This is a genomic window from Streptomyces sp. AC512_CC834 (genome assembly GCF_019049325.1).
Taxonomy (GTDB): Bacteria; Actinomycetota; Actinomycetes; order Streptomycetales; family Streptomycetaceae; genus Streptomyces.
Window position 1 is genome coordinate 332,778 of record NZ_JAGMUO010000034.1, and the last position, 115,343, is coordinate 448,120.

78 protein-coding genes, 1 tRNA gene and 2 pseudogenes (1 of these 81 only partly in view) are annotated in these 115,343 nt (G+C 70.7%); 54 read left to right on the top strand and 27 right to left on the bottom strand.

Annotation, left to right across the window (positions count from 1 at the left end):
* Positions 1 to 82: 82 nt before the first annotated feature.
* Positions 83 to 1,654 carry an MFS transporter gene (locus KUM40_RS14710; protein WP_254395071.1) on the bottom strand — a complete coding sequence of 524 codons (1,572 nt, stop codon included), beginning with the start codon at positions 1,652 to 1,654 and terminating at the stop codon, positions 83 to 85.
* Between the two features lie 117 nt (positions 1,655 to 1,771).
* Here KUM40_RS14710 and KUM40_RS14715 point away from each other — a divergent pair, with 117 nt between their 5' ends.
* Positions 1,772 to 2,758 (top strand): Lrp/AsnC family transcriptional regulator, encoded by a 987-nt coding sequence (locus KUM40_RS14715; protein ID WP_217166372.1) that lies wholly within the window; start codon positions 1,772 to 1,774, stop codon positions 2,756 to 2,758.
* Here the strand turns inward: KUM40_RS14715 and KUM40_RS14720 are convergent.
* Complete coding sequence (locus KUM40_RS14720; RefSeq protein ID WP_217166373.1) at positions 2,737 to 3,618, bottom strand: LysR family transcriptional regulator; 882 nt, start codon at positions 3,616 to 3,618, stop codon at positions 2,737 to 2,739. The genes KUM40_RS14715 and KUM40_RS14720 overlap by 22 nt on opposite strands.
* A 158-nt stretch (positions 3,619 to 3,776) precedes the next feature.
* Between KUM40_RS14720 and KUM40_RS14725 the strand changes: the two genes are divergently transcribed.
* Positions 3,777 to 4,787 carry a bile acid:sodium symporter family protein gene (locus tag KUM40_RS14725; protein WP_217166487.1) on the top strand — a complete coding sequence of 337 codons (1,011 nt, stop codon included), beginning with the start codon at positions 3,777 to 3,779 and terminating at the stop codon, positions 4,785 to 4,787.
* Positions 4,788 to 4,873: 86 nt separating this feature from the next.
* Here the strand turns inward: KUM40_RS14725 and fdhD are convergent, their stop codons facing one another.
* Positions 4,874 to 5,722, bottom strand: a complete 849-nt coding sequence (gene fdhD, locus KUM40_RS14730; RefSeq protein WP_217166374.1) for a formate dehydrogenase accessory sulfurtransferase FdhD — start codon at positions 5,720 to 5,722, stop codon at positions 4,874 to 4,876.
* A gap of 275 nt (positions 5,723 to 5,997) precedes the next feature.
* On the opposite strand from fdhD, the gene KUM40_RS14735 reads away from it, so the two are divergent.
* The 19 genes and pseudogenes from KUM40_RS14735 (at position 5,998) to KUM40_RS14820 (ending at position 29,768) form a co-directional block, all read left to right on the top strand.
* Entirely contained in the window at positions 5,998 to 7,341 is a 1,344-nt protein-coding gene (locus KUM40_RS14735; RefSeq protein ID WP_217166375.1) for an OFA family MFS transporter, read from the top strand.
* Positions 7,310 to 7,471 carry a hypothetical protein gene (locus KUM40_RS14740; protein WP_217166376.1) on the top strand — a complete coding sequence of 54 codons (162 nt, stop codon included), beginning with the start codon at positions 7,310 to 7,312 and terminating at the stop codon, positions 7,469 to 7,471. Before KUM40_RS14735 ends, KUM40_RS14740 begins: the two co-directional genes overlap by 32 nt.
* A 211-nt stretch (positions 7,472 to 7,682) precedes the next feature.
* Positions 7,683 to 8,633 carry a beta-ketoacyl-ACP synthase III gene (locus KUM40_RS14745; protein ID WP_217166377.1) on the top strand — a complete coding sequence of 317 codons (951 nt, stop codon included), beginning with the start codon at positions 7,683 to 7,685 and terminating at the stop codon, positions 8,631 to 8,633.
* Positions 8,634 to 8,653: 20 nt separating this feature from the next.
* Positions 8,654 to 8,999, top strand: a pseudogene (locus KUM40_RS41300) (hypothetical protein); the annotation flags it as partial.
* Positions 9,000 to 9,334: 335 nt separating this feature from the next.
* Positions 9,335 to 10,516, top strand: coding sequence for an ROK family transcriptional regulator (locus KUM40_RS14750; RefSeq protein ID WP_217166378.1), 1,182 nt, complete (start codon positions 9,335 to 9,337; stop codon positions 10,514 to 10,516).
* A 124-nt stretch (positions 10,517 to 10,640) separates the two neighbouring features.
* A complete protein-coding gene (locus KUM40_RS14755) occupies positions 10,641 to 12,158 on the top strand; it encodes a sugar ABC transporter ATP-binding protein (protein ID WP_217166379.1) in 1,518 nt (505 codons plus the stop codon).
* Entirely contained in the window at positions 12,155 to 13,174 is a 1,020-nt protein-coding gene (locus KUM40_RS14760; RefSeq protein ID WP_217166380.1) for an ABC transporter permease, read from the top strand. The genes KUM40_RS14755 and KUM40_RS14760 overlap by 4 nt, the downstream gene beginning before the upstream one ends.
* A 17-nt stretch (positions 13,175 to 13,191) precedes the next feature.
* On the top strand, positions 13,192 to 14,238 hold the full coding sequence (locus KUM40_RS14765) for a substrate-binding domain-containing protein (protein WP_217166381.1): 1,047 nt from the start codon (positions 13,192 to 13,194) through the stop codon (positions 14,236 to 14,238).
* An 88-nt stretch (positions 14,239 to 14,326) separates the two neighbouring features.
* Positions 14,327 to 15,598, top strand: a complete 1,272-nt coding sequence (locus tag KUM40_RS14770; protein WP_217166382.1) for a Gfo/Idh/MocA family protein — start codon at positions 14,327 to 14,329, stop codon at positions 15,596 to 15,598.
* A 16-nt stretch (positions 15,599 to 15,614) separates the two neighbouring features.
* Positions 15,615 to 16,613: a sugar phosphate isomerase/epimerase gene (locus KUM40_RS14775; RefSeq protein WP_217166383.1), complete on the top strand. Its 999-nt coding sequence runs from the start codon at positions 15,615 to 15,617 to the stop codon at positions 16,611 to 16,613.
* Positions 16,614 to 16,897: 284 nt separating this feature from the next.
* On the top strand, positions 16,898 to 20,614 hold the full coding sequence (locus KUM40_RS14780) for a ThuA domain-containing protein (RefSeq protein WP_217166384.1): 3,717 nt from the start codon (positions 16,898 to 16,900) through the stop codon (positions 20,612 to 20,614).
* A gap of 164 nt (positions 20,615 to 20,778) precedes the next feature.
* Positions 20,779 to 22,077: an inositol-3-phosphate synthase gene (locus KUM40_RS14785; protein ID WP_217166385.1), complete on the top strand. Its 1,299-nt coding sequence runs from the start codon at positions 20,779 to 20,781 to the stop codon at positions 22,075 to 22,077.
* Positions 22,074 to 23,156, top strand: a complete 1,083-nt coding sequence (locus KUM40_RS14790) for an SCO3242 family prenyltransferase (protein ID WP_217166386.1) — start codon at positions 22,074 to 22,076, stop codon at positions 23,154 to 23,156. The genes KUM40_RS14785 and KUM40_RS14790 overlap by 4 nt, the downstream gene beginning before the upstream one ends.
* On the top strand, positions 23,153 to 24,235 hold the full coding sequence (locus tag KUM40_RS14795) for a sugar phosphate isomerase/epimerase (RefSeq protein ID WP_254395072.1): 1,083 nt from the start codon (positions 23,153 to 23,155) through the stop codon (positions 24,233 to 24,235). The genes KUM40_RS14790 and KUM40_RS14795 overlap by 4 nt, the downstream gene beginning before the upstream one ends.
* A gap of 13 nt (positions 24,236 to 24,248) precedes the next feature.
* The gene (locus tag KUM40_RS14800; RefSeq protein ID WP_217166387.1) at positions 24,249 to 24,986 is read left to right on the top strand and encodes an EboA domain-containing protein; all 738 of its coding nucleotides are present in this window, start codon (positions 24,249 to 24,251) and stop codon (positions 24,984 to 24,986) included.
* Positions 24,986 to 25,834, top strand: a complete 849-nt coding sequence (locus KUM40_RS14805; RefSeq protein ID WP_217166388.1) for a TatD family hydrolase — start codon at positions 24,986 to 24,988, stop codon at positions 25,832 to 25,834. The genes KUM40_RS14800 and KUM40_RS14805 overlap by 1 nt, the downstream gene beginning before the upstream one ends.
* A gap of 3 nt (positions 25,835 to 25,837) precedes the next feature.
* The gene (eboE, locus tag KUM40_RS14810) at positions 25,838 to 27,013 is read left to right on the top strand and encodes a metabolite traffic protein EboE (protein WP_217166389.1); all 1,176 of its coding nucleotides are present in this window, start codon (positions 25,838 to 25,840) and stop codon (positions 27,011 to 27,013) included.
* On the top strand, positions 27,010 to 28,422 hold the full coding sequence (locus KUM40_RS14815) for a nucleotide pyrophosphatase/phosphodiesterase family protein (RefSeq protein WP_217166390.1): 1,413 nt from the start codon (positions 27,010 to 27,012) through the stop codon (positions 28,420 to 28,422). The genes eboE and KUM40_RS14815 overlap by 4 nt, the downstream gene beginning before the upstream one ends.
* A 113-nt stretch (positions 28,423 to 28,535) precedes the next feature.
* Positions 28,536 to 29,768 carry a sugar phosphate isomerase/epimerase gene (locus tag KUM40_RS14820; protein ID WP_217166391.1) on the top strand — a complete coding sequence of 411 codons (1,233 nt, stop codon included), beginning with the start codon at positions 28,536 to 28,538 and terminating at the stop codon, positions 29,766 to 29,768.
* Here the strand turns inward: KUM40_RS14820 and KUM40_RS41305 are convergent.
* Positions 29,729 to 30,224 (bottom strand): annotated as a pseudogene (locus KUM40_RS41305) (zinc ribbon domain-containing protein); the annotation flags it as partial. The gene KUM40_RS14820 and the pseudogene KUM40_RS41305 sit on opposite strands and share 40 nt — an antisense overlap.
* A gap of 157 nt (positions 30,225 to 30,381) precedes the next feature.
* The gene (locus KUM40_RS14830; protein ID WP_217166392.1) at positions 30,382 to 31,713 is read right to left on the bottom strand and encodes a DUF2254 domain-containing protein; all 1,332 of its coding nucleotides are present in this window, start codon (positions 31,711 to 31,713) and stop codon (positions 30,382 to 30,384) included.
* A gap of 152 nt (positions 31,714 to 31,865) precedes the next feature.
* On the opposite strand from KUM40_RS14830, the gene KUM40_RS14835 reads away from it, so the two are divergent.
* Both KUM40_RS14835 and fusA read left to right on the top strand, forming a co-directional pair.
* A tRNA-Leu gene (locus KUM40_RS14835) sits at positions 31,866 to 31,950 on the top strand.
* 414 nt (positions 31,951 to 32,364) lie between these two features.
* On the top strand, positions 32,365 to 34,521 hold the full coding sequence (gene fusA / locus KUM40_RS14840) for an elongation factor G (RefSeq protein WP_308401146.1): 2,157 nt from the start codon (positions 32,365 to 32,367) through the stop codon (positions 34,519 to 34,521).
* A gap of 45 nt (positions 34,522 to 34,566) precedes the next feature.
* Here fusA and KUM40_RS14845 read toward each other — a convergent pair whose 3' ends face one another.
* The gene (locus KUM40_RS14845; protein ID WP_217166393.1) at positions 34,567 to 36,417 is read right to left on the bottom strand and encodes a coagulation factor 5/8 type domain-containing protein; all 1,851 of its coding nucleotides are present in this window, start codon (positions 36,415 to 36,417) and stop codon (positions 34,567 to 34,569) included.
* A 266-nt stretch (positions 36,418 to 36,683) separates the two neighbouring features.
* Here KUM40_RS14845 and KUM40_RS14850 point away from each other — a divergent pair, with 266 nt between their 5' ends.
* From KUM40_RS14850 to KUM40_RS14865, 4 genes are all read left to right on the top strand, one after another.
* Entirely contained in the window at positions 36,684 to 37,769 is a 1,086-nt protein-coding gene (locus tag KUM40_RS14850; RefSeq protein ID WP_217166394.1) for a DUF1996 domain-containing protein, read from the top strand.
* A gap of 109 nt (positions 37,770 to 37,878) precedes the next feature.
* Positions 37,879 to 39,666 (top strand): discoidin domain-containing protein, encoded by a 1,788-nt coding sequence (locus KUM40_RS14855; RefSeq protein ID WP_217166395.1) that lies wholly within the window; start codon positions 37,879 to 37,881, stop codon positions 39,664 to 39,666.
* Positions 39,667 to 39,710: 44 nt separating this feature from the next.
* Positions 39,711 to 42,386 (top strand): glycoside hydrolase family 3 C-terminal domain-containing protein, encoded by a 2,676-nt coding sequence (locus KUM40_RS14860; protein WP_374227381.1) that lies wholly within the window; start codon positions 39,711 to 39,713, stop codon positions 42,384 to 42,386.
* 54 nt (positions 42,387 to 42,440) lie between these two features.
* Positions 42,441 to 43,481 (top strand): LacI family DNA-binding transcriptional regulator, encoded by a 1,041-nt coding sequence (locus KUM40_RS14865; RefSeq protein ID WP_217166396.1) that lies wholly within the window; start codon positions 42,441 to 42,443, stop codon positions 43,479 to 43,481.
* Between the two features lie 691 nt (positions 43,482 to 44,172).
* On the opposite strand, the gene KUM40_RS14870 is transcribed toward KUM40_RS14865, so the two are convergent.
* Entirely contained in the window at positions 44,173 to 45,489 is a 1,317-nt protein-coding gene (locus KUM40_RS14870; RefSeq protein WP_217166397.1) for an ROK family protein, read from the bottom strand.
* Positions 45,490 to 45,689: 200 nt separating this feature from the next.
* On the opposite strand from KUM40_RS14870, the gene KUM40_RS14875 reads away from it, so the two are divergent.
* From KUM40_RS14875 to KUM40_RS14895, 5 genes are all read left to right on the top strand, one after another.
* Positions 45,690 to 47,006, top strand: coding sequence for a sugar ABC transporter substrate-binding protein (locus KUM40_RS14875; RefSeq protein ID WP_217166398.1), 1,317 nt, complete (start codon positions 45,690 to 45,692; stop codon positions 47,004 to 47,006).
* Between the two features lie 61 nt (positions 47,007 to 47,067).
* Positions 47,068 to 48,078 carry a carbohydrate ABC transporter permease gene (locus KUM40_RS14880; protein WP_217166399.1) on the top strand — a complete coding sequence of 337 codons (1,011 nt, stop codon included), beginning with the start codon at positions 47,068 to 47,070 and terminating at the stop codon, positions 48,076 to 48,078.
* Between the two features lie 22 nt (positions 48,079 to 48,100).
* Positions 48,101 to 48,940 (top strand): carbohydrate ABC transporter permease, encoded by an 840-nt coding sequence (locus KUM40_RS14885; protein WP_217166491.1) that lies wholly within the window; start codon positions 48,101 to 48,103, stop codon positions 48,938 to 48,940.
* A gap of 44 nt (positions 48,941 to 48,984) precedes the next feature.
* Positions 48,985 to 50,343, top strand: coding sequence for a GH1 family beta-glucosidase (locus tag KUM40_RS14890; RefSeq protein WP_308401147.1), 1,359 nt, complete (start codon positions 48,985 to 48,987; stop codon positions 50,341 to 50,343).
* Positions 50,344 to 50,458: 115 nt separating this feature from the next.
* Positions 50,459 to 52,369, top strand: coding sequence for a discoidin domain-containing protein (locus tag KUM40_RS14895; protein ID WP_217166401.1), 1,911 nt, complete (start codon positions 50,459 to 50,461; stop codon positions 52,367 to 52,369).
* A gap of 47 nt (positions 52,370 to 52,416) precedes the next feature.
* Here KUM40_RS14895 and KUM40_RS14900 read toward each other — a convergent pair whose 3' ends face one another.
* Positions 52,417 to 53,235, bottom strand: coding sequence for an SAM-dependent methyltransferase (locus tag KUM40_RS14900; protein ID WP_217166402.1), 819 nt, complete (start codon positions 53,233 to 53,235; stop codon positions 52,417 to 52,419).
* A gap of 198 nt (positions 53,236 to 53,433) precedes the next feature.
* On the opposite strand from KUM40_RS14900, the gene KUM40_RS14905 reads away from it, so the two are divergent.
* From KUM40_RS14905 to KUM40_RS14915, 3 genes are all read left to right on the top strand, one after another.
* Complete coding sequence (locus KUM40_RS14905) at positions 53,434 to 54,225, top strand: SAM-dependent methyltransferase (RefSeq protein WP_217166403.1); 792 nt, start codon at positions 53,434 to 53,436, stop codon at positions 54,223 to 54,225.
* 102 nt (positions 54,226 to 54,327) lie between these two features.
* Positions 54,328 to 56,007 (top strand): phosphodiester glycosidase family protein, encoded by a 1,680-nt coding sequence (locus KUM40_RS14910; protein ID WP_217166404.1) that lies wholly within the window; start codon positions 54,328 to 54,330, stop codon positions 56,005 to 56,007.
* 118 nt (positions 56,008 to 56,125) lie between these two features.
* The gene (locus KUM40_RS14915) at positions 56,126 to 57,163 is read left to right on the top strand and encodes an alpha/beta hydrolase family protein (protein ID WP_217166405.1); all 1,038 of its coding nucleotides are present in this window, start codon (positions 56,126 to 56,128) and stop codon (positions 57,161 to 57,163) included.
* Between the two features lie 129 nt (positions 57,164 to 57,292).
* Here KUM40_RS14915 and KUM40_RS14920 read toward each other — a convergent pair whose 3' ends face one another.
* From KUM40_RS14920 to KUM40_RS14930, 3 genes are all read right to left on the bottom strand, one after another.
* Positions 57,293 to 57,853 carry a pyridoxamine 5'-phosphate oxidase family protein gene (locus KUM40_RS14920; RefSeq protein ID WP_217166406.1) on the bottom strand — a complete coding sequence of 187 codons (561 nt, stop codon included), beginning with the start codon at positions 57,851 to 57,853 and terminating at the stop codon, positions 57,293 to 57,295.
* Between the two features lie 139 nt (positions 57,854 to 57,992).
* On the bottom strand, positions 57,993 to 58,304 hold the full coding sequence (locus KUM40_RS14925; RefSeq protein WP_217166407.1) for a hypothetical protein: 312 nt from the start codon (positions 58,302 to 58,304) through the stop codon (positions 57,993 to 57,995).
* A complete protein-coding gene (locus KUM40_RS14930; RefSeq protein ID WP_217166408.1) occupies positions 58,301 to 59,233 on the bottom strand; it encodes an alpha/beta fold hydrolase in 933 nt (310 codons plus the stop codon). The genes KUM40_RS14925 and KUM40_RS14930 overlap by 4 nt, the downstream gene beginning before the upstream one ends.
* Before the next feature lie 99 nt (positions 59,234 to 59,332).
* Here KUM40_RS14930 and KUM40_RS14935 point away from each other — a divergent pair, with 99 nt between their 5' ends.
* A complete protein-coding gene (locus tag KUM40_RS14935) occupies positions 59,333 to 59,740 on the top strand; it encodes a helix-turn-helix domain-containing protein (RefSeq protein WP_217166409.1) in 408 nt (135 codons plus the stop codon).
* Between the two features lie 145 nt (positions 59,741 to 59,885).
* Here the strand turns inward: KUM40_RS14935 and KUM40_RS14940 are convergent, their stop codons facing one another.
* The 3 genes from KUM40_RS14940 to KUM40_RS14950 all read right to left on the bottom strand — a co-directional run bounded on the left by KUM40_RS14940 (position 59,886) and on the right by KUM40_RS14950 (position 63,494).
* The gene (locus KUM40_RS14940) at positions 59,886 to 61,745 is read right to left on the bottom strand and encodes an SMI1/KNR4 family protein (protein ID WP_217166410.1); all 1,860 of its coding nucleotides are present in this window, start codon (positions 61,743 to 61,745) and stop codon (positions 59,886 to 59,888) included.
* A gap of 125 nt (positions 61,746 to 61,870) precedes the next feature.
* Positions 61,871 to 62,806, bottom strand: coding sequence for an SDR family oxidoreductase (locus KUM40_RS14945; RefSeq protein WP_217166411.1), 936 nt, complete (start codon positions 62,804 to 62,806; stop codon positions 61,871 to 61,873).
* 55 nt (positions 62,807 to 62,861) lie between these two features.
* Positions 62,862 to 63,494, bottom strand: a complete 633-nt coding sequence (locus KUM40_RS14950) for an NADPH-dependent F420 reductase (RefSeq protein WP_217166412.1) — start codon at positions 63,492 to 63,494, stop codon at positions 62,862 to 62,864.
* A 215-nt stretch (positions 63,495 to 63,709) separates the two neighbouring features.
* On the opposite strand from KUM40_RS14950, the gene KUM40_RS14955 reads away from it, so the two are divergent.
* Positions 63,710 to 64,621 (top strand): LysR family transcriptional regulator, encoded by a 912-nt coding sequence (locus tag KUM40_RS14955; protein ID WP_217166413.1) that lies wholly within the window; start codon positions 63,710 to 63,712, stop codon positions 64,619 to 64,621.
* 24 nt (positions 64,622 to 64,645) lie between these two features.
* Here the strand turns inward: KUM40_RS14955 and KUM40_RS14960 are convergent, their stop codons facing one another.
* Together KUM40_RS14960 and KUM40_RS14965 are read right to left on the bottom strand one after the other, a co-directional pair.
* On the bottom strand, positions 64,646 to 65,866 hold the full coding sequence (locus KUM40_RS14960; protein ID WP_217166414.1) for an NADH:flavin oxidoreductase/NADH oxidase family protein: 1,221 nt from the start codon (positions 65,864 to 65,866) through the stop codon (positions 64,646 to 64,648).
* On the bottom strand, positions 65,866 to 66,714 hold the full coding sequence (locus KUM40_RS14965; RefSeq protein WP_217166415.1) for an SDR family oxidoreductase: 849 nt from the start codon (positions 66,712 to 66,714) through the stop codon (positions 65,866 to 65,868). Before KUM40_RS14965 ends, KUM40_RS14960 begins: the two co-directional genes overlap by 1 nt.
* 130 nt (positions 66,715 to 66,844) lie before the next feature.
* Between KUM40_RS14965 and KUM40_RS14970 the strand changes: the two genes are divergently transcribed.
* From KUM40_RS14970 to KUM40_RS15000, 7 genes are all read left to right on the top strand, one after another.
* Complete coding sequence (locus KUM40_RS14970; RefSeq protein ID WP_217166416.1) at positions 66,845 to 67,276, top strand: MarR family winged helix-turn-helix transcriptional regulator; 432 nt, start codon at positions 66,845 to 66,847, stop codon at positions 67,274 to 67,276.
* A 296-nt stretch (positions 67,277 to 67,572) separates the two neighbouring features.
* Positions 67,573 to 68,769 (top strand): hypothetical protein, encoded by a 1,197-nt coding sequence (locus KUM40_RS14975; protein ID WP_217166417.1) that lies wholly within the window; start codon positions 67,573 to 67,575, stop codon positions 68,767 to 68,769.
* On the top strand, positions 68,754 to 69,968 hold the full coding sequence (locus KUM40_RS14980) for a hypothetical protein (protein ID WP_308401149.1): 1,215 nt from the start codon (positions 68,754 to 68,756) through the stop codon (positions 69,966 to 69,968). The genes KUM40_RS14975 and KUM40_RS14980 overlap by 16 nt, the downstream gene beginning before the upstream one ends.
* Positions 69,969 to 70,099: 131 nt before the next feature.
* Entirely contained in the window at positions 70,100 to 70,843 is a 744-nt protein-coding gene (locus KUM40_RS14985; RefSeq protein ID WP_217166418.1) for a hypothetical protein, read from the top strand.
* A 315-nt stretch (positions 70,844 to 71,158) separates the two neighbouring features.
* Positions 71,159 to 71,371: a hypothetical protein gene (locus KUM40_RS14990; protein WP_217166419.1), complete on the top strand. Its 213-nt coding sequence runs from the start codon at positions 71,159 to 71,161 to the stop codon at positions 71,369 to 71,371.
* Positions 71,372 to 71,470: 99 nt separating this feature from the next.
* Entirely contained in the window at positions 71,471 to 74,125 is a 2,655-nt protein-coding gene (locus tag KUM40_RS14995; RefSeq protein ID WP_217166420.1) for an ATP/GTP-binding protein, read from the top strand.
* Positions 74,126 to 74,130: 5 nt separating this feature from the next.
* A complete protein-coding gene (locus KUM40_RS15000; protein WP_217166421.1) occupies positions 74,131 to 75,054 on the top strand; it encodes a phosphotransferase in 924 nt (307 codons plus the stop codon).
* On the opposite strand, the gene KUM40_RS15005 is transcribed toward KUM40_RS15000, so the two are convergent.
* The 5 genes from KUM40_RS15005 to KUM40_RS15025 all read right to left on the bottom strand — a co-directional run bounded on the left by KUM40_RS15005 (position 75,026) and on the right by KUM40_RS15025 (position 81,458).
* Complete coding sequence (locus KUM40_RS15005) at positions 75,026 to 75,463, bottom strand: hypothetical protein (RefSeq protein WP_217166422.1); 438 nt, start codon at positions 75,461 to 75,463, stop codon at positions 75,026 to 75,028. The two genes, KUM40_RS15000 and KUM40_RS15005, sit on opposite strands and share 29 nt — an antisense overlap.
* A gap of 115 nt (positions 75,464 to 75,578) precedes the next feature.
* Positions 75,579 to 76,895, bottom strand: coding sequence for a hypothetical protein (locus tag KUM40_RS15010; protein ID WP_217166423.1), 1,317 nt, complete (start codon positions 76,893 to 76,895; stop codon positions 75,579 to 75,581).
* A gap of 105 nt (positions 76,896 to 77,000) precedes the next feature.
* The gene (locus KUM40_RS15015) at positions 77,001 to 79,166 is read right to left on the bottom strand and encodes a UvrD-helicase domain-containing protein (protein ID WP_217166424.1); all 2,166 of its coding nucleotides are present in this window, start codon (positions 79,164 to 79,166) and stop codon (positions 77,001 to 77,003) included.
* 59 nt (positions 79,167 to 79,225) lie between these two features.
* Positions 79,226 to 80,878, bottom strand: a complete 1,653-nt coding sequence (locus KUM40_RS15020; protein WP_217166425.1) for a serine/threonine-protein kinase — start codon at positions 80,876 to 80,878, stop codon at positions 79,226 to 79,228.
* Between the two features lie 115 nt (positions 80,879 to 80,993).
* Entirely contained in the window at positions 80,994 to 81,458 is a 465-nt protein-coding gene (locus KUM40_RS15025; RefSeq protein ID WP_254395074.1) for an ATP-binding protein, read from the bottom strand.
* 534 nt (positions 81,459 to 81,992) lie between these two features.
* On the opposite strand from KUM40_RS15025, the gene KUM40_RS15030 reads away from it, so the two are divergent.
* Complete coding sequence (locus KUM40_RS15030; protein WP_217166426.1) at positions 81,993 to 82,871, top strand: helix-turn-helix transcriptional regulator; 879 nt, start codon at positions 81,993 to 81,995, stop codon at positions 82,869 to 82,871.
* Positions 82,868 to 83,074 carry a DUF397 domain-containing protein gene (locus tag KUM40_RS15035; RefSeq protein WP_217166427.1) on the top strand — a complete coding sequence of 69 codons (207 nt, stop codon included), beginning with the start codon at positions 82,868 to 82,870 and terminating at the stop codon, positions 83,072 to 83,074. The genes KUM40_RS15030 and KUM40_RS15035 overlap by 4 nt, the downstream gene beginning before the upstream one ends.
* 57 nt (positions 83,075 to 83,131) lie before the next feature.
* Here KUM40_RS15035 and KUM40_RS15040 read toward each other — a convergent pair whose 3' ends face one another.
* From KUM40_RS15040 to KUM40_RS15055, 4 genes are all read right to left on the bottom strand, one after another.
* A complete protein-coding gene (locus KUM40_RS15040) occupies positions 83,132 to 86,311 on the bottom strand; it encodes a type I restriction endonuclease subunit R (RefSeq protein WP_217166428.1) in 3,180 nt (1,059 codons plus the stop codon).
* Positions 86,308 to 87,597 (bottom strand): restriction endonuclease subunit S, encoded by a 1,290-nt coding sequence (locus KUM40_RS15045; protein WP_308401150.1) that lies wholly within the window; start codon positions 87,595 to 87,597, stop codon positions 86,308 to 86,310. Before KUM40_RS15045 ends, KUM40_RS15040 begins: the two co-directional genes overlap by 4 nt.
* A complete protein-coding gene (locus KUM40_RS15050) occupies positions 87,594 to 89,585 on the bottom strand; it encodes a class I SAM-dependent DNA methyltransferase (RefSeq protein WP_217166430.1) in 1,992 nt (663 codons plus the stop codon). The genes KUM40_RS15045 and KUM40_RS15050 overlap by 4 nt, the downstream gene beginning before the upstream one ends.
* Positions 89,586 to 89,683: 98 nt before the next feature.
* A complete protein-coding gene (locus tag KUM40_RS15055) occupies positions 89,684 to 91,915 on the bottom strand; it encodes an N-6 DNA methylase (protein WP_217166431.1) in 2,232 nt (743 codons plus the stop codon).
* Positions 91,916 to 92,097: 182 nt separating this feature from the next.
* Between KUM40_RS15055 and KUM40_RS42425 the strand changes: the two genes are divergently transcribed.
* The 4 genes from KUM40_RS42425 (at position 92,098) to KUM40_RS15075 (ending at position 108,516) form a co-directional block, all read left to right on the top strand.
* Positions 92,098 to 98,073: a DEAD/DEAH box helicase gene (locus KUM40_RS42425; RefSeq protein WP_217166432.1), complete on the top strand. Its 5,976-nt coding sequence runs from the start codon at positions 92,098 to 92,100 to the stop codon at positions 98,071 to 98,073.
* Positions 98,070 to 100,376 carry a hypothetical protein gene (locus tag KUM40_RS15065; protein WP_217166433.1) on the top strand — a complete coding sequence of 769 codons (2,307 nt, stop codon included), beginning with the start codon at positions 98,070 to 98,072 and terminating at the stop codon, positions 100,374 to 100,376. The genes KUM40_RS42425 and KUM40_RS15065 overlap by 4 nt, the downstream gene beginning before the upstream one ends.
* 193 nt (positions 100,377 to 100,569) lie before the next feature.
* Positions 100,570 to 106,494, top strand: a complete 5,925-nt coding sequence (locus KUM40_RS15070) for a hypothetical protein (RefSeq protein ID WP_217166434.1) — start codon at positions 100,570 to 100,572, stop codon at positions 106,492 to 106,494.
* A gap of 117 nt (positions 106,495 to 106,611) precedes the next feature.
* Positions 106,612 to 108,516 carry a DUF4041 domain-containing protein gene (locus tag KUM40_RS15075; protein WP_254395075.1) on the top strand — a complete coding sequence of 635 codons (1,905 nt, stop codon included), beginning with the start codon at positions 106,612 to 106,614 and terminating at the stop codon, positions 108,514 to 108,516.
* A gap of 15 nt (positions 108,517 to 108,531) precedes the next feature.
* Here KUM40_RS15075 and KUM40_RS15080 read toward each other — a convergent pair whose 3' ends face one another.
* Together KUM40_RS15080 and KUM40_RS15085 are read right to left on the bottom strand one after the other, a co-directional pair.
* Positions 108,532 to 109,500: a hypothetical protein gene (locus tag KUM40_RS15080; protein ID WP_217166435.1), complete on the bottom strand. Its 969-nt coding sequence runs from the start codon at positions 109,498 to 109,500 to the stop codon at positions 108,532 to 108,534.
* A gap of 125 nt (positions 109,501 to 109,625) precedes the next feature.
* Positions 109,626 to 110,054: a hypothetical protein gene (locus KUM40_RS15085; protein WP_217166436.1), complete on the bottom strand. Its 429-nt coding sequence runs from the start codon at positions 110,052 to 110,054 to the stop codon at positions 109,626 to 109,628.
* 250 nt (positions 110,055 to 110,304) lie between these two features.
* Between KUM40_RS15085 and KUM40_RS15090 the strand changes: the two genes are divergently transcribed.
* The 4 genes from KUM40_RS15090 to KUM40_RS15105 form a co-directional block, all read left to right on the top strand.
* Positions 110,305 to 110,886 carry a GNAT family N-acetyltransferase gene (locus tag KUM40_RS15090; RefSeq protein WP_217166437.1) on the top strand — a complete coding sequence of 194 codons (582 nt, stop codon included), beginning with the start codon at positions 110,305 to 110,307 and terminating at the stop codon, positions 110,884 to 110,886.
* 98 nt (positions 110,887 to 110,984) lie between these two features.
* The gene (locus KUM40_RS15095; protein ID WP_217166438.1) at positions 110,985 to 112,499 is read left to right on the top strand and encodes an ABC transporter substrate-binding protein; all 1,515 of its coding nucleotides are present in this window, start codon (positions 110,985 to 110,987) and stop codon (positions 112,497 to 112,499) included.
* A 3-nt stretch (positions 112,500 to 112,502) separates the two neighbouring features.
* Positions 112,503 to 114,329 carry an ABC transporter permease subunit gene (locus KUM40_RS15100; protein ID WP_308401151.1) on the top strand — a complete coding sequence of 609 codons (1,827 nt, stop codon included), beginning with the start codon at positions 112,503 to 112,505 and terminating at the stop codon, positions 114,327 to 114,329.
* Positions 114,326 to 115,343: the 5' portion of an MFS transporter gene (locus tag KUM40_RS15105; protein ID WP_217166439.1), read on the top strand. The gene runs 218 nt beyond the window's last position; only the first 1,018 of its 1,236 coding nucleotides appear in the window; it begins with the start codon at positions 114,326 to 114,328; the stop codon falls past the right edge of the window. Before KUM40_RS15100 ends, KUM40_RS15105 begins: the two co-directional genes overlap by 4 nt.

Here is a 115,343-nt window from a genome sequence, read left to right on the forward strand (position 1 = left end):
TCACAAGGGGAAGGGTCGGACAGTTTCCTGACGGTTGGGTAAGCGTCGGTGCCGTAATCTCCACCGAATCTGTACGACCCGCTTACCGCCGGTACGGGGTCGCCGGAGCGGCCTTCTCCTCCTTCTTCTCTGCCTTCTCCTCTGCCTTCGCTTCCTTTGCCTTCTCTCCCCTCTCCTCCTTCTGCGCGGCCGTCATGGAATCCGTCACTCCGGCGTCCCGGGGCCCGCGGTCGGCCCTGACCAGCACGAGGACCAGTACCCCGGCGACCGCCGCGACCGCGCCCGCGGCCACCGCCGCCGCGTTCAGCCCGGAGGCGAAGGCGGTCCGCAGCGCGTGCTCCCCGAACACGCCCCGCAGGGCGCCCGCCGCACCGCCCGCCAGGCCGTGCGCCGCGTCGTGCGGCAGCGTGTCCTCCATCCGCGAGGTCACCACCGTGCCGAAGACGGCGATGCCGAGCGCGTATCCGAGCTGCCGGAAGGTGTTGACCGCGCCCCCGGCCATGCCGGCCCGCTCCGGCGGAACCGCCGCCAGCGCCGCGCCCGCGATGCCGGGCGACACCAGGCCCGTCCCGACGCCCACCAGGAGCAGCCCCGGCACCAGCGCGGACGCGCTCGAGGAGGCGTCCAGGAACGCCATGCAGAACTGCCCCGCCGCGATCAGCAGCAGCCCGCCGCCGATCGTCAGCCGCGCCGGCACCCCGTGCAGCAGCCGCCCGCCCGCCGCGGCCACCACGAACGACGCCAGCGACAGCCACACGAACACAAGACCGCCCCGCACCGGGCTCATCCCGAGCAGCGTCTGCAGCCATATGGAGGTGTACGCCATCACGCCGAACGCCGCCGCGTTGAAGGCCAGCCCGCCCAGCATCACGCCCGAGAACGCGGGCCGCAGGAACAGCCGCGGATCGAGCAGCGGATCGGCGACGCGCCGCTCGACGACGACGAACCCGGCCAGCGCCACCACCGCGAGGGCGAAGGAGGCGAGGGTGCCGCCCTCCGTCCAGCCGTGCGCCCCGGCCCGGACCGCCCCGTACGTCAGCGCCCCGGCGAACGCCGCGAAGGCCGCCGTACCCGCCCAGTCCACGCGGCGCCCGCGTGCCCCGCGCGACTCCGGCACCACGCGCAGCGTCAGCCAGACCGCCACCACGCTCACCGGCAGGTTCACCCAGAAGATCCACCGCCAGCCCGGACCGTCGGTGAGCAGCCCGCCCAGCACCGGACCCACGGCCGCCGCCGCGCCGCTGACCGCGCCCCACACCCCGAGCGCCATCGACCGCCGGCGCCCCTGGTAGACCGAGCCGAGCAGCGGCAGCGTGGTGGCGAACATCGCCGCCGCGCCGACCCCCTGCAGCCCGCGCGCGGCGACCAGCATCCCCGGCCCGGTGGCCAGCCCGCACAGCAGCGAGGCCGCCGCGAACAGCACCACGCCCGCCACGTGCACCCGGCGCCGCCCCAGTACGTCGGCGGCGGCCCCCAGCCCGAGCAGCAGCGCGGCCAGCGCCAGCGCGTAGCCGTCCATCACCCACTGCAGATCGCTCAGCGACGCGTGCAGCCCCCTGGCCATGTCCGGCAGCGCGACGACCGCGATCGTCACGTCCAGCAGCAGCATGAACGTCCCCAGGCACACCGCCGTGAGCGGTCCCCATGTACGCATGTTCCGTCTTCTTTCCCGTGTCTTACGTCTTTGCGTGCCTCCGTACGATGGTTCGCGCCCGGCCGATCGCATGGGGCCATGGCGAACAAGTGACGGAACCCGACAGGAATGGCTGCCATGCAGATGGAATCCGACACCTTCGACGAACTCGACCTGGGGCTGCTCGACGCGCTGGAAGTGAACGGCCGCGCGTCCTTCAGCCGCATCGGGGCGGTGCTCGGCGTCTCCGACCAGACCGTCGCCCGCCGCTACCGCAGGCTCTGCGCCGAGGGCGGGCTGCGGGTGGTGGCCGTCCGGGACGCCGAACGGCTCGGCCAGGACCACTGGACGCTGCGACTGCGCTGCGTGCCCGACAGTTCGGCGGCCATCGCGGACGCCCTCGCGAAGCGGCCGGACACCAACTGGATCGGGGTGGCCAGCGGCGGCACGGAGGTCGTCCTCGGAACTCGCCCGCGCAGCCCCGGCGCCCGCGACGACCTGCTGCTCGGCAAGTTGCCGCGCACACCGCGCGTGCTGGAGATCCACGCCCACCAGATGCTGCACCGCTTCTACGGCGGGCCGAGCGGCTGGCTCCGCAAGTTCGGCGTGCTCAGCGAGGAGCAGGTTGTCGCACTGCGGCACGAGCCGGATCCCGCCGGGCGTGGACCGGCCCGCATCGAACCCGAGGACGAGCCGTTGCTCGCCGTCCTGGAACGGGACGGCCGGGCCACGTACCCGGAACTCCAGCGAGCCACCGGCCGCTCCGAGTCCGCTGTCAAGCGTCGCCTCGCCGCGCTGCTCGCCTCCGGGGCCGTCTTCGTCGATGTCGAGTACGACCCGGGAATCATCCTCGGCTACCACACCGACGCCGCCCTGTGGATCACCACCAGCCCCGCCGTCCTCCACCGGGTCGGTGAGGCCCTCGCCGCCCACGACGAGATCGCCCACGTCGCCGCGACGGCCGGGCCGTCCAACATCATCGCCACCGCCGTGGTCCGCAGCACCGCCGACCTCTACGCCTACCTCAGCGGACCGCTCGGCCACTTGGAGGGCGTCCAGCACCTGGAGGCGTCCCCGCTACTGCGTCGCGTCAAGCGGTTGACCTATCCGAGGCCCGTGCGCTGAGGCCGGTGCAGCCGGTCGCCGCCCGCCAGGATCGCCGCCGCCAGCGCGTCCGCGGCGCCCTGTGCCGAGGGGCGGCGCCGGCCGTGCACCAGCACGAAGTCGACGCGGCCCAGCTCGGGCAGCCCCGCCCGGTCCGGCACCCGTACGAGGCCGGGCGGGACGAGGCCGCGCGAGTGTGCCATCACGCCCAGGCCCGCGCGGGCGGCCGCGATCAGACCGTTGAGGCTGCCGCTGGTGCACGCGACGCGCCACTCGCGACCCTCCCGTTGCAGGGCGTCCAGGGCCAGCGCGCGGGTGATGCCGGGCGGCGGGTAGACGATGAGCGGCACGGGGCGGTCCGGTTTCAGGCGCAGCCGCTCCGCGCCGATCCACACCAGCCGGTCGCTCCACACCGGCTCGCCGCGCGGGTCCTGAGGCCGCCGCTTGGCCAGCACCAGGTCCAGCTTCCCGGCCGTGAGCTGCTCGTGCAGCGTGCCGGACAGCTCCACCGTCAGCTCCAGGTCGACCTCGGGGTGGTCGTGCCGGAAACCCTCCAGGATCTCCGGCAGCCGGGTCAGCACGAAGTCCTCGGAGGCCCCGAACCGCAGCCGCCCGCGCAGCCGGGTGCCGCTGAAGAAGGCCGTCGCCTGCTCGTGCACCTCCAGGATCCGGTGAGCGAACCCGAGCATCGCCTCGCCGTCCTCCGTCAGCTCCACGGAGTGGGTGTCACGGCTGAACAACTGCCTTCCGGTGGCGTCCTCCAGCCGCCGCACGTGCTGGCTCACCGTCGACTGGCGCAGCCCGAGCCGCCGGGCGGCCTGCGTGAAGCTCAGCGTCTGGGCCACCGACAGGAACGTACGCAGGTGGGAGGGGTCGTACATCCTCACAGGCTATCGTGGAACGTGATGACAGTCAGAGCGGTATACCGGATTCCCGATCGCACGGCGGGGGAGCACGATGGAGCCGGGGCGCGTGAACCCCGTGAACGGCACGAACGAGCAAGTGGAGCACCGTGAAACGCCTACGCCCGCCGCGTTGGATGCCGATCGACCCGTACGTCCTGCTGCTGCTCGGGACGGTGGGCCTCGCGGCGCTGCTGCCGGCCCGCGGCACGGGCGCGGACGTCGCCTCCGGCGCCTCCACCGGCGCGATCGCGTTCCTCTTCTTCCTCTACGGTGCCCGGCTCTCCACCCGTGAGGCGATGGACGGCGTACGGCACTGGCGGCTCCACGTCACGGTGCTGGCCTGCACCTTCGTCGTCTTCCCGCTGCTCGGCCTCGCGTCCCGCGCTCTGGTGCCGGTGTTCCTGACCGACCCCCTCTACCAGGGGCTGCTCTTCCTCACCCTGGTCCCCTCGACCATCCAGTCCTCGATCGCCTTCACCTCCATCGCCCGCGGCAACGTGCCCGCCGCCATCTGCGCCGGGTCCTTCTCCTCCCTGGTCGGCATCGTCGTCACGCCGCTGCTGGCCGCCGCCCTGCTGGGCAGCGCCGGGGGCGGGTTCTCCGCCGACTCGGTGGTGAAGATCGTGCTGCAACTGCTGGTGCCGTTCGTCGCCGGACAGGTGCTGCGCCGGTGGATCGGGGGCTTCGTCGCCCGGCACAAGAAGGTCCTCGGACTCGTCGACCGCGGCTCCATCCTCCTCGTCGTCTACACGGCGTTCAGCGAGGGCATGGTCCAGGGCATCTGGCACCAGGTCAGCCCGGTCCGGCTGGCCGGGCTGCTGGCCGTGGAGGCGGTGCTGCTCGCCGTGATGCTGCTCCTGACCTGGTACGGGGCGAAGGGCCTTGGCTTCGGCCGGGAGGACCGGATCGCGATCCAGTTCGCCGGGTCCAAGAAGTCACTGGCCGCCGGACTGCCCATGGCGAGCGTCCTGTTCGGCGCCCACGCCTCGCTGGCCGTGCTGCCGCTGATGCTCTTCCACCAGATGCAGCTCATGGTGTGCGCGGTCATCGCCAAGCGCCGGTCGCACGATCCGGCGGCGCTCCCGCCCGAGGGGTCCGCCGCCTCCGCGCGCACCGCGGTCGGCAGGGGGAGCCGCTCCGCCTGAACCGGCCGGACGCGGTCTGCCCTCCGGGCGGCCGGTCGGAACCGGCGGTCGTCGTCCGGACATCGGTCGTGCCGCGGCGAGGCGGATCAGCCCTGGACGGCCGCGGCCCGCAGGGCGACGCGGTCCTCGCCCGCGTACACGTTCATGGAGGTGCCGCGCAGGAAGCCCACCAGCGTCAGCCCGGTCTCGGCGGCCAGGTCCACCGCCAGCGAGGACGGCGCCGACACCGCGGCCAGCACGGGGATGCCCGCCATCACGGCCTTCTGCGCCAGCTCGAAAGAGGCCCGGCCCGACACCAGCAGGACGGACCGGGACAGCGGCAGGTCCCCGTTCTGCAGCGCACGGCCGACCAGCTTGTCGACCGCGTTGTGCCGCCCCACGTCCTCCCGCACGTCCACCAGCTCACCGTCCTCGGTGAACAGCGCCGCCGCGTGCAGTCCGCCGGTCCGGTCGAACACCCGCTGGGACGCGCGCAGCCGGTCGGGCAGGCCCGCCAGCAGCTCCGGGGCGACGCGGACCGGGGGAGTGTCGGCGATGGGCCAACGGGCCGTCGTACGCACCGCGTCCAGGCTCGCCTTGCCGCACAGCCCGCAGGACGAGGTGGTGTAGACGTTCCGTTCCAGGGTGATGTCGGGGATCCGCACGCCGGGGGCGGTCCTCACGTCGACCACGTTGTACGTGTTCGAGCCGTCGACCGTGGCGCCGGCGCAGTACACGATGTTCTGGAGATCGCCCCGCTCGGCGAGCACACCCTCACTGACCAGGAAACCGGCCGCCAGCGCGAAGTCGTCGCCGGGGGTGCGCATCGTGATCGCGAGCGGTTTGCCGTTCAGCCGGATCTCCAGCGGTTCCTCCGCGACGAGCGTGTCCGGGCGCGTGGAGACCGCACCGTCCCGTACGCGGATCACTTTGCGTCGTTCCGTGACTCGTCCCATGTCCGTGCCCCTTGCCGGTCAGTCCCGGTTCTGTACGTGCGGTGAGGTGACCTTCACGATCTCATTGTCCTGCACATGGAGCGTCAGGTTGCCGCCCGAGCGGACCGGCGTCCACCACCTGGCGACCGCACACGGCCACGCCGCACCCGAAAAGCCCGAAACGCCCGGGCAGTCACAGAATTCCAGAGACGCTTTGTGCAGCAGCAGTGGTGGTCTGTAGTTGTCTGCTCAACAGTCTTCTCAAGCGCTTTCCCGATCCCTACGGTTGGGGACTCATGAGTCCCCCCGTCGCACCCCCCGGCTGGAGCCGCTGGCTCGTTCCCCCAGCCGCTCTCTCGGTCCACCTCTCCATCGGGCAGGCCTACGCCTGGTCCGTGTTCAAGCCGCCCCTGGAGTCCGCGCTCGATCTCAGCGGTACGCAGAGCGCGCTGCCCTTCCAGCTCGGCATCGTCATGCTCGGTCTCTCGGCCGCGTTCGGCGGCACGCTCGTGGAACGGCACGGGCCGCGCTGGGCGATGACCGTCGCCCTGGTCTGCTTCTCCTCCGGCTTCCTGCTCTCCGCGCTCGGCGCGGCGGTGGAGCAGTACTGGCTGATCGTCCTCGGCTACGGCTTCGTCGGCGGGATCGGCCTCGGCATCGGCTACATCTCACCGGTCTCGACGCTGATCAAGTGGTTCCCTGACCGGCCCGGCATGGCCACCGGCATCGCCATCATGGGCTTCGGCGGCGGCGCCCTCATCGCCTCGCCCTGGTCCGCGCAGATGCTGAAGTCCTTCGGCACCGACAACTCGGGGATCGCGCTCGCCTTCCTCGTGCACGGACTGACGTACGCCGTCTTCATGTTGCTGGGCGTGCTGCTGATACGGGTGCCAAGGCCCAAGGAGCGGCCGGACGGACGGCCGGCCCCGCTCCAGGGCGTGCAGGTCTCGGCGCGTTCCGCCATGCGCACCCCGCAGTTCTGGCTGCTGTGGATCGTGCTCTGCATGAACGTCACGGCCGGCATCGGCATCCTGGAGAAGGCCGCGCCGATGATCACGGACTTCTTCTCCGACACCTCCACGCCGGTGTCCGTGACCGCCGCCGCCGGCTTCGTGGCCCTGCTGTCGGCGGCCAACATGGCGGGCCGGTTCGGCTGGTCCTCCGCCTCCGACCTGATCGGACGCAAGAACATCTACCGCGTGTACCTCGGCGTCGGCGCGCTGATGTACGCCCTGATCGCGCTGTTCGGCGACTCCTCCAAACCGCTGTTCGTCCTGTGCGCCCTGGTCGTCGTGTCCTTCTACGGCGGCGGCTTCGCCACGGTCCCCGCCTACCTCAAGGACCTCTTCGGCACCTACCAGGTCGGCGCGATCCACGGGCGGCTGCTCACCGCCTGGTCCCTGGCCGGCGTCCTCGGGCCGCTGATCGTCAACTGGATCGCCGATCGCCAGGAGGAGGCCGGACGGCACGGCTCGGACCTCTACAGCACGTCCTTCCTCATCATGATCGGGCTGCTGGTCGTCGGTTTCGTCGCCAACGAACTCGTCCGCCCCGTCCACGCCCGCCACCACGAACCCGCCACTCCCACGCCGAAGGAGGAGGACGCCGATGTCCCACGACAGCAGCCAGAGTCCGCCTGATCTGCCCGACCTGCCTGATCTGCCCGACCGGCGGCCGCTGATCGCCTTCACCTGGCTCTGGGTGGGCGCACCGCTCGCCTACGGGCTGTACGAACTCGTCCGGAAGGCGACCCAGCTCTTCACCGGGTGAGGGCGGGCATCCGGGCACGGGGACGGGGACGGGGACGGGGACGGGGACGGGGGAGGGGCGTTACGGTACAGGGACGGCCGAGGGCGCGGGAGGATGCTGACCGAAGCCGACAAGCCGGGCGCCCGTTTCCTGTCGTATCACCTGCCCTCGTACCCGTCGGTCACTGATCAGACTGGTGGATCCCGTACCCGAGGCAGCGAGGACTCCACCCATGCACCAAGGCTCCCGCATCACCGCCGTCGGCCACTACCAGCCCGCCCGGGTCCTCACCAACGAGGACCTGGCGGGCATGGTCGACACCAGCGACGAGTGGATCAGGAGCCGGGTGGGGATTCGGTCCCGCCGCATCGCCGGACCCGACGAGCCGGTGGACGAGCTGGCCGGCCACGCCGCCGCGAAGGCGCTCGCGGCGGCCGGGCTGACGCCCGCCGACGTGGACCTGGTGCTGGTCGCCACCTCCACCGCGATCGACCGCTCCCCGAACACCGCCGCCCGCGTCGCGGCCCGCCTCGGCATCCCCTCTCCCGCCGCGCTGGACATCAACGTCGTCTGCGCGGGCTTCACCCACGCGCTGGCCACCGCCGACCACGCCGTGCGGGCCGGTTCGGCCGGCCGGGCCCTGGTCATCGGCGCGGACAAGATGTCCGAGGTGACCGACTGGACCGACCGCACCACCTGTGTGCTGGTCGGCGACGGGGCGGGGGCCGCCGTCGTGGAGGCCTGCGGGCCGGGCGAGGAGGCGGGCGTCGGGCCGGTGCTGTGGGGCTCGGTGCCCGAGATGGGCAACGCGGTCCGCATCGAGGGCACGCCCCCGCGGTTCGCGCAGGAGGGGCAGAGCGTCTACCGCTGGGCCACCACCCGGCTGCCCGCCATCGCCCGCCAGGCCTGTGAGCGGTCCGGGCTCGAGCCGGCCGACCTCGCCGCGGTCGTCCTGCACCAGGCCAACCTGCGCATCATCGAACCCCTCGCCGCGAAGATCGGCGCGGTCAACGCCGTCGTCGCCCGCGATGTCGTCGAGTCCGGCAACACCTCCGCGGCGAGCATCCCCCTCGCGCTGTCCAAGCTGGTCGAGCGGGGCGAGATCACCACCGGCGACCCGGTCCTCCTCTTCGGCTTCGGCGGCAACCTCTCCTACGCCGGACAGGTCGTGCGCTGCCCCTGAACGCCCGGCACCGCCCCGCCATGCGACGTGGCCTGCAGGGGGCCGATGCTGTCCGCAGGGCTGCCGCAGGGCTGCCGCAGGGCTGCCGCAGGGCTGCGGAGGGCGCGGTGCCCAGGCTCGAACGGCCCGGCCGCTGCGGGACCGTGTCTACGAGGCGCTGCTCGAACTCATCACCACCCGCGCCCTCCAGCCCGGCCGGCACCTCGTCGCGAGCGAACTCGCCGGTCACCTCTGCGCCCCGCGCAGGGCGCGTTCGTGCACGAGCCGACGGAGGAGGAGGCCGACCAGCTCCTGACGGTCCGTACGCCGTCCTCGCCGAACTCGCCGCACAGGGCGACCGCCGGGTCCGCTGGTACTGCACGGCTGATGCGCGAGCACACCGGACACACCCGGGGCTCGTACCACGCGCGCGGAGAATCGTAAGGTCAGAGCCCCTTCGCAGGCCGCCCGGCGCGCTGTCCGGGTGGCCTCGCCGCGTCCGGGGGCGTCGAACGCCGAGCTCTTCTTTGTCCACTCAGAGGAGAAAGTTCGCAGTAATTCGTGCGTGACTTCTTCCCACTCCCGGCGCTCACTGCTACGTTCCATCCGAAAGCAAGCCACGACGACGAGTCACGACGACAAGTCACGACGACGAGTCACGGACGTGGCCGGAAACCGGCGGACTCAAGGCCGATCGAGGCGGGGAGGGGCTCGTGAGACGCATGACCGCACGACCCGCGAACGCTCACCAAGCGCGACTGCTCCAGTTGTTGCGCGACGGCGGGCCCAACTCCCGGGCCCAGCTCGGCGACCAGGTCGACCTCTCCCGGTCCAAGCTGGCCGTGGAGGTGGACCGGCTGCTGGAGACCGGTCTTGTCGTGGCCGACGGACTCGCCGCCTCGCGCGGCGGGCGCCGCAGCCACAACGTCCGGCTCCACCCCGAACTCCGCTTCCTCGGCGTCGACATCGGCGCGACCTCGATCGACGTCGCCGTCACCAACGCCGAACTGGAGATCCTCGGGCACATCAACCAGCCCATGGACGTACGCGAGGGACCGGTCGCGGTCTTCGAGCAGGTGCTGTCCATGGCCGCCAAGCTGCGCGCCTCGGGGCTCGCGGAGGGCTTCGACGGCACCGGCATCGGCGTCCCGGGGCCGGTCCGCTTCCCCGAGGGTGTGCCGGTGGCACCGCCGATCATGCCGGGCTGGGACGGCTTCCCCGTACGGGAGGCGCTCAGTCAGGAACTCGGCTGCCCCGTCATGGTCGACAACGACGTGAACCTGATGGCGCTGGGGGAGCAGCACGCGGGGGTCGCCCGCACCCAGCACGACTTCCTCGTCGTCAAGATCGGTACCGGCATCGGCTGCGGCATCGTCGTCGGCGGTGACGTCTACCGCGGGACGACGGGCAGCGCGGGCGACATCGGGCACATCCAGGCCGTGCCCGACGGACGTCAGTGCGCCTGCGGCAACCGGGGCTGCCTCGAAGCCCACTTCAGCGGCGCGGCCCTGGCCCGCGACGCCACGGAGGCCGCCCAGCAGGGCCACTCGGCCGAGCTCGCGAACCGGCTGGAGGCGAACGGGGGCCTGAGCGCCGCCGACGTCGCCGCGGCGGCCGCCGCGGGCGACGCCACCGCACTGGACCTGATCAGGGAGGGCGGCCGCAGTACCGGCCAGGTCATCGCCGGCCTGGTCAGCTTCTTCAACCCGGGCCTGGTGGTGATCGGCGGCGGGGTGACCGGCCTCGGCCACAACCTGCTCGCCGCGATCCGTACCCAGGTCTACCGCCAGTCGCTGCCCCTGGCGACCGGCAACCTGCCCATCGTGCTGGGGGAGTTGGGACCCACCGCCGGAGTCATCGGCGGAGCCCGGCTGATCAGCGACCACCTGTTCTCACCCGCGTAGGCACCACTTCGTCACCGAGTCCCATCAGCACAGCGCTCTGTCCTGCTCCGCTCTGTCCCGCTCCGCTATGCCCTGCTTCGCTCTGCCCTGACACCGGCCCGCACGTCCGCCGAGGGGACCTCACATGGCACCAGAACCACCGCTGCTCAGCATGTCCGGCATCACCAAGTCGTTCCCCGGAGTCCGGGCCCTCGACGGCGTCGACCTCGACGTCCAGGCCGGCGAGGTGCACTGCCTGCTCGGCCAGAACGGCGCCGGGAAGTCCACCCTCATCAAGGTGCTCGCGGGCGCCCACCAGCCCGACACCGGCACCATCCGCTGGCGCGGCGAAGACGTCACCCTGCGCTCGCCCATCGCGGCCATGCGCCTCGGCATCGCCACCATCTACCAGGAACTCGACCTGGTGGAGCACCTCTCGGTCGCCGAGAACGTCCACCTCGGCCACGAGCCGACCGCCGCCGGCTTCGTCGTACGAGGCAGAGCGGCCAAGGCGTCAACGGCCGCGCTGCTGGGGCGACTCGGGCATCCCGAGGTCGACCCCGGGCGGCTGGTCGGGGACCTCTCTGCGGCGCAGCAGCAGATCGTGTCCATGGCGCGGGCGCTGTCGCACGACGTACGGCTGATCGTGATGGACGAGCCGTCCGCCGCGCTCGACCCGGACGAGGTCGACAACCTCTTCCGCATCGTCGCCGACCTGACCGGCGCGGGCGTCGCCGTCGTCTACATCTCGCACCGCCTGGAGGAGATCCGCCGCATCGGCGACCGGGTCACCGTCCTCAAGGACGGCCGGGCCGTGGCCGGCGGGCTGCCCGCCGAGTCGACGCCCACCCGCGAGGTGGTCGCGCTGATGACGGGACGCAACGTCGAGTACGTCTTCCCGGACCGGCCGCCCGCACCGGCCGCGGGCGAGCCCGTGCTGAGTGTCCGCGGGCTCTCCCGCGAGGGCGAGTTCGCCCCGCTCGACCTGGAGTTGCGCCCCGGCGAGATCGTCGGCCTCGCCGGACTGGTCGGCTCCGGACGCTCCGAGATCCTGGAGACGGTCTACGGGGCCCGGAAGGCGAGCACCGGCCAGGTCCTCGTCGACGGGCGCCCGCTCAGGCCGGGCAGTGTGCGCGCCGCGGTACGCGCCGGCCTCGGGCTCGCCCCCGAGGAACGCAAGGCACAGGCCCTGCTGATGCTCGAGTCCGTCACCCGCAACGTGTCGGTCTCCACCATGTCCCGCTTCTCGCGCGGCGGCTGGATCGACCGCGGCGCCGAACTCGGCGCGGCCCGCGAGGCCACCCGGGAGCTGTCGCTGCGGCCCGACAACCCCTCCGTGCCCGTGCGCACCCTGTCCGGCGGCAATCAGCAGAAGGCGGTCCTCGCCCGCTGGCTGCTGCGCGGCTGCCGGGTCCTGCTGCTCGACGAACCCACCCGCGGCGTCGACGTCGGGGCCCGCGCCGAGCTGTACGCCGTCATCCGGCGCCTCGCCGACGAGGGCCTCGCCGTGCTGCTGGTCTCCAGCGAGGTGCCCGAGGTACTGGGCCTCGCCGACCGCGTACTGGTACTGCGCGAGGGCCGCGTCGTGCACGAGGCCCCCGCGCGCGACCTCGACGAACCCCGAGTCCTCGACCTGGTGATGGAAGGAAGTCCGGCGTCATGACGCAGCACGTGTCCCCGCCACGGGGCGGCACCGACAAGGCGGCACCGGTGGAGGGTCCGCCCGCCTGGCGGGTCCGGTTGGGCCGCGCCGACGTCCGCACCCTCACCCTGCTCGGGGTGCTCGCCGTACTGGTCCTCATCGGCGGCATCACCCAGCCCGACGCGTTCCTCGACACCCACAACCTCCAACTGGTGCTCACCCAGGCGTCGGTGATCGGCGTCGTCACCGTCGGCGTGACCTTCGTCATCGTCTCCGGCGGCATCGACCTGTCCGTCGGCGCGATCGTGGCCCTCTCCTCGGTGTGGGCGACCACGGTCGCCACCCAGGAGTTCGGATTCTTCGGCATCCTCTTCACCGCGATCGTGGTGGGAGTGGGCTGCGGACTGGTCAACGGGGTGCTCATCGCCTTCGGCCAGATGGTCCCCTTCATCGCCACCCTGGCCATGCTGGCCTCGGCCCGCGGCCTCGCGCTCCAGATCACCGACGGCCGCACCCAGGTCGTCACCGTCCCCAGCGTCCTGGACCTCGCCGAGCGCGACTCCTACGTCCTCGGCATCCCGCCGCTGGTCATGGTCTTCGCGGCCGTCACCATCATCGGCTGGCTGGTGCTCAACCGGACCACCTTCGGCCGCCGCACCGTCGCCGTCGGCGGCAACGCCGAGGCCGCCCGGCTGGCCGGCATCGACGTCCGCCGCCAGCGCCTCTACCTCTACCTGCTGTCCGGGCTGTGCTGCGGCATCGCCGCCTTCCTGTTGATCGCCCTCGCCGGCTCCGGCCAGAACACCAACGGCAACCTCTACGAACTCGACGCCATCGCCGCCGCGATCATCGGCGGAACGCTGCTGACCGGCGGCCGGGGCCACATCCTCGGCTCGGTGCTCGGCGTCCTGATCTTCACCACCATCACCAACATCTTCGCCCTGAACAACCTGCAGACCGACGTGCAGCAGATCGCCAAGGGCGCGATCATCGTCGCCGCCGTGCTGGTCCAGCGCCGTACCGCAAGCACGCATTGAGGAAAGGGTTCACCGTCATGACGAAGCTCACGAGTCGCAGAGGGATGCTCTTCGGAGCCGCCGCCCTGTCCGCCGGTGCCGTCCTCACGGGGTGCACCAGCAACGACCCCGACGACGGCGACGACAAGGCAGCCGCGGACACCCAGCCGGCCGCCGACGACAAGCCCGGCAAGCCGGTCACCATCGGCTACGCCGGTCCGCAGGCCGACCACGGCTGGCTCAACGCCGTCAACGACCAGGCCAAGAAGCGTGCCGAGAAGTACTCCGAGATCAGTATGGAGATCACCGAGGGCTCCAACGACACCGCGCAGCAGATCGGCCAGATCGAGACCCTCATCAACAAGAAGGTCGACGTCCTGGTCATCCTGCCGGCCGACGGCAAGGCCCTCACCCAGGTCGGCCTGAAGGCGATGCGGGCCGGTATCCCGGTCATCAACCTCGACCGGATCTTCAACAGCCCCCAGGCCTACCGCTGCTGGGTCGGCGGCGACAACTACGGCATGGGTCTCAACGCCGCCCACTACATCGGCGAGAAGCTCAAGGACAAGTCGGACGCACGGGTCATCGAGCTGGCCGGCATCGACAACCTGGAACTGACCCAGCAGCGCACCCAGGGCTTCGACGACGGTCTGAAGAACTACCCGAACATCAAGAAGGTGGCCCGCCAGGCCGCCGAGTTCACGGTCGAGTCCGGCCAGGCCAAGATGGCCCAGTTGCTCCAGGCCCAGTCGGACTTCGACGCCCTGTGGAACCACGACGACGACCAGGGCGTGGGCGCCCTGCGCGCCATCGAGCAGGCCGGACGCGACGGCTTCCTGATGGTCGGCGGCGCGGGCGCGCTCTCCGCCTTCGAGGCCATCAAGGCGGACAGCGGCGTCCTCAAGGCGACCGTGCTCTACCCGCCGACCATGGCCGCCTCGGCGATCGACCTGGCCCGTGCGCTCGGCCAGGGCAAGGGCGTCAGCGGTCTCGCCGAGTTCGAGATCCCCTCGACCGTCACCTGCTACTCGGCCGTCGTCGACAAGGACAACGTCGACCAGTACATGTCCACGGGCTTCAAGTGACGGTTCCCGCCCCGGCAGCGGCCTGACCAGCCGCCGGCCGGGGCGGGGCCCACCCCCACCGCGCCACCACGACGAGGAGGACATCCGCATGGGACAGCCGCAGCAGCCCGAGGGGGCCGGGGCCGAGGAACCGGCCACCGGGACCGACAGCGGGACCGGGACCGGGCCGACGGGGGCGTCCGCGACCAGACCGCCGCTGCGCGTCGGCATGGTCGGCTACGCCTTCATGGGTGCCGCACACTCCCAGGGCTGGCGCACCGCCGGCCGGGTCTTCGACCTGCCGCTGAACCCGGTCATGGCCGTGATCTGCGGACGGGACGCCGACGCCGTCCGGACGGCGGCCGACCGGCACGGCTGGGCGAGTACCGAGACCGACTGGCGGACCCTGGTCGAACGGGACGACATCGACCTCGTCGACATCTGCACCCCCGGCGACAGCCACGCCGAGATCGCCCTGGCCGCGCTCGCCGCCGGAAAACACGTCCTGTGCGAGAAGCCGCTGGCCAACACCGTCGAGGAGGCGCAGGCGATGTCCCGCGCCGCCGAGGAGGCGGGCGCCCGCGGGCAGTTGGCGATGGTCGGGTTCAACTACCGCCGGGTGCCGGCCACCGCGCTGGCCCGGCGGATGGTGGCCGAGGGCCGCGTCGGACGGCTGCGGCACGTGCGGGTGACGTACCTCCAGGACTGGCTGGTGGACTCGCAGGCCCCGCTCACCTGGCGGCTGCGCAAGGACCTGGCCGGTTCGGGAGCCCTCGGCGACCTGGGCGCCCACATCGTCGACCTCGCCCAGTATCTGACGGGGGAGCGGATCGCGGGCGTCTCCGCCCTCACCGAGACCTTCGTACGGGAACGCCCGCTGCCCGCCGGCGCTCCCCGGGGCCTGTCCGCGGGCTCCGCGGACGGCGTCACCGGGCAGGTCACCGTCGACGACGCCGCCGTGTTCACCGGCCGCCTCACCTCCGGCGCCCTCGTCTCCTTCGAGGCCACCCGGTACGCCACCGGCCGCAAGAACGCCCTGCGCATCGAACTCAACGGCGAGCGCGGCTCGCTCGCCTTCGACCTGGAGCGGCTCAACGAGCTGTCGTACCACGACGGCACGGAGCCCGGGGAGCACGCCGGATTCCGCCGCATCCTGGTCACCGAGCCCGAGCACCCCTACCTGGACGCCTGGTGGCCGCCGGGCCACGGACTCGGCTACGAGCACACCTTCGTGCACCAGGCGCGCGACCTCGTCCACGCCGTCGCCGCCGGCCGCCTGCCCGACCCCTCCTTCGCCGACGGGCTGCAGGTGCAGCGCGTGCTCGCGGCCGTGGAGGAGAGCGCCGAGAAGAACTCCGTGTACACCCCGATCGCCCCCTGAGGAGGCTGGCAGCGACATGCCGCGCAACTTCACTCTCTTCACCGGTCAGTGGGCGGACCTCCCTCTGGAGGAGGTCTGCCGCCGCGCCCGCGACTTCGGTTACGACGGCCTGGAACTCGCCTGCTGGGGCGACCACTTCGAAGTCGACAAGGCCCTCGCCGACCCCTCCTACGTGGACTCCCGCCACCAGTTGCTCGACGAGTACGGCCTCAAGTGCTGGGCGATCTCCAACCACCTCGTCGGCCAGGCCGTCTGCGACGCCGTCATCGACGAACGCCACCAGGCCATCCTGCCCGACCGCATCTGGGGCGACGGCGACGCCGAAGGCGTACGGCAGCGCGCCGCCGCCGAGATCAAGGACACCGCGCGGGCCGCCGCCCGCTTCGGCGTCGACACCGTCATCGGCTTCACCGGGTCGGCCATCTGGCATCTGGTCGCCATGTTCCCGCCCGTCCCCGAATCGATGATCGAGCGCGGCTACCAGGACTTCGCGGACCGCTGGAACCCGATCCTCGACGTCTTCGACGCCGAGGGCGTGCGGTTCGCGCACGAGGTGCACCCCAGCGAGATCGCCTACGACTACTGGACCACGCACCGCGCCCTGGAGGCGGTCGGCCACCGGCCCGCCTTCGGCCTGAACTTCGACCCCTCGCACTTCGTGTGGCAGGACCTCGACCCCGTCGGCTTCCTGTGGGACTTCCGCGACCGGATCTACCACGTCGACTGCAAGGAGGCCCGCAAGCGCCTCGACGGCCGCAATGGGCGGCTCGGCTCCCACCTGCCGTGGGGCGACCCTCGGCGTGGCTGGGACTTCGTGTCGGCCGGCCACGGCGACGTCCCCTGGGAGGACGTGTTCCGCATGCTGCGCTCCATCGACTACCAGGGACCCGTCTCCGTCGAGTGGGAGGACGCCGGCATGGACCGGCTGCAGGGCGCTCCCGAGGCCCTCACCCGGCTCAAGGCGTTCGACTTCGAACCGCCCAGCGCGTCCTTCGACGCCGCGTTCAATAGCTGATCCACGGCTGATCCGTACTCCCGAGCGCAGGTCGGGCGGGGGCCGGGACGGGGACCGGAGTACCCGCCGGTCCCCGGTCCGGTCTGCCCGAATCCCGCTTTGTCCTGAGTTGGGTAAAAGTTAAACAGGTCCTGGTCCAAGGGGTGTTCGCCCCGGAAGAACGCGGTTACCGTCCCTGAAGTGTTCAGGACATTCACGCCTCCGGGGTGACGGCGCACCCCGGCGCCCGCATCGCACGTCTTCGCACCCATCCCGTACGGCCCACCCGTTCCCGGAGGGACTTCGTGCACAGAACCAGACTCAAAGGCACCCGGACCACAAGGCGTCCCAGGCTTCGCACCGCCCTTGCCCTGTTCACCGGCCTGCTGCTGGCCGTGGGCACCCCCGCGACCGTCGCCGGAGCCCACCCGGGCCACCCGGAGCACGACGAGACGGCAGCCGCCGCCGAGGGACAGTTCCAGCAGGTACCGCTCGCCAAGGGCGAGCCCGAGATGGGCGAGCCGATGTCGCTCGCCGTGCTCCCGGACCGCAGCGTCCTGCACACCGCCCGCGACGGCACACTGCGCCTCACCGACCAGGGCGGCGTCACCAAGGTCGCCGGCCGGATCCCCGTCTACAACCACGACGAGGAGGGCCTGCAGGGCGTCGGCATCGACCCGGACTTCGAGAACAACCGGGCGATCTACCTCTACTACGCCCCGCCGCTCGACACCCCCGCGGGCGACGCCCCGGAGAACGGCACCGCCGAGGACTTCAAGCCGTTCGACGGCGTCAACCGCCTCTCCCGGTTCGTCCTCAAGCCCAACGGCACGCTGGACATGGCCAGCGAGAAGAAGGTCCTGGACGTCGCGGCCTCCCGCGGCACCTGCTGCCACGTCGGCGGCGACATCGCCTTCGACGCCGAGGGCAACCTCTACCTCTCCACCGGCGACGACACCAACCCCTTCGCCTCCGACGGCTACACGCCGATCGACGAACGAGCCGACCGCAACCCGGCCTTCGACGCCCGTCGCAGCGCCGGCAACACCAACGACCTGCGCGGCAAGATCCTGCGCATCAAGGTCGCCGAGGACGGCTCGTACACCGTCCCGGAGGGCAACCTCTTCGAGCCCGGCACGGAGAAGACCCGTCCCGAGATCTACGCGATGGGCTTCCGCAACCCGTTCCGCATCAGCGTCGACAAGAAGACCGGCACGGTCTACGTCGGCGACTACGGCCCCGACGCCGGTGCCGCCGACCCGAAGCGGGGCCCCGCGGGCCAGGTCGAGTTCGCCAAGGTCACCAAGGCCGCCAACTTCGGCTGGCCGTTCTGCACCGGCGACAACGACCCGTACGTCGACTACGACTTCGCCACCGGCACCTCCGGCGAGACCTTCGACTGCGCCGCCCCGAAGAACACCTCCCCGCACAACACCGGTCTCACCGACCTGCCGCCCGCCCAGGCCGCCTGGATCCCGTACGACGACGACTCCGTGCCCGAGTTCGGCAGCGGCTCCGAGTCCCCGATGGGCGGCCCGGTCTACCGCTACGACCCGGACCTCGAATCCAGCGTGAAGTTCCCCGAGGAATACGACGGGGACTTCTTCGCCGGCGAGTTCGGCCGCCGCTGGATCAAGCGGATCGAGCAGAACGCCGACGGCACGGTCTCGAAGATCAACGACTTCCCGTGGACCGGCACCCAGATCATGGACATGGAGTTCGGCCCCGACGGCGCGCTCTACGTCCTGGACTACGGCCTGTCCTGGTTCCAGGGAGACAAGGACTCGGCGCTCTACCGGATCGAGAACGCCCAGGACGGCTTCTCCCCGATCGCCGAGGTGAGCGCCAACAAGACGTCCGGCGCGGCCGGCCTGAGGGTGAAGTTCACCGCCACCGCCAAGGACGCCGACTCCCCGGACCTCACCTACGCCTGGGACTTCGGCGACGGCACCAAGGGCGAGGGACTCACCCCGAGGCACAAGTACAAGAAGGTCGGCACCTACACCGCGACCTTCACCGCCACGGACCCCGAGGGCAACACCGGCAACGCCAGCGTCCGCATCGTGGTCGGCAACACCGAACCCAAGGTGACCATCGAGACCCCGGGCAACGGCACCCTGCTCCCCATGGGCGAGCCCATCCCGTTCAAGGTGAAGGTCACCGACCCCGAGGAGACGATCGACTGCTCCAAGGTCAAGGTCGCCTACAGCCTCGGCCACGACTCCCACGCCCACGAGCTGACCAGCGAGATGGGCTGTGAGGGCACCCTCGAGCCGCCGCCCGGAGACGGCGGCCACGACCCCAACGCCAACATCTACGGCGTCGTCGGCGCCAGCTACACCGACGGCGGAGCCAACGGCCAGGAGGCCCTGACCGGCACCGCCCGCACCGTGATCCAGCCGCCGCACCGCCAGGCCGAGCACTTCACCACCCAGCAGGGCGTGTCGCCCATCGACAAGACCGGCGCCAACGGCGGCAAGACCGTCGGCGACATCAACGACGGCGACTGGATCTCCTTCAGCCCCTACAAGTTCGACGGGCAGAAGAAGCTGACCGTACGCGCCTCCTCCGGCGGCTCCGGCGGCTACATCGAGGTACGCACCGGTTCGCCCACCGGCAAGCTGCACGGCTCGGCGTACATCCCGCCGACCGGCAGTTGGGAGACCTTCCAGAACGTCGACGTACCCCTGCGGTCCCTGCCCAGGAAGACGACGGACCTCTACCTGGTCTTCAAGGGCGGCGAGGGCGCCCTGTACGACATCGACGACTTCGAGTTCTCCAAGGAGCCGTTCAAGGCCGGAAAGAAGGTCCTGGTCTTCTCCAAGACCGCCGGCTTCCGCCACGACTCCATCCCGGCCGGCATCGCCGCCCTGAAGGAGCTCGGCACCCCGGCCGGCATCTCGGTCACCGCGACCGAGGAGGCCGGACAGTTCACCACGGCCAACCTCGCCAAGTACGACGCGGTGGCCTTCCTGTCCACCACCGGTGACGTCCTCAACGCCGACCAGCAGAAGGCGTTCGAGAACTACGTCAAGAACGGCGGCGGCTACATGGGCATCCACGCCGCCGCCGACACCGAGTACGACTGGGAGTTCTACGGCGGCCTCGTCGGCGCCTACTTCGACTCGCACCCGGCCATCCAGAAGGCCACCGTCCGCATCGAGGACCACGACCACCCGGCCACCGCCCACCTGGACGACACCTGGGAGCACACCGACGAGCTGTACAACTACCGCACCAACCCGCGCGAGCAGGCCAAGGTCCTCGCCACCCTCGACGAGACCACCTACGACGGCGGCACCATGAAGGGCGACCACCCGATCGCCTGGTGCCAGAAGTACGGCGGCGGCCGCTCCTTCTACACCGGCCTCGGCCACACCAAGGAGTCCTACGCCGACGAGGCGTTCCGCGGCCACCTGCTCGGCGGCATGCAGTACGCCACCGGCCAGGTCAAGGCCAACTGCAAGCCGGACAAGGGCTACCGGGACATCTTCAACGGCGAGACCCTGGACGGCTGGAAGCAGGCCGGCCCCGGCACGTTCAACGTCAAGGACGGCACCCTGGAGTCCGAGGGCGGCATGGGCCTGCTCTGGTACCAGGCCAAGGAGCTGAAGTCGTACTCCCTCAAGCTCGACTGGAAGATGCAGGGCGACGACAACTCCGGGATCTTCGTGGGCTTCCCCGCCTCCGACGACCCCTGGTCCGCGGTGAACAAGGGCTACGAGATCCAGATCGACGCCACGGACGCCCCCGACCGCACCACGGGGTCCGTCTACTCGTTCAAGTCGGCCAACATCAAGGCCCGTGACCAGGTTCTGCGGCCGCCCGGCCAGTGGAACTCCTACGAGATCAAGGTCCGCGGGGAGCGCCTCCAGGTGTTCCTCAACGGAGTCAAGATCAACGACTTCACCAACAAGGACCCCGAGCGGAGCCTGACCGACGGTTACATCGGCCTCCAGAACCACGGCGCCGACGACCAGGTCTCCTTCCGCAACATCCAGCTCAAGGAACTGCGCTCCTAGGGCGAACCCGCCCTGAGGGGCAACCGGAACGGCGGCGGGCGGAGGACGCCGGACCTCCGCCCGCCGTCACCCCGCACGGACCACCTCCGGCCGTACCACCGCTTGTGTGCTCGACGCACTCGACGCACTCGACGCACTCGACGCGCTCGACAAGGAGGCTGCCCATGTCCGCGTCCCCCTCTGGTTCCCCCCGTGGCTCCCGCACCGGCGTCTGGCTGATCGGGGCCCGCGGTTCCGTCGCCACCACGGTGGTGGCGGGCTGCGCCGCCGTGACCGCGGGGCTGCACCCCCCGACCGGCATGGTCACCGAGACCCCCGACTTCGCCGACACGGGACTGCCCGCGCTGTCGTCCATCGTCTTCGGCGGCCACGACACCGTGGACTGCCCGCTGCCCAAGCGGGCGGAGGCCCTGGGCGCCGGCGGCGTGCTGCCGCCCGGACTGCCCTCGGCGGTGCGCGCCGAACTGGCCACGGCCGACCAGGAGATCCGCCCCGGCGGCCCGCTGCCCGGCGACACCCGCGACGAGGAGGAGCTGATCGCCGCGTTCGCCGCGGACATCACCGACTTCGTACGACGCTCGGGCGCGGACCGGGCGGTGGTGGTCAACGTGGCCTCCACCGAGCCCGCGCCCACCGGAGGCACCCTCCCGGCCAGCTCGCTGTACGCGGCGGCGGCTCTGCGCGCAGGCTGTCCGTACGTCAACTTCACGCCGTCGACCGGCCTGCACCACCCGTCGCTGGCCGCACCGGCCGCGGTGAGCGGCGTGCCGTACGCGGGCCGCGACGGCAAGACCGGGCAGACCCTGCTGCGCTCGGTGCTGGGCCCGATGTTCGCGCAGCGGGCGCTCACCGTACGAGCCTGGTCCGGGACCAACCTCCTCGGCGGCGGCGACGGCGCCGCCCTCGCCGACCCCGCGGCCGCCGCTGCCAAGAACGCCGGCAAGGAACGCGTCCTCGCCGACACCCTCGGTGCCGCACCCGAGGGCGAGGTCCACATCGACGACGTGCCCGCACTCGGCGACTGGAAGACGGCCTGGGACCACATCGCCTTCGACGGCTTCCTCGGCGCCCGGATGTTCCTCCAGACCACCTGGCAGGGCTGCGACTCGGCGCTCGCCGCCCCCCTCGTCCTCGACCTGGCCCGGCTGGCCGCCCGCGCCCAGGAGAGGGGCCTGACCGGCCCACTGAGCGAGCTGGGCTTCTACTTCAAGGACCCGGTGGGAGACGGCCCGTCGTCGCTGGCCGAACAGTACGCGGAGCTGACGCGCTTCGCCGGACGGCTGCGCGAGGGCGGCGGCGGTCGCGGCGATGGGGGGCTGAGTGACGGCGCAGACGGTCGCGGTGCCGGTCCGTCGCGCGGCCCTGCCGATGACAGGGCCGATCGCGGGGCCGATGAAGGGGCCGATGAAGGGGCCGATCGCATGGTCGACGACGGCGCCGACGAGCGTGGGGCGCGGCGATGAGCCGCATCGTCGCCGCCGCGCGGGACACCCCCGTGCCCGCCGGGTCGGCGCGGGCGGACTCGCCGGCCACCGGGGACGCCGACCCGCTCCCCGGCGACAGCGCACCCCGCCCGTCCCGGCCCGGCTCGGGCCGCGCGGGCGCGTGGGCCGAACTGCTGCGCCTGCCGGCGCTGTTCACCGTCCCCGGCGACGCCCTGGCCGGCGCGGCCGCGGCCGGCGCACGCCCCGGACCCCGCACCCTGCTCGCCATCGGCTCCTCCCTGTGCCTGTACGAGGCCGGCATGGCCCTGAACGACTGGGCGGACCGCGCCGAGGACGCCGTGGAGCGCCCGCACCGCCCGCTCCCCTCGGGCCGCGTCCGCCCGGCCGCCGCCCTCACCGCCGCCGGTGTCCTCACCGGCGCCGGACTGGCGCTCGCCGCCGGTGCGGGACGCCCCGCCCTCGCCGTGGCCGCGCCCCTGGCCGCGACCGTGTGGGCCTACGACCTCGCCCTGAAGCACACGCCCGCCGGTCCGGCGGCCATGGCCGCCGCCCGGGGACTGGATCTGCTCCTGGGCGCCGCGGCCACCGGCGGCGGCACCCGCGCCGCGCTGCCGTCCGCCGCGCTGCTCGGCACACACACCCTCGCGGTCACGGCCGTCTCCCGCCGGGAGACCACCGGCGGTTCGGTCCTGGCCCCGCTGGCGGCGCTCGCGACGACGGGAGCGCTGACCCGGCTGGTCACCCGCCGCACCCGCCGCACCCGACTCCCGGCAGGCCGGCGGGCAGCAGCCGCCCCCGGCCTGCCGGGCTCCAGCCCGGCCGAGGGCCCGCCGGGGGCCACCGACGCCCTCGCCACCGCCCTGGGCGTCGCCTACGCCGCCACGGCCGCCCGCCCCTACTTCCACGCCGCGCTCAACCCGTCACCCCCGCTCACCCAACGCGCCGTCGGCGGCGGCATCCGGGCCACCGTCCCCCTCCAGGCGGCACTCGCCGCCCGTTCCGGTGCCGCCGCCACGTCCGTCCTGGTCGCGGCCCTGGCCCCGGCCGGCCGGATGTTCGCGAGGCGCGCCGGCATGAGGAAGGTGAGCATCACATGAGCCGGACCCCGAACCAGGACCGACCGAACGCGGCCAGGGACGATGCCGAGTACGGTGCCCGAGCCCGGGCCGGGGGCGGGGGCAGCGGCGAGGACAGCGCCAAGGGTGGCGCCGCGCAGGCCCCGGGGCAGCCACCGACCGCGGACGGTGCCACCGGGGTCCGCCCGGCACCGATCCCGGACGGCACCGCCGCACACCCGCTCCGCTTCGGCTACGGCACCAACGGCCTCGCCGACCTCCGTCTCGACGACGCCCTCACCCTCCTCGCCGACCTGGGATACGACGGCGTCGGCCTGACCCTCGACCACATGCACCTCGACCCGCTCGCCCCCGACCTGGCCGCCCGCACCCGCCGCGTCGCGCACCGGCTGGACGCGCTCGGGCTCGGCGTGACCGTGGAAACCGGCGCCCGCTACGTGCTCGACCCGCGCCGCAAGCACGGCCCCTCCCTGCTCGACCCCGACCCGGAGGACCGCGCCCGCCGCGGAGACCTCCTGGTCCGTGCCGTCGACGTCGCCGCCGACCTCGGCGCCCACGCCGTGCACTGCTTCAGCGGCGTCACCCCGGCGGGCACGGACGAGGACACGGCGTGGAAGCGGCTGGCCGAGTCCCTCGCGCCGGTCCTCGACGCCGCCGCCACCGCGGGCGTCCCCCTCGCGGTGGAGCCCGAACCGGGGCATCTCCTGTCCACCCTCGCCGACTTCCACACGCTGCGCCGCACCCTCGGCGACCCCGAACACCTCGGCCTCACCCTGGACATCGGCCACTGCCAGTGCCTCGAACCCCTCCCTCCCGCCGACTGCGTGCGCGCCGCCGCCCCCTGGCTGCGCCACGTACAGATCGAGGACATGCGCCGCGGCGTCCACGAACACCTCCCCTTCGGTGACGGCGAGATCGACTTCCCGCCCGTCCTGGAGGCCCTCGCCGCCACCGGCTACCAGGGCCTGACCGTCGTCGAACTGCCCCGCCACTCCCACGCGGGCCCCCACTTCGCCGAACGCTCCCTCCCGTTCCTGCGCCGGGCCGCGCCTGCGCCCCACCGCCCCGACCGCCCGGGCGAGCCCTCCGCCACCCACTGAAGGGAGCCACCCCATGACGCAGCCGCACGCCACCCACGTCACCCCCGGCACCCAGGACGCGGACGGCACCCCCGCCGGGCAGGACCCCCAGGGCACCACCCCGGCCCACGTCCCGCCCGACGACCTGCGCACCGCTCTCGCCGCCCGGCTCGGCGGAGCCGCCCGCGCCTGGCTGGACCAGGCCCTGGACGAGGCCGCCGCCCACCCCGGCACCCACGGCCCCATCTCGGTGTGGGAGCTGCGCCTCGCCGAGGCCGGCCGCCGCTGCGGGCCCGCCCACGCCGACGCCGCCCGGGTCCTCGTCCTGCACGCCGCCCGCGCCGACACCGAGGCCCTGACCCGGGTCTACTCCCAGGGCACCGCAGACGAACGCCGCGCCGTCCTGCACGCGCTGCCCCACCTCGTGCCGGGACCGGACGGCCTCCCGCTCGTCGAGGACGCCCTGCGCACCAACGACACCCGGCTCGTCGCCGCCGCCCTCGGCCCGTACGCCGCCCGGCACCTCGACGCGCACCAGTGGCGGCACGCCGTACTGAAGTGCCTGTTCACCGGCGTCCCCGTCGACAGCGTGGCGGACCTCGCCCGCCGGGCCCACGGGGACGACGAACTCGCCCGCATGCTCGCCGACTACGCCGCCGAACGTACCGCCGCGGGCCGCGCCGTCCCCGAGGACCTGCATCGCGTCCTGGCCCTGACCGAGCCCGCGCCTCCCGCGCCCGGCACCGCCGACCCCCACGGCAAGGAGTCCTGATGCGCATCTTCGACCCCCACATCCACATGACCTCCAGGACCACCGACGACTACGAGGCCATGTACGCGGCCGGTGTCCGCGCCCTCGTCGAGCCTTCCTTCTGGCTGGGCCAGCCCCGCACCTCGCCCGCCTCCTTCCGCGACTACTTCGACGCCCTCCTCGGCTGGGAACCCTTCCGCGCCGCCCAGTACGGCATCGCCCACCACTGCACGATCGCCCTCAACCCCAAGGAGGCGAACGACCCCCGGTGCCTGCCCGTCCTGGACGAACTGCCCCGCTATTTCGTCAAGGACCGGGTGGTGGCGGTCGGTGAGATCGGCTACGACTCGATGACGCCCGCCGAGGACACCGCCCTGACCACCCAGCTCCAGCTCGCCGCCGACCACGGCCTGCCCGCCCTGGTGCACACCCCGCACCGCGACAAGCTGGCCGGCCTGCGCCGCACCCTGGACGTGGTCCGCGAGTCGGCGCTGCCCACGGAGCGGGTGCTGGTCGACCACCTCAACGAGACCACCGTCAAGGAGGCCAAGGACAGCGGCGCCTGGCTCGGCTTCTCCGTCTATCCGGACACCAAGATGGACGAGGCCCGGATGGTCGCCCTGCTGCGCGCGTACGGCCCGGAACAGGTCCTGGTGAACTCCGCCGCCGACTGGGGCAGGAGCGACCCGCTCAAGACCCGCAAGGTCGGCGACCTGATGCTCGCCGAGGGCTTCACCGAGGACGACGTGGACCGGGTGCTGTGGCGCAACCCCGTCGCCTTCTACGGACTCAGCGGACGCCTGGAACTCGACGTGGCCTCCGGCGACGCCACGCACGAGGGCAACTCCATCCTGCGCGGCGGGGAGTGAGCGATGCGCTTCCGGCACCCCGACGGCTCCACCGTCCACCTCGCCTACTGCACCAACGTCCACCCCGCCGAGACCCTCGACGGCGTCCTCGCCCAGCTCCGCGACCACTGCGAGCCGGTCCGCCGCCGCCTGGGCCGCGACCGCCTCGGCATCGGGTTGTGGCTCGCCCGCGACGCCGCCCACGCCCTGGTCACCGACCCCGCGGCCCTGCGCGGCCTGCGCACCGAACTCGACCGGCGCGGCCTGGAGGTCGTCACCCTCAACGGCTTCCCCTATGAGGGCTTCGGCGCCGAGGAGGTCAAGTACCGTGTCTACAAGCCGGACTGGGCCGACCCCGAACGCCTCGATCACACCACCTCCCTGGCCCGGCTGCTCGCCGGACTGCTGCCGGACGACGTCACGGACGGCACCATCTCCACCCTGCCGCTCGCCTGGCGCACCGCCTACGACGAGGCCCGCGCCGACAAGGCCCGCGCCGCCCTGGTGACCCTCGCCGAACGTCTCGACGCCCTCCACGAACTGACCGGCCGCTCCATCCGCATCGGCCTGGAACCGGAACCCGGCTGCGTCGTCGAGACCACCCACGACGCCATCGCCCCGCTGACCGCGATCGCCCACGACCGCATCGGCGTCTGCGTCGACACCTGCCACCTCGCCACCTCCTTCGAAGACCCGCACACCGCCCTGGACGCCCTGACCGCGGCCCGCGTCCCCGTCGTCAAGTCCCAGCTCTCCGCCGCCCTGCACGCCGAACAGCCCCGTGACCCGGCGGTCCGCGAGGCGCTCGGCGCCTTCGCCGAACCCCGCTTCCTGCACCAGACCCGCACCACCACCTCGACCGGCGCCCTGCACGGCACCGACGACCTCGACGAGGCCCTCGCGGACGACGGCCCGCTGCCCGACACCGCGCCCTGGCGCGCCCACTTCCACGTGCCCCTGCACGCGGCCCCCGCCGCGCCCCTCACCTCCACACTCCCCGTGCTCAAGGCCGCGCTGACCCGGCTCGTCGGCGGCCCGCACCCCCTCACCCGTCATCTGGAGGTCGAGACCTACACCTGGCAGGCCCTTCCGCCCGAGCTGCGGCCCCGCGCCCGCGCCCAGCTCACCGACGGCATCGCCGCCGAGCTGACCCTCGCCCGCGACCTGTTGACGGACCTCGGCCTGAAGGAACTGCCATGACCGGACCGACCCACCCCGCCGCGACCCACCCCGACGAACCGACCCCGCTCCTCGTCCTGGACGTCGTCGGCCTCACCCCCCGTCTCCTCGACCACATGCCCCACCTCAAGCAGCTCGGCCAGTCCGGCTCCCGCGCCCCTCTCGGCACCGTCCTGCCCGCCGTTACCTGCGCCGCCCAGTCCACCTTCCTCACCGGCACCCACCCCGGCGAGCACGGCATCGTCGGCAACGGCTGGTACTTCCGCGAACTGGGCGACGTCCTGCTGTGGCGCCAGCACAACGGACTAGTCGCCGGCGACAAACTCTGGGACGCCGCCCGACGCGCCCACCCCGGCTACACCGTCGCCAACATCTGCTGGTGGTACGCCATGGGCGCCGACACCGACATCACCGTCACCCCCCGTCCCGTCTACTACGCCGACGGCCGCAAGGAACCCGACTGCTACACCAGGCCCCCGGCCCTGCACGACGAACTCACCGACAAGCTCGGCACCTTCCCCCTCTTCCACTTCTGGGGACCCGGCGCGGACCTGGTCTCAAGCCAGTGGATCATCGACGCCACTCGGCACATCATGGCCACCCGGCACCCCGACCTGACGCTCTGCTACCTCCCTCACCTCGACTACGACCTCCAGCGCTTCGGCCCCGACGACCCGCGCTCCCTGAAGGCCGCCGCCGACCTGGACGCGGCACTGGCCCCGCTGCTCGACGACGCCCGCGCCGAGGGCCGCACCGTCGTCGCGCTCTCGGAGTACGGCATCACCCCCGTCAGCCGGCCCGTGGACATCAACCGCGCCCTGCGCCGAGCCGGACTGCTCGAGGTGCACACGCAGGACGGCATGGAGTACCTCGACCCGATGGCGTCCCGTGCCTTCGCGGTCGCCGACCACCAGGTCGCCCACGTGTACGTCCGCCGCCCCGAGGACCTCGACGCGACCCGCGCCGCCCTGGAAGGACTGCCCGGCATCGAGCAACTCCTCGACGACGAGGGCAAGAAGGCCCAGCACCTCGACCATCCGCGGGCCGGCGAACTCGTCGCCCTGGCGGAGCCGGACGCCTGGTTCACGTACTACTACTGGCTCGACGACGACCGCGCGCCCGACTTCGCGCAACTCGTCGAGATCCACCGCAAACCCGGCTACGACCCGGTCGAGCTGTTCATGGACCCGCTCGACCCCTACGTCAAGGTCAAGGCGGCCGGCGCCCTGGCCCGCAAGAAGCTCGGCATGCGCTACCGCATGGCGGTCGTGCCCCTGGACCCCTCACCTATTCGAGGCAGCCACGGCCGCCTCCCCGCGAGCGACGACGACGGTCCGCTCCTCATCTGCTCCACCCCCCGCGCTGTCGGAGACCGCGTCGCGGCCACCGACGTGAAACAACTCCTGCTCCGGCTCGCCGGACTCGGCTGACGCACCACCGGTGCGCTCTGTGAGATCCGACTACCGAGAGTCAAACACACGGCACTGACAACGGCCCGCCCGAGCCGCATCGGCGCAGGCCACGACCCAGAAGGCAGGCACCCGTGACCCCGTTCACCGACCCCTCCCGCACCGACGCCGGCACAGACCCGTCCGCCGACGGCCCGGGCGAGAGCCTGCGCCGCACCCTCGGCGTGGGCAGGCGCCGTTTCCTCAGCACCTGCACCGCCGTGGCGGCCGGAGCCGTCGCCGCCCCCGTATTCGGAGCGTCCCCCGCCCTCGCCCACGGCCGCGGCAGAGACCACGATCATGACCACGACCACGACCACGGCCATGGGCACGGCCACGGCCACGGTCAGATCCTCGTCCCGGCGGACAAGCGCGGCATCATCCTGTACACCGTCCGTGACGCCACCGCCCGCGACCCCCTCGCCTCCGACCTGCCGTCCGGCTTCCGCGAAGTGTTCAAGCAACTGGCCCGCCACGGCTACCGCCAGGTGGAGTTCGCCGGCTACAACCAGCACGCGAACGCTCCCGGCGGCGCAAGCCTGGAGTCCATCAAGGGCGCCCGGCTGCTGCGCTGCTGGCTCGACGACTACGGTCTGCGCGCCCAGGGCAACCACGGCTTCATCCCGTCCTCCTGGCCGCTGACCACCGAGGACAAGGACACCTTCAAGAAGCACCTTGAGATCGCCAACATCCTCGGCATGGACCACATGGGCACCGGCGGCGACCCCACCGGCAGCTCCTACCGCGCGGACTGGGACGTGGCCGCCGACAAGTGGAACGCTCTCGGCGCGATCGCCCACCGCGAGGGCATCAAGCTCTACACCCACAACCACGACAGCGCCTACGGTTTCCTGCTCGACGGCGGCCCGCTGGACGACCAGGGCCGGCCGACCCGCAGCTCGGGCATCCGCAAGCTGGAGTACTTCCTCAAGATCAGCGACCCGAGGGTCGTCTGGCTGGAGATGGACATCTTCTGGGCGCACGTGGCCCAGTACAAGTTCCACGAGTACACCGCCCACGACGGCTCCACCCGCAAGGACGTCTTCGACCCGGCCGGACTGGTCGCCCGCCACAACCGGCGCTACCCGCTGTTCCACGCCAAGGACGGCGTGGTCAGCACGACCAACGGCCAGGGCTACGACATGGTGCCCTTCGGAACCGGAGTCATCGACTACACGTCGTTCTTCTCCCGGGTCGGGCAGCGCAACTACCACAACCCGATGATCGAGGACGACAACTCCCCGAGCGCCACCGACCCCGCGCAGTCGCTGCGCGAGGCCAAGATCAGCTACGACAACCTGGCGGCCCTGCGCAAGCGGTGCCGCTGACCTGGAACACGGACCGGGCGGCCCTTCCCGCGTGCTGCGGGAGGGGCCGCCCGGTCCGTGCGAGGCAGGCGGTGCCCGCATTGGGGGCAGGCGCGGGAGGTGTTGCGGGGGTCCACGGCGATCACTTCCCGTCCGGCATCGTTGATCGACTTGTTGAGCCCGGCCTTCGCGGCGGCCCCGTTGGGCAGGAACGTGCCCGGCCGGTCGGGGGCGGGCTTCGGCACAGGGGACCTGCTCATGTTGCGGATCTTGAGGTCTTCGTGCGCGATGAAGTGGAGTTCCATCGGCATACGTGCCCGTCCTTGGGAAGTCCACCGTGACGAACCAGTTCACCCGCGAAAGCGCGGGCACCCCGGTGTCGCCGGACTTGATCCGGCGGAAGAACGCGGCGAACGCCTTGTTGAGACGCCGCAAGGTGGCCTGCTGCGAACTGAACGACCAGCGGCCCTGACGCTCCGAGAGCCGGCGACGTACGACAGGCCGGCGCCGCAGATCCGGGCGTTCAAGGTCGGCCACGGCGCGTCCTGGCGGGGGAGCGGCCCCCCGGGAACTTCCCGGACCACCACCTCATGCCGTAACGGCGTGACCCGGGACCCCCACGGGATGGCCCCGGTCAGCCGATGCCCTGCCGGTCCGGCAACAGGGCGAAGGCCCGGTCCGCCGGTGTCGGCGCGGTCCGCTCGACGGCCTGCCGCAGCAGCTCGCGGTGGCGCAGCAGCGGTGCGCGCCGCTCCGGCGGCACGAGCAGCAGCAGGTCGTCGAAAGCGGCCAGCAGACGCCGAGTGACCTGCGGCGTCCCGGCCGCGCAGGCACGGACCTCGGCGAAGCCCAAGTCCACCAACTCCGTCCAGCCGGGCACGGGCTGCACCAGCCGGACCGTCCCGCGCCGGTCCCGGTGCACCGCGGTGTCCAACGGCCGCCGGGACAGGGTGGCCAGGATCTGCACGACCCGGTCCAGAGCCTGAACGGCGGTCGTCGGATCGTTGATCGCCCCGGACATGGCGCGCAGCCCGATGTCGGACAACTGGCGCAGCCCGAACGCCAGGTCCTGGTGGAAGGTGCGCTCCACTCCCACGGACAGGGCGTACCGCAGCGCCCGGCGCGGTGGGGCCGCCCCGCCGTGCACCGCCAGGACGGGGGTGCCCGGCACCAGGAAGTCGCCGATGCGCGGAACCAGCCGCAACACCACCCCGTGCCCCCGTGCCACCCGCACCAACCGCGCGATGTGTACGTCCCGCAGCACACCGGCGTGCCCGTCGTGGGCGACCCACGCCGTCACCGGCCCGAGGCCGGGCGTCTCGCCGCCGCCCGTCGGCACCGGCATCAGGGCCGCCACCCGGAAGGACTCGGCGGCGATGCGGGCGATCACATGACTGATCCGCATCAGCCGCAGCGTCGCGTTCACGTACATCACGAAGAGCAGCAGGCTCAGCGCGACCATGACGAGCGTGAGCACCGACTGCACCAGGGGCACGGACGTGGCGGCGCGGGGATCGGGGTTGCTGTCGTAGCTGGTCAGGACGAGCAGCGTCAGGACGAAGGTGGCGAGGAAGACCGCGAAGGTCGCCTTGGTGATCCGGCTGCGGACGAAGAGCCGCACCACCCGCGGGGTGAACTGGCCGCTCGCCATCTGCACGGCCACCAGCGAGATGCTGAACACCACACCGATGAAGGTCATCATCGCCGAGCCGACCGCGGACACCACCGTCTTCGCGTCGTCCGCGAACCGCAGCAGTTCGGCGAGCGTGTCGTAGTCGCCGTCGTCCTGCAGCGAACGGACGAGGGCGGCGTCCAGCTCCTGGGCCACCAGCCACACCACGAAGACGCCCACCATCGCCGCCGTGGGCGCGAACCAGAACGTGTCCCGCAGATGCTCCCTGAGCGGCGACAACACTCGCGGCCGACGACGCGGCAGCGGGCCCTGCGTAACCATCCAGTCACTCATGGTGTGACCCTAGGCGCCCTGGAGCCGTCGGTCCCGGACCGCCGCTCAGAGGGAGGGCGGAGGAAGGAAACGCAGGTGAAGGGTGCTGCGAAAGCTTGGTATGGTTGTCCATGTCGCCGCGGGGTCCACACCCGCACAGCGATGGACACCTGGTCCGGGTGGCGGAATGGCAGACGCGCTAGCTTGAGGTGCTAGTGCCCTTTATCGGGCGTGGGGGTTCAAGTCCCCCCTCGGACACAAGATCAGGCAGACGAGATGCCGGTCGGGAGCGATCCCGACCGGCATCCGGCGTTTTACGGCGTTCTCCGGCGTCCCGCCGCAGGGAAATGTGATGCGGCCGGGAAATGCGGTGCGGCAGGGCCCCCGGCCTCCCTACACTCACCACGACACCGAGATCGAGTGAGGGGAGCCGGGCCGTGCGCATCCGTACCGCTGCCGTCGTTCCCCCGTCCCGGTACGAGGTGATCCTGGTGTCTTCGGCCGTCCGGTGTCCGCCGCGCGGCCGGCACCGGATGCCCGCGACGAGCGTCTGACGCACCGACACGCCTGCCGTCACACCGCGGCGGGACGTGGCTCCGGTCGCGCTCCTGTCCTGCTCACGTCCCGGGAATCGCGCCGCCCTTCTCACGTTCCAGCGAAAGGCCACGGGCCGTGCGCACCCACTCCAACGCCCAAACCAACGCCCACATCAACCCGCTCACCACCGTCCGCAACCTGGGCATCCTCGCCCACGTCGACGCCGGCAAGACCACCGTCACCGAGCGGATCCTCTACACCACCGGCACCACCTACAAGCGCGGCGAGGTCCACGACGGCACCACCGTCACCGACTTCGACCCGCAGGAACGCGACCGCGGCATCACCATCTTCGCCGCGGCCGTCAGCTCCTCCTGGGACGGCCACCGGATCAACCTGATCGACACCCCGGGGCACGTCGACTTCGCCGACGAGGTGGAGCGCTCCCTGCGCGTGCTGGACGGCGCGGTCGCCGTGTTCGACGCGGTCGCGGGCGTGGAGCCGCAGAGCGAGTCCGTGTGGCGGCAGGCCGACCGGCACGGCGTGCCGAGGATCGCGTTCGTCAACAAGATGGACCGGGCGGGCGCCGACCTCGACACGGCCGTCGCCTCCATCCGCGAGCGGCTGCACCCCGTACCCCTGGTCGTGCAGTTGCCCATCGGTACCGAGGACGGCTTCACCGGCGTCGTCGATCTGGTCCGCATGCGCGCCCTGGTCTGGGCGGACGGCGCGGAGACGGCCCAGGAGGGACCGGTGCCCGACGCCCTGCGCGAGGAGGCGGCACACCGGCGGCGACTGCTGGAGGAGGCCGTGGCGGAACGCCACCCGGCGGCGCTGGAGGAGTTCTGCGACCGGGAGACGCTCACCGCGGCCACCCTCACCGCCGCCCTGCGCGACCTGACGCGCGCCGGCGACGGCGTGGTCGTGCTGTGCGGGTCGGCCTACCGCAACCGCGGTGTCGAACCGCTGCTGGACGCGGTCGCGGCCTACCTGCCGTCCCCGCTGGACGTGCCCCCGGTACGCGGCACCCACGACGGCACGGACCAGGAACGGCCCGCCGACCCGGCGGCGCCGATGGCGGCACTGGCGTTCAAGGTGAACGCCACTCCGACGGGACGGCTGACGTACCTGAGGGTGTACTCGGGCACGATCGAGAAGGGAGACACCGTGTGGGACGCCGGCACGCGCCGCACCGAGCGCGTCGGCCGCATCCTGCGGGTGCGGGCCGACCGGCACGACCCGCTGGAGCGGGCGGTCGCCGGGGACATCGTCGCCGTGGTCGGGCTGAAGTCCGCCCGCGCCGGCTCGACCCTGTGCGCACCGGGCGCCCCGCTGGTCCTGGAACCTCCGGGCGTGGCCGAACCGGTCGTGCACGTGTCGGTGGAGGCGAGGCGCTCCACCGACACCGACCGGCTGGCCACGGCGCTCGCCCGGCTCACCGAGGAAGATCCCTCGCTGGCCGTGCGGACCGACCCGGAGACCGGGCAGACCGTCCTGTCGGGCATGGGCGAACTCCACCTCGAGGTGGCGGTGGAACGCGTCCGGCGCGAGCACGGCCTCGAGGTGTCCGTGGGACGCCCCGGCGTCGCGTACCGCGAGACGGTCGGCGAAGGCGTGACCGGCTACGTCCACCGGCACGTCAAACAGGACGGCGGAGCCGGGCAGTTCGCGCACATCGTGCTCGACGTGGAGCCGTGGCAGGAAGGGGAGGGCGAAGGCGAGGGCAAAGGTGAGGGGGATGACAAGGACAAGGACGCGGCGGGCGGCGGATTCGTGTTCCGGTCGACGGTCGTCGGCGGGCGCGTGCCGCAGGAGTTCGTCCGGGCCGTCGAGGCGGGCTGCCGGGACGCCCTCGCCGAGGGCCCGCTCGGAGGGCACCCGGTGACCGGCCTCAGGGTCACGCTCACCGACGGCCGGACCCATGTGAAGGACTCCTCGGACACGGCCTTCCGCACCGCCGGCCGGTTCGGGCTCCGCGACGCCCTGCGCGCCTCGGCGATGGTCCTGCTCGAACCGGTCGTCGAGGTCACGGTCACCGTGCCCGAGGACGCGGTCGGCGGCGTACTCGGCGACCTCGCCGCGCGCCGCGGCCGGGTCACCGGCTCCGACACCCGGGGCGGCGCGGCGGCCGTGACGGCCACGGTGCCGCTGGCCGAGCTGTTCGGTTACGCGACCCGGCTGCGCAGCCGCACCCAGGGCCGGGGCACCTTCACCGCCCGGCCCACCGGCTACGCGCCGACGCCGACGCCGACGCCGACGCCGACGCCGACGGCCGTGACGCGGCCGCGGTAGTGCCCAGGATGCCCCCGCACCACGCGGGCGGGGGCATCCCCGCACTCAGGGGTACTCCACCACCTTCGACGGCACGGTGTCCGTCCCGGACGTGGGCGAACCCGTGTCGTTGATGACGCACTCGTACTGCCCCTTGCCGCCCAGCGACACGACGAGCAGCCCGTGGAAGCGCACCCCGGACCGGTTCGGCGCGGCGAAGCCGTGGTGCTGCACGATGGACGGGTTCACGTTGTAGTAGCAGTAGCTGCCCATGCCCCAGCCCTCGTGCTCGGTGACCTGGTCGCCGACCTTGTAGGCGGCGTATCCCTTGATCGAGCCGTTCTGGATGGAGGCCTGGTCGGGGGCGTCGTACGCCTTCTCGTTCTGGAAGAAGATCGTGCGGCCCCGCTGCCCGTTCCACTGCACGTCGTACTTGTTGAAGTGCTCCACGAACAGGCCGGTGATCAGGACGTCGTCGCCGTTCACGACCACGCCGTAGTCGGCCCGGTTGGTCTCCCAGCCGACGCCGTCCCCGTGGTCGGCGCGCCACACCCAGGTGTGGTCGACGACGGTGTGCCGGCTGTTGACCACCATGCTGGTGGTGGCCTTGCCGGGGCCCGCACCGCCGATCCGGACGAACACGTCCTGGACGGTCGTCGGGTTGGCCGAGTGGTCCGCGGACGCGCCCTCGGGTCCCACCTCCAGCAGGGTCGCGGAGTTGACCGGGCCCGCGTCCACGAGGAAACCGGCCAGCCGTACGCCGTCGACGTCGGCGACCTTCAGCGCGGCGGCCCCGTTGCCGGGGATGAGCGTGGCGTAGCCGAGGCCCAGGACGACCGTGCCCGCGCGCTTCACCTCGACGGCCTGGTCGACGTGGTAGATCCCCGGCGTCAGCAGCAGGTGGAGGCCCTCCTCCAGCGCCTGGTTGAGCGTGGCCGCCGAGTCACCGGGCTTGGCGACGTAGAACTGCGTGAGCGGCAGTGAGGTGCCGCGCGGGGTGCCGTTGCCCCAGGAGACGCCGCGGGCGTTGGTCCGCTTCTCCGGCAGGAACACCCGGTACTCGTCGCCGTCGAGGTACAGGAAGGGCTTCTCACGGGAGACGGGCGTCGTCTCCAGCGTCGTGTACGGCGGCTCGGGGAAGCTCTGCGCGGGTGCGCCCTCCACACCGGAGAACACCATGTTCCACACGGCGTTGAGCCAGCCGCCGACCGAACTGTCCCGGGTGTACCACTGCTGCTGCGAGTACGGGCCGACCTCGCCGTCGATCCGGCTGTCGGCGATGTAGCCGCCGCTCGCCCAGCCGTAGCCGGCGGGGGCGAGGTTGAGGCCGCCGCGCACGTGCATGCGCCGGAAGGGCGCCGCCTGGGAGACCGCCCAGCGGTTGGTGCCGTTGACCGGGACCAGGGCGAGATTCTCCGCCGAACGCCAGAAGTTCTGCGTGGCGTTGCCGTCGAACCAGCCCGCGTCGACCGTGACGTCGCCGTTGATGGTGGTGTCGTCGGGGGAGAGGCCGAGGCCCGCGATCGAGGTGTAGAAGCCGAGCTGGGCGTTGAGCCCGTTGTAGGTGCCCGGCTTGAACAGCAGCGCGTACCGGCCGGTGCCGAACTGCGCCGACTCCTGCTGCTTGAAGATCTCGTCCAGTCTGCCCTGGATGTTCGCCGTGGACGGGTCGAAGACGATGACGTTCGGCCCGAGATCGCCGCCGCCGGGCAGGGCACGGGGGCCGTCCGCGGAGTCGGAGCCCGAGTTGGAGTTGGAGTTGGAGTCGGCGGAGGCGGCGGCGGCTCCGACTCCGGCCAGCGAGGCCAGTACGGGCGCCGCGGCGGCCGCTCCGAGGAGGACGCGTCGCCGCACGCCGGAGGGCTCGGGCTCGGGCTCGGGCTCGGACGCGGGGGAGTGCGTGGGGGAAGAGGACATGTGGGGCGGCTCTCCTTGTTCGGAAAGTGAACGAAGTGGGGGTGGGGGAGCGCTCTCTGGGTGTGCATGCTTCATCTGCCCCACACGACACGTCAAGAGTTGCGACCGCTTCTTGTGTGCTGCGTTCAACAAGTGGGGGCAATAAGTCGGTTGGTCCGTCCCTCGTTCCTTCTGTCGAATCCCTTGACAGCCTCCCGTGTGCCCTCAACACTCCGAGTCGGGAGAGCGCTCTCCGAGAATTTCCCCGACCTTCCCAGGAGGTCTCCATGCCACGGAGATCGAAAGTTCTGTCCGGCACCCTCGTCGCGAGCGCGTTACTGCTGACCTCGATCGGCATCGGCACGGTCGCCGCCAACGCGAACACCCCGGCCCAGGCACAGCGCGCCGCGCACACCGCGCACACCGGGCACACCATGGCGGTCTCGACCGCCGACTCGCCCGAAGACCCGGACGGCGACGGCTACATCCCCGCGAATCCGCCGGTCACCGGCGTCTCTCCGTCCACGAAGGAGCCGCCGCACCGCTACTTCCACGAGTTCCAGGCCAAGTGCTCGGTCACCCACACCGCGCCCGACGACCCGATCGTCTTCCCGCAGCAGCCCGGCAAGTCGCACGACCACACGTTCATGGGCAACACGACGACCGACGCGAACAGCACCACGGCCTCGCTCGACGCGGGGTCCACCACCTGTCTCGCGCCCGGCGACAAGTCGGGGTACTGGATGCCGACCATGTTCGACGGCGACACCCCGGTGCTGCCGGTGGGCCCGCAGACCATCTACTACAAGGCCGGCGTCACCGACTACACCAGCGTGCGCCCCTTCCCCAAGGGGCTGCGCTTCGTCGTCGCCAGCCCGATGCAGAGCGCCCAGGAGTTCCGCGACCATCCGGGCTTCGTCGAGGGCTGGGAGTGCGGCGACAGCTTCTTCAACGTCGACTTCCCCACCGACTGCCCGGAGCGCCAGGACGTCCAGGTCAACATCCGTTTCCAGGCCCCAAGTTGTTGGGACGGCAAGAACCTGGACACGCCGAACCACAAGAGCCACATGGCGTATCCGGTGGTCAACCCGGGGACCAACAACAACATCTGCCCGGCCGACCACCCGGTCGCCCTGCCGATGATCGAGTTCAAGATGGCCTTCCCGGTCAACGGTGACCTGTCCCAACTGCGGCTGGCCAGTGGCGCGAGCTACACGTTCCACTACGACTTCTTCAACGCCTGGGACGAACCCACCCTGGGCACCATGGTCGACCACTGCATCGTCGGCGGGCTGCAGTGCGACGCGCGCGGCTACGACCAGAACCACCCGGAGGCGGGCGCGGCGCTGAACGAGGACTACGAACTGCCCTGACCCCGCTTTCCCCGCCCTGCCCGCCTCCCCCCACGAGACCGGCCCGGCCGTCCGCACCCCGCCACGGCCGGGCCGCCCCCCATACCCCGCAGACCGGAGACACGCCCCCATGAACCGACCACACACGCCTGCCCGCAGACTCACCCCCACTCGCAGACTCACTCCCGCCCGCAGACTCGCCGCCCCGCTGACCGCCGGACTGCTCACCGTCGGCGCCCTCACCGCCCTGCCGGCCCAGCAGGCGACCGCCGCCGGAAGCGTCGTGAAGGTCACCGGAAGCCAGGGCGCCTGGCAACTGACCGTGGACGGCAGCCCGTACCAGGTCAAGGGCCTGACCTGGGGCCCGTCCCCCGCCGACGCCGACCGGTACATGCCCGACCTGGAATCCATGGGCGTCAACACCATCCGCACCTGGGGCACCGACGCCAGCAGCAAGCCTCTGCTGGACTCCGCAGCCGCACACGGCGTCAAGGTCATCGCCGGCTTCTGGCTCCAGCCCGGCGGCGGACCGGGCAGCGGCGGCTGCGTCAACTACCTGACCGACACCGCGTACAAGGAGCAGATGCTCGCCGAGTTCCCGCGCTGGGTCCAGGAGTACAAGGACCACCCGGGCGTCCTGATGTGGAACGTCGGCAACGAGTCGGTGCTTGGCCTGCAGAACTGCTACAGCGGCGACGAACTGGAGCGCCAGCGTGACGCCTACACCACCTTCGTCAACGACGTCACCAAGAAGATCCACGCCGTCGACCCGAACCACCCCGTCACCTCCACCGATGCCTGGGTCGGCGCCTGGCCCTACTACAAGAAGAACGCCCCCGACCTCGACCTGTACGCCGTCAACTCCTACGACGCCGTGTGCGACGTGCGGACCGCCTGGGAACAGGGCGGCTACACCAAGCCGTACATCGTCACCGAGTCGGGACCGGCCGGTGAGTGGGAGGTCCCCGACGACGCCAACGGCGTACCGAAGGAACCCACCGACCGGGCCAAGGCGCAGGGTTACACCGACGCCTGGAACTGCATCACCGGACACCGGGGCGTCGCCCTGGGCGCGACCCTGTTCCACTACGGCACCGAGTACGACTTCGGCGGCATCTGGTTCAACCTGCTGCCCGCCGGTCAGAAGCGGCTGTCGTACTACGCCGTGAAGGAGGCCTACGGCGGCGACACCTCCGGCGACAACACCCCGCCGGTCGTCGACGGCTTCGGCGTCGAGGGCGACGCGGGCAACGTGCAGGCCGGCAAGGACCTCGTCCTCACGGTGCGCGCGACCGACCCCGACGGCGACGCCATCTCGTACGAGGTGCTGTCCAACAGCAACTACATCGACGGGAACAAGCAGTTGACCACACTCCCCGTCACCGACCTCGGCGGCGGACGCCTGAAGGTCACCGCTCCCGACCGGCCCGGCGTCTGGAAGCTGTACGTCAAGGCCACCGACGGCAAGGGCAACGTCGGCGTGGAGACGCTCTCGGCGCGGGTCGTGCCGCCCGTCGTGGACGGCACCAACGTGGCCCTCGGCAAGGCGGCCACCGCCTCCTCCTTCCAGCCCAGCTACGGCGACTGCCCCTGCACCGCCGCCAACGCCGTGGACGGCAACCCGGACACCCGCTGGGCCAGTGACTGGAGCGACCCGCAGTGGCTCCAGGTGGACCTCGGCACCCGCACGGCCTTCCACCACGTCCAGCTTTACTGGGAGGCCTCCTACGCCAAGGCGTACACCGTCCAGACCTCCGACGACGGACAGAACTGGCAGACCCTGCGCACCGTGACCGACGGCAACGGCGGCGTCGACACCCTCGACGTGACCGGCACCGGCCGCTACGTGCGCGTCAACGGCACCGCGCGCGGCACCGGTTACGGCTACTCGCTGTACGAGTTCGGCGTCTACAGCTAACGCTGAGGCACCCGCGCTGAGGACACAGGGGAGGGGAGACCCGGGTGGGGACGAGCGACAACGACGAGGAGATCGACGGGGAGATCGACGGGGAGATCGACCGGCTGCTCGGCAAACTGACACCGCGCGCCCGCGCGCTGTTGCCGGCCGGCGCCACGACCTGGCGTACCCGGGCGGAACCAGCGGTGGGACTGCGGGAGTTGGTGATGTCCGACGGCCCGGCGGGCGTGCGCGGCCAGTCGTGGGACGAGCGGAACACCTCCGTCCTGCTGCCCTCGGCCTCGGCGCTCGCCGCCACCTGGGACGAACCACTGGTCGAACGCCTCGGCGGCCTCCTCGCCGCCGAGGCCCGGCGCAAGGGTGTGGACGTCCTGCTCGCCCCGACCCTCAACCTGCACCGCAGCCCCCTGGGCGGCCGGCACTTCGAGTGCCTCTCCGAGGACCCCGAGCTGACCGGCCGCGTCGGCGCCGCCCTCATCCGCGGCGTACAGGCCCACGGGGTGGCCGCCACGGCCAAGCACTACGTGGCCAACGACTCCGAGACCGACCGCCTCACCGTCGACGTACGGGTGGGCGAGCGGGCGTTGCGTGAGGTGTACCTCGCCCCCTTCGAGGCGGCGGTGGCCGCCGGGGTGCGGCTCGTCATGGCCGGGTACAACGCGGTCAACGGCACCACCATGACCGCGAGCCCCCTGCTCGCCGACCCACTCAAGAGCGAGTGGGGCTTCGACGGCGTCGTCGTCTCCGACTGGGGCGCCGTGCGCGGCACCCTCGACACCGCCCGCGCCGGACTCGACCTCGCCATGCCCGGACCCGACGGCCCCTGGGGCGGGGCACTGGCCCGCGCGGTGGCCGACGGCGGCGTGCCCGAGGCGGCCGTCGACGACAAGATACGGCGCCTGCTGCGGCTGGCGGCGTGGCTGGGAGCGCTGGGCGGGCGTGATTTGCCCGGGCGTGACTCGCCCGGGCTCGATCCGTCCGGGCGCGCCCCGTCCGGGCCGCTCGGGGCGGGCGCGCTCGACTCGTCCGGGCGCAAGCCGTCCGGGCGCGACTTGTCCGGGCCCGTCTCGTCCGGGAGCGACTCGTCCGGGCGTGTCCCCTCCGGGCCGCTCGGGGCGGGCGCGTGGCCCGGTGTGGAGCGTGCGTCTCTCCTGACCCCGGCGTGCACCCGAGGCAGCCGGGCCCTGGCACGCCGCGCGGTCGCCGCCGGTGCCGTCCTGCTGGCCAATCGCGACGTACTGCCGCTCGACCCCGAGCACCTCGCGACGGTCGCCGTGATCGGCGCGCACGCCGCGCGGACCCGCACCCAGGGCGGCGGCAGCGCGGGCGTCTTCCCACAGGACGAGGTGTCCGTCCTCACCGGCATCCGGGCCGCCCTGCGCGGCCGGGCCCGCGTCGTCCACGTCCCGGGGCCCCGGCCGGACGGTCCCGCACCTCCACTGGACCAGGACGCGTGCACCGACCCGCGCTCCGGCCTGCCCGGCGTCCTGCTGCGGATGCTGGACGCGGACGGCCGCGAGCTGTACGCCGAACGACGGCGCGGCGGACGTCAGTTGGAGCCCCGCCTGGTGCCGGGCGCGCACACCGTCGAGATCGGCGCCCGGCTGCGCCCGCGCACCGCGGGACGCTGGACGCTGGGCGTGGCCGGCTTCGGCCGGATGAGCCTGACCCTGGACGGACACCCTCTGCTGGAGGGCGACTTCCCGCCGCCCACCGACGACCCGGCGGTCGTGCACGTGAACCCACCCGCGCAGTACGCCACGGCCGACCTCGCCGTCGGCCAGGACGCCCTGCTGGTGGCCCGCCGGGAACTGGCACCCGGCACCGGCCGGGCGACCGTCGTCGTCGCGGCCCCACCGGCCCCGGACGTCGCCGCCGCGCTCTCCGAGGCCGCCCGCGCGGCCGGTGCGGCGGACGCGGCGATCGTGGTCGTGGGCACCACCGAGCACGGCGAGTCGGAGGGCTACGACCGTACGAGCCTGGCCCTCGGCGGCACCCAGGACGCGCTGGTCCGCGCCGTCGCGGCCGCCAACCCGCGCACCGTGGCCGTCGTCAACAGCGGCGGCCCGGTGGAACTGCCCTGGCGCGAGGAGGCGGGCGCGGTGCTGCTGGCCTGGTTCCCCGGGCAGGAGGGCGGCGGGGGACTGGCCGACGTGCTCTTCGGACGCGCCGAGCCGGGCGGACGGCTGCCCACCACGTGGCCGGCCGCCCTCGCCGACGCCCCGGTCACCCGCACCCGCCCGGCCGACGGCCGCCTCGACTACGACGAGGGGCTGCACATCGGCTACCGGGGCTGGCTGCGCCACCACCGCACGCCGGCCTACTGGTTCGGTCACGGGCTCGGCTACACGACCTGGGCATACGAGGAGTTGACCGTCCCACCGGTGACCCGGGCCGGGGACGACCTCACCGTGCGCGTGCGGGTGCGCAACACCGGTGCGCGGTCGGGGCGCGAGGTGGTGCAGGTGTACCTCGCGCGGCCCGGGTCGGCGCTCGACCGTCCCATGCGGTGGCTCGCCGGGTACGCGGCGGTGCGGGCGCACCCGGGGGAGACCGTGACGGCGGCGGTGCGCGTCCCGGCGCGGGCGCTCGCACACTGGTCGGTGCCGGAGCACGCCTGGCGCACGGAGGCGGGTCGCTGCCGGGTACTGGCGGGCAGGTCGGCGGGGGACGTGCCGCTGGTCGCGGACCTGGAGGTGGTGCACCCGTCCTCCGCGTGAGGGCGGGGGAGAGCGCTCTACCACGCGCCGGACCTCGCCGGTTAGGGTGCGGGCATGAGCAGACAGGCCCCGACCCTGGAGGACGTGGCCCGGGAGGCCGGCGTCTCCCGGGCCACCGTCTCGCGGGTGGTCAACGGCGTCCGCAACGTGGACCCGGCCATCCAGGACCTGGTCCGCCGGGCCATCGAACGGACCGGGTACGCACCCAACCAGGCCGCCAGGCAGTTGGTCACCCGGCGCACCACGACCGTGGCCCTGGTCGTCTCGGGCGCGGGCGACGCCTCGGACTCCGCACAGAACGCCTTCGCCACCAGGGTGTTCGCCGACCCGTTCTTCGGCCGCGTCGTCGGCGGCGTGGTCGGGCACCTGCGGCCGCGCCGGATGCATCCGGTGCTGATGTTCGCCGAGACGCCCGAGGCCCCGCAGGAGGTCGTGGCGTACCTCAGACAGGGCGGCGCGGACGGCGCGCTGGTGGTGTCCACGCACCCCGACGACCCGCTGCCCGCGCTGCTCGCCGGCGCCGGACTGCCGGCGGTGCTCTTCGCCCGCCCGGGACGCCCGGTGCCGCTCAGCTACGTCGACCTGGCCCACCGCGACGGCGGCCGGCTCGCGGCCGAGCATCTGCTGGAGCGGGGCTGCCGGCGGATAGCCACCGTCGCGGGCCCGCTGGCCGTCGCCGCCAGCCAGGAGCGCCTCGCCGGCTTCCGCGACACCCTGGCCCGGCACGGGCACCCCTACGTGCCGGTGGCCGAGGGCGGCTTCACGGTGGACAGCGGCATGGCGGCGATGACGTCACTGCTCGCCGAACACCCCGAGACCGACGGCGTGTTCACCGCCAACGACCTGATGGCCCAGGGTGCCGTCCAGGTGCTGCGCGATCACGGACGCCGCGTGCCGCAGGACGTCGCGGTCGTCGGCTTCGACGACTCCAGCGTGGCCGTCACCTGCCGGCCCCGGCTGACCACCGTCCGGCAGCCGGTCGAGCAGATGGCGGCCACGATGGCCCGTCTGCTCGACGAACACATCAAGGCCGAGCGCATCGCCCCCACCTCGGTGATCTTCGACCCGGAACTGGTCATACGCGACTCGGCGTAGCCGCCCGCAGGAAGGGGCCGCCGGGAGCGGCGACACCTCGCCATACCGAACCCGGTACGCGAGTCGAACGGCCCGGCAGCCACGCCACACACAGGTACACGCACCCCACCACGCCGGGCCGGGCCGGGCGAACCGCGGTACCCGGGTCCGAGCACCACCTCGCCACGCCGGCACGGCAGCCATGCCGCACGGGGTTCAGGTGCGGCGCCCCGCCCTGTTGGGGTGCAGCGGCGCCCCACCATGCCGACCTCGGCGGTACTGTCGCTCGCCGGGTGCGACGGCAGTGCCGCCGTGTGGGTTCTGGCGGTACGGGAGCCATGCCGCAGGCAGTGGCACCTCACCGCGCGGGGTTCGGATGCGGCGCCCGCTCTGTTGGGTGCGGCGGCGCCCTGCCATGCCGACCTCGGCGGTACTGTCGCCCGCCAGGTGCGAGGGCACTGCCACCGTGTGGGCTCTGGCGGTACGGCAGCCACGCCGAACGCAGTGGCACCTCACCGGCGCGGGGTTCAGGGGCGGCGCCGACCGCCCTGTGGGGTGCGGCGGTGCCCGTCCATGGCGTGCCGAGCCGGACTGCCGTGCCGCCGTGCTGAGCAGCACTCCGCGATGCCGGCCCCCCACCGGCACCCCGCGATGCCGGCCCCCACCGGCACTCCAGCCCGCCCGCACCCCCCGCCCGGCACCTCGCCCCGCCTCACCCCCCGCCCCACTGCCCCGCGAGCCTCCCGCCCAGTGCCGTGCGCCACGCCGGTGTCGGGGCGGGGGAGTCGATCGGCAGGCGGCGGCCGCCGCGGGCGAAGAACGCCGCGAGGGGCAGGATCGCGGCGCCCACGGTCACCGCGTCCGGGCCGAGGCGGCCGAGGGCGATGCCCACCCGTCCGGCGGGGTGCCGCAACGCGTGGGCGAGCGCGTGGGCCCGCACCGACTCGAGGAAGGGCGCGCCGAGTTGCAGCCCGGCCCAGCCGCCCACCAGGATCCGCTCGGGCTGGAAGAGGTTGATCAGGTCGGCCAGCCCCGCGCCCAGGTACTCGGCGGTCTCCGCGAGCACCTCCGCCGCCACCGGGTCCGGTTCGGCCCCGTCCCCGGGGCGGGCGGCGGACAGCAGGGCGGTCAGCGCGGCCTCCTCGTCGGCGCCGGGCGGCGGCTCCCCACCCGCCTCCCGCCAGCGCGCGAGCAGCGCCTCCGCACCGGCGTACGCCTCCAGGCACCCCCGCGCCCCGCACCGGCACCGGCGCCCCCGCACCCGTACCGTCAGATGCCCCCACTCCACCGCACGCCCGTGCTCCACCTCGTCGGTGACGACGCACGCGCCGACGCCGGAGCCGAAGAGCACGACCACGGCGTTGTGCGCCCCGCGTCCCCCGCCGAACCACATCTCGGCCTGCCCCAGCGTCTTGGCGCCGTTGTCGATGAACAGCGGCACGTGCGCGGGAAGCCGGCCCGAGCCGTGCAGCAGGGCCTCCAGCGGGACCGCGTCCCACCCGATGGTCTGGCCGTGCACCAGGGCCCCGCCGGCGCCGCGCTCCACGATCCCGGGGACACCGACGCCGACGCCCAGCAGCTCACCGCCCCCCTGCCCGGGACCGTCGGCGCCGAGCACCTCGGCGACGCCGTCGAGGATGTGCCCGGCGACGACGCCGACGTCGTAGGAGCGTGACCCGTGTCCGGGCAACGCCCGCTCCGTGCGGGCCAGTTCGGACATCGACAGGTCGAACAACTCGACGCGCACGCGGGTCTCGCCCACGTCGACCCCGACGAGGCGCCCCCGGCCCGCCGCGACGCGGACGAGGGTACGGGGCCGGCCCCCGTCCGCGCCGAGGCTGCCCGCCTCCTCCAGCAGTCCGTCGGCCATCAGCTCGGCGACCACGTTGCTGACAGAACCCGAACTCAACCCCGCCGCCGAGCCCAGCGCGAGCCGGCTCATCGGCCCGTCGAAATACAACCGTTGCAGAACGGCGGTGCGGCTCTCCCGCCGCAGGTCACGCACCGTTCGCCCGCTGTGCCTGGCCATCCGGCCCCTTCCCTCGGCGCCCTCGCCCGCCCATCGAACATGCGCGAGACCTTGACGAGTCTTTCTCTCGGGGTTTAACTCACGTCCTAAATTAAGCCATGAGGGGCTTCGGGAAGGAAACAACGACCGAAGCCGCCGTCGGGACTTCCCGATCGACTCCCGACCGACTCCCGACCGACTCCCGGAAGGACCCAGGAGCCATGCGCAGCATCAGAGCCGCGGCCGTAGGCGCCGTCACCATGTCTCTCGCACTCGCCGCCACGGCCTGCGGAGGGGGCTCCTCCTCGGGCGGCGGATCCAACGACTCGCCGAAGGAACTCACCTACTGGGCGTCCAACCAGGGTGCCAGCATCGAGGTCGACAAGAAGGTCCTCCAGCCCGAACTCGACAAGTTCGAGAAGAAGACCGGCATCAAGGTGAAGCTGGAGGTAGTGCCCTGGTCCGACCTGCTCAACCGGATCCTCACCGCCACCACCTCGGGCCAGGGCCCGGACGTCCTGAACATCGGCAACACCTGGAGCGCCTCCCTCCAGGCCACCGGCGCGCTGCTGCCCTGGGACGCCAAGAACTTCGACAAGATCGGCGGCAAGGACCGCTTCGTCGACTCCGCCCTCGGCTCCACGGGCGTCAAGGGCCAGGACCCGGCCGCCGTCCCGCTGTACTCGATGGCCTACGCGCTCTACTACAACAAGCAGATGTTCGCCGACGCCGGCATCACCAAGCCCCCGGCCACCTGGGACGAGCTGGTCGAGACCGGCCAGAAGATCTCCAAGGACGGCAAGTGGGGCCTCGGCGCCGAGGGTTCCAACCTGTCCAACAACATCCACCAGGTCTTCGTCCTCGCCAAGCAGCACGGCGCCGACTTCTTCACCGCCGACGGCAAGCCCGACTTCACCTCCGACGGCGCCGTCGCCGCCGTCAAGCAGTACGTCGACCTGATGGCCAAGGACAAGGTCATCGCGCCCGGCAACGCCGAGTACGCGCAGAACCAGTCCCTCAGCGACTTCGCCAAGGGCAAGACCGCGATGGTGCTGTGGCAGACCGCCTCCGCCACCTTCAAGACCATGGGCATGGAGGACGACGAGTGGGGCGTCGCCCCCGCCCCCGTCCCCTCCGGCACACCCGGCGCCGGCGCCGCCACCAACTCCATGGTCGCCGGCATCAACATGGCCGTCTTCAAGAACACCGACAACGTCGACGGCGCCACCAAGTTCGTGAAGTTCATGACCAGCGACGCCGAGCAGAAGCTCCTCAACAAGGCGTACGGCTCCATCCCGCCGGTCAAGGCCGCCCAGTCCGACCCGGCGTTCAACACCCAGGCCACCGCCGTCCTGCGCGAGACCCTCGCCACCAGTGCCGCCCCGCTGCCCCAGGTGCCCGACGAGTCGCAGTTCGAGACCGCGGTCGGCACCGCCGTCAAGGAACTCTTCGCCGACGCCGCGAACGGACGCGAGGTGACCACCGAGTCCGTCAAGGAGAAGCTCGCCAAGGCACAGCAGCAGATGCCGAACAAGTGAGCACCCCGGCCCCGAACCGCCGCCCACTCCCACCGACTCCGACACGGACACGGACCTCGCCATGACCACCACGACCGCCTCGGCGCAGCCCGGCGAGCGGACGGTCGGCAAGAGCTCCCCCGGGACGGCGCGCGGCCCCCGCCGCCGTCCCGGGCGGATCCGCCGCATCGGCCTGCCCTACCTGCTGCTCCTGCCGGCCCTGCTCCTCGAACTCCTCGTCCACCTGGTGCCGATGGTCATCGGCATCGTGATGAGCTTCAAGGAACTCACCCAGTTCTACATCCGCGACTGGACCACCGCCCCGTGGACCGGCCTCGACAACTTCACCATGTCGGTGGACTTCGACGCCCCCATCGGCAAGGCCCTGCTCCACTCCTTCCTGGTCACCTGCGCCTTCACGATCCTCTCCGTCGGCCTGTGCTGGCTGATCGGCACGGCGGCGGCGATCTGCATGCAGGACGCCTTCCGCGGCCGGGGCCTGCTCCGCGCGATCTTCCTGGTGCCGTACGCCCTGCCGGTCTACGCGGCCGTCATCACCTGGGCGTTCATGTTCCAGCACGACAACGGCCTGGTGAACCACGTCCTGCACGACCAGCTAGGCCTCACCGACAAGCCCTCCTTCTGGCTCATCGGCGACAACAGCTTCATCGCGCTGCTCGTCGTGTCGGTGTGGAAGGGCTGGCCGTTCGCCTTCCTCATCGTCATGGCCGGCCTGCAGAACATCCCCAAGGAGCTGTACGAGGCCGCCGCCCTCGACGGCGCCGGCGTCTGGCAGCAGATCCGCCGCATCACGCTGCCCTCGCTGCGACCCGTCAACCAGGTCCTCGTCCTGGTGCTGTTCCTGTGGACGTTCAACGACTTCAACACACCGTTCGTCCTGTTCGGCAAGGCCGCACCGGAGGCCGCCGACCTGATCTCCATCCACATCTACCAGTCGTCGTTCGTCACCTGGAACTTCGGCGCCGGCTCCGCCATGTCGGTCCTGCTGCTGCTCTTCCTGCTCCTCGTGACGGGCGTGTACCTGTTCCTGACCTCCAGGGGCCCGCGAGGAAGGAAGACGGCCGATGTCTAGGTCCCCGATGTCCAGGTCCCCGATGGCGGCGCCGCGCTCCTTCCTCTGGACCCGCCGCGTCTTCCTCACCCTGCTCACCGGCTTCGTACTGCTGCCGGTGTACGTCATGGTCTCCAGCTCGCTGAAGCCGCTCGAGGACGTCTCCAGCCAGTTCCACTGGCTGCCGAGCAACCTGACCTTCCGCCCGTACATCGACATCTGGTCGACGGTCCCGCTGGCGAAGTACTTCATGAACTCGCTGATCGTGGCGGGCGCGGCGACCGTCTGCTCCGTCGTCATCGCGGTCTTCGCCGCCTACGCCGTCAGCCGCTACGAGTTCCGCGGCAAGCGCGTCTTCTCGGTGACCGTCCTGTCCACGCAGATGTTCCCCGGCATCCTCTTCCTGCTGCCCCTCTTCCTGATCTACGTGAACATCGGCAACGCCACCGGCATCGCCCTGTTCGGCTCCCGCGGCGGCCTGATCCTCACGTACCTGACCTTCTCGCTCCCCTTCTCCATCTGGATGCTGATCGGGTACTTCGACTCGGTCCCGCGCGACCTGGACGAGGCGGCCCTGGTGGACGGCTGCGGACCGCTGCGCGCCCTGTTCAAGGTCGTCGTGCCCGCCGCGATCCCCGGCATCGTCGCGGTGGCCGTCTACGCCTTCATGACCGCCTGGGGCGAGGTCCTGTTCGCCTCGGTGATGACCAACGACGCCACCCGCACCCTCGCGGTCGGACTCCAGGGCTACTCCACGCAGAACGACGTGTACTGGAACCAGATCATGGCCGCCTCCCTGGTGGTGAGCATCCCCGTGGTCGCGGGCTTCCTGCTCCTCCAGCGCTACCTCGTCGCGGGCCTGACGGCCGGAGCCGTCAAATGACCCGCATTTCCCCACCCGCTCTTCCCCAACCCGAAAGGACCTTCGTGACCATCGACTTCGCCGCACTCCCGGACGACTTCCTGTGGGGCACGGCCACATCGGCGTACCAGATCGAGGGAGCCGTGGCCGAGGACGGACGTTCGCCGTCGATCTGGGACACCTTCTCGCACACCCCCGGGAAGATCGACAACAACGACCACGGCGACGTCGCCTGCGACCACTACCACCGCACCCACGAGGACATCGAGCTGATGCGGCGACTGGGCACCAACGCCTACCGCCTCTCCATCGCCTGGCCACGCGTCCTGCCGGGCGGCGACGGCCCCGTCAACGCCAAGGGCCTGGCCTTCTACGACCGGCTCGTCGACGACCTGCTGGCGGCCGGCATCACCCCCTCCGTCACCCTCTACCACTGGGACCTGCCGCAGACGCTCCAGGACCGCGGCGGCTGGCCCGAACGCGCGACCGCCGAGCACTTCGCCTCGTACGCCTCCGTCGTCGCCGAACGCCTCGGCGACCGCGTCGACCAGTGGGCCACCCTCAACGAGCCGCTGTGCTCGGCCTGGATCGGCCACCTGGAGGGCAAGATGGCCCCCGGCTGGACCGACCTCACGGCCGCCGTCCGCGCCTCCTACCACCTGCTCCTCGGCCACGGCATGGCGATGCGGGCCATCCGCGAGGCGGCCCCGAACGCCCAGGTGGGCATCGTCAACAACCTCTCCACCATCCACGCCGCCACCGACCGCGACGAGGATCTGGCCGCCGCCCGCCGCATGGACGGCCACACCAACCGCTGGTGGCTCGACCCCATCCACGGCCGCGGCTTCCCGGACGACATGCGTGAGGTGTACGGCGTCGAACTCCCCGAGCAGCCGGGCGACATGGACCTCATCGGCGGCCGACTGGACTGGCTGGGCCTGAACTACTACTTCCCCCAGACCGTCGCCGCCGACCCCACAGGACCGGCCCCCCACGTCCGCACCGTCCGCCGCCTCGGCGTCCCACGCACCGGCATGGACTGGGAGATCGACGCCGGCGGCATCGAGGACCTGCTGCTGCGCCTGACCGAGGAGTACGGGGCGCGCAAGCTGTACGTCACCGAGAACGGCTCGTCCTTCCCCGACGTGATCCGCCCCGACGGCACGATCGACGACCCCGAGCGCCGGGAGTACCTGACGGCCCACCTCGCGGCCTGCGCCTCCGCGGCCCGCAAGGGAGCGCCGCTGGCCGGCTACTTCGCCTGGTCACTGCTGGACAACTTCGAGTGGGCGTACGGCTACGACAAGCGTTTCGGCCTGGTCCACGTCGACTACGACACCCAGGTCCGCACGATCAAGGGCAGCGGACGGCACTACGCGGACATCATCCGCCAGGCGCGGAAGAGCGAACGCAAGGCGGCCTGACCCGGGGTGGGCGCGGATGCGGGAGTCCGCGCCCACCCCGATCCCCGCCCGTACGGCCGAGCCCACGAATGAGGAATGACAGGTACATGGCAACAAGACATCCGGAGGAGAATCCATGCCATCCCGTACCCCCAGTACCCGTACCCCCCGTACCCCTCGCACCCTCCTGGCCGCCCTCGCCGCACTGACCCTGCTCGCGGCGGGCCCGGTTCTCACCACCACCCCCGCCGCCGCCGAACCGTCCGCCGCGGCGGCAGCCGCCTGGGACACCGACCGCGCGGCCTCCGCCTACACCGCGAACCCCTCCGCGGTCACCGCCTCGGCCAGCGAGAACGCCGGCACCGCCGCCGGTCAGGCCTTCGACGGCAACGGCGGCACCCGCTGGTCCAGCGACTTCACCGACGACGCGTGGATCCGCGTCGACCTCGGGGCGACGATCCGCGTCGACCGCGTGACACTGGACTGGGAGGCCGCCTACGGCAAGAGATACGTCCTGGAGGCCTCGAAGAACGGCACCGACTGGACCCCCTTCTACACGGAGACCGCGGGCACCGGCGGCTCGGTCACCGCGCACACCTACCCGCAGGAGGTGACGGCCCGCTACGTCCGCATGCGCGGCATCGAACGTGCCACCCCCTACGGCTACTCCCTCTACTCCTTCAGGGTCTACGGCGGCGAACCGGCCCCCGCGTCCACCACCCGCGCCAACCTCGCCCTCAACCACCCGGCGTACTCCAACGTCTACCAACACGCGGGCAACTCACCGGCGTTCGTCACCGACGGCGGCTGGCCGGCCGACCTGAACGCCGACGCGACCCGCTGGTCCAGCGACTGGAACGCCGACCGCTGGGTCTCCGTCGACCTCGGCGCGACCTCGACCATCGACACGGTGGACCTGTACTGGGAGGCCGCGTACGCGGTCGACTACGAACTCCAGGTGTCCGACGACAACCGCACCTGGCGCACCGTGTACCGCCCCTCGGCGAGCGAGGTCGCCGCCCGCCGCGCGGACGTGAAGTCCCCGGGCGAGGCGACCGGCCGCCACGACAGCGTCCGCCTCCCGCAGCCCGTCACCGGCCGCTACGTCCGCATGCTCGGCAAGGAACGCCGCTCCTTCTACAACCCCGCCCCGGCGACCGCCCAGTTCGGCTACTCCCTCTACGAGTTCCAGGTCTGGGGCACGGGAGGCAGCGCGGCGGCGGCGTACCCGGCGCTGCCGGGCGAGCAGTCCGGCGCGTACCGGACCACGTTCTTCGACGACTTCACGTCGGGGTCGCTGGACCGCGGCAAATGGCGGGTCGTACGGACCGGCACGGAGATGGGCTCCGTCAACGGCGAGTCACAGGCGTACGTCGACTCCACCGACAACATCCGCCTGGAGAACGGCGCCCTGGTCCTGCGCGCCAAGTACTGCAAGGGCTGCACCCGGGCGGGCGGCGGCACCTACGACTTCACGTCCGGCCGCATCGACACCAACACCAAGTTCGACTTCACGTACGGCAAGGTCAGCGCCCGCATGAAGCTGCCGGTCGGCGACGGTTTCTGGCCCGCGTTCTGGCTGCTGGGCAGCAATGTGGACGACCCCTCCGTGTCCTGGCCCGCCTCCGGTGAGACCGACATCATGGAGAACATCGGCTACGGCGACTGGACCAGCACCGCCCTGCACGGGCCCGGCTACTCGGCGGCCGGCAACGTCGGGGCGCGCCAGGTGTACCCGGGAGGCGGCCGGGCCGACCAGTGGCACACCTACGCGGTGGAGTGGACTCCGACGGGCATGAAGTTCTCCGTCGACGACCGGCTGGTCCAGGAGACGACGCGCAACAAGCTGGAGTCGACGCGCGGCGCATGGGTCTTCGACCACGACCAGTACGTGATCCTCAACCTCGCGCTGGGCGGCGCGTACCCCGCCGGCTGGAACCAGGTCACCAGCCCCTACTGGGGGCTGCCGCAGTCCAGTGTGGACCGGATCGCCGGCGGGGGAGTACAGGCCGAGGTGGACTGGGTGCGGGTGGAGCAGAAGGGGTAGCCGCCCACCGCCCACCCGCCGCCAGTCCGCCGTCGGCGCGCCGCTCGTCAGGCGTCCTTGCGCGCCACCGCGCCGTAGATGCCGATGGGTGGGGCGTCGGGCCGCCGCACCTCCTCCGGGCGCCAGTCGGTGACCCGGACCAGGCCGGGCTCGACCATGGTGAAGTCGCCGAAGAGGTCGAGGACTTCGGCGTGCGGGCGCAGGTTCATGGACGCGGTGGCGCTCTTGTAGACGGCCGCCGCGTCCTCCCGCCGGTCCTCGTGGACGTCGCCGGTCGCGTGCGTCAGCACGAGGTACGAGCCGGCGGGCAGCGCGTCGCGCAGGGTGGCGACGATGCCCTCCGGGTCCTCCGCGTCGGAGACGAAGTGCAGGACGGCCACCAGCAGCACCGCCACCGGCCGGTCGAAGTCGATGACCGCGCGCACCTCGGGATGGTCGAGGATCGCACGCGGGTCGCGCAGGTCGGCCAGGACGACGGCGGTGTCGGGGTCGTCCGACAGCGCGCTGGAGTGGGTGCTGACGATGGGGTCGTTGTCGACGTAGGCGACCCGGGTCTCCGGAGCCACCGCCCGTGCTATCTGGTGCACGTTGGGCTCGGTGGGCAGGCCCGTACCCACGTCGAGTATCTGGCGGACGCCACCCTCGGCGACCACGTGCCGGACCGCGCGGTGCATGAAGTGCCGGTTGGCGAGGACACCCTCCCGCACCTCCGGAGCCGCCTTCATGAACTCCTCGGCCGCCCGCTGGTCGACCTCGTAGTTGTCCTTGCCGCCCAGGAAGTAGTCGTACATCCGGGCAGGGTGGGGCCTGCTCGTGTCGATCCGGTTCGGGTGGGCGGCGCTCTCGCCACCACTCAGGTAGGTCATGCGGCCTGACTCCGTCCTCAACTCGCGGGCCACCCACGGCACAAGCGTGCCCGGTGACTGTCGGAACCTCATCTTGGCATGCCCGCACGCACACCCCCTGACCAGGGCGGAATCCGGTTAGGCTGGCGCCCGCGCACGCCTTGATTCTCTGACCGCGTTTGTTCCGACGGTTTTGTTCCGCGTACGGAGGAGTGTCCTGTGACCGCCCGTATACCCATACCCAGCCCCCGCATCGACACCAGCAAGCCCCACCCCGCACGCGTCTACGACTGGCTGCTCGGCGGCAAGGACAACTACCCCGTCGACCAGCGGGTCGGCGAGACACTCCCCGAGGAGGCGCGGGGCAACGCGGCACGGAACCGTGCGTTCATGCACCGCGCGGCAGCCTGGCTGGCGAACAACGGCGTCGACCAGTTCCTCGACATCGGCACCGGCATCCCCACCGAACCCAACCTGCACCAGATCGTGCAGGCGATCAGACCCGACGCCCGGATCGTCTACGCGGACAACGACCCGATCGTGCTCCGCCACGCGGAAGCGCTGCTGACCAGCAGCCCGGAGGGCGCGACCGACTTCCTCCACGCGGACGTGCGGCAACCCGCCACGATCCTCGAACACGCGAGTGAGGTCCTCGACTTCGACCGCCCCATCGCTCTCTCCCTGATCGCCCTCCTGCACTTCCTGCCCGACGACGAAGACCCGTACGGCCTGGTGCGCACCCTGGTACGGGCGCTCCCCTCCGGCAGCTTCCTGCTCCTCTCGCACGGCACGGCGGACCAGCACCCGGAGCTGAGGCGGGAGACCGAGGCCGCGTACAAGAAGGGCGCGATTCCGCTGCGGATGCGTACCCGCAGCGAGGTGGAACCCTTCTTCGACGGACTGGAACTCGTCGCACCCGGCCTGGTGTTCGCCACCGAGTGGTACCAGGAGGAACCGGCGCCGGCGCGGGAACGCAGCGGCTTCCACGTCGGCGTCGCCCGGGTCGCCTGAGTCACCACGGCCCGGAGACCGCCTTGACGGGAGCCGGAACCGGCAGATACTTGTGCGCAGCATGGGTCGGTCGGTGTCCGTGGTCGGCGCGAGGCGGGACAGATGAAGAAGAGACTGTGTGCCACGGGTGCCGTCCTGGGCGCCCTCACCGCGCTGGCCGCGCTGCCGCAGGCCGCCCAGGCGTCGTCTGCGCCCCCTGGTTCGCCCCCCGGTTCGCCTCCGTCGTCGGTCCGGCGGACCCTCCCTCTGGGCCCCGCCGGCCTCCCCGAGAGCCGCACCACGACCACCCTCCAGCCGGGCGTCACCCTCACCCGCATCGTGCGCGGCACCACCGACGACCCGGCACTCCACTGGACCGTCGAGGTCGCCATCCCCGGCGGCGAGACCTCACCGGACCCCGACGCACCGCCGACGGCCCTCAAGGACAGGGCGAGCGCCGACGAACTGGCCGCCGGTCTGCGCCGCGACGGCTTCGAAGCCCGCGTGGAGGAGGTGACGACACCGGCCACGGCCGACTACACCGGCGGCACCCTCGGCTGGCGGGTCCGCATCGGAACGTTCGACTCACAGGCCACCGCGACGGCCGAACGCACCCGCCTGAGGGCGGCCGGGTACACGGGATCGGCCGTCTACACCGGCTGGGACGGCGAGGCCACCGACCGCGGTCCGTGGCACGTGGACGTCCTCACGATCGACCCGCGCCGATTTCGCGGCAGCCTGGACGCGTCGTACGGCCCGGACCTGGAGAACCGCGAGACGACCACCCAACTCTCGGCGTCCGCCGGCGCGACCGCCGCGGTCAACGCCGGCTTCTTCGTCCTCGACCCCAGGGCGGGCGCACCGGGTGACCCGGCCGGAGTGGGCGTCTACGACGGACGCCTGCTGAGCGAACCGGTGGCCGGCCGCCCCAGCCTCGTCGTCCACGACAACGGCCGCCGCACGCAGATCACCCGCCTCACCTGGCAGGGCCGGGTCACCGGCCGCACGGCCTCCCGCCACCTGAACGGCATCAACCGAGTACCCGGCCTGATCAGGAGCTGCGGCGGCACCGAGGGCGACATCCCGACGTCCCTGCCGCTGCACGACGTGACCTGCACCAACCCCGACGAGTTGGTCACCTTCACCCCGGACTTCGGCGGACACACACCACAGGGTGAGGGCCTGGAGGCCGTACTGGACGCCCACGACCGCGTCGTGGAACTGCGCTCACCACGCGGCGGCACACTCCCGCCGGGCGGCAGCTCCGTCCAGGCGACGGGCGAACGCGTCGCCGACCTGACCGCCATGGCCCGCGTCGGCGACCGTCTGCGCGTCAGCATGACCCTGCTGGACGAACGCGGCCACCGCGTCTCCACCTCACCCCGCACCGACATCGTCAACGGCGGCCCCGAACTGGTCCGCGACGGACGTATCCACGTCACCCCCGCCACCGACGGCATGGTGCACCCCGGCGACCCGAGCTGGTACTACGGCTGGGTCCACAAGCGCAACCCACGCACCCTGGCCGGGGTCGACGCCGCGGGCCGCACCGTCCTCGTCACCGCCGACGGACGCAGCACGGACTCCCTCGGCCTCAGCATCGGCGAGAGCGCTCGGGTCGCGAAGTCACTCGGCCTGCGCGAAGCGGTCAACCTGGACGGCGGCGGCTCGACGACGATGGTGGCCAACGGCGCCGTACTCAACAACCCGTCGGACGCCACGGGCGAACGCCCGGTCGGCGACGCCCTGCTGATCCTGCCGCCCCGCAGGCACGCCCCCGAAACCGCGCGCGCCACCGACTGACACACGAACCCGAAGCCTCCACACCCCTGCCCCCTCCACCCGCCTCCACCCCACTCCGCACCACCCCACTCCGCACCACCGCGCGACGAACAGCACCCCCCCAATCCAGGGAGCCGCCGTGTTCGCGAACGTGCCCACCGTCCTGAGCCCTCTGCGAGCCAGAGTCCTCCTCGTCCTGGCCGTACTGCTGGCCGTCCTCGCGCCGACCACCCCCGCGGCACTGGCGGCGGGAGAGCCGGACGCACCCCGAGCGGCGCCGGCCTCCCACGGTGCCGAAGTCGTCGCCGTCACCCAGGTCGCGGACCGGCAGGTCGACCTGTCGGTACGGTCAACGGCCCTGGGCGGCCGCACGGTCAAGGTCCGCCTGCTCACCCCCGACGGCTGGAACCCGCACGACCGACGCCGCCGGCAGCACTGGCCCACCCTCTGGCTCCTGCACGGCTGCTGCGGCGACTACACGTCGTGGACGAGCATGACGGACGTGGCGGAGACCGCCGACCTGCGCGACGTCCTCGTCGTCATGCCCGAGGCCGGCTGGAACGGCTGGTACAGCGACTGGTGGAACTACGGCAAGGGCGGCGACCCGGCGTGGGAGACCTTCCACACCAAGGAGCTGCGCCGCCTCCTGGAACGAGACTGGGGCGCCGGCGGCAACCGCGTCGTCGCCGGCCTGTCGATGGGCGGCCAGGGAGCCCTCCTGTACGCCGCCCGACACCCCGGTATGTTCAAGGCGACGGCGGCCTACTCCGGCTCCGCCCACCCCCTCCTCGACGACGAGTCGGTCAACCGCATCATGGGCTTCTTCGCCGGTCAGGACACCGACCCCCTCCGCGTCTGGGGCGACCCGGTCGCCCAACGCCGGATCTGGCAGTCCCACGACCCCTTCCACCTCGCCAAACGACTCAGGTCGATCCCCGTCTACCTGTCCTGCGGCGACGGCACCACCGGCCCTCTGGACCCACCCGGCGCCATCAGCGCCCTGGAGGCCGACTTCAACCGCCAGAACCACGCACTGGCGGACGAACTGCGCCGGGTCGGCGCGAGGCACCTGACCACCAACTTCTACGGCCCGGGAACCCACGCCTGGGCGTACTGGGAACGGGAGCTGCACGCATCGCTGCCGATGCTGCTGGGGGCGCTGGGGAAGCACGGCTGAGCAGGACGACCCAAGGGGACCGCGGGACCCGCGGCCAGGCATCCGGCGGCGGGCAGGTGCACCCGAGTCGCTTCGGCAGGGGTTCGGTGACGAAGTCGCGTTCGTTGGTGGCCGCGATGTCCGGTGGGTTCAGAACACCCACCGCGTATGGCTGTAGACCCCGTCGTCCCGGCCGAAGCCGTACGCGGTGGCCGGGGCCACCGCGAAGAGCACCGCGTCTCCCCTCCGGATGGCATCCCCGATCCCGTGGAAGGTGCCTTCGGGCGAGGTGATGTGCGGCCCGTACTTCGCCTCGTACACCGCGATGACCTCCTCCCGCACCGCCGGATCGCCGACCGGTTCGGCCTCGCCCTCGACGACCAGGTCGAACCCCTCGGTGAGCGCGTTCCCACCCGTGAGCAGCGCGCAGTGCGCATCGTGGAGCAGGTTCCTCGCCTTCTGCTCACCCGGGCCGGTGGAGAAGTACAGCACTCCGTCGTGCCACGCCGCGATCACCGGCGTGATGTGCGGCCTGCCGTCGGGCCGCACCGTGGACACCCAGAAGATCTCGGCGGCCTCCAGGTGCCGCTCGGCCGCGGCCCACTCGGTGGCCGTGACGTCCGCGGCGCCCGGCCGGGGATTGAGTGCGGAGCTGTAGCGGGCGTCGAGCTCGGTCGTGGGTTGCTCAGCGGCCGGTCGCTGCATGGACATGGCAGACCTCCTTGTTCTCCTGCCCCCTAACGACTCCCGGCCCGCTCCGAAATCATCGGTACACCCGCCTGGCTACGCCGGCCCACCCGATCGGGTGTCGAGGACGCGCCCGACAGGAGGCCCGAGCCAGCCGTGGCCGTCACCCCTTGCCGGCGGCGGTCTCCCGGATCACCGGCTCGAACTCCCGCCGTACGTAGGCGTCGAACGGCGCCGTCAGCGCGCCGTCGATCACCCGCCGTACCCCGTGCTCCGCCGCGACATCCTTCATCGCGGCACGGGAGTCCGGCCCCACGCCCCCGCCGATGATCAGCACGCCGAACGCGTCGGTCTCCAGCAGCTTCAGGGCCGCCTCGTCGGTGCTCATACCTTCCGCGTCAAACCCGTCCGCGCGCAGCGTGTCCAGCACCTCCGTCACCCTGGCGGGCGTCCTTCCCAGTACGAGCGTCCTCATGGCCGTTCCTCTCCGGTACGTCGAGTCCGGTACGTCGCGTCCGATTCCGGCCGCGCCGAGGCGAGGAACGGCTCGAGAAGGGCGAGCAGCCTTTCGGGCCGGTGCAGCGGGATGATGTGCCCGCAGTCCTCGATCACGTGGCCGACGAGGTGATCGGTGACCGGCCGCAGTTGCCGTTCGAGGGCTCTGCCCACTGGGTGGGCGCCGATGGCCATGGTGGGCACGGTCAACCGCCCCTCGGCGACGACAGCCTCCTGAATCTGCTCACCGCTCGCGGGCAGCGCCCGATAGTAAGAGAAGGCACAGCGCAGTGCCTCGGCCCCGGTGTACGCGCGGACGAAGGCGTCCCGGACAGCGGGCCGCACGCCCTCCCCGAGAGATCCCGTGCCGAGAAACCAGTCGACGTACTCGGCCTCGTGCCCGGTCAGCACCGTCTCCGCGAGGCCGGGCACCGCATGAAAGCCGAACCACCAGGGCGCCCCCCGCGCGAGAAACTCCTCGGCTCCCGGCAGCCCGCCCAACAGCGACTCCATGACGACGAGTTGACGGACGAGGTCGGGCCGGCGCATGGCGAGCAGAAACGCCGGAGGGGTCCCGGCGTCGATGCCCACGACAGCCGCCGAACTCACTCCGAGAGCGTCCAGCAACGCTTCGGCATCGGCCGCGAGCGTACCGGCGTCGTACCCGTCCGTCGCGCGCGTGCTCGCCCCCGCTCCTCGCGCGTCCGGCGCGATCACGCGGTAGTGCTCGGCAAGGCGGTCCATGACATGGGTCCACAGTTGCCACGTGTGCGGGAAACCGTGCAGCAACAGCACCGCGGGACCCTCACCGTGAACGGCCACGTTGAGATCGACACCGTTGACCGTGACGCGCCGCAGTTCCACCCCGGACGGGTGTGGATCGGAAGCATGATGCGAGGCGACGGGCAAAACACCCTCCCAGATGGTTACCAATGGTGATAACAAAACGATAGGTAACTAACCTGGGGGAGCCAAGACCGCACTTCTGCCACAGGTGGTGAGCTCCAGGTGACCCCCTCGACGTCACGTGCCCCGAAGGGTCCTCGGGGAGACCTGTTCGACCCGCAGTGCCCCACCCGCCGCCTGCTCGACCGGATCGGCACCAAATGGACCTCCATGGCCGTCAAGGTGCTGGCGGAGGCGTCCCCGGAGGAGGTGCGCTTCGCGGAACTGCAGCGCAGGATGGCCGGCATCTCGCAGAAGATGCTCTCGGTCACCCTTCAGGGTCTCGCACGCGACGGCCTGGTCGGCCGCCGAGTGGAACCGACGGTCCCGCCGCGCGTGTACTACCGCCTCACCCCGCTCGGCCTGACCCTGGAAGAGCCGCTGGCCGCGCTCCGCGAGTGGGCCGAGGCACACATGGCCGAGGTGGACCGCGCCCATCAGCGAAGCGAGGAGGAGGACGCGTCCGACTGAGGACCCCTCTCCTCGCAGCCGTCGCGCCGTATCCGCTCGGTGCCCCAAGCGCCAAGGAGCCCAAGAGCCCAGGGGGCCGAGTGCCTGGTTGAGCGTGTGCCCGGGTTCGGTCAGGGAGTGCTCCGCCCGCGGCGGCACCTCACGATCACTGCGCCGCCAGATCCTCGGCAAGTTCGCCGCGCCAGTCATCGCTGAGCCGGTGGTGCACGATGCCGGCCGCGGCGACAGGCAATGGCAACTGGAGGAAGCGGCGCAGCGCGTCCGCCGCGTCGGCGCGAAGCTGCCAGGCCTGGAAGTCGTCCCGGGTGGCGGGGAACTCGGGCGCGTTCCGGTCTCGCCGCCAGGACGGTTCCAGGGCCGGCCGGGCCGCTGCGGCCTCGGCCACGAGCGTGCGCATGCGAAGGTCCAGTGTGCCGTCCTCGACCAGCTCGGGGATGTCGCCGAGGTCGACGGCGTCCAGAGTCCGCGGTATCTCGGGGAAGGTGTCGAGCCCTGTCTCCGCGGCGAGTCTGCGTAGTTGCGTCGCCATCGCCGCACGCAACCGGGGTGCGGGCGTCCGCTCGACCAGTGCACCCAGGTCGAAGTGACGTAACTGCGAGATCGGACGGCACGACCACTCGGGAATGTCCTCCAGCACCGGCAGGACGAGGCCGCTGGGCAGTGACTCGTCGAGCGCGCGCTCAAGGGCGTCATGGTCGAAGTCGATGCCGAACCCGCCCCGCAGGGCGGCGACCAAGTCCACGTACGCGGCGGTCGATCCCGGCCACGGATCGACACCGATCGCCTGCACGTGCGTGCCGTCCGGCAGCCGTATGAAGTCCTCCCGCGGCGACGAGACAAGGCGGTCGTGGGCGCCCTGGGCGTAGGGGATCCCGTCGGCGTACACCGTGAGGCGCGCCTCCCGGTCCTGCTTGGTGAGGGCCACGATCCGGGTGTCCCGGGCCAGCCTGCGCAGTACCTCCGGGCGGGTCAGTTGCTTGGTTCCGGCGCCCTGCATCAGGAATCCCCAGTCCCCGCAGCGACCCGCCCGCACCAACGGCCGGGAAGCCGCCCAGAGACCCGCCGCCGACCGCTCGGCCTGCGCGTGAGTCCGCACGCGGATGGTCTCCGGCTGCACTACCCCCGCACGCAACAGCAGTTCCTCCGCAGTCACGCCCTCGGCGAAGACCAGGTCCGGCTGACGGGGCTCGGGTTCCCGGGGCTTCGCCGAGGTGAGGGTGGCGTACAGGCCGTTCTTCGGCGGCTTCGGCTTCGGCTTCGGCCGCGGGCGGACGGGATCGGGCTCCGGCTCGGGCATCCGCGCGGCAAGGCCGAGCAGCGAGGTGGGGTCCGTTTTGACGGTGGGTGTGGCCTGCTCCCAGACCAGCGTTCCGTCGAACGCCAGCGGAACCTGTCCCGAGACGGGCAGCCGCCGTTCCAGAGCGTCGGCGAACGCCGACAGTGCCGCACTGAGTGAGGCCCAGTCGGTGAACGAGGCGGCGTCCTCGTTGAAGTAGCGCCCGATGCGACCGTAGTCGTCACCCGCGCGGCACGTCAGAAACAGACCGTCCTGGGCGTCCCAGACGACACCGTGGGTGATCAGCAGCCACTCGTGACGCCAGTACGTGTTGAGCTCGTGGTCGTCCTCGCCCTCCTCGCCCTCCTCGCCCTCCTCGTTCTCGTCGTTGTCGTCGTACAGATCCTCGACGTCCTCGCCGACGGACCGCAGGAACAGAGCGTTCGTCACGATGTCGGCCACGCCGGCGAACGGTCCGTTGAGCGCGAACACCGGCGCCCCCTCGCTCAGCTCGACACCGTCGTGGCAGCGCAGCGACGCCACCAGTTCGGGATGGAACGCCACCCCGAGCCGCTGCTCGGCCTCCGCAATCTCGCCAGGAGAGGCGGGCGGCCGCAGCAACGCCCGGCTCACCGGGGCGTGCTCCGAGAGCCAGGCATCGATGCGCGCCCACGAGTCTTCGACGGTCGGCGACGGAGGCGGCACGGCTGCGGAAGGGGTCGACGTCATGCGCTCACGATAGGAGCGACCACTGACAACACCGTCCGGTCGTCACCGGTGCGCGATGAACTGCCGGACCCGAACGGCAACCTGTCGGGCATCGACATTGGCGGACAACGACCCGGGTCCTGCCGTCAGCCGGCGGAGAAGTAGTGCCCGTTGTCCAAATCGTCGAGCAGGCTGGGCCGAGTGGGTTCCCAGCCGAGGGTCCGGCGGGTGATGAGGTTGGACGCCGGGTAGTTCTGCGTGACTATGTTCGCGAGGAACCCGAAGTATCCCGGCACCATCAGAACGTCCGCGGGAATGCTCACGGCGGGCAGGCCCAGGCGGCTGCCAATGGCCTCGGCGATCTCGCGGAGCGGGATGTTCTTGTCCTCAACCGCGTGCCAGTATTTGCCGGCCGGACCCTTCTCCAGCGCCAGGCGGAACAAGGAAGCGACATCGCGGGCGTGCACGGCGTTCCACAGGTTCTCTCCGTCTCCGGGGTAGCCGACGACGCCCTTCTCCTTCGCGAGCGCGATCAGCGTGGTGAGGAATCCGGCACTGTCGGTCGTGCTGTGCGCGATGTTGGCAATCCGTACGACCGAAGACCGCACTCCCCGCTCGGCGAGGCCGACTACGGCGGTTTCCACGACGTTGCGAGCCCGCAGTGTGCCCTTGTACTCATCCCCGCCGGGAAGGGCCGGGTCCTCTTCGGTGGCCGGCCGGCCCAGGTTCCCCGGCGACCCAATGCTCCCGGCCGCAACCAGCGGCTTTCCGGTTCCCTCCAGTGCCTCGCCGTACGCGAGCATGATCGGGAGCTCCGCGGCGGCCACGGCGTCGATCCCGCCGGACGGAAGTAGGTCCTGCCGGTGCGCGAGATGGATGACGCCGTCGGAGTCCGCGGCCCCCTCCTTGAGCCCCTCGAGGTCCTGGAGGTCGCCGCGACGCACCTTCGCGCCCTGCGCGGACAGCGCCGCCGCGGCGCTGTCCGACCGGGCCAGGCCGGTGACCTCGTGCCCGGCGGCGATGAGCTCGGGGATGACGTACGAACCGGAATGGCCGGTCCCGCCAGTGACGAAAACGCGCATGCGACTGTCCTTGTGAGAATGAGTGGAAGGGCTGTGCTTCTCGGCGCGAGCGCGCTCAGTCGAGAATGTTGATGCCGAGGAAGAAGTTGGTGTGATTGACGGAGTGGGCGACGAGGCCCAGCATCAAAAGGGCCGCGTTCTCCAGTGTCCGCGCCATGGGCAGCTTCCCGGTATCCATCGGACGCATTCCCAGACTCTCGATAAACTCCGAAACGAGTGTCTTTGCCTGCGCGTCGTCGCCGGCGATGAACACGTCCAATGGGCGACCCTCGGCAGGACCCGCGGCCAGAACATGGGAGTACAGGGTGTTGAACGCCTTGACGACATGCGCGTCGGCGGGGGCGGCCTTGGCGATCTCCTGCGCGCCGGAACTGCCCTCGGGGGTGACAAAGCCCGTGAAGTCGGCGTTGACGGGGTTGGTGATGTCGATCATCACCTTGCCGCGCAGTGCGTCCCCGTACTCGCCAACCACCGCCGCCGCGCTGCCGTACGGCACGGCGAGGATGACGATGTCCCCGGCCGGGACAGCTCCGGCCGCCCCCACAGTGGCGCCGTCGAGAGCGGCGGCCAATTCCTTGGCTTTGGCCGGGTCGCGGCCGATGATCTCGACCGCGTGGCCGCCGGCGAGCGCCCGGCCCGCGAGAGCGCCGGCCATGTTCCCCAGGCCGACAATGCTGATGCTGCTCATGGAGTGCCTGCTTTCTGAAGCTGGATGGGACGCCATGCCCACCCCGTCGTCGTTCTGATTCCGGGCCTGCTGTGAATTCTCGATGTCGAATTCTCGTACCGAATTAGCTCCGGCCCATCAGGTACCTATTAAAAGTGCCATTGGCCTGCGTGGGTGTCCAATACTTCTTTCAGGCGTTGCGATACCCTGGAGGCATCGCCGGACCGGGAGGCTCCATGGATCTGGACCTGCGCAAGTTGCGCTACTTCGTCGCCGTCGCCGACAGGCTGCACTTCGGCCGCGCCGCCGACGAGCTGCACATCGCGCAGCCTGTGCTCAGTCGGCAGATCCGCGCGCTGGAACAGGATCTCGGCACCCCGCTGCTGACAAGGGACAGCCACGGCGTGGCGCTGACCGACGCCGGTAGGCAGTTGCTGACCGACGCCGGCCCGCTGCTGGCCTCCGCGCACGCGGCCCGCCGCAGGGTGACCGTGGCCGCGCGCGGCGGCCAGCGCCTCATGGTCGGCTTCCGGGCGGGCATCGCGGTCACCCCAGCGGTACGGCAGTTCGCCACCCGGCACCCGAGCGTGATCGTGGACATGCAGCAAATCGAATGGGACGACCAGGCCACGATGCTGCTCGACGGCCGCATCGACATCGGCTATGTGCGGCTGCCCATCGACGAGGCCGGCCTGCGCCTCACTCCGCTGTACACCGAGTCGCGGGTGGCGGTGCTGCCCGCCGGCCACCGATTGGCAGGCCGGGAGCAGCTCACCGAGGCGGACCTGGCCGGCGAGCCGCTGGTCTGGCATGCGGACCCGAGCACGCAGCCCACCAGGCGCCCGCATCCCAACGCCGGATACCTGGTGCGCGGGGTGCACGAGACGCTCGAGCATGTCGCGGCCGGCCGGGGCATCTCGTTCCTGGCCCGTTCGGCGACCCTGTTCTACTCACATCCGGACGTCAGCTATGTGCCCATCCCGGATCTGGCGCCCGATCAGGTGTGCCTCGCGGTGGCGGAGTCGCGCACCTCGCCCGTGGTCGACGACTTCCTCACCGCGGCTCGGACGACGGCCGAGATCACGGCAGAATGTGGGAACTACGAAATGTGGCAGCTTGGAAGCGGTGCCGTTCCCAAGCAGGGTTGAGCCCGAAAGGTCACTCAACGAGAGCTACACCCATGTCAGATAGTCGCGTCGGCGCCGGGCGCGGACGAGCCGTTCGACCAGGAGGGCGACGGCGGGGGAGTAGGACGTCCCGGACGGCTTGCCCTGTCCGAGGCGGGCGAGTTGGCGTGATGTGACGGCCTGGAGGGCTGCGGCCGCGAGCGCCTTGTTCCGGAGCAGCGTACGGGGCGCGGTGGCCTGTGCCTCGCGCCCGGCAAGCCATTGCCTCGGCAGGGTGGGGTCGATCGCCAGCGCCGTGGCCATGCCTGCCATGGCGACTCCGGAGTCGAGCACCTGCTGGGCGACCGCGCGCCGCCGGATCCCTCCGGTCAGCAGCAGTGGCAGCGGCGAGGTGGCGAGGAGCTGCTTGGCGAGTACGAGGAAGTACGCCTCCCGGGCGAGGGTGCGGCCGTCGGCGGGGGAGCCGGCGGTGGCCAGGCTCTCGATGCTGCCGCCGGACAACTCGACCAGGTCCGCCCCCACATCGGCCAGCATCTTGATGACGTCACGTGCGTCGTCGGTGTCGAAACCGCCGCGCTGGAAGTCCGCCGAGTTCAGCTTCACGCCCACCGCGAAGCCCGTGCCGACGCGCTCGCGCACCGCGCCCACGACATCGAGCAGCAGGCGGGCGCGGTTGTGCAGGCTGCCGCCCCAGCGGTCGTCGCGCCGGTTGACCAAGGGGGAGAGGAACTGGGAGAGAAGGTAACCGTGGGCGGCATGGATCTCGACTCCGTCGAACCCGGCCTGCCGGGCCCGCCGCGCGGTCACGGCGAAGCGCTCCACCGTGTCGTCGATGTCCTGGGCGGTCATCGCCCGGGGGGTCGGGTACATGCCGGACAAGCCGCCGAGATCGATCGGTACCGCGGAGGGCGCCCAGGTGGTTTTGGCGAGGTCTTTGGGAATGACCCGCCCGGGGTGGTTGATCTGCATCCAGATCCGCCCGCCCGCCGACTGGCCGGCCGCCGCCCAGTGCCGGAAGGGTTCCAGCGGCGTGTCATGTTCCAGGACGACGTCGCCGGGCTGCGCGACCGCCCTACGGTCGATCATCACATGTCCGGTGACCAGGAGCCCGGCACCTCCCGCGGCCAGACGGCGGTAGAGCGTGCGGAGCGCGTCACCGGGCAACTGCCCCGGCGCGGCGAGCAACTCCTCCATCGCGGCCTTCGCGATCCTGTTGGGCAGTACAGAGCCGTTGCGAAGGCGCAGCGGCTCGCTCAGCAGGGTCATCACTTCTCCCGCGAGGCGATGGAGTCGAGTTCGCCGAGTTCGCCGACGTCGGCGGCCTCGGCGAAGCCGGCCTTGCGGTTGAGGCTGCCGGTGAGGCGGGCGACCGTAGTGCGGGGAAGCAGCCGGGACGCCCAGACCCCGGCCCGCTGGGAGGCACGCCCGGGGAAGGAGAGGGACCGGCCGCGTGCGAAGTCGTCGAGGGTCCCGGCGGCCACGTCGGCGGGGGAGTCCGTGCTCTTCGGGTTCATGGAAGCCGTCGTACCGTCGAAGAACCCGGTGGCCGTGGCCCCCGGATGGGCGGCCATCACGCGTACGCCGGTACCTCGGACCTCCTCGGCGAGCGCCTCGGTGAAGGAGAGCACGAACGCTTTGGTCGCGGCGTAACCGGCCTGGTACGGCATGGGCTGGAAGGCGGCGGTGGAGGCGACGTTGACGATACCGCCGTGCCCGCGTTCGACCATGCGGGCGCCCAGGAGGTGCACCAGGCCGATCAGCGCGGTGACGTTCACGTCGACGGACTGAAGGGTGGGTTCGAGGGGACGTCCGAGGAAGGGCCCCACGGCCCCCACCCCGGCGTTGTTGACCAAGAGGTCGACATCCAGGCCGAGTTCATCGACGGCGTCGACCACCGTCCGCGGGGCCCGCCGGTCCGAGAGGTCCGCGGCGATCACATCGACGCGGACGGAATGCGCCGCCCGGAGCTGCCCGGCAAGGGCATGGAGCGCGTCGGCCGAGCGGGCGACCAGGATCAGGTGGGCGCCTCGGGAGGCGAGTTCCCGTGCGTAGGCCTCGCCCAGCCCCTTCGACGCGCCGGTGACCAGGGCGGTGGTATGCGTGTAGTCGTGCATGAGTGAGTGCTTCCTGTCCAGCGCCGCGGGCAGCCCACAGCACAAACGGAACGGCGACGAGAGGCCGATACTTCGAGTCTCGAAACAATATACACTTCGAGACTCGAACCAAAAAGGCTAGGATGAGGTCATGACGCGAAGCACCCTCGAGGCGGCGGTGGCGGCGAACCACGAGCTCTTCCTGCAGACCAGCGACCGGGTCGAGACCGTCCTCGCCGAACACGGCCTGACCCAGGCGACCGCCCATGCCCTCTGGGCGATCGACCCGACCGAGGCACCCCCCTCGATGAAGCAACTGGCCGGCCGCCTTTACTGCAACGCCCCCAACCTCAGCTTCGTCATGAACCAACTCACCGGCCGAGGCCTCGTCGAACGCTCCGCCGACCCCGCGGACCGCCGCTCACGCGTCGTGGCCCTGACGGAGAACGGCCGACGCGTGCGGTCCGCGATCATCGAGGCGACCCTGGCCCTGTCCCCCTTCGCCCGACTGTCGGCCGAGGATCTGCGCGAGCTGGTGAACCTCCTGGGCAAGGCCCTCGAACCGCCCGAGGGCCCGGCGTAAAACCAGGCGAACCCCCGACCCCCGACCCCCGAAGGTTGGAGGTTGTCCGACGTGCGAGAAGACGTCTGCTGTCTGGTGATGCAGCTCGTCGACTGGACGGGAGTGTGCAGTACGCGGGGTGGCATGCGCCCGATGCGGGGCTGGGGCAAGGTGGCGTCAACTCACGGTACGAGTAAGGCCGTTGTCCCTATAGTGGGCCGTGAGGGACGGTCGGCGCCGACTGGGGGAGGTTCTGTACGGACTCCTCCCGCCGGGACTCCGGGCGGGAATCACGGACCACGTCGTGAGGGGACGGCATGACGGCGACCGCGTCATCGGGCGGGACACCGGAACCCAGGCCGAACGCCGTCGGTAACGCCACGGACGGCACCACGGACAGCACCACTTCGCAGCCGGCCGGGCCGAGCGGAGTCCCGGACGGGACCACACCGCCCGCCCTCGTGCCACCCCCGCCGTCGCGCCCCCCGGACGTTCCGCCCCAACCGTCGAGCGACCCCGACCCCGACCCCGACCCCGACCCCGACCCCGACGCGGGCAGCGGTGACGACGACGATCTCCGGACCGTCCTCCCGGAAGCGCTGGGAGTGCCTGCCGGATCCTCCCGGCGCAAGAGGAGGCTGTGGTTGTGGGTAGCGGCGGGGAGCGCTCTCCTCGGCGCCCTGGGCGGGGCACTGTTGGCCTACCTCATGATCGGGCCGAGCGTGTTCAAGGGGAACGACTCCAACAAGGAGTACGACGCCGACCAGCCGCCCTTCACCGTGTCCGTGCGGCCCGAGCAGAGCGAGCCCCGTGAATGGGCGATGGTGCTCGACCGGGTACTGACCGACGACGAAGCCCGGAAGATGCAGTCCCTGAAGGGCAGTTCGGACGTCTTCTCCTACCTGCAGTCACTGGGTGGCCGCCCGCTCGCCTACGCGCCGTTCCTGGAGCACGCTCCGAAGAAGTACATAGAGGAGCAGATCGCCAGCGGGCGCATGGAACTCTCCGACACGTTCAGGATGACCGTGCTCAGCGCCCGGCAGTACTCGGTGACCATCAACGACTGGGAGGTCACCGACCTCACGTGCCGGGAGAGCACCGCGCGGACGGTCGTCGCCCTCCCGCCGCAGGGCGGAGTCGCCTACGAGGGCATCCGGCTCCATCTTCCGCCCCGAGCCGACGAACCGGTGCGCACCGATGACGACGAAGGTCAGGGCGAGCCCTATTTCACCACCGGCTTCATCGAGGTCGGGAACGGGCAGTCCTCGAGCGGACTCCGCGCGGAGGTGATCGCGCCCCCTGGGCAGTCGTGCGAGTGGGGAATCAAGGTCCACTACAACGACATCCACGTGCCGGGAGGGCGCTGGGTCCAACTGAAGGACGACAAGGGCGGACCGCTCCGCATCCGCACGGATTCCGTCCCGGCGAACCCAAGGCAGAGCTGGGTCTTCGGGTCCGTTCCCTGGACTGCGTGCCACGAGAAGCCGGGGGAGGCGATGTGCTCCCTGCTCTGAGGGGCAAGGCGGCCGTCCTCGTTGCCGTGCTGGCCGTGCTGTGCGTGCCGGGTTGCAGCGGCCCGTCGTCCGAGGAGAAGGAGCCGGATCCGGGCCCCTCGGCGCCCTACCGTGGCAATCGCGGATACGCCCTTCCGGACAGCCCGTTCACCCGCGAGGGCACCGTCGTCACCGCGACGTGCAGCATGGGCGCACGGTACGCCGGTGTCTCGGTGCAGGCCTGGGATGCCGAGCGGTGGGAGGTGCGTGAGGAGCGTGTCTTCCCCATCCCGGCCGATGCCGCGTTCACGAACTACCCGGGGGCCAAGGCGGTCAACAGTCCCCTGGTGGACCTCTGCGGAGCCGGCCCCGACAGTCCCTCGCCCTACGCCGTGGACGATCTGGAGTACGTGACTCCCCGGGTCCGTGCCCTGTTCGACCTGGCGTTCACGCGCATGGCCGTGGTGCTCCGGGATCCCGACGGCGAGGCCACTCACGCCGGCTTCGTGGAGAGCGGCGCGGACCTCGACGAGTTCGTGCGCCTGGGCGATGCGACGCGGGACGACGAGCAGAACGCCGTGATGTCGCCGGACGGGCGTGCCGTGTGGTTCACGTACACGACAGCGGCCGGCGAGCACAGGATCGGCTCCCGGTCGGCGAAGGGGGACCACCGGTTGTCGGACGAGGGCCCTGCGACCGGGCACGAACTTCCGCTGGCCGTCTCCGGGAAGCCCGCGCATGCCGTTCAGGCGAACATGGTCCGTCTCGCTCCGGGGGGCCGGCGGCTCACCGGCACCGTGCCGAAGATCTTCGGGAACGTCTTCGACACGCTGGATTCCACGGGGCCGCTGACCGAGGCGTCGGCACGTTCGGCCGTCCTGCTCAGCGGGTGCGTCGGGATCGTCGGCTGGGTCGGTGACGAGCGGGTGCTGTGCCGCGACCGGTCCGGCTCCTTCCGGACGGTGGACGCCCGTTCCGGTCGCGCGGAGGGGGCCACGGTCGCCGTGGTCCGTGAGGGCGACGGGATGGTCGCCGAGGGAATGGTGGTGTCGGCGGACGGGGAGAGGTTCGTTGCCTCCGTTCACCTGCCCAACGACCGGTATGGAGCGCGGGGTGGTCGAGCCGACTTCAGGGTGGTGTCGACCTCGGGGGAGGGACCCGCGACGCCCGTCTCCCATCCGTCCCTGAGCAACGGCACGGTGTTTCTGGAGTGGTGGTGAACCGCACGGGACGCCTTGTACAGGCAGGTGCCGTACGGGGTGCCGTACGGGGAGTGTGTGGAGCATCGAACGCACCATCTTCATGGAGGTGGGGACATCCCGACTGATGCGGGACGAATGCCATGCTTCTCATGGCCGACCCTCTGTACCCCCTGGCCCCGGACGAAGATCTCCCCGATTTAGGGACCTACAACGCCATCGGCACGATGCTGCTGCCCAACTCCCGTGCCGATGGGAGCGGGGGGTTCTTCGCCACCTGCTGGTTCATGGTCATCCTGCCGGTAGTCCCGCTCGGTCGGTACTACGTGCGGCAGACCGGGTACAGCGATGAGAGCGGGCTCTTGTCCATCAGGACGACCACCCGCTACGAGATCGTCGGCAGGTCCCGGGTCCGCTGGATCGAGGTCGTCCGGACCTGTCTGGTCTGGTGGATCGTCATGCCGGCCGTCTTCGTCGGGCCCAGCGTCGCCGCCGCAGTGGGCTGGGAGGACGAGAACGCCGGGCTCTACGGCATGTTCGTCTCCGTAGGGCTCGCTTTCCTGCTGTTCACCTTGCTCTTCTTCTACGGGAAGTACTGGAGACCCGTCCGTGAAGTCCGCTGGGCCGAAGCCGCGGCGGGCGGGACGGACGGCCGACGCTGGCAGGGATTCGCCTCGATGCTGCAGCTTGCCGTCCTCATCGGGCTGCTCGGCTTCTTTGCGGGCGTCGTGATCCTCTTCATCGCGATGGCCATGGGCGAACTCCCGACAAACCTCGACCCCGAGCCGAATCCGTACGTCCATACGCTGCTCCACCCCGCGACCCTGTTGGCTGGACTGCCCGTGGTGACGGGCATGGTCACTCTCGCCATACTCGCGAGTCGCCGCCGACGCTGAGAAGGGCGGGGCCCGCCGGCCCGGACTGCTGCGTGAACGTCCGTGCGGCGGCGGGGAGCTGGGGGTGGTTGTGCTCATGAGATCAAGGTGGCGGACGCGCGGAGCGTGTTCCAGAGGTGGGCCGCGTACGCAGAGTTACCGTACGGATGCCTACGTGCATGTTCCGAGTGTCGGGCACCCATATCAGTGTCGGAAGCTGTACCACGTGCGGATCAGGCAGCCTCGGACACGTCTTGATCAAGGTCATGGACGTGGTCGTCACACGGATGTCGATATTACCATTGGGTTCGCGTTGATCTGGAGGTGTCTTCGGCGATGGGCGTCAGGTCCGTTGTGGGCAACAAGAAGGTCGCAGCCGTACTGGTGGTGGTCGGCGTTGTGGCGGTGGGCCTCGGGACGAGTGCGGCCGTGAACACACCGGAGGACACGGGGGGCCCTCTGGAGCACAGGTTCGACAAGTCTCCGCAGGAACTGCGCGAATACTGGACGCCTGAGCGCATCAAAGAGGCGAAGCAGAACGGCCTGTGAGGCGAACCGTCTGGAAATGTTTGCCCGGAGTTGCCGCGACTTGACGGTACGTTAGGACTGCTGCTCTTCTGGCACCGTTGTCGAAGCGGAGGGGCGCTGGTGAGCGGGTCGGATCTGAGGGCGCTGTTCCGTTCGAACGATCGCGAAGTCAGGGCGGTCGACTACTTCGCGGACAGGCGTGATGAGTGGGACTCGGTGGCGCACAGCCTCTCCCATCTCGTCCATACCGTCCGTGCCGACGGCTTCGACGTCCAAGACCTTGAGGCGCCCCGCAGTAACGTGCTCACGTTCTACGGTGTCGGTGGCATCGGCAAGTCGACGTTGTCCCGGTGTGTGGCCAGGCACCTGTCAGTAGGACTTCCGGTCGAGGGTCACTGGCCGCCGCTGGACGAGGGAATCGGCCCTGTTATACCGGCGCGCGTAGACTTGTCGCGCGATTCCGGCGTCGATTTCGAGTCGCTGGTCCTGGCCGTCCGGCTGGCCGCGGCGGAGATCGGACAGCCGATGCCGACGTTCGATCTGGCCCTGCAACGGTACTGGGAGCACAACCATCCCGGTGAACCGCTCGACGAGTACGTCCGTCGCCGTACCCGGTTGAGTTCCCTCCCTGGCGCTCGGAACCTGTCCGGACAGATGCAGTCGGCGTTGGCGGACGTGGCGCAGGCGGTGGCCCTCCCCGGCACGATGGGCCAGGTGGTCGGCCAGGGATTACGGACCGTCGTCCGTGCCTTGAGAGAACGGCATCATCGAGTCAGGGCGCTGGCGGAGTGCAGCCGCTTCGCCGATCTTCTGGAGGCTGCGCCCGACCACGATGCGCTCAGCTATTACCCGCACCTGCTGGCTTGGGACCTGGCGAGCCTCCCCGCAAAGCACCGGGCGACCCTGGTGGTGCTCCTTGACACTTTCGAGGACGTGGGGGACCGGGTGCACCGTGATCTGGAACGTCTTGTCCAGCGGGTGGTGTGGCTGATGCCGAACGTCTTGTTCGTCATCACGGGCCGCAATCGTCTCCAGTGGGACGATGCGCGACTCGAGGGTCAGCTCGACTGGGCAGGCCCGGAGTGCTGGCCCCAGCTTGTTGGGGGCACGACGCGGGAGCCCCGGCAGCACACGGTCGGCTATCTGTCCGCCGGTGACTGCGAGACGTACCTGTCACAGCGCCTGACGCGTGACGGCCGACCGATGATGGACGACGCGACCCGGCATCTGATCACGGCGAACTCGCACGGCCTGCCGCTCTACCTCGACCTGGCGGCGATGCGGTTCCTTGATCTGTACCGTCGGTCGGGGAACGCTCCTGCTGTGCACGACTTCAACTTCGACTTCCCCGCTCTGGTCGCCCGGACCTTCCGTGACCTGTCCCCAGAGACGCGACGCGTCGTACGGTCCGTCAGCCTCCTGGACACCTTTTCCGTACCGCTCGCCTCCGCCGCGGCGGGCTTCGACCACGATGCTCCGGCTCAGAACTTGGTGGAACGGCCGTTCGTCGACCATGATCCTGGCGCTCCGTGGCCCTACCGCCTGCACGCCTTGGTCCGGGACGCCGTGCGGGAAGCGGACTCGACCAGCGACGACCGGTGGACGAGCGCCGACTGGCGGCGGGCCGCGCAGCGCGCCTTCGACGCCCTCGGCCGTGAGGACAAGTCCCACCGAGCGCGCTTGGTCTCAGCTCTTCGCCAAGGCCTGGCCCTGGCCCACCAGTTCGCCCTTCCGCTCGGCTGGCTGGAGGACGCCGCCTTCCAGTACGTCGACGACTTCGTCTGGGAGCCCATCGAGCCGCCTGCGGAATTGATGAACAGCGGCACGCCGACCCCGGCGCAGGCACTCGCCGTGACGCTTTCCGCCATCGCCCAGCGGCAGCGACGACATCGCAGCAGCACTGCACAGCAGCTTCGCGACGTTCTGCAATCCGGTGTTCTGCCGCCCGGTCTGGAGGAACTGCCGCGCTACTTCCTGGCCGAGTGCGAGCGGGATCTGGGCAACTTCCAGGAATCCTTGAACGGGATGCAGCGTGTCGCCGACCTGGGCGGCCGGCTCGCCGCGACAGCCCGTCGGGGGCTGATCCATCTCGCCCGGCGGATCGGCAACTTCCCGCAGGCCAGGGAAGCGGCATTTCATCTGGGAGCGGAGGGGCGCCAGGACCGTGTTCTCGGCGACCTGTGGTGGCCGCAGGGATCCATCGCCTTGGCATGCTCCGCCTACGCAGTCGGCCGTGACCAGGCTCTGGCCGCCGGACAGATCGGTGAAGCCGCCCTGTCGCAAGCCTGCCTCGCTTTCGCCGCGGCCTTCCAGGACCGCCCCCGGGCAGCCGAGCAGATCGCCCGGGCCGACGAACTGCTGGCAGGCGTGTCGATCCGATGGGCCGAGACGCACAACCGCATCGCGGGGCTGGTGAGGGACGCGGGCATCGCACGCGACCTGCCGGAGCGCTCGGAGGCTGTAGCCACTGAGGCGGTGGAGGCCGGACTGACGTCGTCCATTGCCTACGTCCGCTTCGCCGAGTGCCTGCATGCCGTCGTCATCGGTTCCTCGGAGGCGCTGGCCCAGGCACGGCAGCGCCTGACAGAAGACTGTGTCAACGGGGTCGAGTTCGCGTACCTCGCCGAACTGACCTACCTCATGGCTGACGAAGAGCCGCCCGCCGGTCTTCCGCGTGGCGCATGGCTGGACACCACCACTCAGGTGCGGGCACGCTGGGTCGGCCTCGTCGAGGACCGCCGACGCGAGTCAGCAACAGCACGTCAAGGAGCTTGAACCAGGTGGCTCACTACACCACAGCCGACCAGATCGACCTCATGGCCGTCGCCCGCAGGTACGGGCTGACAGGCGCGTCCATCGCCCCGCTCTCCGGTGGTGCCGCGAACTCCAGTTTCCGGCTCGGCTCAGAGCAGGGAGAGTACGTGCTGACCTCGCTCGACAACCACGACGAGGAATCCGCGACCATTCTTGCCGGCCACACCCAGGCCCTCCACGGGCTCGGTCTGCCAACCAGTGAGGTCGTCCCGGCCACGGACCGCTCACTCATCGTCCCGATCGGCGCCCGCCTCCTCGTTCTGAAGAAGTGGATCGCCGGCGCCGTGCAGCAACCACTGCCGCTCGCTCTCCTCTCCGAGGCGGGTGACCTCCTGGCCCGTCTGCACGCCCTTGCTCCCAATGCCGAAGGCCTGGACGATGTCCCCGTCGGAGCCCGCCGCCTGTCCCTGGAACAACTCGCCGCGATTCCCGGTTTCGACGACCAGGATTTCGCTCAGTGGCTGGCGTCCCGACTCGGCCGCGTCCGCGACGCCGAGGCCGACAACCTTCGCGCACCCTGTTTGATCCACGGGGACCTCTTCGACGACAACCTCATCGTTCGGGACGACGGCGGACTCTCCGTCCTGGATTGGGAGACGATCTCCATCGACGACCCCCTGCTCGACCTGGGCATGGCGGCTGTCGGCCTTGCCCAGGACGAGGCCGGCCTGCTGGCCACCGAGCGTCTCCACGCCCTTCTCGACGGCTACGAGAAGAGCCGCCCCCTCACGGCAGTGGACCGTGCGATCCTCCCCCTCGAGATGCACGCGGCACTGATCATCGCGTTCCACCGCTACCACCGCCACAATGTGCGATTCCCGAACCCGGAGAGGGCGACGTACCACCGAGCGATGGTTCGGTTCACCGAGTCGGTGGCCCACCGCGTGTAAGACCCTCGGCGATCCCTGCATCGCTCTTGGCCTCCTGAGGGATCGGCTGCTTCGTCAGGGCCATCGTGTTCTCCAACAGGGAGTGCAGCACCATCGGTTCGCCACTCGCGGTGCGCGCGGCCTCGGCGTACGCTGGCACGTGCTTGCCCTCGACGTAGCTGCCGCTCTGCCTGATCAGTTCCTTGCGGCGGGCGACCCAGGCGGGCCAGTCGCTCCTGAGGTAGGTCTCGAGGCCGTCCTCGAAGACCGTGTACCGCGCTTCGGACTCCGTCGAGAGACGGGCCGGAGCGCGAAGGCCCATGTAATTGAAAAGCTTTTCATTCTTCGCGGCTGCGTCCCGAAGGTTCTCCGACTTCTTGTCGCTGTCGGGAGCGGCCTGGTTCTCGGGCCCGGTATAGGCGTCGAACACGAGATAGCAGTGCACGCCGAACCCAGTGAGGATGGCACGGCAAAGGGTGGCCGCGCTTCAGGGGAAGCCCCCGAAGCGCCGTCCCGCGCCTCCCGCCAAGTGAGTGGGAGCGCGCCTACACCGACGCGGGCAGCGCGGGGAACACGACCACCGAGCCGTCATTGTCGCGGGCGATCTCAATCGCCACATCTGTCGCGCGGCTGTCGACCACGACGCCTTCGCCCAACTGGTGAATCCGGTGTGCCGCACGCATCAGGCGATCGACTTCCGCGGTCGTGAAGACGGGCCGCAAACCGTGCGGGCGGGCCAGTTCCAGCGTCGACAGCCGGACCAGGACACGGGCGATGCCCGACTCCAGTTCGTCGAGGCGCTGCTGGTCGCGCTTGAGTGCACGGGCGAAGTTCTCGAAAAGGTTGCCAGCGTCGGTCTGGGCGTGCTCGACGGCTTGCAGGACGACGACCCGCCGCTTCAACGCGATGGCCAGAGTGGCGAGTTCGAGGTGAGCGCGAAAGACGCCGCCATGGTCGTCGACACCGGGGAACGACTTGGTCAGCGTCCCGAGATCGACGGCCTCGCCCTCGGGCAGCTTGTCGAGAGCGTTGTGCCACTGGGCAAGGCGGCGATCGGCGGCGCCCAGCGCCGAGTTGATGGCGTGCACCGCCGAGTCCAGCCCCAGCGAGACACCGGGCTTGCCCTGATCGAGCAGAATGGCGGTGGCTTTGTCGATGGCGTCGCGGCAGCCGTCGAGATTGCTGTGCTCGTGCTGGAGCTGCTGCTCCTGCAGTTGCTCCAGCAGTTCGGTGATGTGCTCGATGGCCCGCTGACGCTTTCCTTCGGCATGCGCGCTCACCCCCACCGCTACAGCCATGAGGACGAGCGGTGCGGCCACGGTGAGCACCGCGCTGCCGCCGACCGCCACACCGGCTGTCGCACCGGCCCCACCGACCGCTCCCGCCGTTGCCGCTTGACCGGCCGGCACGAACTTCGCGGTGCCGGCGATTTTCCCCGCCGAGTCCACAAGCGGGCTGTAGACGGACCCGGCCGTCCCCTTCGCCGCCATCGGGCGAACGAGGCCCTGACCGAACTGGGCGGCGACCTTCGCCGGAATCACCATGCGATACAGGCCTTCGCCGCCGGCTGTCGTCGCAGCCGCCGCAGAGGAACCCCGCGCCGACTGCGTGATGAGCTGCGACAGGTGCTGCGCCAAGGGACTCGCGACATCCAGTGGGATGCCTCGGCCGCGGTCGAGCTGGTCGGGCAGCGGGTGCACCTCAAGCGTGGCGATCGGCTCGTCGGCCAGGCCGGCCAGCACACCGCGCAGTTCAGCCAAGCGCTCGGCCGTCATCGGCTCGTCTCCGGTCAACGCGGGCACCCGGACGCCACCGGTCGCCAGCGTCCACACCGGAACGATCCCCTTGCGGTTGTCAGTCATTGTCTCCCCTAGATTTCCGGCAACAGCCTATGGCCGACATCCGACAAGAACCGCCTGAACCTCGTGTATGCGACTGCGGGCCTGTCGTCCCGGGGTGCCGAGGGCTCAGACGACGCTGACGCCCGCCTCGGTCAGGAAGGTGCTTGGTCTGCCCGACCAGGACACGGAGAGGCTGTCCCGTGCGCGCGTGCAGGCGACGAACAGCAGGCAGCGTTCGGACATCATGTCCGTCTCGTGCTGCTTGGGGTCCACCTCGGGCGGGGTGACCGCCTTCGGGAACGGCAGCGCCTCGTCATTGACGCCGATGACCGCGACACAGCGGAACTCCAGGCCCTTGAACGAGTGCATGGTGCCGACCCGTACGGCCGCCGCCTCGGCCGCCGCGGAGTCGCCGGAGGCGTTGCGCAGCGTGACCGCGGGGATGCCGGCGTCCTTCAGGTGCGCCACCGCCTTCGCGCACGTCTTGTTGAACCGGGCGCTCACTCCGATCTCCCCGGCGCCGACACCCGCCTCCGTCCATGCCCGCACCTGGGCGACGAGCGTGTCCAGCTCGCTCTCCTCGGTCGTCGCGGCATGCACGGTCGGCCCAGCCCCGTGCAGGGCGGAGCGGTAACCCAGCAGCGTCTCGTTGCGGCCCTCGTCCTCCAGTTGGGCGATGGGGCGCCCGACCAGCAGGGCCGTGGACCAGCGCAGGATCTCCTGCGTGCTGCGGTAGTTCTTGCGCAGCTTCACCGACCGCCCGGTCACTTTGATGCCGAGCGACTTCAGCGACACCTTCGAGTCGTAGATGCGCTGATGCGGATCGCCCGCGATGAACAGATCGTCCGGGCGGGCCGGAACGGCGGCGCGCAGCAGCCGCCACTGCGCCGGGTGCAGGTCCTGCGCCTCGTCCACCACCACGTGCCGGTAACGAGGTCCGGCCTCCTCCAGGAGCCGCGCCGCCTCCACACACGTCTGCAGCCAGGTACGGGCCCCGTCCTCGGCCAGGCCCGCCGTGAACCGCTCCACGGTCTCCCACACAAGCGGCCGCTCGGCCGCCGACAGCCGGCTGCCGCGGCCGCGCCGGTCGGCCGCCTCGTACTCGGCCAGGGTCCTGATGCCCTGGGCCAGGACGACGTGCCGGTACTCCTGGGCGAGGAACTGCGCGCTGCCGGTGCAACCCGTCGACTTCGCGGCCCTGCCCCAGCGGCTCACCTCCTCGTTGCTCATCAGCGGACGCAGAGCCACCGCGTCCGGCGCCTCCGCGACGACACGGCTGGCGAATCCGTCCACGGTCACGATGTCCACGCGCTCACGCAGAGCGGGATCGTCCACCAGGGATTCCAGGCCCGCCCGGAGCGCGTTGACGAGCGCGTTGGTGTACGTCGTGACGAGAACCCGGTCACCGTCGCGCAGGTGCCCGAGCAGGTGTTTGACCCGGTGCAGCGCGACGACCGTCTTCCCGGTGCCCGGCCCGCCCGTGACTTGTGCGGGCCCGGAGTACGACGCCCGGTAGGCCACCTTCCGCTGGGAGGGATGCAGGAAGACCCGCCAGGCGGCGAAGGGCTTCTCGAGGATGTCCCACAGCTCTTCGGAGGCCTCCACCAGCGCGATACGCGCCCGGCTGTGCCGGATCGCCGTCTCGTAGTCGCCCGTGTCCACCGGCTGCGTGGACGCCTGGAGGGCGGGCGCCACGATGTCCTGCCACACCTCCTCGACCGTGCACCCCTCGGCGAGGTACTGCAGCACCTCCCGCTGGTCCTGCGGCAACAGCGGCGCGAAGACCTCCAACTGCTCCTTGTCGACGAGCGACCGGGCCTGCCGCAGCGTCTCGGCATCGATGCCGAGCGCCGCGAGGTCCCCGTCGGAGAACTTCGCGAACAGCCGCGCCTTCGGCGAGGTCCGCGCCACCCGCTCGTACGCCGGCGTGATCTCGTCCAGGGTGGCCGCGTCGCGGATCTCGACGGCCCGGGTCACCGTGTTGATCGTGGACTTCTGATTCCTCGCCCAGGCGATGGCCTTGTCGTGCTGCATGACCCGCAGCAGGACGAACGTGTCCCCGGTCGACGGGGCCAGCACGACACCGCGCCAGAACTGGTCGATACGAATGGTCCGGATCTGCCGGTCCTGCGGATTCGTGAGGCTCTCCAGCTTCAGCCCCGGGTCCTTGAAGAGCTGGTCGAGAGTCAGCCTGTGGAACTTCTCCCAGGCATCGAGCACACCCTTCCTGACCGGAGGCTGAAGCTTGGGGAGTTCGGCGAAGAAGCCGATGTCGAAGGCGAGCTGCGGCATGAAGCGATCCTAGCGATCCTGTGGGCCGGGAAACGTCGAGTACGGGCGGTTGGGGAGACTCAGGCGGGCGGGCCGGAGGCGTCGCCGTCCAGGTCCAGCCGGATCACCGCCAGCGTGTCGGCCACCTCGGCCGTGAGTTCGTTGTCCGGACCGAACACCAGGCACAGGTCCGCGTGCAGTGGGTTCAGGACGGCGTACGCCTGCGCCGCCCGCCCCTGCGCGAGCAGCAGCATGCCGATGTCACGGCGCAACTCCACGGCGTTCTCGCTCATGTCGCCGTCGACCGCCCGTATGGAATCCAGTACGTCCTCCAGCCCGGCCAACGCCTCGGTCACCCGGCCCAGTTCGCCACGGCAGCGGGCCGCCTGCGCCCGGCAGTCCAGTGTCGCCTCGTTGTGCGGACCGGACACCCGGGCGAACGCGTCGGCCAGCCCCTCGAACTCCGGCAGCGCGGCCCGGTGATCACCCGCGAGCTGACGGCTGAACGCCCGGCGCCTGCGCAGCGCGAGGACCGCCCTGCTCTCCGAGCCGAGCACCCGCCCCGCCGCCTCGATCATCTCGCCGACCACCTCGGCGGCCTGTGAGAACCGGTCCTCGTCCCACAGCGCGGCGCAGTGGTCGTGGACCTCGCGGATCTGCTCCCGCAGTTCCTCGCGCTGGGCGGGCGGCAGCGCCGGCGCGGGTGGCTCCGCCGCGTGTTCGGCGTCGCCGGGTGCGGTTGGCTCCCCGCCCGTGGCTCCGGCGCGCGAGCGGGGCGCGAACGGGCGGCGGAACACCCCGGTCGGGTCGGGTACGCCTACCGGGCCCGTCTCACCCGGCAGCGACCCCTCCGAATCCTCCACGCCGTCAGGCTCGTCCGCCGGTGACGGCAGGAAAGGCCGCAGCCGCTCGTACACCGCCTGTACGTCCACCGGGCGCGCCTCGGGAGCCTTGCGAAGCAGGTCCTGGACCAGCACCTCCAGCTCCGCCGGCACCTCCGCGCGCAGCTCCCGCAGCGGCGTCGGTGTGGCGGCGATGTGCTGGGACATTAGCTGGTACTCGCTGTCTCCGGCGAACACCGGCCGACCGCACAGCAACTCGTACAGCACGCATCCCAGTGCGTACAGATCGGTACTCGGCGTGACCCGTGCGCCCCGCACCTGCTCCGGCGCCATGTACTGATACGTTCCGATGGGACTGCCGGTGGCCGTCAACTTGGTGACGTCCGTGCGCAGGATGGCCGCGATGCCGAAGTCCAGCACCTTCACCGTGCCGTCCCGGGCCACCAGGATGTTGCTCGGCTTGAGGTCCCGGTGCACGACGGGAACCTCGTGCGCGTACGACAGCACCGTGGCGACCTGCGCCGCCACGGCCACCGCCCAGGCGACGGGCAGCAGTTCGTCCGGATGCACGTAAGCGGTCAGCGGTACACCGTCGACCAGCTCCATCACCAGGAACAGTTGCTCGTACGACTCGTCCAGGACCGCGTCGTACACCTGTGGCACACCAGGGTGCTGAATCCGCGCGGTGACCCGCGCCTCCCGCCGGAAGCGCTTCTCGAACTCCTCCGCCAACTGCGGCGACGTCACGGCCTGCGGGCGTACGAGCTTCACGGCGACGGGCCGGTCCAGTACGGCGTCGAAGCCACGCCATACGTCGCCCATGCCGCCATGATTCAGCGGTTCGAGCAACTCGTAGCGATCGGCGATCCGCCGTCTGTCCTCGTCCGGCACCTGGTCCCGCCCCGCCCCTCGTCGTCGCCGCCTGTCGAGCGCCGGATGCGGCGCAGGGGGACATTTTGGCCGGGACGGGACGGGGGAGTCCAGCCGGTGAGGGTGAGGCGACGCTCTACGGGATCGGGGGTGGCGAGATCAGGCCAGGCGCCGCGCACTCGGCCCAGACCGTCTTGCCGGGGCCGCCCGAGTCGCGCGGGCAGCAGCCCCACCGGTCGGCCAACGCCGCGACGAGCAGCAGGCCGCGCCCGTCCTCGCCGTCGGCCGGTGGCTGGGACAGCAGTGCGGGGAGGCGTTCCCCGCGCGTGTCGGTGACCTCGACGCGTACGGTTCCGGTCGCGGCGTCGGCCGTCAGGAGCAGGTGGAAGTCACGGCCGGCCACGTGCCCGTGGCGTACGGCGTTCGCGCACAGCTCGGCCGCGACGAGGGAGACGACGTCGTGTGCGTCGCTGCCGTACGGCACGCCCCAGGTGTCCAGCCGGTGCCCGCACATGCGACGGGCGAGGCGGGCGCCGCGCGGAGTCGAGCTGAAGCGCATCGCGAACCGGTGCACGGTGAGGGGGGATTGGGTTGCGGTCATGCACCTACGGTGGCGGCCGGTTTCCCACGGTGACCAGCGGTGACGCGCCGACGCGGGCCCTTCGTACGCGGCGGCGTTCGGCGGTGTACGGAACGGTACGGTGACCGGCCCGGAATCATTGTTCCAGTGGGCCCGTACGACACTGCGACGGACCCGGCCCCATCCAGATGCTGTTGGCCAATCAGTCGGACAACCGTCGCCGTCGCCTCCATGGTCCGGATCCTGGGATTGGACAGTTTGTCCCGGCGACACGCCGCCCAAGTGGCGCATTTGCCGGGACAAATTGTCCAATCACCGACCGCTATGGAGGCTGGGCCCGTCGCCGCTGTCCTCGAACACAACAGTCACCGCGACGCCTGGTGATCAGTAAGCCGCGTCGTGATCCGGTTCACCGTGTGGGTGGTTGTATTGCGATCATGTACTCACAGTGGCATGCCGTGGCCTAGCGTGACCAATGGTGACGCGCCGACGTGAACCCTTCGTACGCGGCGGCACCCGACGGTGTGCGGAGCGGTCCGGGGAGAGGCGTGAGACATGACGAGCGTGCGGGACGAAGAGGCTGGTCAGGGGCAGACGGTGGTACCGGCGCAGGGGGGCCGGAGGCCCGGGGACGAACCGGGGGCGGGGGTGGTGTGCGCGTTCGGACGGCAGTTGAAGCTGCTGCGGATCCGGGCGGGCCTGGAGCGGCCGGAGTTCGGGAAGCGGATGGGCTACTCGCCGGAGACGGTGGCCTCGATTGAGCAGGGGCGGCGGATTGCGCAGCCGGGGTTCATCGAGAAGGCGGATGAGGTGTTGGGAGCGGGGGGTGTGCTCAACGCCCTTAAGGAGGAGGTGGCTCGGGCTCAGTACCCCGCCTACTTCCGAGACATGGCGCGGTTGGAGGCGAACGCGCTGGGGCTGTGTGTCTATGCGGCCCATGCTGTGCCAGGCCTTCTACAGACAGAGGACTATGCTCGGGCGGTCTTCCAGATGCAGCGTCCGTTGCTGGATGACGACGTGATCGAACAGCGTCTGGTGGCGCGGATGATGCGGCAGAACATCTTCACGCGCCGCCCGGCCCCTCTGCTGAGCTTCATCATCGAAGAAGTGGTGTTGCGTAAACCCATCGGCGGACGAGCATCACTGCGAGGACAGTGGGAGCAGACTTTGCTCGTGGGGCAAAACCGCAACGTGGAGATTCAGGTGATGCCGACCGGCCGAGAGGATCACGCAGGCCTGGGAGGACCGTTCACCCTGATCGACAACGCAGAGGGGCGACGCCTGGCGTACACCGAGGTTCAGGACGATAGCCGCTTGTACGCCGAATCAGGCAAGGTCCGCGAGCTTGAGGCCAGGTATGGCATCCTCCGGTCACAGGCACTCACTCCCTGTGAGTCGCTGGCCTTCGTTGAGGAACTACTGGGAGAGAAATGACTGATCAGCCCACGGAGCTGGCTGTGCCAGAGTCGGCCTGGTTCAAGAGCAGTTACAGCAGCGGTGGCGGCGGGGAGTGCGTCGAGGTTGCTACACACCCTGGAGCTGTTCTCATCAGGGACTCGAAGCAGCCTGCTGCGGCCCGCCTTGCGGTTGGTGCCGACGCATGGGACGGCTTCGTGCGGATGGCTGCCAGGCGCTGACCTACACGAAGGGAGGAGCCCGGCGTCTACGCCGGGCTCCTCCCTTCGTCATGTGTCTCAGAAGTCGTCCAGACCTTCCTCGCTGCGGATCATGCGCCAAGCCGCCCGGCGCGCGCTGCGGTCCAGGTTGGACTTGAAGCCGCGGTCGGCGCCGAAGTAGCGCTTGCCAAGGGTGTCGACGGTGGACACGTGATCCATCATGTAGCCGTTGAACGCCTTGTCGAAGACGACGCCGAAGTTGTCCTCGTCGTTGACGACGGCGGCGGCGCGGACCTTCGGGTCGGCCTTGGCCGCGTTGAAGGCCGGGAGGACGTCCTCCTCGGTGAACTCCGTGCCGAACTTGGCGTTGAACTTGTCGATGAGTTCGGAGAGCAGGGACTTCTCCGCGTCCTTGGCACCGCCCGTGCCGTCGCCGAAGCCCTTGAGTTCGCCTGGGCCTTCGGGGCTGAGGGAGACATCGTGTTCGCCGGTCTTCGTGACGCGCAGGTGGCTGAGGTCGACCTCTCCTATGTCGACGCCGCCGTCGGCGCGTCGGGGGAGCCGGTTGAGGAGGTGGCGCCCGTAGAGGTGCAGGCGTTCCAGGTCGGGGTCCTGGTAGGGCACGATCTGGGCGAGGAAGCCGTACTTACGGACGTAGTCGTTGAGGTTGGCGCGGAACTCCTCCGCGGTCTCCACCTCGTCGTCTTCCTCGCTGTCCATGAGCTTGGTGAAGCGGATGACGGCGGGGGAGAGGAGCCGGTACAGCTCGGCGTGCAGCTTCTCCCACTTGGTCTGTGAGCCGCCGGCCTTCTGCTTCGCCTCGAAGTACGCGGTGGCGAACTCGTCCATGTCCTGTTCGGAGATGACAGGGGCGGACATGACGCGGCTCTGGGCGGTGTACAGGAGGTTGGGGTCGGAGGGGAGGGTTTCCGCCTCCTCGAAGTACGGGCGGAAGGCGTCCTGGATGTCCTCGGCCTCGTTGACGAAGTCCAGGACGGCGAGGTCGGCCTGGGACTTGCGCTCGGCGGTGCGGTTGAGGCGGGAGAGGGTCTGGACGGCGGAGATACCGGTCAGCTTCTTGTTGACGTACATCGTGGTGAGGAGGGGCTGATCGAAGCCGGTCTGGTACTTCTCGGCGACGACCAGGATCTTGTACTCCTGCTGGCCCTTGCCGCCTGCCTTGACGGCCTTGTCGTCGGCACGGGTGTACGCGAACGCCTTGGGCAGGCCGCTCTCGGACAGCCCGCCGTTCTCCTTGCTCTCGGTGGTCTCTTCCTCGTCGATGGTGAGGGAACCGGAGAAGGCAACGAGAACACCCAGGTCGGGGTACTTGGTGTCGTAGTCGCGGTCCTTGATGTAGCTCTTGATGGCCCGCGCCATCTGCACGGCGGACTGCCGGGAGGCCGTGACGACCATCGACTTGGCCCGTCCGCCGAGCCGACCGCGGGTGTGGGTCACGAAGTGCTCCACGATCACCATGGCGTGCTGGGAGACGGTGTGCTCGTGGGTGAGCGCGAACCGGGCGAGCAGGCCGTTCGCCTTGGAGGGGTCGACCTCCTTCTCGTCCGGGTTCTGGTTCACCAGCTTCCAGTACGTGTTGTATGTGACGTAGTTGCGCAGCGGGTCGAGGATGAAGCCTTCCTCGATGGCCTGGCGCATGGAGTACGTGTGGAAGGGCCGGTAGACCGCCTTGCCGTTCTCCGTGTCCTCGGTGCCGAAGAGTTCGAGGGTCTTCGCCTTGGGCGTCGCGGTGAAGGCGAAGTAGGAGAGGTTGGCGGCCTGGGAGCGTTCGACGGCCTTGGCCTTGAGCTTGTCGTCCAGAGTGACGGTGGTCGCGCCTTCGTCGTCCGAGTCGGAGTCCAGGCCGAGGTCCCGCAGGGCCGACTTCACGGCGGTGGCGGCATCGCCGGACTGGGACGAGTGCGCCTCGTCGATGACGATTGCGAAGCGGGTGCCCTTGATCTCGGTGGGGTTGCGCTTGATGTAGTCGAGCAGGGCCGGGAACGAGTGCAAAGTGACCGTGACGATCTTGCCGGTGTCCCGGGACAGGGCGCGGGCGAGTTGTTCGCTCTTCGCGCCGTGCTTCTCGTCGATCTTCACGACCAGGCCGTCGGTCTGCGAGAAGCTGCCGACGGTTTCCCGGAGTTGGGCGTCCAGGTTGCGGCGGTCGGTGATGACGATGACCTTGTCGAAGACGGGTTCGCCGGGCGTGATGCGGTTGCCGGCGAGTGCTTCGGGGTCGAGGGTGTTGCGGTCCGTGTCGGCGTGCAGGTCGCTCAGGCGGTGGGCCAGCCAACCGATGGTGTTCGACTTGCCGGAGCCGGCGGAGGCCATGACGAGGTAGTTCTGGCCGGTTCCGTGGGTGGCTGCGTGGGTGGTCAGCTTCTTGACCACGTCCCACTGGTGGTAGCGGGGGAAGATCGTGGACTTGGTCGTGCCGCCGCCGGGTGTCTTGTTCTTCTGCTGGTGCGCGAAACGCTGGAGGAGGTCCAGCCAGTTGTCTCGCTGCCAGACCTGGTCCCAGAGGTAGGACGTGGCGTACGTGCCGTGCGCGGTGGGCTCTGAGTTCCCGGCTCCGCCGGGGCGGCCGGGGCCGTTCGAGCCCGTATTGAAGGGCAGGAACTGGGTGCTCTTGCCCCGGAGCTGCGTGGTGACGAAGACCAGGTCTGGGTCCACGGCGAAGTTCGCGATCACTCGCCGCGTGAAGATCAGCTCGGTCGGGTCGCGGTCCGTCCGGTACTGCTCCTTTGCCTGCTCGACGCCCTGTCCTGTGAGCGGGTTCTTCAACTCGGCCGTGGAGACCGGTATGCCGTTCAGGAACAGGGTCAGGTCGAGACGGTGGCCCCAGTCTGCTTGCTTGGTGGCGTAGGGGAGTTCGCGGACCACGGTGAGGCGGTTGGCACGGTAGCCGTCGAGAACGGAGTCGTCGGCGACGAGGTTTGGCTTGAAGTAGGCGACGCGGAGCAGGACGCCGCGGTCCTTTACGCCGTTCCGGAGGACGTGCAGCAGTCCGTTGTCGGCGATGGCCCGGTCGAGGCGCTGGGCGAAGCCGCGCTGGGCCTCGTTGGCGTCGCCGTAGACGGTGCGGAGTTCGTGCCATTCGTCGGGCTGCGACTCGCCGAGGAACGTGAAGAGCTCGTTGGTGTCCAGGCCGAGTTCGGGGCTGTAGTCCTCGGGGTTCGCCTCACGCCACCCGCGTCCACGGAGGGCGGCGACGATGGCGGACCCGAAGGCGGACTCGTCGTGCACGGGGCTCATGTCGGTACTCCGTCCGTTACGTTGCGCCCGCTGGCGGTGGAGACGTCGAACTGGCCGGTTACGGCGGCGGTGATAAGGGCTTGGCGACGTTCGGCCAGCAGACCGAGTTGACGATCTAGCAGGCGCTGGAACCGTGCCTCGCGGTCAGCTCCGTTGTCGAGCTGCGCCACCAACTCGCGCTGAGTGCTGAGTTCGGGGAACGGGAACCGCTGAGGTCTAAGCTGTTCCCGTGTGAGGTGGGTCATCGTGCTGGTGTTGCCCTGCACTTGGAACACCCGGAGTCGTTCGGCAGCCACCAGACAGTAGTAGAGCCAACGGGGCAGCTCTTCGCCTCGGGACCTGATGCGGTGGAGTGCCTTCTGGTAGTAGATGTCCGAGATTTCTCCGCTCCATACGGCGGCTCGTCCTGGCCAGCTTCCGCCCTCATTGACGAGCAGGTCACCTGCCTGGAGGCGGTATCGGATTTGTTCCTCCGGCGGAAAGTCCATCATCGCCAGATTGTCGACGTCGATCCGGTCCCACTGGACATTAGCTACACGCAGATAAGGACGCAGGTGATCACCCTGGACGCGCTCCTGGTTAAGCATCTTGCCGAGCTCAACCTCGAAGTAGTGCGAGACAGCGCCAACGCGCCAATCAGCGGGGACGGTACCCAGCCAGTCTAGGCCGCTGTTCTTGCGGGCACCCTCTACGTGTGTGCCGCGTACTGCGTCGAACACGCGCCGGAAAGCGGCTTCCTTGATCAACATTCGCTGGTGCTCGTGCAGCTCGCGTAGTCGGTCTATGCGGGCAGTCTCGTCGTCGAGGAAGTCGGCGATGCGGCGCTGCTCCTCAAGAGCTGGGGCCCGCATTGCGATATTGGCGTAGCGGTCGGCGTTGAAATTCTGGATTGTGGACGTAACGGCTTCTGAGTGCACAATCCCCTGAAAGCTGGCAGATTGAGCGGCGTAGGCTAGGAAGCGCGGGTCCACTCCTTTCTTAGGGCGGAATCGAATCAAAAAGCCAGCGAAAGTGTGACCATCCGCTTGATCGGGAACCAGGAAGGCGCGTCCCAAGGTCCCACTGCGGGAGAGCAGGAGGTCCCCTGGATGCAGTTGGTGTCGGGTCTCAACGATCGTCCGCACATGCACCCCGGTGGCCGGGTCCTTGAGAGCACCTCCGGCCGTGATGTCTGAAGTTCTAATAAGACGAGTGCCCGAATCTGAATACATCTCCGCAGAGACGTTTAGACCGTACTGTCCAGAATCTACGCATAGATGCTTCAGGCGAGTTTCCACCCAGTTCATTCCGTTACCTCCCCCAGCAGCCCCTGAATCTCCGCCTCCAGCGTCTTCAGCTCCGCGTCGATCTCCGCCAACGGTCGCGGCGGCTCGTACACGTAGAAGTACCGAGTGAACGGGATCTCGTACCCCACCTTGGTCCTGCTGTGATCGATCCACGCGTCCGGCACATGCGGGTGAACCTCCCGCTTGAGGTACGCCTCGACATCCTCACCCAGCGGCACGTTCTCGTAGTCCCGCAGCTCCGAGTCCGGCTCCGACTCGCCCTTGATGAGCTGGACCTCGCCCTCCGGGTCCCGTACCCCGACCGCCTCCCGTACCGCCTTCGCGAAGGGTGCCCCCGCCGGCCACAGCCGCCCGGATTCGATGACCGCGTCCTTCAGGGCAACCAGCGCCTCGGACTTCGTCCCCCATGACGAGCCCAGCAGCGTACGTACCGCCGCCACGAACCCCTCGCTGGACTCCAGCTTCTGCACCGGCTTCGACGCGGCCAGTGCCGCCAGCGTCTCCTCGGTCACCTCGAAGCGGAGCTTCAACGGCCGCTCTACGGTGATCCGCTGGTACCCGAAGTCCCTGTTGGCGAAGACCTTTACCTTGCCGTGGAGAGGGTGTTCCGCGTCCTTGGCGACGGCGAGGGCGTCGCCGTATAGCCGGGTCACCGTGGCGATGTGGTCCTTGCCCAGCTCCTTGCGCTTGTCGCCGAGGGACTTGCGCATCTTCTGCCACTGGTCGCGGGCGTCCAGGAGGACGACCTTGCCTTTGTGCTCCGGGCTCTTCCTGTTCGTCAGGATCCAGAAGTACGTGGAGATGCCGGTGTTGTAGAAGAGCTGGTCGGGGAGAGCGACGATGGCCTCGAGCCAGTCGCTCTCCAGGATCCAGCGGCGGATCTCCGACTCGCCCGAGCCGGCCGCGCCCGTGAACAGGGGCGAGCCGTTGAAGACGATCGCGATGCGGGAGCCGCCCCCGCCGCTCACGTCTACCGGCTTCATCTTCGCGATCATGTGCTGGAGGAACAGGAAGGAACCGTCGTTGATGCGCGGCAGCCCCGCCCCGAAGCGCCCGGACTCGCCGAGCGTCCTGTGCTCGTACTCGACCTCGTCCTTCACCTTCTTCCACTCCACGCCGAACGGCGGGTTGGCCAGCAGGTAGTCGAAGGACTTGCGGGCGTGACCGTCGTCGGAGAAGGAGTTGCCGTACGCGATGTTCTCCGGGTCCTGCCCCTTGATCATCAGGTCGGACCGGCAGATCGCCCACGACTCGGGGTTCAGTTCCTGCCCGTACACCTCCACGTCGGCGTCCCGGTTGTAGGCCTTGATGTGTTCCTCGGCCGCGGACAGCATGCCGCCCGTACCGCACGCCGGGTCCATGACCTTGCGGACGACACCCGGGAGGCTCAACGCGTCCCCGTCCGGTGCGATCAGGAGGTTGACCATCAGGTTGATGACCTCGCGCGGTGTGAAGTGCTCACCCGCGGTCTCGTTGGACTGTTCCGAGAAGCGGCGGATCAACTCCTCGAAGATGTAACCCATGTTGTGGTTGGGCACGACCTCGGGGCGCAGGTCCAGATCCGTGAACTTGCCGATGACCAGGTACAGCAGGCCCGCACTGTCAAGGCGCCTGATCTGCTGGGCGAAGTCGAAGCGCTCCAGTACCCCGCGGGCGTTGTCCGAGAACGCGCCCACGTACACCAGAAGGTTCTTCGCCGCGTTCTGCGGGTCGGCGGCGATCTTCCGCAGGGTCAGGCTCGATGTGTTGTAGAAGGAGTGACCCGACGCGCGGCGCAGCCAGTCGTCCGGGTCGATCTCGGTGTCCTTGTACTGCGCGGCGACATCCGTGACTTCCGCGCGCGTCGGCTCCAGCACGCACTCCAGTCGCCGCAGCACCGTGAACGGCAGGATGACCTTGCCGTAGTCGGACTGCTTGTAGTCCCCCCGCAGGAGGTCGGCGACGGACCAAGCGTGGTTCGCCAACTCCGTGTGCTTACTGCTGTTCAACTGGATCCCCGAGTTCCTTCCGGTGTGTCCCGCCCCTGTCGCGCCGTCCCCCGGCACGGGTGCGTCCAATTGTGGTCGATGTGTGAACGTGCGGATGCCTAATGCCGCGAATCGCCACCCCGCGAACGTGTGGCCGTGCCCTTGCCACCGCCACCGCCACCGGCACCCCGCGACGGGAGTAGCTGCCCCCCGGTCAGCCCGCCGGCCAGCAGCCGTGCCGTGTCCCCCGCCAGCCGTGTCGCCCGCGCAGCCTCCGCCCGCAGTTCGTGCACGCGCCGGAACGCCTCCCCGTAGCGCCGCTGCTCCTCCAGCGGCAGCAGCGGCACGCGCAGCCGCCCCGGGCTGACATTGAGTACCGTGCTGCCCGTCGACGCGCCAGCGATGTTGTCCTCCGCCCCCAGGAAACCGGCGAGGAACCAGGCGTCCAGGCGGGCCGGGTCCGGTCGGAACAGGTGGACCTGCGTGCCCAGCAGTACGTCGGCTTCCTCCTCGCTCGCCACCCGGGCCATCGGGCCGCCTCCGCTCGCGACGGCCCGTACGAGCACATCCCCGGTCACGATCACCGGAACCGTGGCGCCGCCCAGTTTCTGCGCGTCGCCGGTCGGCCCGGAGCTTCGCGCGATGTCCGAACCGGTGAGGACCGGGCGGTCAGCAGCGGCTCCACCCCCGTCCTCACCACCTCCACGCCCCCGCGCCGTCTCCAGAACCGTCCGCAGCAGCGTCAGCGCACCGCCACGCGCGAGGTCCGACACCGTCGCCGTACGCCACTCGCGGGCCGCCGCCCCCGCCGCCCCCCAACCCTCGTATGCGGCGGCCCGACCGAGGGCTTTGGCCGCTCCCACCAGGTCACGGCGCGTCGCGTCCACCTCTGCCCACAGCTCGGCCGGGTCGGCCTCCGTCCGCGACGCCCGTACGAGACGGGCCGGAGTCAGGTCCACCACCTCGTCGAGCAGGTCGACGACCCCGACCGCGCGGGCCAGGCCGGACTCGTCCTCGAACGTGTCCGGGTTCTCCGTGAACGCCCGCCACGCTCCCAGCGCCCTGCCACGGATCTCGTCCCAGTCCAGGGTGGCCGAACGGCTGCCACCACGCGTGCTGCGGTGGCCGGTCCCGTCGCTTCCCGCGGTGCCGGACCCCTGGGGGACCTCCGCCGTGTCGACGAACAGCACCGACTTCCGGTCCGCGCCCCCAGGCTCGGGGCGCTGCAACACCCAGATCTGCAAGCCCACGTGCAGCGGCATCGACGCGCCGACGGGCAGCGCCACCACCGCGCGCAGTGCTCCGCTGCGTACCAGCTCGGCCCGCACGCGCCGCCCCGACGCGCGCCCGGCCGTCGCCGGGGGCAGAAGCAGCACCGCATGCCCGCCCGGCGTCAGGTGGGCGAGCGCGTGCTGCACCCAGGCCAGCTCCGACTCGGCGCGAGCCGGGACGCCGTACGCCCAGCGTGGGTCGTAGGCCAGTTCGTCGTGGCCCCAGTCCCGGATGCCGTAGGGCGGGTTGGACAGCACCGCGTCGGCGAGCAGTTCGGGGAAGGCGTCCGCGCGGAGGCTGTCGTCGGCGCGGACCGTGACCGTGGCCTCCGGTGCGGCCAGCATGAGGCTCACGGCGCTGCGGCGGGCCTGGACGGGCAGCAGGTCCTGGCCGTAGAGCTCGCGTGCACCGCGCCGGGATGCCGCCGCGAGGAGAGAGCCGCTGCCGCAGGCCGGGTCGAGGACGCGGGCCGGGGTGCCTGGGACGAGGGCGGCGATGAGGTCCGCGAGCGGCTCGGGGGTTCGGTAGGCGCCGCTCGCCGCGCTGTCCTCCAGTTCCCACTCCGCCAGCACGCCCAGCGCGGCCTGTCCGCCTTCTTCGCGTACGCACGCGTACAGCGCGCGGAGGACGGCAGCGTCCTCGGCCGTGAAACGGGCGGTGTCCGCCCCGCTGCCCGGGACGGCGTCGGCGACGCCCGCTCTGTCACGCTCGGCCTGGGCCGCGAGGTCCGCGTCGGACAGGCCGGCGGTGGCCCCGAGGTCTCCGGGGGAGTGGCGGGCCGCTGCCAGGACGAGGAGTAGTAGTTCGACCGAGTCGCCACCGGCACCGCTGCCGCCGCGTCCGTGCAGGCGGAGCATCGTCCGGAGTTCCTCGGCCGGGCTGGCGGCGGAGGCGTGTCCGCGCGTGGCCAGCCAGGCGCGGACCGTCTCCAGGTCGTACAGGGGGCTGCTCTCCGTACCGCTGGACGGCTCGGGGAAGTCGTCGTGCCGGCGGCGCCAGTTGCTGACGGTGGCGCGCGTGACCCCGGCGATGCGGGAGATCTCGGCGGCCGTCACCTGTGCGGTGGGCTGCTGGGGCATGGCGGTTCCTGGACCTCTCGGTAGCGGACGGTCAACAACGTACAGCACACGTCAAGTCTGGACAAGTGATTGACGATGCTTTCAGTGCTGTGCTTATCTGGTCGAGCTTCCGGCGGGGACGTCCGGCATGGCGCAACCGGGCGCCGTGCCTGGGGGCGGCCGGGGATGGTGGGGGACGAGTCGTGACTGATGGACGGGCGGTTTCCGCCGCGGCGCGGACGCTCGCGGAGCTGGTCCGCGACGTTCCGGCCGGGCTCACGGAGCAGGAACTCGCTCTGCGGGCAACTCAGCGCTTCAGCAGGATCCCGCGGCCGCGAGTGACCAAGCTGATCGCGGAGGCGCTGGAGGGCGGGCTGCTGATTACCACGGGGGGCCCGGGGAGCCGGCTTCGTCACGTCGCCGCGCCGGGGCCGGGTGTTCCTGACCGCGCAACGGCTGTCGATGGCGAAGTGTCGGGTGACGGGGAGCGAGGGGACGCGCGGTCGGACAAGCGCGCGCTTCGTGCGGTCGCACTCGACGTGGAGAGCGTCGTACGCACCACGGCGACCAAACCCTACGTGGAGCGCCACGTCTACCAGGTGGCGGCGGTCCGGTTCGGTGCGGATACGCAGTGGGTGACGGCCGGCGGTCCCTGGCAGCGCTACCTCAGGTTTCCGGGGGACAGAGAAGAGCTGCGCGACACCCGGGTGCGGGATGCCGTGATCGAGCGAGGAGTTCCCGCCGAACAGGCGTGGGACGAACTGCGCGCCTGCTTGAACGGCGTGGATGCCGTGGTCGCCTACAACGGTACGGAGCTCGACTTCCCCGTCATCAGCGAAGCGGCTCAGCGGTCAGGGGTCGGTGACCCACTTGCCGGTATCGCGAAGGCAGACGCCCTCTATCTCGCGCATGCTCTGTGGCCGACGGCTCCGTCGCACCGGCTTCATGACCTGGCGCGCGAGTCGGGCGTATCGATGACGGGGATGCGCGCCCACACCGCCGACGGCGATGCCGCCCTGCTCGTTCGGCTCCTGGAGTCGGGCGCCGCCGAGTTCGCCGGGCGAACGCCTGGACTGTGCGACCTCGTCGCCGATGTCCTGCGCGCCGACTCCCGTGCCTGGCGGCTGCTGTGGGAACTGGCCGAAGGGCGACCGTTCGGCGAGCGAGCGCCGCTCGTGTGGGACCAGGCCGACGTGGCACGGCTGCTGGGCGGCGAGTTCGGGCGGCACCTGCCCCGTCGCACTCCTGGCGGCAAGCCACCGGGACGCAGTGCGGTCGTCGTCCCGGACACGCTGCGCGACTCCGACGGCCGGGTCGACCCGACCGCCCTCGCACGCGTCGTCCACGGACCGCGGGTGGAGCCCCGCCCCGCGCAGCAGCAGATGACGAAGACACTGCACGAGTGGACCGATCGCGGTGTCAGCGGCCTGCTGGAGGCCCCCACGGGCACCGGCAAGAGCTACGCCGTACTCGCCGCCGCGCTCGACTGGCTGGCCGGAGGTGACGACCGTACGGCGGTCATCGCCACGTACACCAAGCAGTTGCAGGGACAGATGGCCCGGGATCTCGACGACCTGGAGCGGGCCCTGCCCGGTGTCCTCGGCGCTGCCGACCTGATCAAGGGCCAGTCCAACCGGCTCTCTCTGGCGGCGCTGACCAAAGCGCTGGCCGATGCCACCCGCGAGGGCCCCGAGCGAGCCCACGGACCCGCCAGGTTCGCCGCACAGCCCCACTTCAGGGAACTGGCCGTCTTCCTCGCTCTGCGGCTGCTCGCGGCCCAGAAGCCACCGCAGTCGTGGACGGCGCGGTCCGTGGACACGGTCGACCTGCCCGCCTTCTTCACCGGCTACGTGGGCCGGGGCAACCTGGCCGCCTGGCTCGAATCGCTCTCCCAGCGGGACGGGGACTACGGCCCCGGTGCCCGGACCCCGCTCAGCGACCACACGGACACGGTGCGGGAGGCCATCGGCGGGCACCGACTCATCCTGGCCAACCACGCGCTGGCCCTGTCCCACCTCGACGACCTGCGCGCCGTCGCGCCGGGCATGCTCCTCGTGATCGACGAAGCACACGAACTCGAGAACGCCGCCACCTCGGCGCTGACCACCGCCGTGGACTACCAGGACCTGGAAGCGGTACTGGCGGAGCACGAGGCATGGCTCAGCGAGGCACTTCCCGGCACCGAACGGGACCGGGCCGCCACGGCGATCAGTGAGCTCGGCCAGTTGCTCGACGACGAACGACTGCCCCGACTCGCGGCCCAGGCCTTCGACGCCAAAGCCAAGGGGGTGGGCGTACGCATCGGTAGCCGGGCGACCACCCTTGCCAGCCCCTATTCGGGCACCGCCGGAAGTCGGGACACCCGTCGGCTGTCCCGACTGCTGGACCGCGTCGGCAAGATGCTCGCCAGTTGCCGCACCGCCCTGGAGCGGTACGTCGCGCAGCACACCGGACGGATCGATGTGCTCGTCCGGGAACGGCTCACCGCACTCGCGCAGCACACGGACGACCTCGCCACGGCACTCGACCGCATCACGGCCGACATCGACGCCTTCCTCGACCCGGTGGTCACCCTGGACGAAACGCCACCGTCACGCGTCGTCCACCTGGAGGAACTCGCCGAACCCAAGGTCGAACTGAGGTCCTACCGGTTCCGAGTCGCCACCAGCCCCGTCGACCTGCCCGACGACCCGGAATGGCGGCGCTGGCTGGAGTCGTTCGACCGCGTGCACTACGTCTCCGCCACCCTGCGCGTCGCCGGGGAGTGGGACTTCGTACGCAGCCGGCTCGGCCTGCCGGACAGCCTTCCGGACCTGGCGCTGCCCTCCCCGTTCGACCTCAAGAACCAGGCCGAGGTGGTGTGCTTCGCCGACTTCCCGTCCTGGGCCGAACAGGAAGAGGGGGCGATGCGGACGGTCGCCCACCAGATGGCCGGATTCGCCGGAGAAATGACCCACCGGCGCACCGACGGAAGCGGGTTCGACGGGGGCGGCCTCATCCTGACCACGGCCCGATCCACCGCCGCCGGCATCGGCAGCCACCTCGTGGCCGAACTACGCTCCCGCGCTCTGGAGACACCGGTCGTCGAAGCCGTCCCACTCGGCAACGGCCGCGCCTACCAGGCATTCACCGATCCTCAGGACGGAGGAGGGTTCCTCGTCGGCACCAAAGGGCTGTGGCAGGGCGTCGACGTCTCCGACGCCGAACGGCTGCGCCTGGTCTGGATCAACAAACTGCCCTTCGCGCCGTTCGCGGCGCCCGTGGTCGAGGCCCGCCGCGCGGCCGTCACCGCACGCGCGGCACAGGCCGGCCACCCCGACCCGGACGGTGCCGCCACCGAGCACTACTACCTGCCGCTCGCCGCACTCCAACTCCGCCAAGCCGTCGGCCGGCTCATCCGGTCGGACCGGCATCGCGGAGTGGTCGTCATCAGTGACCGCAAACTCGGTGGCCAGAGCAGTCTGCGCCGCTCCTACCGGCGCGCCTTCCTCGGAAGCCTCGACGAAGGCCTGGAGCGCCCCGACCCGGAGACCGGCGAGACCGGCGGCGGCAACGTCACCACCATGGCCGACGGGTGGCGTCGCATCTGGCGGTTCATGGCGGCCCAAGGGGCTCTCGACGCGGGCCGGGCCGGTGAACTGTGCACGGACGCGGCTCTCAAGCGACACACCCTGCTGCCCCACACCCGGCGCATCGGGGAACTGGCTCTCACCTCGGAAGAAGTCCGACAGTTGACGGACCGGGGCACACTCGTCGAAGAGGTGCTGGAGCGCTGCGCCCGTATCGGCGGCCTGCTGCGGCTCGCGGACGACCCGGTGACTCTCAAGCCCGCCCAACGAACCGTCATCGCGGCGGTCGCCGAGGGCCGCAACGTACTCGGGCTGTTGCCCACCGGCTTCGGGAAGAGCTTCGCTTTTCAACTGCCCGCGCTGGTGCTGCCCGGCGTCACCCTCGTGGTGAGCCCTCTGGTGGCTCTCATGCACGACCAGGCCCTCGAACTCAACCGCTCCATCGGCGGAGCCGTCCGCGCCCTGATCTCCCCGCTGCGTGAGTCCAGCAGCCGAGCCGGCAAGACCGAAGTGGCGGACCAACTGCTGGGCCGGGCCGACCACGGCATCCGACTCGTGTACGTCAGCCCGGAACGCCTCTGCCAGCGCCGGTTCCGAGAGACCGTACGCAAGGCCGCCCAGGAGGGCAGGCTCACCCGGATCGCAGTCGACGAGGCGCACACGCTGGCGCAGTGGGAGGACTTCCGGCCCAGCATGCGCCGCGTCGGCCGCTTCCTGGACGAACTGCGCCGCGAACACGGCGTGGCCGTCACCGCCGTGACCGCGACCGCCAACCATGCCGTCCACGAAGCTCTGCGCGAAGGGCTGTTCGCCCTGCCCCCGGCGATTCCGGCAGCCGGTTCGCCCCAGGAGCACGCCGAAGCGGAACACCCGGCGGTCGTCGGTGGGCTCGTGACCGTGCGGGAGAACCCGATCCGTCCCGAGCTGGCCATCTCCCGGCGCTCCCTGGACCGGCCGGGACAGGGGGGAGTGGCCGGACTGGTCGAAAGAGTGGTCGACGCGCTGGACGGTCACGCGATCCTCTACTGCCTCACGGTCAAAGAGGTCAACACCCTCTACACCCATCTGCGTGAGTACATCGGTGACACCGGAGTCCGCGTGCTGCGCTTCCACGGGCGGCTCACGGAGACGGAGAAGTCGGCAGTCATGCTCGAGTTCCGTGAAGCCCCGCGTGAGGGCGAACAAGCCTTCGCACCCGTCGTCGTGGTCGCCACCTCCGCCTTCGGCCTCGGTGTCAACCGGCCCGACGTACGCACCGTGATGTGCGTGTCGCCGCCCACCGACTTGGCCGCCCTGTACCAGCAGATCGGACGGGCCGGGCGCGACAGTGCGGACCGGCGCGCCGATGCCGTCGGCCCCGTCAACAGCGGCCTCGCCCTGGCGACGAGTCGCGGGCTGCGCATGGTGCGGTTCATGACCGGCCAGGAACTGTCACCGCCCCTGTTGCGGCGCATGGGCAACCTCGTCCTGGCCCAGGACAAGGGCACACTCGATCCGGCGCCGCTGGCCGGTGCCCTCATGACCCAGGATGCCGCGGCCGGTGTCCTGACCGAGTCCGAACTGGAGGACCGGCACACCCAGGAGCGCTACCAGAGCGGCATCATGCGCGCGTTCAGCGCCCTCGCCGATCTCGGCGCCGTCGAGGACCACGGCGACCACCCACCGCACAGCGCGGTCAAACCCGGCGACCTGCACCCCACGCCGTACGGCAGCAGGCTGACGGGCGGCGATCCGGTCGGACCGGAAGAGACCGAGCTGCAACGGGTCGAGCGAACCGTCATGGACACGGCCCTGTCGTGGGCCACCCCCGCACGGGTGGACGTTCTCCTCCTGCACCGGGAACTCGGCGCGCGGTGCGCCGACTACGCCGCGTACGCCGACGGGCCGGCAGCGACGTGGGAGCTGCTCGCCGACCTGCACGACCGGGGGCTCCTCGATGTCTCCGCCGCGCCCAGCCGCCGCCTCGTCACGGGACTCACCGTGCGCGAACACACGCTCCCCGAGGGCTATGTACGCCTGCTCGGCCGACGGGGCCGGCGCGCGACGGAGGAGCTGGCGAGGCTCAGGGAGTTCTTCGACGCCCACACGACCTGCGCCCAGCGGCTCTTCGCGGACTACTTCGGGGTCGCCGAACTTCCCGAAGGCTGCTGCGGCACGGCCCACTGCCGTTGCTCCGCCTGCTGGGACACGGCACGGACGACAGCCGAAGGGCGACGGTCCGCCGTCGCCGAGGCGTTCCACAGCCCCCGCCCCCGGGACGGCGGCCGGTCGGACACCTCGCTGCGTGACCGCCGGGTCGACCTGCAGGTTCACCGGCTGCTGCGGCTCCAGCCCCAAGGCATGCACCCGCGCAGGATCTGGCACGCGCTACGCGGTGACGAAGCCTCGTACAACCCCGGCAGCCGCAGGATGGTCGCCCTCCCGCGGGCCCTGCGCGAAAGCCGCCACTTCGGCGGCCGTGCCGACCTGCCCCGGTCCGCCGTCGGCGAGAGCCTGACCCGGCTCGCCTCGGCCGGAGCCGCCACGGAGGACGAGCGGGGGATCTGGCGCGCGGTCCGCGCGGCCCGGCCCGCGGCGAGGCAAGCGGAAGCGAACAGGAGCGGCGCATGACGACGAGCAACGCAGGCGCGGACAACTGGCGACCGTACGAGGACGAACCCGTACTCACCCCCGCGATGACCGACGGTCACCGAGCCACGCCGCCGGCAGAAATGAGCCGGCTCCGCGCATATCTCGAAGCGGTCGTCGACGACCGCCGCGGCGGACCGGTGCACACCGCGGTCGCTTTCAACGCCGCCTACTTCGGCTACGAACTGGGCGGGGAGGGCTACGGCAACGGGGCCTTCGACATCGACACCTTCCCCGGCCTGGCCCTGGGGGACGAGACACCCGCGCTGCCCGTCGGCGCCCTCGTCCGAATCGAAACAGGCTCCGATCCGCTGTACGCCGAGATCGTGTACAAGGAGGGGTGCCGTCCGTCCGTGCTGGACGGGGGCGACATCCCGGCCTGGACGTCCGGCGCACCGGCGGACGCCACAGGCCCCGGCATGCGGCAGCAGACGGCGGGCCCGCTGCGCCGGGAACTGCTCGTCCCGGACCTGACGGTCTTCGGCCCCGGGCTCCAACTGCCCGACACGAAACTCAAGCGATTCCGCACCCGTCAGAAGTGGCTCAACAAGGACGGCCATGTCGTCGTGGACGCCCGATACGCCTCCGCAACCGAAGCGGCCCTTGACGGTCCCGCGGCCTTCGTGCGGCACCTGCTCACCTGCCAGCGGGAGTCCGTGCTGAGCCCCCTCGTCCCGGTGTCCGTCGTCCAACTGGCGGGCAGCAGCGGGCAGGAGCGGCTGGAAGAGGCACTCGCCGGTCTGCTCGACACAGTCGAGTACGCAATGCGCACCAGTGACGTCCTGCGCCGCTGGGGCCACTACGTCCTGGCCCGCACCCGCATAGGGGCAGGGCTGTGCCACGACGGGCCGCTCGGCGAGGCGGACCTGTACGCCCTCACCGGCTCCCTGGAACGCTCCGCCGCTCCGACGGCTCGCAGACGACACGGCCTGCGGGGAGCACGCACGACGTACACGGCGATCGGCCCGTGGCTGCGTGCTCTGAACGGTGCCGAACCACTGCTGACCGGAGTGGAGTACGCGGTTTCGGCGTGCCGGGCCAACCTGGCCGTCGCGGACTACCTCCGTGGGGACACGGACAACGGTCTGCGTTCCGGCAGCGGAGTGCGGATCACTCTCGACGACGCCTTCGAGGGCGGCGGTATCTGGCGGTCCCACCACCCCGGGGCGGACGAGGCGGACGGCAGCGACCCCCTCGTCCCGGCAGGCCGGGGCTGGCTGGACAGCGTGAACCCGGCCGGTGCGACCGCGGCCGACGTGACCGGGCGCACCGCGGAACCCGAGCAGGAGGCGGAAGCCCCGATCGCGGACCAGGCCGTCCCGGAAGAACCCATCGGGGCCCACAACTACCTGCGCATCACCGACAGCGAGATCTGCTGGCAGGTACCGCTTCGTCTCGCGCACCTCATGGAGGACCGCCTCCCGCTCAACCCACGGGTCTCGTACGGGCTTCGGCGGCTCGGTACCGGTACTCGCCCTGTGCGCCTGGAGCTCAGCCACCCCGGGGGCGCCCTCGACGCCTCCGAAGAAGTACAGGAGGTCACCCTCGAACTCACCGAGGAGACCTGTCTGCTGCGTGGCGTTCAGTGGCCCATCGACTTCTTCCCCGGACTGCGGATCTACGTCCAGTGGCCACGCGGTGGAACCGTCTTCCGGCTCTCCACGGCCGAACTCGAGAACCCGGTCGACATCGACGGACAGCTCATCGGCCACCAGTACGACCCTCAGGTGCTGACCCGCGACGGAGTGCCCGGCAGCAGCCGGGACAGCGACTCGGGGAGCGGCCTCGGCACCCGGCGCCTCGTCCTGCGTGCCGTCCGCAGGCTCGGCCTGCTCACACCCGACGGGCACGCCCTGCTCGACCGCTCCGCGCTGCCCGCGGGCGTCTACGCCTCGGCTCCGGCCCCACAACAGGTCACCGAACTCGAAGAGGCGGTCGCCGAACTCGTCGACCAGCGGCACCTGTACGTGGCCGTCGGTAGCCGTGGGGCGGACGGGCAACCGCATCATCCCGCGCGTGAGGGCGAGGCCCCGATACCGCTCATCGGCTACGCGCCCAACCCCGTGGTCCAGCCGCGGCCCGGTACGGGAGGGCGCGGACCCGTGCAGGCCATGGGATCCGAACACTTCGTCCACGGCTTCCTGCGCCGACTGCCCGCGGGCAGTACGCCGACCGACGCGCAGCGAGCCGCCTACCGCCAGCACTGCCGGCGCGTGGGCAAGGCGGACGGCTGGGAACTGCCACGCGGCTACACGTTCGTCACCGCCCACTCCCGACGCCGCTGACCCGGCCAGGGCAGCAGCTTCACTCACACCACGCATTCAGACCACAACACCCTCCATCTTCAAATATTCTTCACATTCGTCACGACAACGTCGCTTGCTACGAGAAAGCCGGCACTGCATGACCCACAGCCATCCGGTGATCACTGATCCGCCGTTTTCCCCTCCAGGCACACCCGTCGGACTCCTCGAGGACTTGGCCACCGCACTTGACGGACTCGGCCCAGTAGTCCGCTCCTCTCTCGCCGGTCTCACCGTGGAGGAGACGGAACTCGCGCTCAATTCCCTCGCCCCCACGGATCGCCAGGCCGTGATGGGCAGCCTCGGTTTCCGCAAGGTCGTGCCGCGCAGCTTCGGCCGCGTACTCAGCGAACAGGTGCTCAAGCGGATACAGCGCCTGGAGTCGGATCCTGAACTCGAGCACATCGCGACCCACCTGACCGCTCGGATCTCGAACGACGTCGTCTTCGAGGTGCAGGGCCAGGACCAGGAGACCGCGCGCGTCGAGCGCTGGGGAGACCGCCTTGTGTGCCTCGCGCTGTTCTCCCGGATCAAGGCGTCGGCCATTGACGCTCGTGTGCTGACGTGGGCCGCCGAACACGACTGGTTCGGCGCCGACGTGGACAGAGCAGCACGGGAAGCAGCAGGCGAGGCGGCGCGGCGGGTGATTGACGCCATCGACGAGCTGGGCCGGCAGTCCGTACCGGAGGGAGGCGTCAGCAGCGACGACGGTGGCCCGACGGGTGTTCCGACTCCCCGAAGGAACCCGGACGGGGCGGCGGAGCGTGCCCCGGCGGACTCCGTTCAGGAGGGGAAACGGGTACCGGAAACCGATCGGCCACAGGAGTCGGAGGGAGCGCCGGAGTCGGAGCGAACCGCCCTCGACGAGCCGGCACTGTCCGGTCAGCGGTTGCGGGACACCGTCGACGGGGCGCGGGAGTCCGTGGAACGCGTCAGGAGCGCGCTGCTGGAGGGGCACCCGCCCGCCGGCTCGGATCTTGCGGCGCTCGCCACCGTCGCCCCTGCCTTCGCCCGGGCGCGGAGTGCCCTCGCGAGGGCAGGGGTCCCCGATGTCGCCGAACGCCTCGCGGATCTGCTCGCGGCGATTGACGGCGTCCGGGTGAGGGCCGAGCGGGACCGGGACACCCGTCGTCTCCTGGCGACCGTGCTGACCTTGGGGTGTGAGCCGGACAGTGCGGTGGCCGAGGTGATCGCGGACGCCGCGCGACGTGCCGGAGCCCTGCTCGCCAAGGGCACCTGGGACGAGGAGGACGAGTCCTGCGGACACCTGCTCGGCCTCCTCGTACGGCTCGTCGAGCTGAGGGAACGGCCCGGTTCGGGTGCGGCGATCATCGAGACACAGCAAGAGCTGTCGCTCGCCCATCCGCCGTATGCCGTGGCGGCCGTGCTGCACGAGCAGATCACCATCACGACGGCCGGGAGCGTCGATGCCGTAGTACCCGTGCCGAAGAGTGCGGCCACTGTGGACCAGGACCTGTCGACCGTGGTGACGCTGCCCGGGACGTCGAAGGGGAAGTCGACCGACTCGGCCGACGGAAACCAGGCGGCCGAACCGCCCGCCACCGTCACGGGCAGCACTGCGGCCGAACCACCCGCGACAGCGCCCCCGCATGAGCTTCCGGTCCTCGCCGAAGCACAGCCGGAGAACGTCGAGGCGGAGAGTGTCGAGGCGGAGAACGTCGAGGCGGAGAGTGTCGAGTCCGCCCTTGCCCGGCTGATCGTCGAGAAGCGCTTCGGGCTCGCGGCCCAGCTCGCACACGCGGCAGGCCGGCCGGAGGCGGAGACCGCCGTGCTGCGCCTGGCCGCCGCGTCGGACCTGCTCACCCCGCGCTCCGACCGCGCCGCGCGCTTCGTCGAAGACTCCCTGCGCGAGTGGGAAGCCCAGAACGACGCCGCGGCCGGCGGGCTGGAGCTTCTCCTGATGCCCGTTCTCGTACGGGCCGCACTGGCGACGGGCGCACCCGTCGTCGGTGCCCAGCTACGGGCGCTCTCCCCACATCTGCCGGACACGCTGCAGCAGATGGCCGCGGAGGTGGCGGAGCGTACGCTGAACAGCGCTCTGCTGCTGGCACCGCTGCACACGGTCGTTGCCGATGCCTCCCAGACCGAGGGTCGACTGCAGGACGCGGTCGAGGCCTGCCGGAACCTGCTCGTCCCACCGAGGATGCGGTTCCAGCGCGCCTCCCAGATGGTGAAGCAATGGCTGTCGCCCCACGGACTCATGGGCGGTGTGCTGACGGCCGTCGTCAATGGGGCGGTGGACGCCGAGGAACGGGCTGGCGCCCTGCTGAAGCGGCTGGAACGGCCCACGCACATCGAGGACGAGATCGACCGCATGGACGGCGGGCTGCGCGGCACCGGTGGCCGCGTCATCCACGGCTCCGGCCGCAACTACGTGCGGCAGTTCGTCGAGCGGGTGCGTGACGCGGTCTGGGAATGGCACAGCGCTCAGCGCGAACTGGGGATCGTCAGGTCCGAGCAGACCGTCTGGGCCGCGGACTCGGTGGCCGGTCTACGGATTTCCCTGTTGGGGCTGCGCAAAAGGGCCGGAAACGAAGTGGAGTCCGCCCGCCACCGCAGCCGTCCGGTGGCCAGGGCCGCCGCCCTGGCCGGCGGTGAACTGCTCGAGGTCCTGTTCCACGATCTGGAGTCCGGGACCACCGCGACGCCGCACGCGACCGAGATCGAGGTACGCGAGCTGCTGGACATCGAGCTCCACAAACTGCCGGACTGGCCGGACACGGATCCCACGGTCCCCGGGCTGCTCGCGGCAGGGCACAGGACATGGGACGACGCGATCGGACTCCAGGTCGCCCGGGACGGCTTCTCCGCCGTTCGGTCCATCCTGCGCCTGGCCGAGACCGGACTGCTTCCCGCCGCCGGTGCCCTGGAGCTGAACGACGACAGACTCGCCAGGCTCGCACAGGCGGAGCAGCGGCGGCACGGCGCGCTCAGTGAGCAGGCCCGCGAGCTCGGTGCGGAATTGCGACGCGCGCAGGCAGACGGAGCCCTCACCGACGAGCAGGACGTCAGCCTCCAGGAACTGCTCGCCGATGCCACCGGGCGTACCGAAGAAGGCGAGCCGCGTGAACTGTCGGTCATCAGGCGCAACCTCGACCGGGTCGCCGAACTGCTCCCGCACTACCGCAAGGAGGCCGCCGACCGGCTCCGGGCCCGGCTCGACGCCCTGACCGACATCAGCGAGTCCGACCGGGAGCGCGTCCGGCACAACCTGGACAACGACAGCCTGGCCACGGCCGCGGAACTGGTCTACTTCCTCGAACTGGGCGAACCAGTACCGGAGATCAGGGCTGAAGAGTCCCACCTGGAGATGTTCTTCCCCGCGGTGCCCGACGCCCTGCCCGGCGGGATCACCCCCGAACTGATCCAGGCAGTCCGTGCCCGCGGCTGCCTGCGCAGGCCGGCGGTGCTGGACTACTCCTCCCTGTCGGAGGGCGAGGCGGAACGAGCCGCAGACGCCCTGGAACGGTGGGTGAAGCTCGCCTCGACCCGGGACCGGGCCAACATCAACCCCCGCATCGACCTCACCCCCGCTCTGTCCCTGCTCGGCTTCGAAGCCAGGAAAGCGGTGCCGCTGCGCGACCTGCGGTACGGCAAGGATTTCCGGTTCTTCGAGCTCGGCGAGACAGAGGTCAACGGTCGTGCCTGGGCGCCGGCCTTCGGATCGCAGCTCAAGGACCGGGGCGACAAACTGCGCGCCCTGCTGATCTGGGGGTGCCCGCCGGCCCAGTTGCTCATCAGCCGCATCGCCCAGGACCCCGACGAAAGCAGCCTCATCGTCGTGCACTTCGGCACACTCGACAGCCGCACGCGCACCGAACTCGCCGCTGCCTCCCAGGGCAGCAAGCCCATCCTCGTCGTCGACGACGCGGCGCTCGCCTACCTCACCGCGCGCGGCAACCGGCGCGTGGACGCCGCCACCGAAACCCTGCTTCCGTTCTCCGGAGTGAACCCCTACATCAAGGAGAAGCGCGGCCAGATCGGCTACGAGATGTTCTACGGACGCGACCGGGAACGCAAGAGCATCCTCGATCCGACCGGTACCCAGATCCTTTACGGTGGCCGCGGACTCGGCAAGTCCGCGCTGCTCGCCGATGCGGGCGACCGCTTCGTGGAACAGCGGCCCGGAAACCGCAAGCTCTACCTCAACCTGGACAAGATCGGTATCGGCAAGGGTATCGCTCTCGGCGCAGCGGCGATCTGGACCACCCTGGACCAGGACCTGACGAAGGCCGGTGTCCTGGAGGAGCCGCGTCGCCGAGGCCCCCAGCCGGAACCCTGGCAGCGGGTGACCGACGGCATCGCCGAGTGGCTGGCGCAGGACGCCGACCGGAGGCTGCTCATCCTGCTCGACGAGTGCGACAGCTTCTTCGAGGCGGACGTGCCCGACTGCACGGAAACCCGTCGCCTGCGTGGACTGGGCGAGGACTCCCGGGGCCGGGCCAAGGTCGTCTTCGCCGGCCTGCACTCCGTCCAGCGGTTCACCCGCCTGGCCAGGAACGGTCCGTTCAGCCACCTCGCGCAGACACCGACCGTCGTCGGACCGCTCACGCCGCAGTTTGCCGCAGACCTGATCGTCCACCCCATGAGGGCGCTCGGATTCGAGTTCGCGGATGTCGATCTGGTGAACCGTGTGCTCGGCCACTGTTCGTACCAGCCCTTCCTGCTGCAGATCTTCGGAAGCCGGATGGTGCAGGTCATGCAGGAGAAGCGGGCTCGTCAGCCGCTTGTTCGACCGCCTTACACCATCGAGGCGGCGGACGTGGACGTGGTCGAGCAGGACGCGTCACTGCGCTCGGACATCACCGCGGCCTTCAAGGACACACTCGCCCTCGACGACCGTTACAACGTCGTCGCCAACGTGCTCGCCCAGCACGCCCGTGACAACGGCCTGGAGACCAGGCTCAGCGACCGGGAGTTGCGCGACGAATGCGCCGGCTGGTGGTCCCAGGGCTTCGACAAGCTGGACAGTGAGGGCTTTCGCGCGTACCTGCAGGAGATGGTGGGCCTCGGTGTCCTGGCACCCAACCACGACGGGCAGGGCTGGCACCTGCGCGGCCCGAACGCGCTGCGCATGATCGGAACCGCTCAGGAGATCGAGGCTCGCCTCTGGAGCGCCGAGCACGAGTCGAGGCTGGAGGAGACCGTAGTCCTGGAAAGCCGTCCGGGACTGGACGGCGGCCGTCGCTCCGCCCCGCTCACGATCAACCAGATCGACTATCTGCTCGGTGAGGGCGGCAATCAGGTCCGTGTAGTGCTCGGCACCCACGCGACGGGCATCGGCGACGTGGAGCGCACCCTGCGGGACGCCACCAGCCGAGTGAAGGGGTGGACCTTGCCGCCGATCGGCGGTGCCAAGCCCTACCGCAAGGCGCTCGCCGAGGATCGGCCCGGCAGCGAACGGCAGTTGATCGTCAGCGACCTGGTGAAGCGCGGCGACAAGCCCTGCAGGGAATCCCTGGAACTGGCCAGGACCGTCACGCCCACCGCGGCCGACGCCACCCGTTCGGTGGTTCTGATCTCGAGTGCCGCCCAGCTCGCGTTCTGGCGTGAGCTACTGATGGACAGCGAGGTCCGACGAGCCGAGGGGGACGACATCGTGGTGGTACTGCGTCGTCATGGTCTGCGAGGCCTGCGGGACTGGACGCAGGACCACGGTGTCTACGAGACCGAGGAACGGCAGGCCAGGCTGGCAGCGGCAACCGGCGGTTGGCCGTATCTGCTGGACCGCGTCCTGGAACTGCGTGAGAGGCGCAGGGACCAGGACCTCGCCCTGCACGAACTGGAGGAGTGGCTCAGCCGGGCGGACGGCGCGGAGGAGCTCGTCACCGCGGTGGGCCTCCTGGAGGACGAGGCGGCCCGGGCGGGCTACACCGCGATTGTCGAGCAACTCGGCACAGGGTGGAACGCCGACGCCGACTGCGCGGCCGCGGCCGAACTCGCGGGCCTCGCCCCCGATGACGCCCGGTGGGCACTCACCTGCCTCGAAACCCTCCAGGTCCTCGACCGCGACGGAAGCAGCCTGCGCGTCGAGCCGGTCCTCAACAGGGCGCTGGACGTCCTGTCCGCGAAGGAATGATCCGCGGGTGAGGGGCCGGGGCAACCCCCGGCCCCTCACCGGTACGGGCTTGAGCGGGCAGTGCAGCGACCGCGAGAAGCCGACCAGACACATCGACCCAGAGAAAGCGAACCTCCCTTGTCCGTACAGTCCTTCCGCCCCGACGTCGACGCGGCAGCCGCCGCGATGAAAGGCATCTCGTTCCCGGTCAGGGGCACGCTGAAGAACCTCCCGGAGGTGCTGACACCCGACGAGACGGTGCAGGCCCTCGCCGTGGCCCATCACGACGGCGTCCTGGGCGTCCTCGCCCTGACCGATCGCCGCACGCTGTTCCGGGCACAGGGGTGGGCGGGCCAGCGGCTGGTGTCGCACGCTCTCGTCGAAGTCACCGACGTCCGCTGGGCAGGAGGTCTGGGACAGGGCGTGCTCACACTGTTCGTCTCCGGCTTGGCGGCCGAGTTCAAGAACATGGACAAGAGGGACGGCCAAGCCCTTGCCGAGCGCCTTCAGCAGTGGCGTCAGTGGTACGCGGGACAGTCCGGTACGGCCGCTCCGGCGCCGGTCGTTCCCCCGCAGTCGGTACAGCCCGCGCAACCCGTCACCGCCTCCGCCCCCGTACCGTCGCAGCCTGCCGGCGGTGGAGGCATCTTCGGTCGGCGCCGTCGGGAGGCGGAGACGGAAGCGGCCCGTCTAGGTGAGCAACTGCGCGCACGTGAGGCCGACGCCGACGCACTGCGCTCGGAGAACCACCGTCTGCTGGCCGAGCTGACCGCGGTCGTCGGTACAGACACCGCCCGGCTGGTCCAGGAGACCGAACGGATCCAGCGGACTCACATCGGGAACCTGGCCGAGCTGCAGAGGATCGACGCCGTCCTCGACGCGAAGGTGGAGGCCGCCGCCGAGCGCGCCGAGCGCGACCTCCAAGGCACTCGGCAGGAACTGCAGAACCTGGAGGCACAGACCCGGGAGACGGAGCGTCGGCTGACTTCGGCCAGGGCCGGACTGGTCCTCACCGACGAATTGGCGCTGATGCAGGAGGCCGGCATCTACGAGTACCGGCACCCGCTGGCCGACGCCGTCGCCTACAAGGCACAGCTTGACCGCGCCAAGGACCAGTACAAAGTCCTCACCAAGAACGGGCGAGCCGTCGTCGGAGTCACCGAATGGACGGTCAACGGCTCCTCAGCAGAGGGGCGCCGCATGGTGCGTGACTTCTCCAAGCTGATGCTGCGCGCCTACAACGCGGAGGCGGACGCGGCGGTACGTGGCATGAAACCGCACCGCCTCGCCTCTCTCATCGACAGGCTGGACAAGTCGCGGGAGACCATCGCGAAACTCGGCAAGACCATGCAGATCCATGTCACCGACGAGTACCACCGTCTCCGGGTCCGAGAGCTGGAGCTGACCGCCGATCACCTGGCCAAGGTCGAGGAGGAGAAGGAACAACGCCGGGAGGAGCGGGCCCGCCAGCGCGAGGAGGAGCGCCTTGAGCGGGAGATCGCCCGCGAGCGCGCCCGGCTCGACAAGGAACGCAACCGCCTGGTCCTGGCGCTGAACCGGGCTCGCTCGGCGGGCCAGGCGGACGCCGCTCAGGTCGCGGAACTGGAACGAAAGCTCGGCGAGATCGACGCCGAGGAGGAGGCCATCGACCGGAGGGAGGCCAACCGACGTGCCGGATACGTGTATGTCATCTCCAACATCGGGGCCTTCGGGGAGTCGATGGTCAAAATCGGCCTGACCCGGCGTCTGGACCCCATGGACCGGGTCAACGAACTCGGTGACGCGTCCGTACCGTTCCGGTTCGATGTCCATGCGCTGATCTACAGTGACGACGCCGTCGGTTTGGAGCGCGCCCTTCACCAGGACTTCGAGGCGCGCCGGGTCAACCGGGTCAACGCACGCCGCGAGTTCTTCCACGTGAGCCCGGCCCAGGTCCGCGACGCACTCGCCCGCCATGCCGGCCAGCATCTCCTGGAGTTCCACGAGGAACCGGACGCACCGGAGTGGCGCGCGAGCGTCGCCACGGCGCGAGCTCACGGCTGACTCGTGGTCGAGCGCTCACTCGTGGCCGACGATTGACGCGATGGTCTTCCTGCGCCTTTCGTTGTCGGCCGCCGCCTTGCGCAGTTCATTGGCGTGCTTCCTGATCTGCGCTTTCTGGTACTGCTGTTCCTCCGTCGACCAGATGGTGACGAGTCGGGTCTCTCTCTTGCAGGCCACGTCGGCGAGCGCCATGTTGATCTCCTCGCGACTCACCGGGAGGACATCGATGTTGAAGGGCAGGTTCTCGCCGACCGGAGCGGCGGTCGTATAGCCCTTGTCGTGCATGCAGTGGGACCACTGCTTGAACACGGCGTTGACACGGGGGCTGTTCATCGTCCGCTTGTGGGACTCGGCCTTTATGTCCGAGGCCACCTCGGCGTAGGAGTCGTGCGAGGCGTCGTCCTCGCCGGCCAGTGCAGCACCGGCCTCGGCCACGCACCCTCCCGGTGGGCTGTTCTCGCCCCCGCCGTTGAGAGAAGCAGTGTAGGCGGGGTTGCTCCGGTGGGTGCGTATCCAGTCGGCGCGTTGTGCAGCGGCTTCGGTGTCCTTGTCCGCCGCTTCGTCAACGGCGGACGGCAGGTGGTACCCGTACTGCCGTGCCGTGGCCGTGTCGGCCACCCCGTAGCGTCGCTTGTTGCCGTAGACGCCGTTGTCCTTTACGCCTGCTTTCAGGACCGCATCCGCAGGCTGAGGGAAGGAGAAACCGAACTTCTGCATGCAGCGGTCGATGAGTACGGCACGAGCGAGCGCTGTCCGGGTCTGGTCATGAACCGTTGGCAGATAGGTGTTGACGGGAAGAATCACCTCCCCCGGTGCGGGCGCGGCGGTCGGCGGTGCCACGGTCGAGTCGGGAACGGCGGAGTCCTGGCCGGAGCAGGCTGTGGCCGACATCGCGACCACCGCAGTCACCACGACCACCGCGGTCAACGTGGTCGGCGCGGACAATCGACGCTGAGGGGGAGCCAGACGCAGGGGCAGAGGCATGAGGTGATTCCACTTCGTCGGATCCGTCGAAGTCGTCGGAGGGGTGCGGGTATGCCGCTCCACGCGCTTCCGGGCCCGCGGTGCGGCACCGGCGGGCCCGGAAGGAACGGATCGGCGGCTCAGGATCAGACGCCGATGTACACCGACGCGTTGTCGTTCCAGGTGTAGTAGAGCTCCCCGCGCTGTCCGCCGTAGAGCCAGTCGTAGTTCCCTGAGTAGTTGGGGGAGTAGTAGCTCCTGCAGTAGGCGGCCCACGAGTCGCATTGGATCTTCCGGGCGTTGTTGCGGACGACCTGGCCTGCGCCCGATCCCGTACCCGCGCGGTAGTGGTTGTCGCCGAGGTTGGCGTTGTCGTTCCAGCCGCCCCAGTAGGCCGAGTTCCAGGTGCTGTAGTAGAAGCAGACGTAGTAGCCCGTCGAGTAGCAACGCGACTCGTTGCCGTTCTGTCCGACGTGCTTGGAAGCGGCCTGCGCCGGCGCGGCTGTCAGGGGCAGCGCGGACACCGCTAGTCCTGCCGCCAGCAGCGTGCCCGCGATCTTGGTCTTGAGTTTCATGGTTCGTCTCCCGTAGGTGGAGTCATGTCCATGTCGCTGTGCGAATTCAGACCGTATGGCGCTGGGTCTGCTGAGTCGTCCCGCAAGGGGTTGAGTCTTGAGTGCAACCGTTGGGGTAGCGACGAGATGTACGACGAGAGGGGTACGACCAGCGGGTTACGCGAGTGTCGGCCAGGCTTTCGGTGGATGGCGTCAGCGCAGGTGAGGGGCCACTGGTCCCACGAGTCCGCTTAATGCGTACGATGTGCAAGTGCGTGACCGTGACTACAGCATCCGCCCAGCAACCCCCGCCGACCTCGACGCCGCCCGAGCCGTCATGCTCGACACCGTCTACCGGGACTTCGGTACCGGGTATGTCCCGCGCTGGCACGGTGACGTCATCGACCTGGCCGGGGCGTACGTGACCCCGCAGCGGCACGCCCTCCTCGTCGCGGTCGACGCGGACGGTGAGGTCGTGGCCACCGGTGCCCTCGACTCCCGCGGGCCCGCGCACCCGCCGAACCCCGCGCACGTCGCCGAGCGGTACCCCTCCGGTGTGACCGCGCAGTTGCGGCGGGTGTACGTCCGGCGCGAGCATCGGCGGCGTGGGCTGGCGCGTCGACTTGCCGATGAGTTGCTGGCGTTCGCCGTCGCCGACGGGGGGTATCGGGCCGTCTACCTGCACACCGATCCCGCCGTCACCGGGGCCGAGCCGTTCTGGCGGTCGTTGGGCAAGGTCGTGCACGACGAGCGGGAGGACGCGGGGGGCGGGCAGGGGATCGTGCACTTCGACGTTCCCTTGGACGGACTGGACGGACTGGACGGACTGGCCGGACTGGCCAGGGCGAGGTAGGCGTGAAAACCATTTTCAGGTAATCTCCGGTTCGCCGCCTCGCGCCCGCCACTCCGCCCGCTTTCCGCCCGCCGCCCTCCCTGATCGATCCGAGGACCATGCGCTCCCACCGCCGCCCCCGGCTGCTCGCCCCGTTCCTGCTGCTCCCGCTGATAGCCGGCTGCTTCGCCTCCGGAGGGGGCGACGAGTCCGGAGACGGCGGTGGCAAGGACGGCGAAGGGGCCCGACTTCGCGTCGCGCTCGCCTTCCCGCCCGCCGAGAACCTGTCCCCGTACGGTGCCGACGCCACCCTGCTCAGTCGGCTCGCGGTCACCGAGGGGCTCACCTCCCTCGATGCCAACGGCGTCGCCGCGCCCGCGCTCGCCGAGTCCTGGCGGCGGGACGGGGACAAGGTCTGGGAGTTCACCCTCCGCGACGCCACCTTCCAGGACGGCGCCGAGGTCACGCCTGCCGCAGTCGCCGCATCACTCAGCCACGCCACCCACGCCGAGCCCGCCCCCGCCGCCCTCGCCGGCGTCAGCCTCAGGGCCGAGGCGAGCGGCGACCGTGTCGTCCGTATCACCACCGCCGAGCCCGATCCCGTACTGCCGCTGCGGCTCTCCAGCCCCAGCCTCGCCATCCTCTCCGCCAAGGCGTACGAGGAGGAGGGCGGCCGCGTCGACCCCGTCGGTCACGCCACCGGGCCCTTCGAGCTGACCGAGGTCAACGGCGCCACCTCCGCCTCCCTCGACCGGTTCGACGACTACTGGGGTGGCCGCGCCCAGGCCTCCGGAATCGACGCCCGCTTCATTGCCGACGGCACCGCCCGCGCCAACGCTCTGCGGACCGGCGAGCTGGACATCGCGGAGGCCGTTCCCGTCGCCCAGGCGGCGAGCCTCGACAAGGAGACCCGGCGGGACACCGCCACCACCCGGACCACCAGCCTGCTCTTCAACGCCTCCTCCGGGACCTTCAAGGACGCGGGGCTCAGGGCCGCTGCCAGGGCCGCCGTCGACACCTCCGTGTTCGCCAAGGACGTGTACGAGGGGTACGGCGATCCCGGTGTCGGTGTCTACGGGCCCGCCGTCACCTGGGCCGAGGGGAAGCGGACCGCGCCCGTCGGGCGGGCGGTGGCCGCCGAGCCCGGCGACGACGACACCATCAGCCTCGCCACCTACGACAACCGGCCCGAGCTGCCCGAGGTCGCCCAGGTGGTCAAGCAGCAGTTGGAGAAGGCCGGGTTCACCGTCGAGCTCACCGTGCGGGAGTACTCGCGGCTCGAAGGGGACGCGCTGGACGGGAAGTTCGACGCCTTCGTGCTGGCACGGAACACGCTCCTCGACACCGGTGACCCCGTCGCCGTCCTCGCCAGCGACTACACCTGCGACGGCGGCTTCAACATCGCCCAGCTCTGCGACAAGGGCGTCGACCGTGCCGTCGCCGACGCCGAGAAGATCGCCGACACCGCGAAGCGGCAGGACGCCGCCATGGCCGCCGAGGCGCGCATCCTCGGCAGTGACGCCGTCGTACCGCTCGTGCACCAGCGGATCATCACCGGCGTCGCCGACTCCGTACAGGGCGTGATCCTCGACCCGTACGAGCGGGCCCTCGTCGGCACCGGCACCCGGCGCTGAGCCGTGCGGCAGCGGGTGGCCACCGTGGTGTGGCGGGTCCTTCTCGCGGCCGGGCTGGTGTGCGGGATCGGGCTACTGCCGTGGCTCACGCACACCGACCCCGCGTACACCGTCCTCAAGGCGCGGTCCGTCGAGCGGGAGCCGACGCCCGAGGTGCTCGCCGACATCCGGCAGCAGCTCGGGCTCGACGGCGGGCCACTCCATGTCCTCGGCCGGTGGCTCGGAGGACTCGTACGCGGGGACGCGGGCGAGTCGTGGATCTCCGGCTCCGACGTGCTGCCCGACGTGCTCCGGGCACTCGGGGCCTCGCTGCTGCTCATGAGTGTCGCGCTGCTCGTCGCCGTCCTGACGGCTGGGATCGTGTGCGTACGCACGCTCCGGCTCGGGGCACGGCGGCGGCTCGGGGGGCGGCGCGGGGGCGGGGCCGGGTCCGCCCTGGTCGCCTCGCTGCCCGAGTTCCTCGTCGCCTCCGTGCTCGCCACCGTCGTCGGGGTGCAGTTGGGGTGGCTGCCCGCGCTGGGGTGGTACGGGTTCCAGTGGACCGTGCTGCCCGCGCTCGCCCTCGGGCTGCCCGCGGGCGCCGTGCTCGGGCGGTTGCTCGACGATCTGCTGCCCGGCGCCTTCGGTGAGCCGTGGGCCCTCGCCGCCGCGGCGCGTGGGCTGACCGGGCGGTCCATCGCCCGCCAGGCCGTACGGCGCTGCGTGCCCGCGCTGCTGCCCAACCTCGGACTGTTCGCCGTGGGGCTGACCGGCGGGGCCGTCGCCGTCGAGCAGGTCTTCGACATCCCGGGGCTCGGGCGCACCACCCTCCAGGCCGCCCTCGGCCAGGACCTGCCCGTCCTCCAGGCCGGCACCCTCGCCCTCGTCCTCCTCGCGGCGTGCGCCACCGGTGCCACCCGCCTCGCCGCCCGGCTGCTCACCGGGCCCGCCCTGCGCGACGGGGCCCTGTCCTCCCTGCACCGGCCCGCGCCGCCCGCCCGCGGGTGGCCGCCCCTCCTCTACGGCGCCGTCCTGATCGCCGTCGTCGGGGTCGGGCTGACCCGTGATCCGCTCGCCCTCGACACCGGGCAGCGGCTGCGGGCGCCCTCCCTCGCCCATCCCTTCGGCACCGACTCCCTCGGGCGTGACCTGCTCGCCCGGGTCGGGCACGGGGCGCTCGACACACTGCTGCTCGCCTCCGCCATCAGCGCCGCCGCGCTGCTCGTGGGCGTGCTGCTCGGGCTCGCGCCCCGGGCGTCCGCGCCGCTCGTCGACACCGTCAACGCCGTACCGCCCGTGCTCGTCGCGCTTCTCGTCACCGCCGTCGCCGGGAGCGGAGCGGCCACGCCCGCGCTCGCCGTGGGGGCCGTCGCCTGGGCGCCGCTCGCTGCGCACACCTCCTCTCTGCTCCGCCAGGAACGCGCCACCCTGCACATCACCGCCACCAAGGGGCTGGGTGCGGGGCGGACGTATCTGCTGCGGCGCGAGTTGCTGCCCGCCGTACTGCCGCCCGTCCTGCGGCACGCCCTGCTGCGGCTGCCCGGCGTCGCCCTCGCGCTCGCCTCGCTCGGCTTCCTCGGTCTCGGTGCCCAGCCGCCGTCGCCCGAGTGGGGTCTGCTCCTCGCCGAGAACCAGCCCTACGCCGAGCGCGCCCCCTGGGCCGTCCTCGCCCCCGCCGCCGTCCTCGCCCTGCTCGGCGCGCTGGCCGTCACCGCCGCGGGCGGACTGCGCCGGCCGCGACCCCGGTGGCGGTCTCGGCGTAGGGCCGAGACGGTCGGGATGGTCGGGATGGTGGGGAAGCGGTCCGTCGTGGAGCGGGAACCCGAACCCGAACCCGCCCGAGTGCGATGACGTCCGTCCCCACCGGTCGGTCCGTGAAGGCTTCCCGCCGTCACGACCCTCCGCTCTCCCCGCTGCTCCGGCTGCTCATCCTCACCCAACTCGCCTTCAACATCGGCTTTTTCGCCGTGCTGCCCTTCCTCTCCGAGCATCTGGGTCAGTCCATCGGCATGGCGGGGTGGCTGGTCGGGTTCGTGCTCGGGCTGCGGACCTTCAGCCAGCAGGGGCTGTTCGTGGTCGGCGGTGTGCTGGCCGACCGGTACGGCATCAGGCCCGTCGTACTCGCCGGGTGCGTGCTCCGCATCGCGGGGTTCGGGTGGCTCGCCTTCGCCGAGCGGACCTGGGCCGTCGTCGGTGCCGTGCTGCTGATCGGGTTCGCCGCCGCGCTCTTCTCACCGGCCGTCGAGTCCGAGGTCGCGCGGCAGGCCGTCGTGTGGGAGGAGGCGGGCGGTGGCGACCGGACCCGCGTGCTCGCGCTGTTCACCGTCGCCGGGCAGGCCGGTGCCTTCGTCGGGCCGCTGCTGGGTGCGCTGTTGCTCGCCGTCGACTTCCGTACGGCGTGCCTCGCCGGGGCCGGAGTGTTCGTACTCGTCCTCGCCGGGCACGCGTGGCTGCTGCCGCAGCGCATTCCCGGGCGGGCCCAGGTCCGGGTCAGGGGCGGCGCGCGGCTCGTGCTGCGCAATCGGCGGTTCCTCGCGCTGTGTTGCGCGTACGGCGCCTATCTGCTCGCCTACAACCAGCTCTACCTGGCCCTGCCCGCCGAGGTGGAGCGGGCCGCCGGTTCGCAGGCGCCGCTGGCCTGGCTGTTCGCGCTGTCCTCGTTGCTGGTGGTGACCGCCCAGTTGCCGGTGACCCGGTGGGCGGGGGAGCGGTTGGCGCCGCGCCGGTCGATGGTGGCGGGGCTGGGGCTGATCGCCGTCGGGTTCGCCGTCGTCGGGCTGGCGCGGCCCGCCGGGTGGACGGGGACGGGTGGGCTGCTGCCCGCCGCCGGGTTCGTCGTCCTGCTCACGCTCGGGCAGATGCTCG

Coding starts and splice junctions, on each gene's coding strand:
- KUM40_RS14710 (WP_254395071.1), bottom strand. CDS start 1,654: ATGCGTACATGGGGACCGCTCACGGCGGTGTGCCTGGGGACGTTCATG.
- KUM40_RS14715 (WP_217166372.1), top strand. CDS start 1,772: ATGCAGATGGAATCCGACACCTTCGACGAACTCGACCTGGGGCTGCTC.
- KUM40_RS14720 (WP_217166373.1), bottom strand. CDS start 3,618: ATGTACGACCCCTCCCACCTGCGTACGTTCCTGTCGGTGGCCCAGACG.
- KUM40_RS14725 (WP_217166487.1), top strand. CDS start 3,777: ATGCCGATCGACCCGTACGTCCTGCTGCTGCTCGGGACGGTGGGCCTC.
- fdhD (WP_217166374.1), bottom strand. CDS start 5,722: ATGGGACGAGTCACGGAACGACGCAAAGTGATCCGCGTACGGGACGGT.
- KUM40_RS14735 (WP_217166375.1), top strand. CDS start 5,998: ATGAGTCCCCCCGTCGCACCCCCCGGCTGGAGCCGCTGGCTCGTTCCC.
- KUM40_RS14740 (WP_217166376.1), top strand. CDS start 7,310: ATGTCCCACGACAGCAGCCAGAGTCCGCCTGATCTGCCCGACCTGCCT.
- KUM40_RS14745 (WP_217166377.1), top strand. CDS start 7,683: ATGCACCAAGGCTCCCGCATCACCGCCGTCGGCCACTACCAGCCCGCC.
- KUM40_RS14750 (WP_217166378.1), top strand. CDS start 9,335: ATGACCGCACGACCCGCGAACGCTCACCAAGCGCGACTGCTCCAGTTG.
- KUM40_RS14755 (WP_217166379.1), top strand. CDS start 10,641: ATGGCACCAGAACCACCGCTGCTCAGCATGTCCGGCATCACCAAGTCG.
- KUM40_RS14760 (WP_217166380.1), top strand. CDS start 12,155: ATGACGCAGCACGTGTCCCCGCCACGGGGCGGCACCGACAAGGCGGCA.
- KUM40_RS14765 (WP_217166381.1), top strand. CDS start 13,192: ATGACGAAGCTCACGAGTCGCAGAGGGATGCTCTTCGGAGCCGCCGCC.
- KUM40_RS14770 (WP_217166382.1), top strand. CDS start 14,327: ATGGGACAGCCGCAGCAGCCCGAGGGGGCCGGGGCCGAGGAACCGGCC.
- KUM40_RS14775 (WP_217166383.1), top strand. CDS start 15,615: ATGCCGCGCAACTTCACTCTCTTCACCGGTCAGTGGGCGGACCTCCCT.
- KUM40_RS14785 (WP_217166385.1), top strand. CDS start 20,779: ATGTCCGCGTCCCCCTCTGGTTCCCCCCGTGGCTCCCGCACCGGCGTC.
- KUM40_RS14790 (WP_217166386.1), top strand. CDS start 22,074: ATGAGCCGCATCGTCGCCGCCGCGCGGGACACCCCCGTGCCCGCCGGG.
- KUM40_RS14795 (WP_254395072.1), top strand. CDS start 23,153: ATGAGCCGGACCCCGAACCAGGACCGACCGAACGCGGCCAGGGACGAT.
- KUM40_RS14800 (WP_217166387.1), top strand. CDS start 24,249: ATGACGCAGCCGCACGCCACCCACGTCACCCCCGGCACCCAGGACGCG.
- KUM40_RS14805 (WP_217166388.1), top strand. CDS start 24,986: ATGCGCATCTTCGACCCCCACATCCACATGACCTCCAGGACCACCGAC.
- eboE (WP_217166389.1), top strand. CDS start 25,838: ATGCGCTTCCGGCACCCCGACGGCTCCACCGTCCACCTCGCCTACTGC.
- KUM40_RS14815 (WP_217166390.1), top strand. CDS start 27,010: ATGACCGGACCGACCCACCCCGCCGCGACCCACCCCGACGAACCGACC.
- KUM40_RS14830 (WP_217166392.1), bottom strand. CDS start 31,713: ATGAGTGACTGGATGGTTACGCAGGGCCCGCTGCCGCGTCGTCGGCCG.
- KUM40_RS14845 (WP_217166393.1), bottom strand. CDS start 36,417: ATGTCCTCTTCCCCCACGCACTCCCCCGCGTCCGAGCCCGAGCCCGAG.
- KUM40_RS14850 (WP_217166394.1), top strand. CDS start 36,684: ATGCCACGGAGATCGAAAGTTCTGTCCGGCACCCTCGTCGCGAGCGCG.
- KUM40_RS14855 (WP_217166395.1), top strand. CDS start 37,879: ATGAACCGACCACACACGCCTGCCCGCAGACTCACCCCCACTCGCAGA.
- KUM40_RS14865 (WP_217166396.1), top strand. CDS start 42,441: ATGAGCAGACAGGCCCCGACCCTGGAGGACGTGGCCCGGGAGGCCGGC.
- KUM40_RS14870 (WP_217166397.1), bottom strand. CDS start 45,489: ATGGCCAGGCACAGCGGGCGAACGGTGCGTGACCTGCGGCGGGAGAGC.
- KUM40_RS14875 (WP_217166398.1), top strand. CDS start 45,690: ATGCGCAGCATCAGAGCCGCGGCCGTAGGCGCCGTCACCATGTCTCTC.
- KUM40_RS14880 (WP_217166399.1), top strand. CDS start 47,068: ATGACCACCACGACCGCCTCGGCGCAGCCCGGCGAGCGGACGGTCGGC.
- KUM40_RS14885 (WP_217166491.1), top strand. CDS start 48,101: ATGGCGGCGCCGCGCTCCTTCCTCTGGACCCGCCGCGTCTTCCTCACC.
- KUM40_RS14895 (WP_217166401.1), top strand. CDS start 50,459: ATGCCATCCCGTACCCCCAGTACCCGTACCCCCCGTACCCCTCGCACC.
- KUM40_RS14900 (WP_217166402.1), bottom strand. CDS start 53,235: ATGACCTACCTGAGTGGTGGCGAGAGCGCCGCCCACCCGAACCGGATC.
- KUM40_RS14910 (WP_217166404.1), top strand. CDS start 54,328: ATGAAGAAGAGACTGTGTGCCACGGGTGCCGTCCTGGGCGCCCTCACC.
- KUM40_RS14920 (WP_217166406.1), bottom strand. CDS start 57,853: ATGTCCATGCAGCGACCGGCCGCTGAGCAACCCACGACCGAGCTCGAC.
- KUM40_RS14925 (WP_217166407.1), bottom strand. CDS start 58,304: ATGAGGACGCTCGTACTGGGAAGGACGCCCGCCAGGGTGACGGAGGTG.
- KUM40_RS14940 (WP_217166410.1), bottom strand. CDS start 61,745: ATGACGTCGACCCCTTCCGCAGCCGTGCCGCCTCCGTCGCCGACCGTC.
- KUM40_RS14945 (WP_217166411.1), bottom strand. CDS start 62,806: ATGCGCGTTTTCGTCACTGGCGGGACCGGCCATTCCGGTTCGTACGTC.
- KUM40_RS14950 (WP_217166412.1), bottom strand. CDS start 63,494: ATGAGCAGCATCAGCATTGTCGGCCTGGGGAACATGGCCGGCGCTCTC.
- KUM40_RS14955 (WP_217166413.1), top strand. CDS start 63,710: ATGGATCTGGACCTGCGCAAGTTGCGCTACTTCGTCGCCGTCGCCGAC.
- KUM40_RS14960 (WP_217166414.1), bottom strand. CDS start 65,866: ATGACCCTGCTGAGCGAGCCGCTGCGCCTTCGCAACGGCTCTGTACTG.
- KUM40_RS14965 (WP_217166415.1), bottom strand. CDS start 66,714: ATGCACGACTACACGCATACCACCGCCCTGGTCACCGGCGCGTCGAAG.
- KUM40_RS14970 (WP_217166416.1), top strand. CDS start 66,845: ATGACGCGAAGCACCCTCGAGGCGGCGGTGGCGGCGAACCACGAGCTC.
- KUM40_RS14975 (WP_217166417.1), top strand. CDS start 67,573: ATGACGGCGACCGCGTCATCGGGCGGGACACCGGAACCCAGGCCGAAC.
- KUM40_RS14985 (WP_217166418.1), top strand. CDS start 70,100: ATGGCCGACCCTCTGTACCCCCTGGCCCCGGACGAAGATCTCCCCGAT.
- KUM40_RS14990 (WP_217166419.1), top strand. CDS start 71,159: ATGGGCGTCAGGTCCGTTGTGGGCAACAAGAAGGTCGCAGCCGTACTG.
- KUM40_RS15010 (WP_217166423.1), bottom strand. CDS start 76,895: ATGACTGACAACCGCAAGGGGATCGTTCCGGTGTGGACGCTGGCGACC.
- KUM40_RS15015 (WP_217166424.1), bottom strand. CDS start 79,166: ATGCCGCAGCTCGCCTTCGACATCGGCTTCTTCGCCGAACTCCCCAAG.
- KUM40_RS15025 (WP_254395074.1), bottom strand. CDS start 81,458: ATGACCGCAACCCAATCCCCCCTCACCGTGCACCGGTTCGCGATGCGC.
- KUM40_RS15030 (WP_217166426.1), top strand. CDS start 81,993: ATGACGAGCGTGCGGGACGAAGAGGCTGGTCAGGGGCAGACGGTGGTA.
- KUM40_RS15035 (WP_217166427.1), top strand. CDS start 82,868: ATGACTGATCAGCCCACGGAGCTGGCTGTGCCAGAGTCGGCCTGGTTC.
- KUM40_RS15040 (WP_217166428.1), bottom strand. CDS start 86,311: ATGAGCCCCGTGCACGACGAGTCCGCCTTCGGGTCCGCCATCGTCGCC.
- KUM40_RS15045 (WP_308401150.1), bottom strand. CDS start 87,597: ATGAACTGGGTGGAAACTCGCCTGAAGCATCTATGCGTAGATTCTGGA.
- KUM40_RS15055 (WP_217166431.1), bottom strand. CDS start 91,915: ATGCCCCAGCAGCCCACCGCACAGGTGACGGCCGCCGAGATCTCCCGC.
- KUM40_RS15065 (WP_217166433.1), top strand. CDS start 98,070: ATGACGACGAGCAACGCAGGCGCGGACAACTGGCGACCGTACGAGGAC.
- KUM40_RS15080 (WP_217166435.1), bottom strand. CDS start 109,500: ATGCCTCTGCCCCTGCGTCTGGCTCCCCCTCAGCGTCGATTGTCCGCG.
- KUM40_RS15085 (WP_217166436.1), bottom strand. CDS start 110,054: ATGAAACTCAAGACCAAGATCGCGGGCACGCTGCTGGCGGCAGGACTA.
- KUM40_RS15095 (WP_217166438.1), top strand. CDS start 110,985: ATGCGCTCCCACCGCCGCCCCCGGCTGCTCGCCCCGTTCCTGCTGCTC.